Origin of the sequence: Citreicella sp. C3M06, assembly GCF_018860705.1 — a bacterium.
In the GTDB taxonomy this organism is placed as follows: Bacteria; Pseudomonadota; Alphaproteobacteria; order Rhodobacterales; family Rhodobacteraceae; genus Salipiger.
Genome location: NZ_JAHKQA010000004.1, coordinates 113,860 through 229,202 on the forward strand (window position 1 = coordinate 113,860; position 115,343 = coordinate 229,202).

A 115,343-nucleotide genomic window follows, 5' to 3' on the forward strand; every position below is an offset into this window, starting at 1 on the left:
GAAGCGCCGGGGCGCGACGAGGACCGGCAGGGCAAGCCCTTTGTCGGGCGCGCGGGGCAATTGCTGGACAAGATGCTTGCCGCGATCGGGCTGTCGCGCAGCGAAAATGTCTATATCACCAATGTGCTGCCGTGGCGGCCTCCGCAAAACCGCGATCCGCGCCCCGCAGAAATCGCCATGATGAAGCCGTTTCTGGCGCGTCACATTGCGCTCGCCGATCCCGATCTGCTGCTGATCGTGGGCAATATCTCGTGCAACGCGCTGCTGGGCAAGACCGGCATCACCCGTCTGCGCGGCCATTGGGCCGAGGCCGAGGGCCGCCCCGCGATCCCGACCTTTCACCCCGCCTATCTGCTGCGCCAGCCGCAGGCCAAGCGCGAGGCATGGGCCGACATGCTGGCGCTGTCCGCCCGGCTGAGGGCACTGAAATGAGCGCGCTTCTGGCATTGGTGCTGCTGGCGGCTGAAAGCTTTGCCATCGATTACGGGCAGGTATTTCGCGACCATGCTGATGATATCATGGTGGCCGAACCGGGGGTGCTGCATCTGGAATTGCCGGGGCCGGTGATCCTTGAACGGCGCGGCAAGCGCTTCCACGCCGAGGATCAATCGGGCTGGGGGCCTGCGGGCTGCGCCATCGATCGCTTGTTTGTCGCCGGAGCGGCGGTGACCGCCTGCCCGGATATGTTCTCGCCCGAGCAGCGCGACCGCGTCGCCAGCCAGCTGATCCGGGGCGTGCAGTTCTTTGCGCTCAACACCGTGCCACAGATGAGCGAGACCGCCGCAACCGAGGCGATGCTGGGCGAACTGGCCCGCCGGCGCGATCGTCTGTCGTTGCTCTGCGTTCCGGGCGAGCCGGAACTGGCCTTTGCCGCCCATATCGCCGAGGATCAGTCCATCGCGCGCTTCGGCAAGATCTTTGCCGCGCCGCGACTGCCCGTTCTCGAACCATGCAGGTAATATCATGTCGCGCATCGACGACTCTAGGGATTTCATCGCGGTCCGTATCGCCGTTCTGACGGTCAGTGACACCCGCTCGCTGGCCGAGGATCGCTCTGGCGATACGCTGGTGCAGCGGCTGACCGACGCCGGGCATATCCTTGCCGCCCGTGACATCTGTACCGACGACCGCGCCCTGATCGCGGAGCGGCTGCGCGCCTGGGTGGCAGACCCGCAGATCGACGTGATCCTGTCGACCGGAGGCACCGGTCTGACCGGGCGCGATGTCACCGTCGAGGCGCATCGCGATGTCTATGAAAAGGAAATCGACGCTTTCGGCACGGTTTTCACCATCGTGTCGATGCAAAAGATCGGTACCAGCGCGGTGCAAAGCCGCGCCACCGGCGGCGTTGCCGGGGGCACCTATCTGTTTGCGCTGCCCGGCAGCACCGGCGCCTGCAAGGATGCATGGGACGAAATTCTGAGCCTTCAGCTCGATTACCGGCACCGTCCCTGCAATTTTGTCGAAATTTTTCCACGTCTGGACGAGCACAAGCGGCGGAAGTGACGCAATCGTGCGTATCAGTCAGGATGCACGACGCATCCTGAACAGATAGACTTTCGTGAATAGACACGCCGCCCCTTGCCGCAGGACGACGCCCCATGCGATTTCTTCGCCAGAGCCTTATCGGTTTGTTCCTTGTTTCCCTGACGCTTGGCCTGCTGGTCTGGGCGGGGGTGCTGGTGCAGGGGGCGGTGCAATCGCGGCTGAACGACACGCCGCGCATGCCGCAATCGCGCGAACGGGTGTTTGCGGTGAACGTGGTGCCGGTACAGTTCGAAACCGCAACCCCGGTGCTGACCGCCTTTGGCGAGGTGCAAAGCCGCCGCACGCTGGAATTGCGCACCGCCGTGGATGGCGTGCTGACCGATTTCGCGCCGCAATTCGTCGATGGCGGGCGGGTGGCGGCGGGCGCGCTGCTGGCCCGGATCGACCCTGCCGACATGCAGGCGGCGCTTGACAGCGCAGACAGCGATCTGGCCGACGCCGAGGCCGAACTGCACGAGGCACGCCGCGCCGTAGAGCTGGCCGCCGAGGCGCTGGCGGGAACCGAGGAACAGGCGCGGCTGCGCCAACAGGCGTTCGAGCGGCAACAGGATCTGGAACAGCGCAGCGTCGCCACTGCCGCGCAGGTCGAAGAGGCAGAGCTTGCCGCGTCGAGCGCGCGCCAGTCGGTGACCACGGCGCGCCAGTCTCTGGCCAGCGCCGAGGCGCGCGTCGATCAGGCGCAAACCGCGCTGGCCCGCGCCCGTATCGCCCGCGACGAGGCCCGGCGCCGCCTTGACGAAACCCGGATCTGGGCGCCCTTCGACGCCCAGCTGTCGGATGTGACCGTGGTCGCGGGTCGCCGGGTTTCGGCGAATGAGATGCTGGCCATGCTGGTCGATCCTGATGCGCTTGAAGTGGCATTTCGGGTCTCGGTGCAGCAATACGCACGGCTTCTGGGCGAGACGGGGAGCTTGGGCGACGCGCCGGTGCGCGTGGTGCAGGATCTGCAGGACGGGCAACTGGAAACCACCGGTCATCTCACCCGCGAAGGCGCGGCGGTGGGCGAGGGGCAGACCGGGCGGCAACTTTACGCGACGCTGGACCGGGCGGCGGGCTTTAAGCCCGGTGATTTCGTAACCGTGCAGGTGAGCGAGCCGCCGCTGCGCCGGGTGGCGCGCCTGCCCGCCACCGCGCTGGACGCGGCGGGCGAGGTGCTGGTGATCGGCGCCGGGGATCGGCTCGAGGCGCTGCCAGTGACGTTGCTGCGCCGACAGGGCGACGAGGTGCTGGTGCGCGGCGCGGCCATCGAGGGCCGCAGCGTTGTGGCGCAGCGCACCCCGCTGCTGGGCGCGGGCATCAAGGTGCGCCCGCTCAACGCCGAACCCGAACCCGAAGCGATGCTGGAGCTGGACGCCGAGCGCCGCGCGCGACTTGTCGCCTTTGTCGAGGCGAGTACCCGGATGCCCGCCGAAGCGCGCCAACGCATCCTTGGGCAGCTGGCGCAGGACAAGGTGCCTGCCTCGGTGGTGGCCCGGCTTGAAGAGCGGATGGGAAGCTGACGATGCGGCAGGTTTCTCCACGGATCTCGGGTCAGGCCTCTGGCATCCTGTCGTATTTCACCCGGCACCCAACGGTCGCCAACCTGCTGCTGGTGATCCTTGTCGCCGCGGGGCTGCTGGCGGTTCCCAACATGCGGGCGCAGTATTTCCCCGATGTGATCGACGATGACGTCACCGTCTCGGTGTCATGGGACGGGGCCGGGGCGAATGATGTCGACACCGGCATCGTGCAGGTGCTGGAACCGACGCTGCTGGCGGTCGAGGGGGTGGTGAATTCCGAAAGCCGCTCGACCGAGGGCAGCGCCCGCATCGAGCTGGAATTCGAACCGGGCTATGACATGATGAAGGCCGTCGACGATGTCGAAACCGCGGTCGATGCCATTACCACCCTGCCCGAGGATGCCGACGATCCGACCATCCGCACCGGCGGCTGGGCCGACCGGGTGACCGATGTGGTGATCTCGGGGCCGGTGGCGACCGACCAGCTGGCGCGGTTTGCCGATGAATTCGTGCTGCGCCTGTTCGCCGAGGGCGTGACGCGCACCACCACGCGAGGCCTTGCCGCACCGCGCATCGTCGCCGAGGTGCCGACGGTGAACCTTGTCGGCTACGACGTCAGCATGGACGAGATCGCCACCGCCATCGCCGGCGAGGTCGATGCCACGCCCGCCGGCGACGTGACCGGCGCCAATGCCCGCGTGCGCGCCGGGGTCGAAACCCGCACCGCCCGCGACATCGCCGCCATCGTGCTGCGCTCGCAACCCGATGGCACCAACCTGACCGTTGGCGATGTCGCCCATGTGCGCACCGAGGGCATCGACCGCGAGCGCAGCTATTTCGTCGGCGGCAACCCGGCGATCTCGATCCGGGTCGACCGCTCGGCAGAGGGCGATGCGATCAAGATCCAGCGCAGCGTCGAAGAGGTTGCCCGCGACTTTCAGGCGCAATTGCCCGAAGGCACCACCATCGAGCTGATCCGCACCCGGGCCGAGCAGATCACCGGGCGGCTTGATCTGCTGCTCGACAATGGCGCGATGGGGTTGCTGCTGGTGGTGCTGCTGCTGTTCCTGTTCCTTAACGCGCGCACCGCGATCTGGGTGGCGATGGGCATTCCAACCGCGATGCTGGCGGCGCTGGCGCTGATGTATGCCTCGGGGCTGACGATCAACATGATCTCGCTGTTTGCGCTGATCCTGACGCTGGGCATCGTGGTTGATGACGCCATCGTGGTGGGCGAGCACGCCGATCACATGTCGCGTCACGGGCTGGGGCCGATCGAGGCATCGGAAACCGCCGCGCGGCGCATGGCGCTGCCGGTGATCTCGTCGACGCTGACCACGGTGATCGCCTTTTTCGGGCTTGTCGTCATCGGCGGGCGCTTTGGCGATCTGATCAAGGACATTCCCTTCACGGTGATCGTGGTGCTGCTGGCCAGTCTGGTGGAATGCTTCCTGATCCTGCCGCATCACATGTCCCATGCCATCCGCGCCGCAGAGCGCCAGCATTGGTACGACTGGCCGTCGCGGCAGGTGAACCGGGGCTTCCGCTGGCTGCGAGAGACGCTGTTCCGGCCCTTCATGTGGGGCGTGGTGCGGGCGCGCTACGTGGTGCTGGCGGGGGCGCTGCTGGCGCTGGCGTCGCAGGCGGCGCTGTTCATCCAGGGCGATGTGCAATGGCGCTTTTTCAACGGGCCAGAGCAATCGTCGATCACCGGCAACTTTGCCATGGTGTCCAGCGCCACGCGTAGCGACACGCTGGCGCAGCTTCAGCTTCTGCAACAAAGCGTTGACGAAGTTGGGCGCGAGTACGAAGACCGGTACGGTCTTAATCCCATCACCTATGTTCTGGCCGAGATCGGCGGCACTGCCGGGCCGGGGCTGGCCGGGGCCGACAGCAAGGATGACGACCAGCTTGGCGCCATTTCGATCGAGATCATCGATGCCGACGACCGCCCTTATTCCAGCTTTGCGCTGGTCGAGGATTTGCAGCAGCGCATGTCGGCGCATCCCATGGTCGAGACCATCAGCTTTCGCGGCTGGCGCTCTGGCCCCGGCGGCGATGCGCTGGACGTGCAGTTCTACGGCGCAGATTCTGAAACGCTGAAAGCCGCCGCCGAGGATCTGAAAACCGCGCTTTTGCCGTTTCCCGAAGTGTCAGCTGTTGAGGACAACCTGTCCTACGACAAGGAAGAGCTGATCTTGCAACTGACCCCGCAAGGCGACGCGCTGGGCTTTACCATCGACGATCTCGGCACGGTGCTGCGCCAGCGCCTTGCCGGGATCGAAGCCGCGACCTTCCCCGATGGGCCACGCTCGGCCGAGGTGCGGGTCGAACTGCCCGACAGCGAGCAGACGGCGGATTTCCTTGAACGGATGCAGATGCGCACCCCCGATGGCGCCTATGTGCCGCTAGCCGATATCGTCAGCGTGTCGCGCCAGACCGGGTTCAGCACCATCCGGCGCGAAAACGGCATCCGGCTGATTTCCGTGACCGGCGATATTTCCGAAGACGATCCGCAGCGCGCCGCCGACATCATGCAGGCTCTGCGACAGCAGATCCTGCCGACCATCGCCTCCGAACGGCAGGTGGAATACCGCCTGTCGGGTCTTTCGGAACAAGAGGCGGAATTCCTTGGCGATGCGCGCACCGGGTTGATCCTTGTGCTGCTGGGCATCTACCTGACGCTGGCTTGGGTCTTTGCCAGCTGGACGCGGCCGCTGGTGGTGATGTCGGTGATCCCCTTCGGGCTGGTTGGGGCGGTCTACGGGCATTACCAGTGGGGCGTGCCGCTGAGCATGTTCACCGTGGTGGGCCTGCTGGGCATGACCGGGATCATCATCAACGATTCCATCGTGCTGGTGACGCAGATCGACGAATATGCCCCGGATCGCGGCATCTTTCAGGCTATCGTCGATGGTGCGGCAGACCGGCTGAGGCCGGTGTTCCTGACCACCGCAACCACGGTGATGGGCCTTGCGCCGCTGCTCTATGAACGTTCAAGCGATGCGCAGTTCCTCAAGCCGACGGTGATCACCCTGTGCTACGGGCTGGGCTTCGGCATGCTGCTGGTGCTGATGGTGGTGCCGGCGCTGATCGCGGTGCAACACGACATATCGTTGCGGGTCGGCGCGTTTCGCCACGGGCTGCGCTTTCGCCGCGCGGGCCTGCGCTGGGGCATCACGGCGGTGTTCGGCGTGGTGCTGGCATGGCTTGGCGCGACCATGGGCGCGGTGGCCATCGGCGCGCCGGGGGTGGTGCTGCCGATGCTGTCAGGGGCCGCGCCGTTGGCGGGCGCTTTCCTGAGCTTTGTCGCGGGGGTGGCCGCGCTGGTGGCGGTGCTTTGGCTGGGCAGCTTTGCGATACCGCGCAAGCCGCGAACCTAGCTGTCGCAGCCCTGAATATCGACGGCGTGATCTTTGCCCAGAACGGTGATCCGCACCCGCGAGCGATCCAGCATGATGGGCTTGCCCTCCATGTGCCGCAGCCGGGTTTCCGTCACCAGCGTGTTGCCAACGCGGCTGGTGGCGGGCTCTGACGCCCAGACCTCGGGCAGGCCCGGCTCGATGACCGCGTTTTCGGCGCCGCCGGAGGTGGGCATTTCGATTTCGGTGCGCAGGGTCAGACCGCCGCTGTCTGGGCGGATGGCGCAGTGCACCTTGCCCACTTGCGCCTCGCCCTTGGTAAAGGGCACTGAGGCCATCGCTGAGGCGATCATCGGGTCGGGCTTGGTTTGCGGTGGCAGCACCGCCGAAATATGCAGCGTGTGCGGCAGGCAGATATCTTTGCACAGGCCCAGTTGCATTTCGGTGGTCAGCCGGATGTCGCCATCGCTGCGCGGTCGGATGCGGATCGGCAGCACCAGCTCTTCCTCGTAGCCGATCGAGCGCATCCCCGATTGCCAGAACACTCGCGGCGTTGGCCAGATCACGCCAAGGTCTTTGACATTCTCGGACCCGGCCCAGTCGAACAGCGGCGGAATGCCCGCATCGCCGGGGGCGCGCCAATAGGTGTGCCAGCCCGGCGCAAGCGTCAGGTGCAGCGCCGCGACATGGTCACCATTGGGAAGACGCCAGCCCGGCCGCAGCTCTGCGGTGATCGGCTCTTCGGCGGCGAGGGGCGAGGCCAGCACGAGGCAGGCAGCAAGGGTCCGGGTAAATCTCATGCGCCACACATGCGGGGCGGCGAATGCTCCGTGCAAGTCACATCGCGGCGAGCGCGGGTGAGGCGATGCGAAGTGTTGCGCCTCGTCCCTTGTCAGCCTGCCCCTGCAGCGCCATGTTGAAGGGGCAGCCAAGGCCTACGGAAAGGACCCCATGGACATCACTTCGGACGCATCGGACCTGACGGGCAAAATGCTTATCGCCATGCCAGCCATGGGAGATTCGCGTTTCGACCACGCGGTGATCTACGTATGCGCCCATTCCGACGAGGGCGCGATGGGGCTGATCGTCAACAAGCCATCCGAAGACGTGACCATGGCGGCGCTGCTTGAACAGCTGTCGATGGAGCCCGCGCCGGGGCTTGAGTTACGGCAAGTGCATTTTGGCGGCCCGGTCGAGATGGGCCGCGGCTTTGTTCTGCATTCGCCCGATTACAAGTCGGGGCTGACCACGCTGGAGGTCGATGATTCGTTTTACATGACCGGCACGCTCGACGTGCTGGAAGGCATCGCCAAAGAGGACGGGCCACGCCACTGGATGGCGATGCTGGGCTATGCGGGCTGGGGGCCGGGGCAGCTGGAATCGGAACTGGCGCAGAACGCCTGGCTGGTCTGCGATGCCTCGCCCGAACTGGTTTTTGGCACCGCCGATCCGTCAAAATGGGAGGCGGCGCTGAACTCTATGGGTATTCCGGCGCATCTGTTGTCCGCCGAGGGCGGCACGGCCTGATACCGCTGCTCGCCAACGGCGCCGCCTAGTCCCTTGGGGCGGCGGCGCGGCTCAGCCGGTCGTTGATCGCCACGCCAAGGCCGACGTGGGGCACCGGCATCACCGCGATGCGGCTCGCGCCGGTGGCGTCCAGCCGGTAGAGATATTCGAACAGGTTCGCCGCCGCCTCGATCAGATCGCCGCCGGGCGAGAGGTTGAGATCGCAGCTTTCCGCCGGGCCAAAGGCCAGCCGCGCCTCGCCCGGCTGCCAATCCATCGCGTTCAGCCGTACGTGGGCGTTTGGCGCGTAATGCGAGCTCATCTGGCCGGGGGCCGAGATCTGGTCTGTGTCCTTGCGTTCCACCACCGGGCGGCCAAGCAGCTCGGTCAGGGCCTCGGCGGTGATGCGACCGGGGCGCAGCAGGCGCGGTCTTGGCGCAAGCCCGAGGATGGTCGATTCCAGCCCGACGTCGCAGGCCCCGCCATCCAGTACCGCGTCGATGCGCCCGTCCAGCGTTTCCAGAACATGCGCCGCCCGCGTCGGGCTGATCCGACCCGAGCGGTTCGCCGACGGGGCCGCCACCGGCACCTCTGCCAGTTCCAGCAAGGCGCGCGCCACCGGGTTTGCGGGCATGCGTACCGCCAGCGTGTCCAGCCCCGCCGTCACCAGCTTTGACAGCTTGGCGCCCGCGCGCAGCGGCAGCACCAGCGTCAGCGGCCCCGGCCACAGCGCATCGGCCACGCGCTGCGCCATGTCCGGCCATTCGACATATTCGCGCACCGCCTCCAGCGAGGCGAAATGCACGATCAGCGGGTTGAAGCTGGGCCGGCCCTTTGCGGCAAAGATCCCCGCCACCGCGCGATCGTCCAGCGCGTTGCCGCCAAGGCCGTAAACTGTCTCGGTCGGGAAGGCGACAAGCTTGCCGTTGCGCAGCAGCGTGGCGGCGGTGGCAAGCCCGTCGGGCGATGCGTCAAGGCGAAGAGTATCGGTCATGGGGTATGACGCCGCGTTCTTGTTGCCGATGGGGGCAGGATGGCTAGGCTCCGGCCCCGAAGGATGCCGCCCTGACTAGCCGAGCGCCGCCGCCTTGCCAACCGCGATTGGAGCCCATGATGCCGTACCGTGCCCCCGTTACCGAATTCTCGTTCCTGATGGACGAGATCGTGGATTTTTCAGCGGTGCAGGAGACGGAGCGCTTCGCCGAGGCCAGCACCGACATGGTTCACGCGGTGCTGACCGAAGCCGCCAAGCTGAGCGACGAGGTGATGGCCCCGCTGCAACGTGCTGGCGATCTGACCCCGGCGCGGCTGGAAAACGGCGTGGTGCGCGCCTCTCCGGGGTTTGCCGAGGGCTATCGCGCCATTGCCGAGGGTGGCTGGGTGGCGATCACCGCCGATCCCGAGCACGGCGGCATGGGCCTGCCACTGACCGTGGCGACGGCGGTGAACGAGATGATGGCCGGGGCCTGCCTGTCGCTGCAGCTCAACCCGCTGCTGACCCAAGGGCAGATCGAGGCGCTGGAACATCACGCCGACGATGCGATGAAGGCGCTGTACCTGCCAAAGCTGATTTCGGGCGAGTGGACCGGCACCATGAACCTGACCGAACCGCAGGCGGGGTCCGATGTGGGCGCGCTGTCGTCCAAGGCCGAAGAGAGAGGCGATGGTACCTATACCATCACCGGGCAAAAGATCTACATTTCATGGGGCGATACGGATTTCGCCGACAATGTCTGCCATCTGGTGCTGGCGCGGCTGCCCGGTGCGCCGGCGGGCACGCGGGGCATCAGCCTGTTCATGGTGCCCAAATACATCCCCGATGCCGATGGCAATCCGGGGGTGGCCAACAGCCTCAAGGTTGTCAGCCTTGAACACAAGATGGGTCTGCATGGCTCTCCGACCTGCGTGATGAGCTATGAGGGCGCGACCGGCTGGATCGTCGGCGCGCCGGGGGGCGGGATGAAGGCGATGTTCACCATGATGAACAACGCCCGGCTGGGCGTCGGCGGGCAGGGCGTGGGCGCGGCGGAAGGCGCCTATCAGCACGCGCTGGCCTTTGCGAATGAGCGCAAGCAGGGCAAGTCCCCCGAGGGCACCATCATCGGCCACGCCGATGTGCGCCGGATGCTGGCCACGATGAAGGCCGAGATCTTTGCCGCCCGCGCCATTGAACTCGATTGTGCGCTGTCCATCGACATGGGGTGCGCGACACCCGCGCCCGAATGGCAGGCCCGCGCCGCCTTTCTGACCCCCATTGCCAAGGCATTTGGCACCGATATCGGCTGCGCCGTGGCAGACATGGGCGTGCAGGTGCATGGCGGCATGGGCTATGTCGAGGAATCCGGCGCGGCGCAATATTACCGCGACGTGCGGGTGACGGCGATCTACGAGGGCACCAACGGCATTCAGGCGATGGACATGGTGGGGCGCAAGCTGATGGATGGCGGCGATGCGGCGTATGGGTTGATCGACGAGATCGAAGCCGGGGTCGAAGCGGCCAAGGCCAGCCAGCCCGAGCTTGCCAATGCAATCTGGGAGGCAGCGGCGTCGTTGCGCGAAGCCACGGAATGGCTGGTCTCGCAGGAGATGACGGGGCGCTTCGCCACCGCCGTGCCCTATCTGCGGGCCTTTGCGCGGGTGCTGGGCGGACATTACCACCTGCGCGCGGCACTGGCAGACCCGGACGGGGCGCGCGCCCGTCTGGCGCGCTTCTACATCACGCGGCTGCTGCCCGAACATGCCAGCCTGTTGGCGCATGTGCGGGCTGGCGATACGACGCTGATGGCGATCACCCCCGACGACCTTGCCGCCTGAGCGCACCGGGCGTAGGCAGGCGGCATGATACGCAACGCCTTTGATGCCCCGCCAGAGCCCGGCACTGCCACCGAAATCGCCGAGGGCGTGCTGTGGATGCGCCTGCCGCTGCCGATGGTGCTCGATCACGTCAATGTCTACGCGCTTGACGATGGCGATGGCTGGACCATCGTCGACACCGGGCTGAATTCGAACCGCACCCGCGCGGCATGGGAGGCGCTGCTGGCCGGGCCGTTGCAGGGCAAGCCGGTGCACCGAGTGCTGCTGACCCATCACCACCCCGATCATGTCGGCCTTGTTGGGTGGTTCATGCAGCGCGGCGCCGAACTGGTCACCACCCGCACCGCGTGGCTGATGGCGCGGATGCTGCAACTGGACGCGCAAGACCGCCCCGGCCCCGAACAGCTGAGCTTTTGGCAACGCTGCGGTATGGCTCCCGCGATCCTGCACAAGCGCGCGCAGGAGCGGCCGTTCAACTTTGCCGATTGCACATGGCCGCTGCCGCTGGGCTTTACCCGTATCTCCGAAGGCGACGTGTTTCAGGCCGGCGGGCGCACATGGGACATTCGCATCGGCAATGGCCACGCGCCCGAACACGCCACGCTGTGGTCGCGCGATGACCATCTGGTGCTCAGCGGCGATCAGGTGATCTCGACCATCAGCTCCAACATCGGCGTCTATGCCACCGAGCCCGAGGCCGACCCCATCGCCGACTGGCTGGAAAGCTGCGAGCGGCTCAGCCTGTTTGCCCGGCCCGATCATCTTGCCCTGCCGGGGCACAAGCTGCCCTTTACCGGGATGCCGTTTCGCCTGCGCCAGCTGATCGACAACCATCATTCCGCGCTGGATCGTCTGCATGGCCACCTGTCCGAGCCGAAAGCCGCGACCGAGTGTTTTCCCGTGCTGTTCAAGCGCAGCATCGACGATGGGGCCTATGGTCTGGCCATGGTCGAGGCGATGGCGCATTGCCAGCACCTGTGGCTTACGGGGCGCGCATCGCGGCATTTGCGCGACGATGGGGCCTTTGTCTGGCAGGCGACCTAGCCGGGGGAAACAGCGCGGACAGATGCTTTTGCACAGGTGACAGGCGGCTGGATTCGCGCTACCTCTGTTCCCCGGGGGAGACCCGCCAAAGGAGGATCACACATGGCAGAACACCAACACGGCAGCATGGATATCACCGTGCAGGAAAAAACCTTTGCCGGGTTCATCAATTTCGTGATCAAGACGGTCGGCGTGATCTTCGTGATCGTGGTTCTGCTGGCGCTCTGGGGCGCCTGACGGGCCATTACCGCTTGTCCTGATCTGCTCGATGTGGAACCCCTGATCGCAAGGATCCTAAGGACGGAGCAGTGACGGATGATCTTTCGAGCCGTGGGCCTTTCGGTCCTCGTGGCGCTTGCACTTGCCGGGTGTACGACCCCCGGCAACCAGCGCCCCAATGCCACACCCGAGCAGATAGCGGCTGTCGCCTATCGCCATGATGGGCCGGCTGCGATCACGCTTTATACCATGATCAACAACAATACAGACGAGGGGGCGCATTCCTCGATCATGATCAACGCGCCCTCGCAGCGGGTCATCTTTGACCCGGCGGGTTCGGTGCGGGCCGACTACATCACCGAAGCCGACGATGTGCTGTACGGCATCACCCCCACCTTCGAGAGCTTCTATGAGCGTGCCCATGCCCGCACCACCTATCGCGTGCGGATTCAACGCGTAGAGGTGCCCCCCGAGGTCGCCGAACAGGCCCTGCGGCTGGCGATATCCAACGGCTCGGTAATGCAGTCGTACTGCGCAAAATCGACCTCTTCGATCCTTGCGCAATTGCCGGGTTTCGAAAGCATCAGCACGACGTGGTTCCCCAAGAAACTGGCAAGGCAATTCGGGCAACTTCCGGGCGTGAGCACCCGCGAGCTGCGCGAAGATGATGTCGATGACAAGTCGCTGGCCATCGCGCTGTTTCGCGAGCACCTGCAAAAGACTGGCCAGCCAGAGCCGGACGTCATCCAGTGATTACAGCCAGGCGCCGAGGATAAGAACCGCGGCGCCGGCCAGCATCGCCGCCAGCACGTTGCGCAGCAGCGTGGCGATGGCCAGCGTGACGGCAGCAGCGGCAAGGCGCAGCGGGTCGGTCTCGCCATCGGTGGCCACCGGCCAGACCACCAGCGGCATCACCAGCGCCGGCAACACCGACACGGCGGTATAGCGCAGGTGGCGCATGACGGCGGGGGGCAGGGCACGGTCGCCGATCAGGCCAAGAAACACGAAGCGCAGGGCAAAGCTGCCGATGCCCAGCCCGGCGATGATGATCCAGATCTGTGCGTGGTCGATCATGCCCTTGCCCCCGCGCGGCGTTCCACTTCGGCCCCGGCGGCCATGCCGAGCCCGGCGGCGACCAGCAGCCCGAGGTTCCACGGCAGGAAGGCAAAGATCAGCGATCCGATCGTGGCCGCCAGCGCCGCGGTGCGATGCGCGCCGGTGTTCAGCGCCGGGCCGATCATCGCGATAAAGGCGATGGGCATGGCGAAATCCAGCCCGGTATCGGTGGGGATCGCGGTGCCCAGCAGCGCCCCAACCAGCGTGAACACATACCACAGCGGCGCAAGCGGCGTGATCGCCCCAAGGAAAAAGGCGAACTTCTCGGCGGTGGTCATCGCCTTGTTGCGCTCGTATTCGATGATCGAGATGGCGTAATTCTGGTCGATGGTCAGATAGGCGGCCACCGCGCGTTTCCACAGCGGCATCTTGCCCAGATGCGGCGTCAGCGAGGCCGAATACATCGCCATCCGCAGGTTGACCGCCAGCGCCGAGGCCAGCACCACCAGCGTTGGCGCGTCATCGCGCAGCAGCTGTATCGCGGTGAACTGTGCCGCACCGGCGATCACCGCCACCGAAAAGCTGAGCGCCTCGATCACGCTCAGCCCCGCATCGACCGAGATCACCCCGAACAGCGTTGAAAACGGCACGATCACAAGGATAAAGGGCAGCCCGCCGCGCACGCCTCTCCAGTAGCTTGACTTGACGTCGCCGGGGGTCATCCTTGGTCTCCGAAACTCGTGCTCTGCGTGCAGCCCTAGCCAAGCGCGCGGCAAGATGCAAACCCTGCCTGCCTTGGATGCTGGCCGCGTCTTGAGGGGCGATTGGTCGGGCGGAACGACAGCGGCTCGTGGATTTCGGGCGTCTGCCTTCAGGCAGCCGGGTGTTGGCAGAGGTCGCCTTGAACGCGGCGCTTCAGCTTAGAACATGTCGGCCGGAAGCACCGGCACCGAGCGGGCGAATTTGCGTCCGCTCGCCATTGGATAGGGCAGGGCAAAACCCTCGCGGTCCTGCGGATCCTTGGCGGCATTGCTCAGCGCCGCCTGACGCCATGTGCGCGCCTGCGTGGTGCTGGCCCCGGCAATCGTCGGGCCAAGCCATTTTTTCGCCAGCCGCTCGCGGATCTCTTTGGCGGCATCCGGGCGGCGGAACATCACCGAGGCCTCGGTGTCCCAGCGCATCGAGCGCCCGTTGAGATTGGCCGAACCGACCATCCCGACCCGGTCATCGACCACGCAGACCTTGGAGTGAATGTAGATCGGCCCCGATTTCAGCACCTCCGCCTCGCCGTCCTTTGCGGGCACCGGCTGCGCGGGCGAGATCATCGCCAGCCGGTCGCCAAAGGCATGCGCCAGCCGGTTCGCCGCCTCGGTCTGAAGCGCGTGGGCGGCGCGGGCATCCCAGCCGACATCGCTGTCAAACAGCACCCGGTCCGCAGCGGGGGGCAGCACGATGATCAGCTGAAGCTCGGGCGCGCGTTTTGCGGCGCGCACCATGGCATCGACCAGCGGTCGATGACGCAGGAATTGCGTTTCGATATAGACGAAGTGCCGCGCCTCGCCCATCAGCTGGATCATCGCCCGTTCGTGTTCGGTGGCGATGGGCTTGGGGGCCAGTTGCACCGGGCCGCGGCGCGGCTCGGAGACGGTGCGCAGCAGGCGCAGATCGGCGGGCGGCTGGGGGCGGTGCGTGACATCCATGCGGTCGGCCTCGCCCAGCATGGCGGGGGTGCCGCAGTCCAGCGCGCGGTTCCATGTTTCGCAGAAATGCAGCCGCAGGGCGGCGGCATAATCGGCATCGTCGACCTGCATCGACACATCGTGCCATGTCTCGTCCGGGGGCTGATCGTGGCTGAAATCGTCCCAGCGTCGGTCATTCACGTCGAGTCCGCCGATGATGCAGCGCGTGCCATCGGCGACGGCGAATTTCTGATGCAGCGTCACCGGGCGCAGCAGGACCGGCCCCTTGATCAGCGTGCGCTGGATCGGGGTCAGCTCGGCCGGATCCCTGCTGTTCAGATCCTTTAGCTTTTCCCCGATCCGGGTGCGCATGATCCAGCGCCAGACCGGCCCGGCAAGCTGGCCATGCGGCGCGCAGAGGATCTGCACATCGCCCTTGACCGACTGCGCAAACCCGGTGGCCGATCGCCATGCCAGACGGTGCAGCGGTTCGGCAAAGACCGGGTCGAAATCCGCAAGGATCAGCCGGATCCTGACCCCTTTGCGTGCCACCTCGGTCAGCAGGTCGGCCCATGTGGTCATGCCCTGATCAAGGTGTTCGGGGCAATGCAGCTTGGTCCTTGGGTCGAGAATGCGGAACGACATCACTAGCTCCTGCGTCGCGCTCATGGCGAGGCGTTCGAGCGCGGGAAAGCCTTCGGAGGCGGTGATGAGGGAGGTCAGGGTCATGCGGGCTCTCAGCTTCTTTTGCGGCGCAAGGCAGACCGGAAATCGGACAGCCTGAAGGCGCCGATCACATGACCGGCGAGGGCGTAGGCGGCCATGCCTGTGACAACAAGAAGGATCAGAGCAATGTAACGCCAGTAGTTCATGGATAGCATACTGCCGAGACCGAGATAGGTTCCCCAAAGAACGCCCGTCATGATCAGGGAGGCGATCAGGATACGCGGCCAGCGCTTGCGGAAACGGGCGTCAAAGCGGGCGGTGTCGCCAAGGCGGCGACCACCGACGAACAGCATCACCAGCATGACCCATGCCGCCGCGGTGGTTGCGATGGCGGGCGACAGCCAGCCCGCCACCGGTACGAGGCCCACGGCCAGAATCGCGTTCACCGCCATCGACCACAGCGCGTAATAGAACGGCGTGCGGGTGTTCTCACGGGCAAAGAATTGCGGTTGCAGCACCTTTTGCAAGACAAAGGCGGGCAGGCCCAACCCGTAGATCGCCACCGCCAGCGCAATGGCCTCGGCGTCTGCATGGGTGGTGCGCCCGCGTTCGAACAGCACCGAGACGATGGGCAGCGGCACGATGACCAGCGCCGCTGCGGCAGGCAGGGTCAGCGCCAGCGCCATTTCCCCGGCGCGGGAAAATGCATGCTGCGCGCCGTCGTTGTCCTGCGCCTTGAGCCGGCGCGACAGGTCCGGCAGCAGCACGATGCCCACGGCGATGCCCACCACGCCCAGCGGCAGCTGGTACAGCCGGTCGGCGGCGTAAAGCCAGCTGACAGCCTGCCCGAATTGCGAGGCAACCTGCTGCCCGACCAGCAGGTTGATCTGCATGACCCCCCCGGCCAGCGCGGCGGGAATGGCAACGCGCAGCAGCCGCTTCATGTCGGGGGTCCAGCGCGGCCGACCGGGGCGCACCTTGACCCCGGAGCGCTCTGCCGCCACCCAGACCAGCGCCAGCTGCGCCACGCCCGCCAGCGGGATGGTCCAGATCAGCCACCAGATGACCTCGTCGCCCAGCAGGTAGCCCGCGAGCATCGCGGAGATCACCAGCACGTTCAGCAGCGTCGGCGCGGCGGCGGCGGCGGCGAAATGCCCGGTGGCGTTCAGCGCCCCGGAAAACAGCGCCGCGAGCGAGATGAACAGGATATACGGAAACACCACCCGCCCGAAACCAACCGTCAGATCGAACCGCGCATCCTGCGCAAAACCGCCCGCCGTGGCCCAGACCAGTGCCGGCATGAACACCAGCGCCAGCGCGGTGATCACCAAAAGCACCGTCGCCAGCCCGTTCAGCGCGTCGCGGGCAAAGACCAGTGGGTTTTCCTCGCCTTCGTATTTCTTGGAAAAGATCGGCACGAACGCGGCGTTGAACGCGCCTTCGGCAAAGAAGCGGCGGAACATGTTGGGCAGGCGGAAGGCGGCGACAAAGGCGTCCATCACCGGCCCCGGCCCGATCAGCGCGAGGATCACCGTGTCGCGCACCAGCCCGAGCACGCGGCTGGCCAGCGTCCAGAACCCGACGGTCAGGACGCCCGAGATCAGGCGAATTGGTTTCATGGATGTGTTGCCCCTCTTGGCTGGTTTCGGCAGTGCTAGCCGAAGCTGGGGGCGGATGGGAAGCGGCATCCACAACAAATGCCGCCGCCGTGAGCGCCGCCGGGTCGTGCCCCGGCGACAAACGCGTCACAGATCCAGCACGACCTTGCCGCGCGGGTTGGAACAGCAGGCGAGGATGTAGCCTTCCTCGATCTCGTCTTCGGTGATGCCGCCGTTGTGAACCATGTGCACCTCGCCCGACAGTTTCATCGTCTTGCAGGTGCCGCAGACGCCGAAGGTGCAGCCCGAGGGGATGGCGATTCCCGCGCTGCGGGCAGCGGCGAGAACGGTCTCGGTCTCGGGCACCGAGATCGTTTTCTCGGACATGTCGAAGACGATCTCGGCCTGCACGTTTTCCTCGGGCAGATCGTCTTCGGGAATCGGCGCTTCGACCAGTTCCGGCCCCGGAGTGCCCGGTGCCTGAAAGCTTTCCTGATGATAGCGGTCCATGTCATAGCCAAGCCCGGCCAGCGCCTCGCGCACTGAGGTCATGAACCCCTCGGGCCCGCAGCAGAACACTTCGCGTTCAAGGTAGTCAGGCGCCATCAGGCCCAGCATCAGCTGGTTAAACTGGCCCTGAAAGCCGGTCCACGGGCGGAACTTGTCCTTTTCCTGCACCACCCATTTCAGCTCGATCCCCTCGGAGCGCGAGGCGATATGTTCCAGCCGCTCGCGGAAGATGATCTCGGAGGGTTTGCGGGCGCAGTTGACGAAGACAATGTCGCAGCTGCGGCCCTTGTCGTAGATCTCGGTGGTCATCGACATCATCGGGGTGATGCCGCTGCCCGCCGAGATAAACAGGTACTTTTCCGCCGGGTGCTCGTGGGCGGTGAACCGGCCCGCCGGGCCAAGCGCCTTGAGCGTCATGCCCGGCTTGAGGTTGTCCATCACCCAGCGCGTGCCGATGCTGTCGGGCTGCGCCTTCATGGTCAGGGTCAGCGACAGCGGGCGCGAGGGCGACGAGCTGATCGTCCATGTCCGGTACAGCGGCCCGCCGGGCACGGGCAGTTCCAGCGTCAGGAACTGCCCGGCCTTGAAGTCGAATGGCCGACCCGAGGGCGCCTGAAAGCACACGGTGATGACGTTCGGCGTTTCGGGAAGGATCGAGACACATTCAAGTGGCTCGTCGTCGGTCCACGGATCGGTCTTGTTCAGCATGTCTTACTCCGCAGCCAGCGCGCCGGGCACGTGGGCTTTGCGCATCCGGTCAAGATACCAGCCAACGAATTGCAGCACCCCGTCTTCGTGGGTGGGCGAATAGGGGCCCGGCACGAAGGCGGGCGAGTTGATGCCCTGCTGGTTGTCCTCGACGACGCGGCGGTCTTCGTCGTTGGTGTGCTCCCACACCACCGTCAGGTCTTCGAGATTGTAATCCACGCCCTCGACCGCATCCTTGTGGACCAGCCATGTGGTCTGCACTTCGGTTTCCTGCGGGCCGATGGGGGTGACGCGGAAGGTGATCGAATGATCCGACAGGAAATGGTTCCACGTGGTCGGATAATGGAACATCAGCAGCGTGCCCGCATCCTTGAACGGGATCTTGCCAAGCGGCTTCTGCACGGCGATCTTGCCGGTCAGCGTGTAGCTTTCGGCGCCGTCGAGCAGCGGCATGCGCGCCACCCGGAACTGGCCGTCTTCATCCATCTTGAATCGCGACGGGGCGCCTGCGGCTTCGAGGCGGTTGAAGTGGGTCTCGACCTTTTCGGGGAAGGTGCCATCGGCGGACACGCCGGTGATCGACGGGTCCTCGGGGTAGGTGCGGCACAGGTCGGGGTGGTTGCCAGCGCAGTGATAGCACTCGCGGTTGTTTTCCCAGACCAGCTTCCAGTTGCCCTTTTCGATGATGGTCGATTGGTGGGCGACCTTGGCATCGCTCAGGTCGTGCACGCCAAGATAGGGCGACACGGTGGCGGAAAAGGCGTCGAAATCCGGTGCGTCCTCGGCAAGGCAGATAAAGACGAGGCCCGAGGCGATCTCGCAATGCACCGGCTTCAGCCCGTGCTGCGTGGCGTCGAAATCCGGGCCCATGTCGCGCGCCCAGATCAGCTTGCCGTCAAGATCGTAGGTCCATTGGTGATACGGGCAGGTCAGTTTCGCCACGCGCCCCTTGCTCGCCGAACAGATGATCGAGCCGCGATGGCGACAGCTGTTGTGAAAGGCGCTGATCTTGCCCTTGGCATCGCGCACGACGATCACGTCGTAAACGCCGATCTTCAGCCGCTGATAGGCGCCGGTCTTTTCCAGCATGCAGGCCGGAAAGGCATAAAGCCATTCGCGGTACCAGATGGTTTCCAGATCGGTCTCGTAAATCGCGGGGTCGGTGTAGAACGGCTGCTCAAGCGCATGGCCGGGCCGGTGAGCGAGCAGAAGCTCGGGAAGCGAAGCGGTGGGACGTGCCATGGCGGATGCTCCGGGCAGGGGGACGATATCTTTCGCTTTAGCCCATTGTACGCGCTGCTTGGCAATTGGCAAAATATTCATCTCGGGTTAGCCTGGCTAATGTCTAAAAAGCGGATGATCCGTTTTCGACATGGCCGAGACAAAAGCGACATTTCCATGCGTAAGCCCTATGATCTCCCGTCGCTTGGCGACCTCGCCTGCTTTGAATCGGCTGCCCGGAATTTAAGCTTCAAGCAGGCGGCGGGCGAACTTAACGTGACTCCGGCTGCGGTCAGTCACCGGATCAAGGCGCTGGAACACGACCTTGGGCAGGCGCTGTTCAATCGCCAGTATCGCGGAGTCGAACTGACCGAGGCGGGCGCCCTGCTGTTCGTCGCATTGCAACGTGGTTTCGAGACGATTTCCGACACGGTGGTGCGCATCCGTGGGCGGCACACGCGGGCCGGGGTGTCGATTGCGGCGACCACCGCGATGAGCGGGCTGTGGCTGACGCCGCGGCTTGCGACCTTCTGGAAGGCGCATCCGCAGGTCGCGATATCGCAGGTCATTCAGGACGAAGGCATGGCGCAGGGCGTCGATCTGTCGATCCATTACGGCGATCCTGCACGCGAAACCGACGAGACGCGCGTGCTGCTGCGCGACCGTATCATTGCGCTTGGCTCTCCGGAATTTGCCCACACGCAGGGAATCGCCTCGCTTGATGATCTGCGGGCGGCACCGCTGATCCACACCCAGTCGGGCACGAACCCCTATACGGAATGGCCAGAGTGGTTCGCCGCGATGGGCGCCGAGCCTCCGGTTGGGCCGGGCTTTTTCCTCAACAACTATCTGATTTCGTTGAATGCGGCCGAGGACCACATCGGCGCGGTGCTGGGCTGGGAAGGGCTGCTGGGCAGCTATCTGGACCGGGGGCGGCTGGTGCAGCTACTGCCCGAAGCGATGGAGTCGCCGCTGCCGTTTTACCTGCGCATCCATGGCGGCGCCTCGGCCAATGCGCGGCTGTTTGCGGACTGGCTTGCAGAATCTGAATGAGTGTCCCCGCAGGCTGTCAGGTTTTGTCACCCATGGCGGTTAGAACAGGCTTGCGTCCTGTCGAATCGTCTTTGTGAATGTATTTTAGAACGAGTGCCGCGGCTCGGCAGGGCGCACTTTTTGAAGGCATGAAAAAACCGGCGAGGGGGTCTCGCCGGTTTTTTGTCTGTTGGTGGTGGCCTCAGCTGCGCGGCTTGAGGTTCTCAGGGTCATAGAGCGGCGCATAGCCGATGCCCGCGACCTCGACCGGGAAGGGCTCGTCGAAATAGGTCACCTGAAGCATGCGGCCGATTTCGCAATATTCCTGCGGCAAATAGGCGAGCATGATGTTCTTGCCGACGCTGGGGCCATAGGCCTGGCTTGAGGTGAAAGACCGGCGGCCTTCGCTATCGACCAGCACCTTACCTGTATCGGGGTCCATCACCGGCATGGTGTTGACCGGATAACGCGCAACGCCGTTGGAATCGGTATTGTCGGTCATCACCAGCGTGCACAGCATCGCGGGCTGCTTGTCGCGGGCGCGATATTCGAGGTGCTTTGCCTTGCCGCGGAAGTCGGCCTCCTTGACCTTGGGGCGGGCCAGATCGGCTTCGTAGAGGTTGTACTGGGTGTGCAGGTCGGCGTTCTGAAGCCGCAGCGATTTTTCCAGACGGCGCGAGTTGGCATAGGTTTCCACGCCCATCGCCATGACGCCGGTTTCGCGCAGCGCATCCCAGACGGCGAGGCCGTCGTCGTAGGGCATGTGCAGCTCCCAGCCCTGCTCGCCGACATAGGAAATCCGGAAGGCGGTGACGGTCTTGCCGGCGATCTCGATCGGCTTGATGGCGGCAAAGGGGAAGTTCTCGATATCCAGCCCGGCGGGATCGGCCACCACCTTTTTCAGCATGTCGCGGGCGTTGGGCCCCCAGATGCCGATGGTGGTGAACTTTTCGGTCACGTCGGTGATGGTCACGTCAAGGCCGCGATCCTGCGCGGTGCGCTTCATGTACATCAGATCGCGCGGGCCGGCATCGGCGCCGTTCACCATGCGGATACGATCTCCCATGCGGAACACGGTGAAATCCGCCCGCACCATGCCGTCATCGTCGAGCATGTGGGTATAGATGCCCTTGCCGATCATGTTGTCGCCGCCAATTTTCGCGGCGCAGAGCCATTCCATCAGGGCGACGTGATCGGGGCCTTCGATGTCGGTCATGTGGAAATGCGACAGGTTGATGATGGCGCAGTCGTTGCTCATCTCAAGCTGTTCGGCGTTGGAGACGCGCCAGAAATGGCGGTTGTCCCATTCGTTTTCGCGCACTGGTACCTGATCGGCGTATTTCTCCAGCAGGTGATCGTTGGCCGCATAGCCATGCGCCCGCTCCCAGCCGCCCAGCTCCATGAAATGGCCGCCTAGTTCGACTTCGCGCTCGTAGAACGGCGAGCGGCGGATGCCACGGGCATTACCGAAGGGCTCGCGCGGGTGGACCGGCGGGTTGTAGATTTTCTTTGCGGTCTCTTCGCAGCGGCCCCAGATGAATTCTTCGGTCAGCTGGAAATCCTGAAAGCGGGCGTAATCGATGCCGTGGTGGTCGATATGGGTGCGCCCGTCGGTCATCCAGTCGACCAGCAGCTTGGCCATGCCGGGCGCGTCCTTGACCCAGATCGCCACGGCGTACCACAGGCCGCGCAGCTTGCGGCTTTCGCCCATCGACGGGCCGCCATCGGTGGTGGTCTGCAGCAGGCCGTTGAACGAATGGCTTTCGTTGAAGCCCAGCTCGGCAAGGATCGGCGTCAGTTCCATCGCCTTTTCAAGCGGTTCGATCACGTCTTCCAGAACGAGATCGCGCATCGACGGCCCAAGCCGCGCCTGGCCCTTTTCGAGAATGTCGCGCGGGTGCACCAGACGCGGCTCTTTCTCGTAGTAATAGCCCCATTCCATCTGGCCACCCTCGGTGGTGGCAGGATCGCCGGTGTCGCGCATATAGGCCGAATTGCCCTGATCGCGCAGCAGCGGGCGACCGATTTCCAGACCGGTTCCGGCGAATTCATCATAGGGGCCGAAGAAGGTCAGCGGGTGATCGACGGGCATCACCGGAAGATCTTCGCCCACCATGTCGGCGATCAGGCGGCCCCAGAGACCGGCGCAGACGATGACATGATCGGCCATGATGGTGCCGCGATGGGTCTTTACGCCGACCACGCGACCGTTTTCCTGCAGCAGCTCCAGCGCCGGGGTGTTGGCAAAGGCGCGCAGCTTGCCGGCCTTTTCGCCGGCATCCACCAGCTTGCCCGCAACGGTCTGCGAGCGCGGCACCACGAGGCCGGCGTCCGGGTCCCACATGGCGCCCTGGATCTGGTCTTCTTCCAGCAGCGGGAATTTCTCTTTGGCCTCGGCGGCAGAGATCATCTTGACGCGGGTGCCGAAGGCGCGCCCGGAATCGCAGCGGCGACGCAGTTCCTGCATGCGCTCGTCATCGCCGGTGCGGGCGACTTCAAGCCCGCCGATGCGGCTGTAATGGCCCAGTTTCTCGTAGAAATCGACGGAATACATCGAGGTCCACGTGCTCAGCTGATCATGGGCGGTGACGTAGCAGAAATCCGACGCGTGGCCGGTCGAGCCGATGTCGGTCGGGATGGCCGACTTGTCGATGCCGACGATGTCGTCCCAGCCGCGTTCGATGAGATGATGCGCAACCGAGGCGCCGACGATGCCGCCAAGGCCGACAATAACGACGCGGGCGCGGTCCGGGAATGCTGACATGGGCGTGGTCCGTTCAAGCAAAAGATCTGGGAGTCCGCCGTGTTCCCCGCCGCATCGCGCCCTGCAATGCCTGCTCTGGCATCGGTTGCATCGAAAACGACAGGCACCCGGCTGTTCTGATCTTGATGTTTGCCCCAAACCCTGTGCTGAAAAGAGGACAATTGCGGCAGGGCTGCAATAGGGTTACGACAGGCCCTCAGGTTTCTCCGACAAAGGCTACAGGCATGGAGACGCGGCACGCTTCGCCCCGCACCGGAAGGATGAATGCGCCCGATATGGCACGGCTTCGGGTGGGCTTCATTCTGGCGCGCCGCTTCACGCTTTGCGCCTTTGCCAATTTTGTCGATGTGCTGCGGCTAGCGGCGGATGAGGGCGACCGCTCGCGCCCGATCCTGTGCAACTGGTCGGTGCTGTCCGATACCATGGACCCGGTGACATCGTCCTGCGGCGTGCCGGTGCAACCCAAGGAAAGGCTCGGCGATCCGTCGCGCTTCGATTACATCGTGGTGGTCGGCGGGCTGATGGACGAGATGCCCAGCCTCGGCCCGGTGATGACGAAATTCCTGCATGATGCCGATGCCCGGGGCGTGGCGCTGATCGGGGTCTGTTCGGGGGCGTTCCTGCTGCAACAGGCCGGGCTGATGGAGGGCTACCGCTGCTGCGTCAGCTGGTTCCACAATGCTGATTTTCTTGCGCAATTTGATGGGCTAGAGCCGGTGACCGACCAGATATTCGTGGTCGATCGCGACCGGCTGACCTGTTCGGGCGGGGCGTCTTCGGCGCATCTGGCGGCGTGGCTGGTCGACAAGCATGTTGGCCGGGCGGCAGCATCCAAAAGCCTGCGCATCATGATCATCGACGATGCCTATGCCGCCGAAAAGCCCCAGCCGGGGGTGACGCTGGATTTCCGCACCCGCGATCCCATCGTGTTGCGCGCGCTGCTGGTGATGCAGCAACATCTCGACACGCCGCCCACCGTGGCCGAGATTGCCCGCCGCGCCGGTCTGTCCAAGCGTCGGCTCGAACGGCATTTCCGCGCCGAACTGGATCTGTCGCCGCAGGCCGCCTTTCTGGAAATCCGGCTCAGTCAGGCGCATCACCTTGTGACCCATACCGACAAGTCGGTGCTTCAGGTGGCGATGGATTGCGGATTTTGCGATTCGTCGCACCTGTCCCGCGCCTTCCGCAAACGCTTTGGCCTGACGCCGCTTGCGCTGCGCCGCGGCGAGGCTTTGGACGCCTGACGCAATTATCCCATAGAACTGACGCGGATCTTCACGCCGCGGCGGGGGCCTGTCGTTACGCAACTGACATCTTCTCCCAGCCGGGGTGCTGTCATGACGCGCTTTTCCGCCTTCTCCCTTTTCAAGAACGCCCTGTCGGGCCACAAGCACTGGCCCGCGCAATGGCCTGAAAGCCAGCCGAAGGCCGAATACGATGTGATCATCGTCGGCGCCGGTGGGCATGGGCTTGGCGCGGCCTATTACCTTGCAACCCAGCATGGCATCACCAATATCGCGGTGATCGACAAGGGCTGGCTGGGCGGCGGCAACACCGGGCGCAACACCACGATCATCCGCTCGAACTACCTCTATGATGAAAGCGCGCGGCTGTTCGATCATTCGGTCGATCTGTGGCAGGGGCTCAGCCAAGAGCTGAACTACAACGTCATGTATTCCAACCGGGGCTGCCTGATGCTGGCCCACACGGTGCATGACGTGCAAAGCTTCAAGCGGCACATCCACGCCAACCGGCTGAACGGCGTCGACAACCGCTGGCTTTCCCCCGAGGAATGCAAGGAATACTGCCCGCCGATCAACATCGCCAAGGATGCGCGCTATCCGGTGATGGGCGGCGCGCTGCAGGAACGCGCGGGCACGGCGCGCCACGATGCGGTGGCCTGGGGCTATGCGCGGGGCGCGGCGGCGCGGGGCGTCGATATCATCCAGAACTGCGCGGTTCAGGCGATCCGGCGCGGGCCAGACGGCGCGGTGATCGGGGTCGACACCGACAAGGGCTTCATCAAGGCCAAGAAGATCGGCGTCTCGGCATCGGGGCACAACAGCATGGTCATGGCGACGGCGGGCGTGCGCCTGCCGCTGGAATCCATGCCGCTTCAGGCGCTGGTATCCGAGCCAGTCAAGCCGATCTTTCCCTGCGTGGTGATGTCGAACGCGGTTCATGCCTATTGCAGCCAGTCCGACAAGGGCGAACTGGTGATCGGCTCTGGCACCGACCAGTATGTCAGCTATTCGCAGCGCGGCGGCCTGCCGCTGATCGAGCACACCATCGCGGCAATTTCCGAGGTATTCCCGATCTTCAACCGGATGCGGATGCTGCGCAAATGGGGCGGGATCACCGACAACACACCGGACCGCTCGCCGATCATCGGCAAGACTCCGGTGCCCAACCTCTATGTCAACTGCGGCTGGGGCACCGGCGGGTTCAAGGCCACGCCAGGCTCGGCGCATGTCTTTGCGCACACCATCGCCAAGGACGAGCCGCACCCGATCAACGCCCCCTTCACGCTCGACCGGTTCCGCACCGGGCGTCTCATCGACGAAGCCGCCGCGGCAGCGGTCGCGCACTGAGGTCTCAAACATGCTTCTGATCCATTGCCCTTACTGCAACGAAACCCTGCCCGAACTGGAATTCGCCTACGCTGGCGAGGCGCATATTGCCCGCCCGCAGAACCCTTCGGAGGTCAGCGACGAAGACTGGGCGGAATTCCTGTTCATGCGCGCCAACGTCAAGGGCCTGCATTATGAACGCTGGCGGCACCTGCACGGCTGCGGGCGGTTCTTCAACGCGGTGCGCGACACCGTGTCCGACAAGTTCGTGACAACCTATCCGGCAGGCGCCCCGCGCCCGGCGCTGGACAGCCTTCTTGAAACCTCGGCGGAGGGCGGCAAATGAGCCACTATCGCGTTCCCGGCAAGGGCCGGGTCGATCTTTCGCGCCCGGTCAGCTTCACCTTCGAAGGCCGGGCCTATACCGGCGGGCGCGGCGATACCGTTGCCTCGGCGCTGCTGGCGCATGGCGTGCACCTGATGGGGCGCTCGTTCAAATATCACCGCCCGCGCGGCGCCGTGGCCGCTGGCAGCGAAGAGCCCAACGCGCTGATCGGCACCCGCCGCGGGCCGGGCCGGTTCGAGCCGAACACCCGTGCCACGGTGCAGGAGATCTATGAAGGCCTTCAGACCAACGCGCAGAACAAGTACCCAAGCCTGAAATTCGACATCGGCGCGGTGAATGATGCCGCCTACATGCTGTTTTCGGCGGGCTTCTATTACAAGACCTTCATGTGGCCGCGCAGCTTCTGGGACAAGGTGTACGAGCCGTTCATCCGCGCCGCCGCTGGCCTTGGCGTCAGCCCGACCGAGGAAGACCCCGATCTTTACGCTTCGCGCAACCTGCATGTCGATGTGCTGGTGGTGGGGGCGGGCCCGTCTGGCATCGCAGCGGCCAAGGCGGCCTGCGCCGAGGGGCTCAGCGTTGTGCTGGTCGACGAGAACGCCGAAATCGGCGGCACGCTGCTGTCCGAACCGCAGGCGGTGATCGACGGCGCGCCCGCATGGGACTGGATCGCCACCGAACTGGCGGCGCTGAAGGCGGCTGGCGTCAAGGTCATGACCCGCACCACGGCGATTGCCTATTACCATCAGAACATGATCGGCCTGTGTGAAAAGCTGACCGACCATCTGGCGCAACTGCCCGATGACACCCCGCGCGAGCGGCTGTGGCGGGTGCGCGCCGGGCAGGTGGTTCTGGCGCAGGGCGCGCTGGAAAAGCCGCTGGTGTTCCATGGCAACGATCGCCCCGGCGTGATGCTGGCCGGGGCGGCGCAGACCTATCTCAACCGCTACGGGGTGCTTGTCGGCAAGCGCCCCGTGGTGATCACCAGCCATGACAGCGCGTGGTTTGCGGCCTTCGATCTGGCCGATGCCGGGGCCAAGGTGCAAGCCATCGTCGATCTGCGCGAAGGCGTCCCGGAAACCCTGCTGGCGCAGGCGCGGGCGCGTGGTATCCCGGTCAAGCTGTCGCATACCGCGACGGCGACCAAGGGCCGCCTGCGGGTGAAATCGCTGCGGGTGAACCCGGTTTCCGGCGGCAGTGTCGAAGCCGGAGAGGAGATCTCCTGCGATGCGGTGCTGATGTCGGGCGGCTGGACACCGTCGCTGCACCTGTTCTCGCACACCAAGGGCAAGCTGGCATGGGACGAAGACCGCACCACCTTCCTGCCCGACGAAACGCCCGAAGACTGCGTCATCGCGGGCGCAAGCCGCGGGCTTTGGGGCATCGAGGCGGCGCTGAACGACGGCGCTGAAAAGGGCCGCGCGGCGGCGGCGGCGCTGGGCAAGGCCGGGGCGGCAAACGTCTATGGCGTTGCGCAGGACCGCACCGGCACCGGCATCTCGATGAAGGAACTGCCGACCGATCTGTCTGCCGGCAAGGCCAAGGCCTTTGTCGATTTCCAGAACGACGTGACCGCCAAGGATCTGCGGCTTGCGGTGCGCGAAGGTATGCGCTCGATCGAGCACGTCAAGCGCTACACCACCAACGGCATGGCGACCGATCAGGGCAAGATGTCCAACATCAACGGGCTGAACATCGCGTCCGACGCGCTGGGCCGCAAGCAGCCGCAGGTCGGCCTGACCACCTTCCGCCCGCCCTACACGCCAACCACCTTCGGCGCATTTGCGGGCTATCATCGTGGCCATCATTTCGAGGTCACCCGCAAGACCCAGATCGACGCTTGGGCGCAAGAGCACGGCGCGGCGTTCGAACCGGTCGCGCAGTGGCGCCGGGCGTGGTATTTCCCGCAATCCGGCGAAAGCATGGATGATGCGGTGCGCCGCGAATGCGCCGCCACCCGCGCCTCGGTCGGCATCTTCGATGCCTCGACGCTGGGCAAGATCGAGGTCGTCGGCCCCGATGCGGTGGAATTCATGAACCGCATGTACACCAACCCATGGACCAAGCTGGGCGTCGGGCGTTGCCGCTATGGCCTGCTGTGCGGCGACGATGGCTTCATCCGCGACGATGGTGTCATCGGGCGTATGGGGCAGGACAAATTCCACGTCACCACCACCACCGGCGGTGCGGCGCGGGTGCTGAACATGATGGAGGATTACCTTCAGACCGAATGGCCCGACCTCAATGTCTGGTTGACCTCGACCACCGAGGAATGGTCGACCATCGCGCTCAACGGTCCGATGGCGGCAAAGCTGCTGCAACCGCTGACCGATGTGACCCTGACCGAAGAGGCGTTCCCGCATATGTCCTGCGTGGAATGCACCGTTGCGGGGATGCCGGCGCGGCTGTTCCGCGTCAGCTTTACCGGCGAGATCGGGTTCGAGGTCAACGTGCCCGCGCCGATGGGCCGCAAGCTGTGGGAAACGCTGTGGGAGGCCGGGCAACCCTATGGCATCACCCCCTATGGCACGGAAACCATGCACGTACTTCGGGCCGAAAAGGGCTATATCATCGTCGGTCAGGACACCGACGGCACGGTTACGCCCTATGATGCGGGCATGGGTTGGGCCGTGGGCAAATCCAAGCCCGATTTTGTCGGCAAGCGCGGCCTTGCGCGGCCCGATCTGGTGGCAGAGGGGCGCAAGCAACTGGTTGGCCTGCTGACCGAGGATGGCTCCAAGCTCGAAGAGGGGGCGCAGATCGTCTTTGACGCGGCCCAGCCGGTTCCGATGACCATGGTGGGGCATGTGACCTCGTCTTACGACGTGGGCACCACCGGCCATCCCATCGCGCTGGCGCTGGTTGCGGGCGGGCACGGGCGCATGGGCCAAACCGTCTATATCCCGATGCCGGACCGCACCATCGCCGCCAAAATCACCTCGACCGTCTTTGCCGACCCGGAAAACAGCCGCCTGAAGATCCCCGCCGATCAAGGAGTTGCCGCATGAATGCCCTGACGTCCCAATCCGACTTTCTGGCCGAGACCGCCGCTGTGCGGATCGCGATGGCTGCGCCGCGCAGCCGCTTTTCGCTGCGTCTGCGGGAAAATCTTGCGCCGTTCGAGGCGGCGCTGGGGCTGTCCCTGGGCGGCCCGCTGGGCAGTCGCGCCAGCGCCGGGGAGCGCGAGACGCTGCGCCTTGGCCCTGATGAGTGGATGCTGCACACGTCGTTGGCGGATGCCGGGGCGGTCGAGGCCGCGCTGTCTGCGCTTTATGCCACGCAGCCGCACAGTCTGGTGAATGTCTCGGCGCGCGAGGTCAGCTTCGTGATCGACGGGCCGCGCGCTGCCGAGTTGCTGACCCTTGGCTGCCCGCGCGATATTGCCAAGATCGCGCCCGGATCGGGCCGACGCACGGTGTTCGACGGGGTGACGGTGATCCTGTGGCGCGATGCCCCGGACGCGTTCCGCATCGATTGCTGGAACAGCTTTGCACCGCATATCCTCGACCTGCTCAAGACCGGCGCGCGAGAACTCGCCGCCGAAGCGCCCTGAAAGGCACGCGTATGTCCCGTATCCTTCTGACCGTCTCCTGCCCGGTGCGACCGGGCATCGTGGCCGCGATCTCGGCGTTCCTCACCGAGCAGGGCTGCAACATTCACGACAGCTCGCAGTTCTCGGATATCGAGAACGACCGTTTCTTCATGCGGCTCAGCTTTGCCTCTGAGCAGGGCGCAACGCGCGAGGGGCTTGCGAGCAGTTTTGCGCCACTGGCCGAGCGGCTGGAGGCAGAGTTTGCTTTCCACGATCCGTCGCAAAAGATGAAGGTGGTGATCATGGTGTCGCGGTTCGGGCATTGCCTGAACGATCTGCTGTACCGCTGGCGCATCGGGGCGCTGCCCATCGACATCGTGGCGGTGGTGAGCAATCACATGGATTATCAGAAGGTCGTGGTGAACCATGACATTCCGTTCCATTGCATCAAGGTGACGCCACAGAACAAGCCCGAGGCCGAGGCCGAGATCATGCGGGTCGTGCGCGATGCCGGGGCCGAGCTGATCGTGCTGGCGCGCTATATGCAGATCCTGTCGGATGAGATGTGCCGCGAGATGTCGGGGCGGATCATCAACATTCACCACTCGTTTCTGCCGTCTTTCAAAGGGGCCAACCCTTACAAGCAGGCGTTCGAGCGGGGGGTGAAGCTGATCGGGGCGACGTCGCATTATGTGACCGCGGATCTGGATGAAGGGCCGATCATCGAGCAGGACACGGTGCGGGTGACCCACGCGCAATCTCCGGGGGATTATGTCTCGCTTGGGCGCGATGTGGAATCGGCGGTGCTGAGCCGGGCGATCCACGCGCATATCCATCGGCGGGTGTTCCTGAACGGTGACAAAACGGTGGTGTTCCCGGCGTCTCCGGGGGAATACGCATCGGAACGGATGGGCTGACACCGCGCCTCGGGGGAGAGGGCAGAGGGGGGGCCAGCCCCCCGCGCGGCGCGCTCCCCCCGGAGTTTATCGGGCAAGATGAAGATGGGGCGCGGCACCTTGCGGGCAGGTGTCGGGATTCTGGACCCGCAGATCGGCCCATGTTCGGGCGGGCCGAGGTCTCTGGTGCGCGCGCTGAGGCTGCGACGCAGAGAGTTGATATTGAGGGCGCTGGTCGGACAGCCGTCTTGCAGCGAGCCTAGCCGGGCAGCGTAACCGTGGTGCTGCGCGGGGGGGGGGCGTGATTGGGCGATAGGTATGGGTTCCTCCGCTTCGGCAGCTTCGGGCAGGGCGATGGTCTTGATGCCGGTTATCCGGGAGGACGACTTGCGCAGGTCGGTCGCCGTCAGCTGGCGGCGTTACATGGTAAATCCCGCCATAGCTGTTCGGCCTTGCCGAGTTATGCGTATTCGCCTTTGGCAGCGCGTTCATCGGCGGCACCGGCAACGACATCTTCCTCGTTAGCCTCGATGCGGTGTCGGCTGTCGCGCTGTCCGACGAAAATGCGGGGTCCGCGCCGGGCATTTTCTCCCGCGATCTGCTCGAAAGCCAGCAGGTGCTTGATTTCACCGACAGGCTTGAAGGCAGAGACACGTCAGAATGCCATGATGCGGCTGGCGCGGATGTGGCAGAACTGCGCAGCTTTGAGACTGCGGCGTGCGGTCTGGGCTTTTCCCCGGCGACAGCGTGACCGAGAGCGGCCTCGCCTCAGCCCTCGGTGCAGGGATGTTCGAGCTGACCTTCGACGACGGGCTGCTGCTAGCCTATGAGGCGACTCTGTTTGCGCCCGCAATCATGCCCGATCTGGCCGAAGACCAGCAGGCGCTGATCGACGCCAGCGGCTGTCGCAATGCGACACGCCCGAGGAGATCGAGCGGACAGCCAGTCCGGTGAGCTTGCCCAGGTCCGCAGCATCAGCGCCGATGTTGCGCGCTTGATACGGATCCGCACGCTGGCGCTGTCGATCGGCATGGGGCGGGTGGTCTAAGGCATTGAAAAGCAATACGAGGCAGGCAGTATCCGCGACCATTTTTTGGTCTTGGCGGGCGCAGCAGTTGATGGCGGTATTCTCTTTCTGACCTCGGGCGGAGACCTGCTGAAACACGGTGAGGTAGCATTGCCGGGCGGGCCAGGTGCGTTTTGCGGGTGCTGGCGATTAGCGTTTTCGTCACCGGGCAAGGTGATCTTTGCGCGCTGGCTGCGGCGCGATCAGCTTAATCGCGCAAGGTGGCGAAGTGCTGACCACAGTCCGGGCAATCGACCTTGGTTTCGCCGGAACCGACGCGCGGCCCGACAGGGCGTGTCTGGATATAGAGTGCGGCGGTGCGGGCGACGAACTGCTGGAGGCGCACAGGCTGGAGGGCAGCAATGCTGTGGTCAGCGTCAACAGCAGCACGATGACTTTGCAAGGCATGCTGGCCAATGCACTGGGCGCAGACGTATTCGCCTATCTGGGTAACCCTCTCGGCGAACGCGGCGCCCTGTCGGTGCCCATCGATCCGGTGACGGTTGCTCCGCTGCGAGAGTATCGCAATCCGGTGCTGCTCACCCACGTCAAGACGATGAACGGTGCGGTATGGAGGCCTGCCGGGCACCGAGTGTGAGCATCAGGGGAGCTTCCACGGCGATCTGCGAGGCGGCAACACGCTGGTCTGTGCGATGCTCAACATACAGAACGGCAGGTATTTCGTGACCGCGCACTTACGACAGCGTAAGTGAAGCGGGATTTGATATCTCGCTGTCAGAAACAGAGGCCGATACCGGCGGGCAAAAAGCTCGGGGCCGTGGGAGTCATCGCGTCCAAGAATGGCGACTTCGGCGATGACGCTATTGTCTCAAGGACGATTGAGGGCATTTGGGTCAGCACGGTCGATGAACTCGATTTTGCGCAGATCAACGACATAAACTGACGTCCCTGCCGTGATCCGGCAGGGGCTAGCTGCCGCTGAGGTGTTCGCGCAGGAGGGCAGGTCTACGACGGGGAAGCCATTCGCTATCCGGAGGAGCCTGCCTTCATCGGTTCCTTTCAGGATGATGGACGCTTCATCGTGTGACGGTCACCATCAAGCTGCGCAAGGCTGCGCTTGAGCCATGATCCGGCGTGGGTCCGGATAAAAAGGGTAGAGGGGGGCGCTGCCCCCGCCTCCTTGCGGAGCCTCCCCCGGAATATTTTCTGCCAGAAGAAGACAAGGCGCTGCGCCCGGTTTCTTCTGACCCTAAATATCCCCGCCGGAGGCATCCGGCGATCAGGCCGGGCGCGGCGCCCGGATCAAGGCGCCGCTCCGGTGTCAGTGCAGGTCTTTGTAGCTGATTTCCTTGACGTCCGAGCCGGTCTTGCTGCGGCGGACATGCAGGCGGTTCAGCGCGTTCACGTAGGCGCGGGCGGAAGCGACCACCGTGTCGGTATCGGCGGACTGGCCGGTCGCGATCTTTCCGTCCTCTTCGAGACGCACGGATACCGTCGCCTGCGCATCGGTGCCTTCGGTGACGGCATTCACCTGATAGAGCTGAAGCCGCGCCTTGTTCGGGTAGAGCTTGCGCACCGCCTTGAAGGTCGCATCCACCGGACCGTCGCCGAATTCATCCGCGCTCGTCTCTTGGCCGCCGACTTCCATCTCGAGCACCGCTTCGGCCTGTCCCGCCGTGCCGCAGATCACCTTCAGCGACACGATCTCAAGGTGATTGCCCTGATCCTCGGCGAGATGGGCGGTGACAAGCGCGAGGATGTCATCGTCGTAGACCTCTTTCTTGCGGTCGGCGAGATCCTTGAACCGAACGAAGATGTCCTTGAGCTGGTTGTCGCCAACTTCGACGCCAAGATCCTTGAGCTTGGCACGCAGCGCAGCGCGGCCCGAATGCTTGCCGAGCGGCAGCGAGGTGCCTGCAAGGCCGACATCCTCAGGGCGCATGATCTCGAAGGTTTCCTTGTTCTTGAGCATGCCGTCTTGGTGGATACCGGATTCATGCGCAAAGGCGTTCTTGCCGACGATGGCCTTGTTGAACTGCACGGGAAAGCCCGAGACCGCCGACACCCGGCGCGAGATGTGCATGATCTTCTTCGTTTCCACATTGGTGTAGAACGGCATGATGTCGCCGCGGGTGCGCAGCGCCATGACCACTTCTTCAAGCGCAGTGTTGCCAGCCCGTTCACCCAGCCCGTTGATGGTGCATTCGATCTGCCGTGCGCCGCCCTCGACCGCGGCGAGCGCATTGGCGGTCGCAAGGCCAAGGTCGTTGTGGCAATGGGTGGCAAAGATGATCTCGTCGGCGCCGGGCACGGTGGCGATCAGCTTGCGGATCAGCTCGGCGCTTTCATTGGGGGCGGTGTATCCCACGGTATCGGGGATGTTGATGGTGGTGGCGCCCGCCTTGATGGCGATCTCGACCACGCGGCAGAGGTAATCCCATTCGGTGCGGGTTGCGTCCATTGGCGACCATTGCACGTTGTCGCACAGGTTGCGCGCGTGGGTGACGGTCTGGTGGATGCGGTCGGCCATCTCGTCCATCGTGAGGTTCGGAATGGCACGATGCAGCGGCGATGTGCCGATGAAGGTGTGGATGCGCGGGCGCGGAGCGTTGCGCACCGCCTCCCAGCAGCGGTCGATGTCGCCGGTCTGGGCACGGGCGAGGCCGCAGATCACCGAGTCTTTCGAGCGCTTCGAAATCTCGGAGACGGCGGCGAAATCGCCTTCGGAGGCAATGGGAAAGCCCGCTTCGATGATGTCGACGCCCATGTCTTCGAGCAGCTCGGCGATTTCGAGCTTTTCGTCATGGGTCATGGTCGCGCCGGGCGACTGTTCGCCATCGCGAAGCGTGGTGTCGAAAATATAGACGCGGTCCTTGCCCGCTGCCTGAGCCTGGTCAGTCATGTCTGGATTCCTTGAGGTGTCTTCGTCCGCTAGTTGTTTCGCCGGCGCGAAACGGGTCTCCTCTGAGCGTCCGCGCCGGGAATTGCGCGCTCAGAGGCGAATTAGCAGAAGACGCAGGCCAAGCGCCATGCCTGCGCGGGGCGCAGTGGCGGGCAGAGAGATATGGCCATTCTTCGTCATATCGCGGACTATACGCGCGGCGCGGCAAATGAAAACCCGCAAAATGACCAGCTTGGCGCGGAATGTCGCGCCGCACCGCAGCATCCATTGGAGAGGGGTTGAGCGGAACGTATCCTGCCTCCTATGCTTCGAGTGGGCCGTGGAAAGGGTATCTTGTGCTGAACAATGTCTGCCGTGCCGCCGTGATGGCGGTTCTTCCGGTTTGTGCGGAGGCCGAGGGGCGCAGCGAGGCCGATGTCTATGTTTTCGGCAATTCACTGGTGCACTACCTTGGTGAACAGGACCATACCAACGTGCCCTATTGGCTGGCGCAGATGGCGGCAGTCGATGATCGGCGGCTGACGCTTAGCGGGCAATGGGGGTTCCTGCGCAATTTCGCCGAGTCGTTGCCGCCGCGACCGGGCTGGAGCATCGCCGGGGTGCGCGGGGCGTGGGATCCGGGGCGAGGGGCGTTCGGCGATGCCGGGCTTGAGGCCGTGCTGATCACGCCGGCGAATTTCATCCAGTATCAGGCCCCCGATGCGCCCTATGATGGCGACAATCCTCGCGACGAGTCGCCCTTGGGCGCGACGTTGAAAGTGCTGGACTGGACGGTCGGGCATGCGCCGGGAACGCCAGTCTGGATCTACGAGGGCTGGGCCGAGATGTCCTCGGTCACGGGCCGCTTTCCGCCGCCGGATCGTGCGCTTTTGCGGTATCAGGCCTTCAATGCAGCCGATTATCACGACTGGTACCTTCGGCTTGTCGCAGATCTGCGTGCAGCGCGGCCCGAGGCGGATGTGCGGCTGATGCCCATTGCCTCGGTTCTGGCCGGGCTGCTGGGCGACGGCGGGGCGCTGGCGAAACTGCCTGTTGAGGCGCTGTATGTCGATGCCGATCCGCATGGCACGCCGACGCTGTATTTCCTTGCCGCGATGATCGCCTATGCCGCGCTTTACGAGGCTCCGCCCCCGGCAGGCTACATCCCGACTGGCGTCGCGCCCGAGGTGATCGCGGCCTATCCGGCGCTGGCCGAGTCTGTCTGGCAGGCGGTGCGCGCCGCCGATCCGTTCCCCGAGGCGAGCTTGGCCCCCGCTTCGCCCCCTCTGCGCGCGACCGCCGAGGAGGGCGCAATCGACGCCGACATCCCCTTGCCGCAGCGCGGGCAGGTGGCGTTGCCTGCGCCGGGGGCGCGGCCCGAGGGGCTTCCGGCGCTGGGCATGGGGCTGAACGGCCTTGCCGACTGGTCGACGCAGGCGCCCTTTGTCGATCTGATGAAATCCGCCCGCGAATGGGTGGGGCATCTGCCCGGCCAGTGGGGCGGGGTGACCATCGACGAACTGCGCGCGATGGGCGTGCTGGATGACAACGGCTGGCCGCTGCGCATCCCCGACGGGGTCGAGCGGCTTGAGGCGCTGCTGCTAACCGACATGCCCGAGGATGCCGACTACCTGCGCGGCAGCTACGTGGTGATGTGGGATGGCAAGGGCGATCTGGAACTGACCGGCCGGGCGCGGCGGGTCGGCTACGAACAGGGCGTAGCGCGGTTTCACTACACGCCGGGCGAGGGGTCGGTGGGGATCTCGATTTCGGCCACCGATCCGGATGATCCGATCCGCAACATCCATGTGGTGCGCGAAGACCAGTTGCCGCTGTTCGAAGCGGGGGTGATATTTGACCCGCTGTGGATCGCGCGGATCAAAGACCTGCGGTTGGTGCGGTTCATGGACTGGATGATGACCAACGGCTCTGTGGTGCAGAGCTGGTCTGACCGCCCGCGCCTGTCGGATTACACCTGGACCTCGTGGGGCGTGCCGCTGGAAGCGATGATCGCGCTGGCCAACCAGATCGGCGCCGACCCGTGGTTCAACATGCCGCATATGGCCAATGACGACTATGTGCGGCGCTTTGCTGAAACGGTGAAGGCCGGGCTGGACCCGCGGCTGAAGGCGCATGTGGAATATTCCAACGAGGTCTGGAACCATATTTTTCCGCAAGCGGGCTGGGCGGAAATGCAGGCGGATGCGCTGTGGGGGCGCTCCGAGACCGGCTGGGTTCAGTATTACGGGCTGCGCGCGGCGCAGATGATGCGGCTGTGGTCGAAGGTCTACGGCGAGGAGGCCGAGGCACGGCTTGAACGGGTCGTGGCGACCCACACCGGCTGGCCGGGGCTGGAGGAGAACATTCTTGTCGCGCCGCTGGCCTACCTGCAACTGGGCCATTCCCCGCAAGAGGATTTCGATGCCTACGCCGTGGCGGGCTATTTCGGCTACGAGATGGGCGGCGCAGAGATGGCGCCGCGCATCGACGCATGGCTCGAACGGTCCGAAGCCGAGGCGGTGGCGGCGGGCGAAGCCGAGGGGCTGCGCCGCGTGGCTCTGCGCGAATACGTCAGTGCGCACCGTTTCGAGGCCGCCGTTGCGCCGGTGGCGCTGGCCTTGCAGGAAGGCTCGCTCAAGGAACTGGTCGAAGAGATCCTGCCCTATCACGCGGCGGTGGCCGACACCGCCGGGCTGCGGCTGGTGATGTACGAGGGCGGCACCCATGTCGCGGCGCAGGCCGGGCGGGTCGAGGATGAGCGGCTGACGGGGTTCTTTGAATACCTCAACTATGCGCCGGAAATGGCCAAGCTCTACAAAGGGCTGCTGAGCGGCTGGATCTCGGCGGGCGGCACGCTGTTCAACGCCTTTGTCGACGTTGCGCCACCGTCGAAATGGGGCAGCTGGGGGGCGCTGCGGCATCTGGATGACGAAAATCCGCGCTGGGACATGCTGATGAGCTACAACGCCACCGGCCCGTCGGGGTGGGAGCAACGCGATGCGCTGGCCTTTGCCGATGGCGTGGTCCGGGCAGCCCCGGCGGGCGGCGCGCGGCTGGAGGGCACGGTGGAAGAAGACGTGCTGATCGGCGGCGGCGGCAATGATACGCTGGTCTCTGGCGGTGGCGACGACAGCCTGCATGGGGGCGCGGGTGAGGATGTGGTGCTGCTGCCCGGGGCGCAGGGGGAATATGATTTCACCCGCGACGGGGCGCGGCTTGTCACGACGGGGCCTGCGGGGCGGGTGGTGCTGGTGTCGATCGAAGGGCTCGGATTTGCCGACGCGCCGGGAGCCATCGTGCCGGCCTCTGGCCTGTGAGCCAGAGTTTTAGCGCACAGTCTCTGGTGCTTGCCACCGGCTCCGCCGGAGGAGCCGCGCATGCAGGGCGCGCGAAAAAAATCTTTTCTTTGCAACCCAATTCCGGCTTTGGATCATGGCCGCCGGCCCAGCCGACCCGAGGCAGAAGGCCATAGGCGGACCGCGCCATGGCACCGATGCCGACCCGAAGCCACGCTGCTGATGCAGACCGCCTAGTTGCGGATCTCGTCCGGCCCGACGCCCCAGATCGCGGTTTTTGGGGCCCAGCCCTCATAGCCACCCGCCGACAGCTCGCACCAGCTTTCGGTGCAATCGCCCAGCTCCGCGATAACGCCAAGCGCCAGCTTGACGGTGACCGGCGTGTCTTCGGCGGCGCGGCTGTGCAGTTCCAGCATGTCTTTCTGAACCAGCGCGGTGCGCACACCTGAGAGCAGCGAATAATGGATCCAGCCGCCCGCGCCATCGACATCGCGCACCTGTCGCCAGTGCCCGTATTCGGCGGTGATTTCCAGCGGCATGTCGCGGCGCAGGAACACCCAGTCGATGCGATGGGTCAGCGAAGGGCCGCGCCGGGCATTCGCCTCGGACGCCTTGAGCGAGACGAACCGCGGCAGCGGAAGATTGGTGACCGCGCCACGTTCTTCGGTGGCCCCGGCTGTCGCACCGGACACCAGAAGCAGGAAAGCCCCCGCAACCATGGCGAATTGTCTCATTCCAGTCGTCCCGCTCGATTTTTGCAGGCGGGGTTCTTGTGCCCCGCAGCAGACCGGGGCAGTGTGCCAGCAAGCCTGCGTGATGGATAGGGAGGGGAGCCGGACCATGCCGACAAAACGCCTGAGTGTTGTCGTGACGCGACGCTTGCCCGAAGCGGTCGAGACACGTCTGAGCGAGCTGTTCAACGTCACCTTGCGCGAAGACGATGCGCCGATGACTCGCGCCCAGCTTGCCGCCGCCATGGCCGATTGCGACGTGCTGGTGCCGACCATCACCGACAATATCGATGCGGGGCTGATCGCTCAGGCCGGCGAAGGGCTCAAGCTGATCGCCAATTACGGCGCGGGGGTCGATCACATCGACGTCGAAACTGCCCGGCGTCGCGGCATTCTGGTGTCCAACACCCCCGGTGTGATGACCGACGATACCGCCGACATGGTCATGGGCCTGATGCTGGCGGTGATGCGTCGGATGCAGGAAGGCTTGCGGGTCATGCAGGCCGGCGAATGGGACGGCTGGGCCCCGACGGCGTTTCTGGGCACCCGTCTGGGCGGCAAACGGCTGGGCATCCTTGGCATGGGCCGCATCGGTCAGGCGGTGGCGAAACGCGCCAATGCCTTTGGTATGCAGATCCATTACCACAACCGTCGCCGCCTGCGCCCGGAAACCGAAGACGCGCTGGAAGCCACCTATTGGGAAAGCATCGACCAGATGGTCGCGCGGATGGATGTGATCTCGGTGAATTGCCCGCACACGCCGTCGACCTTCCATCTGCTGAACGCGCGGCGGCTGAAGCTGATGAAACCCTCGGCGGTCATCGTCAACACCTCGCGCGGCGAGGTCATCGACGAAAGCGCCCTGACGCGGATGATCAAGGCCAAGGAGCTGGCCGGAGCGGGCCTTGACGTCTACCAGCATGGCATCCGGGGCAACCCCGAGCTGGTGAACCTGCCGAATGTGGCGATGACCCCGCATATGGGATCGAGCACGCTCGAAGGGCGGCTGGAGATGGGTGAAAAGGTCCTGCTGAATATCAAGACCTTTGCCGACGGCCACCGCCCGCCCGATCAGGTGCTGCCAAGCATGCTCTAGGCATTCGCCCCGGATTGTAGCTAAATCCGGGGCAATCACCGCGCTTTTGCCCGGTTTGGGCACAACTTGCGCCAACCGCGACTCCGATCCTTGGGGCATCACGTCCCTTGGGCTGGAGTATCGGTGTCATGCTGTCCTCATTGTTTTCCGCATCCCGCAACGACGCAATCGTCGCGGATCAAACCGTCTGGTCGCCGGAGCGCGACGCGCCCGCTGACGCACCGTTCGGCTCGTTCTGGGCCGAGGCGACATCGGAAGAGGCGGCGATTTTCTGGCAGACCGAAGCGGCATGGGCCGAATTGCACGAAGAGCGCGAATCCTTTGGCTGGTCCTCGCTGGAAAACCAGCGGCTGGCCGAGACACAGGCGTTTGCCAGCCACGAAGATCTGCTCTTCAACGGGCGTAGCGCCGGCGGTATTTCCGTGCTGCGCTGGGATGTCGGCGGCGCGATGCACAACATCGCTAATCTCGGAGAAGATCTGGGGCGGATGCTGACGCTGGACATCGTGCAGACCGGCGGTGTGCCCTACCTGTTGGGCGTCAGCCGCGAGAAGGACATGCTGGTCGCATGGCGCATTCTCGACGATGACAGGCTGATCGAAACCAGCCGGGTCGATTTTGGCGAGAGGCTGGGCCTGCACGCCCCGCGCGAGATGACGGTGCGCCAGCTGGGCGATGTGCCTTACATGCTGATCGTCGGCGAGAACGAGCGTGCACCGGGGGTTCTGGCGATGGACCCGGAGGGCAGGCTGCACCTTGCCGAAGCGCTGCTGGATCTCGGGGTGCTGCCTAGCGGCCCGGCGCGCGGCGCCGACACCCCGCAGGCCAGCCTTGCGGAGGACAGCGATTTTGGCCTGAGCTATTGCGTCGCGACAGAGTCGACCGCGCTGGTGCCGTCATCGGGGCCGCCGATGCAGGTTCTGGGGCTGGGCGCACCGGGCTACGCCCCGCCGTTCTGATCGCCCGACAGGATGCCTTCGATCAGGGTTTGTGCCCCGAGATCGGATCGGAAATGCGCCTCGACATGGGCGCGGCCCGCGGCCGAAAAACGCGCGGCGCTTTCAGGGTTCTGCGCCAGTTCCTTGATGGCGCGGGCCAGTTGCGTCGGCTCCTTAGGGGCGACCAGCTTGCCGTTGCGCCCGTCGTCGATCAGCTCGCGCACGCCGCCCGCGTCGGTGCCGATGGTCGGCACGCCGCAGGCCATCGCCTCCATATATGCCACGCCCAGCGGTTCGTGCCACGAGGCCAGCACAAAGACATGCGCTTCGAGCAGCTTGGCCTTGACCGCTCCGGCGTCGATCGCGCCCAGCAGCTTGACGTGATCCTGTAGCCGCAGCTTGCGCAGATGGGCTTCTAGCTCCTTGCGGAAGCCATCGCCGCCCGCGTCGTCCTCGCCGGCGATTTCCAGCCGGACGTCGACCCCCTGATCGAGCAGCTGACGCACCGCGGACATCAGATCCTGATGCCCTTTGACCACGTTCAGCCGCCCGCAGGAAAACAGCCGCACCGGGCGGCCCTTTACCGGGGGCTGGTAGGGAGTCTCGCGCTTCAGGGTCTCGGTGTCGACCCCCATCGGGCGCACATAGAGCCGCGCCGGAAGCGCCTGAGGCATCTCTTCGCGCATCTCGTTCAGCAGCTTGTGGGTGATGATGGTGGCGAATTTCGCCCCCGACCATTTGAACCGCTGCCCCGGCCCGTAATCCGACAGCGGCCCGTGCAGGGTCAGCGAATAGCCGGGGCCGCCGAGCTTGTGCGCCAGCGCCGCGATCAGCGCGGCGCGCCCGCAGGACTGCACGTGAACGTGGTCAAGCTGCTGGCTGTCGGCCAATGTCCGAAGCGCCTGCGCGGCGGAGAGGGTCATCGCCACATCCCGCGCGAAACCCGGACCTTCGCGCAGGGTCCAGCGTAGCAGCCCCTGTGGCAGCAGCGCCGCTGCGGCCTTTGCCGCAAGATGCGGTTTCATCTGGCCAAGATAGATGGTTCGCGCGATGGCCTCTTGCGACCAGTCATGCGCGATCAGCCCCGGCGGGGGCATACGAGTCGACAACAGCTGGACCCTGTGGCCCATCTGTTCCAGCGCACGCAGCTCGCGCCAGAAAAAGATATGCGTCTGCCCCGGAAATTGGGGCACGAGATACCCGATTCGCAATCGCTGCGACACCGATCCCCCTGCTTACAGGCCGTTCCCGCGCGTGGCATCGCGGATGTTTGGCCAAGCTTTCCCGGTTATTCATTCTTTGGCCACAGTTTGATGGCACCTCTTTGCCCGGAGGGCGATGAAAACGCCCGAGTGTGGCGGGTTTAATACGCAAATGAGCGATCAGAGCGAGAATCCCGGAAGCCCGGCGATTTCGGTGATCCTTCCGGCCAGCAACGAGGCGGCGCTGATCGGCGCCTGCCTTCGGTCGCTGTGCGCGTCGATATTTGAGGGCACGGTGCAGGTGATCGTGATCGCCAATGGCTGCCGCGACGACACTGCCGCGCGTGCACGCGCCTGCGCGCCAGAGTTCGCCGCGCGGCGCTGGACGCTTGAGGTGATCGAGCAGGCGACGGGCGGCAAGCTTGGCGCGCTTGGTGCCGGAGACGCGGCAGCGCGCGGGGCGGTGCGGGTTTATCTTGATGCGGATGTGACGGTGAGCCACGATCTGCTGGCCCAGCTTGGCGCGGCGCTGAAGGAGCCCGGCCCGCGCTATGCCAGCGGGCGGGTCAGGATCACCGCGCGCGGCGCGGTGTCGCGCGCCTATGCGCGGTTTTGGGCGCGGGTTCCGTTCATGACGCAGGGCGTGCCCGGCTGCGGGGTGTTCGCGGTGAATGCCGAGGGGCGCGCCCGCTGGGGCGACTGGCCTGCGATCATCTCGGACGACACGTTCGTGCGGCTGTGTTTTGCTCCGCGCGAACGCATCGGCGTCAGCGCGCCTTACGACTGGCCAATTGCCGAAGGGTTTGCCAATCTGGTCAGGGTGCGGCGTCGTCAGGATGCGGGGGTCGCGGAGATCGAACAGAGGTATCCCGACCTGCTTTGCAACGATGACAAGCCGGGCTTTGCGGTGGCGGACAAGCTGCGGCTGGCGCTGCGCGATCCACTGGGCTTTGCCGTCTATACGAGCGTGGCGCTGGCCGTGCGGCTGCGTCCCGCCTCTGGCGAGTGGAGCCGCGGGAGATGATCGCGGTGATGCGCCAGCGCTTTCAGGGCAGTTCCATTGCCGCGCGGGCGGTGCGCTCGTCGCTGCTGACGGTGGGGGGCTTTGGCTTCAATCAGGGCATGCGGCTGCTGTCGAACCTCGTGCTGACGCGGCTGCTGTTTCCCGAAGCCTTTGGCCTGATGGCGCTGGTGTCGGTGTTCATGATGGGGCTTCAGCAGTTTTCCGATGTGGGCACCACTACGGCGATCCTGCAAAGCAAGCGCGGCGATGACGAGGATTTCCTCAACACCGCGTGGTCGATACAGGTGTTGCGCGGGGCGGGGCTGGCGCTGGCTGGCGCGGTGCTGGCTTGGCCGATGGCGCAATTCTATGACGAGCCGCAGCTGTTGCACATGCTGCCCGTGGCGGCGCTGTCGATGCTGATCATGGGGTTTCGACCGACCCGGATGGACACGGCGAACCGGCATCTGCTGCTGGGGCGGGTGACGCTGCTGGACATGGTCACGCAGGTGTCGGGGCTGGTGGTGGCCATCGGGCTGGCGTGGCTGACTGGATCGGTCTGGGCGCTGGTGATCAGCGGCCTTGTCTCCTGCGTCGTCGAGGTTGCGATCAACTGGGCCTTCCTTCCGGGTGCGCCCAACCGCTTTCGCTGGGAGCGCGCGGCCCGCCTTGAACTGGTGCATTTCGGCAAGTGGATCTTTCTGTCGACGGTCTGCGGATTCTTCTTCAGCCAGTCCGACAAGATTCTGATGGGCAAATGGCTGACGCTGGATCTGCTGGGCCTCTACAACATCGGCTATTTCCTTGCGGCCTTTCCGATGCTGCTGGGCGGCATGGTGACGCGCCGCATTCTCATACCGATCTATCGCGAGACCCCGCCGCGAGAGAGCCAGCAGAATTTCCTGCGTCTGCGCCGGATGCGACTGATCGTCACCGCGCTGCTGATGGTCATGGTCGGCGTGCTAGCCTGCGCTGGCAACTGGCTGGTCGATGTGATGTATGATGAGCGCTACCTTGCAGCGGGGGCGGTCACCGTGATCATCGCCTGCATGCAGATGCCGCAGATCATCGTGCAGACCTATGATCAGGCGGCGCTGGCGGCGGGCGACAGCAAGACCTTCTTCGTGCTGGCCTTTGCGCGGGCACTGCTGATGATCGGCTGCGTGTTGACCGGGCTGGAAACCGCAGGTCTGCTGGGGGCGCTTCTGGGCATCGGCGCGGCCTACGTGCTGGCCTATCCGGTGGTGGTGTGGCTGGCGCGGCGCATGGGTGCGTGGGATCCGCTGCATGATGCAATCTTTGCCGGGGTGGGGCTGGGGCTCGGCGCGCTGGCGGGCTGGCTCAACTGGTCGGTGATCGTGGCGCTGGCGGGGCTTGGGGGCTGAACCTTGTCGCTCAAATGGAAGCGATTCCATGACTGCGCCGGATTGGTCTTCGTGCCATAACGGTCCCCATCCAATGGCATGGTGAATTATGGCGCGGGTGCTTTGAATAACTAGAAGGTGCCGCAATTCGCCCCTATTCCTCTGTTAGCAGGGCTCAGGATTTTTAGCAGCCCATGTGGCGGGGTTATCGGATGAACGCATTGCAGGATCAGCATGTTGGCGAAAACGACATCGCCATCGTCGGCATGGCGGCGCATCTTCCCGGCGCGGGCGATATCCTGCGCTATTGGGACAATCTGCGCGCCGGGCGATCCTCGATCCGCAAGCTGACCGAGGAAGAGCTGCGCGCGGCGGGCGAAGATCCCGGCCTGATGCGCCACAAGGATTACGTGCCCTTCGCCGCGCCGCTGGATGATTTCGAGATGTTCGACGCGGAGTTCTTCGGTTTTTCCCCGAAGGAAGCCGCGATCATGGACCCCCAGCACCGGCAGTTCCTTGAGTGCGCCTGGGAGGCGCTGGAAAACGCCGGCCATGTGCCCGACAGTTTCGATGGGCAGGTCGGTGTGTTTGCCGGCTGCGGCATGGGATCGTATTTCTATTTCAACATCTGCTCGAACCCGGATCTGGTCGAGAACACCGGCATGTTCCTGCTGCGCCACACCGGCAATGACAAGGATTTCCTGACCACGCGGGCCAGCCATGTGCTGGATCTGCACGGCCCGTCGATCAACCTGCAAACCGCGTGCAGCACCTCGCTTGTGGCGACGCATTACGCGGTTCAGGCGCTGCTGAACGGCGAATGCGACATGGCGCTGGCGGGCGGCGTGACCATCGAACTGCCGCAGGGGCGCGGCTATCTCTACAAGGAAAACGAGATCCTGTCGCCCGATGGCGCCTGCCATGCCTTCGATCATCGCGCACAGGGCACGGTGTTCGGCTCTGGCGCGGGGGTGGTGGTGCTGCGGCGGCTGGCGGATGCGCGGGCCGATGGCGATCACATCTGGGCGGTGATCAAGGGGTCGGCGGTCAACAACGACGGCGCGCAAAAGGCGGGCTATCTTGCACCCTCGGTCGATGGGCAGGCGGCGGCGATTGCCGAGGCGCAGGCGGTGGCTGGGGTCAGCTCGGACACGGTGGATTACGTCGAATGCCACGGCACTGGCACCTATCTGGGCGATCCGATCGAGGTTGCCGCGCTGACGCAGGCGTTTCGCGAAACATCCGACGCGCAGGCGCATTGCCGCATCGGGTCGGTCAAGACCAACATCGGCCATCTGGATACGGCGGCGGGCGTGGCGAGCCTGATCAAGGTGTCACTGGCGCTGCACCACGCGGAAATCCCGCCCTCTCTGGGCTATAAGGCGCCGAACCCGGCCATCGGTTTTGATGGCTCGCCCTTCCTCGTCAACGATACGCTGACGCCGTGGCCGCGCGTAGCGCATCCGCGCCGGGCTGGGGTCAACTCGCTGGGCGTGGGCGGCACCAACGCCCATGTGGTGCTGCAAGAGGCTCCGGCACAGGCCCCGTCGCAGGTCAGCGACTGGCCGTTCCAGATTCTGACCCTGTCGGCCCGGAGCAACGGCGCACTGGACGCTGGTGCCAAGCGTCTGGCGGCGCATCTGCGCGCGCATCCCGAACAGCCGCTGGCCGATGTCGCATGGACGTTGAAGCAAGGCCGCCGCGCATTTGATAAGCGCCGTATCGTGGTGGCACAGACCCACGAAGAGGCCGCCCGCCTGCTGGATCAGGGCGATGCGCGCCGCGTACATTCGCACAGCGCGCTGGATCGCCCCGAGGTGGTGTTCACCTTCCCCGGCGGCGGCGCGCAATATGCCGGCATGGCGCGCGATCTTTACGAGACAGAGCCGGAGTTTGCCGACTGGATGGATCGCGGGCTAAAGACGCTGGCCGAGATGTCGGATGCGGATATCAAGGCGCTCTGGCTCGATACCGATCCGGCGCAGGCGGATGCGGCGCTCAAGCGCCCGTCGCTGCAACTGCCTCTGATCATGATCTGCGAATACGCGCTGGCGCAGCTGTGGATCAGCTGGGGCATCACCCCCGTCGCGCTGGCCGGGCATTCCATGGGCGAGAACACTGCCGCCTGCCTTGCCGGAGTCATGAGCTTCGAGGATTGCATCGGCCTTGTGCATCTGCGCGGGCGGCTGTTTGATTCCGTGCCTGCCGGGGGGATGCTGTCGGTGAACCTGCCCGCCGATCAGCTGCGGCCTATGCTGGGCGATGACCTCGACCTTGGCGTGGTGAATGGGCCCGAGCTGTCGGTGGCCTCGGGGCCGCTCGCGGCGCTTGAAGCGTTGCAGGCGCGGCTGACGGCGGAAGACATCGACTGCCAGCGCATCGCCATCGACATCGCCGCGCACAGCCGGATGCTGGACCCGATCCTGAAACAGTTCCGCAGCTATCTTCTGTCGATCGACCTGCACGCGCCGCAGATCCCGCTGACCTCGAACCGCACCGGCAAGCTGATGACGCCCGAGCAGGCGACATCGCCCGATTACTGGGTCGATCACCTGCGCGGCACGGTGCTGTTCGCCGATTGCATCGGCGCGGTGGCGGCGAAACACCGCATCCTGCTTGAGGTCGGTCCGGGCAAGGCGCTGTCGGCGCTGGCCCGCCAGCACCCCGATGTCAGCGCCAATCAGGTGCTGTCCTCGCTGCGCCACCGCGACGACAGGATCGCCGACGACAAGCACATGTTCGAGGTGCTTGGGCGTCTCTGGGCGCTGGGGGCGAATATCGACTGGGCGCAGGTCTGGGGTGATGCCCGCCGCGCCCGCGTGGTTCTGCCGGGCTATGCCTTCCAGCGCGCACCCTATTTCATCGCGCCGGGCAAGGCGCAGGCCAGCGCGCCGCAATACCTTATGCGCAAAGGCGAGGTGGCCGATTGGGGCTACAAGCCGGTCTGGCGGCCCCGCACCGCGCAGCCGCCTGTCGATGTCGATCACGGGCTGGGCGATGCTGACCCGCAGGTCTGGCTGATGTTCATGGACGAGGCCGGGCTCGCGGCCCGCGTGGCAAGCCGCCTTGTCGCCGCCGGGCATACGGTGGTCGAGGTGCGCCCCGGAGACAGGTTCACGCGGCTGGCGGATACATCCTATCTGCTGGCCCCGGAACGCGGCCGCGAAGGTTATGATCTGCTGATCCGGGATCTGGCGCAGCGCGGCCATGTGCCGACGCGCATCGCCCATCTGTGGATGGTGACGGAGGGGGAAAGCCACCGCCCCGGTTCAAGCTTCCTGCACCGTCTGCAAGAACAGGGGTTCTATTCGCTGCTGTTCCTCGCGCAGGCCATAGCCGAGGAAAACCTGCCCCGCCCGCTGCACCTGTCGGTGCTGACCAGCGGCGCGGCGCGGGTGCGTGACGAGGCGCTGCCCTATCCGGTCAAGGCGACCATCGCCGGGCCCGCCCGCGTCCTGCCGCGCGAATTGCCGGGGGTGAGCGTGTCGACCTGCGATCTGACGCTGCCGGTCGCGGCGCAGGCGGGGATTTTTGGCCATCGCAAGGCGCAGGCGGTGCGGGATGCGGCACTGGAGTCGCTCACCTCGCAACTGCTTGAGGAGCTGCTGTCGGAACCCTCGGGCGCCATCGCCGCGCTGCGCGGCGCGAAACGCTATGAATGTGCGATGCTGCCAGTGGCGTTGCCCGCGCCCGAAGTGCCGCAAGGCGGCACCGTGCTGATCACCGGTGGCTTTGGCGGCATTGGCCTGACGCTGGCGCAATCGCTCGCGGCGCAGGGGGCAAACATCGCGCTGGTGGCGCGCGGCGCGCTGCCGGATCGGCTGCATTGGTCGGACTACCTGTCGCGCCACGCACCGCAAGACGCCACGGCACGGCGCATCCGCGCGGTGCGCAGCCTCGAAGCGGCGGGTGCGACGGTGGCCAGTTTTGCCGCCGATGTCTGCAACGAAGGCCAGATGCGCGCCGTGCGTGACGAGATCGAGGCGCAGCTGGGTAAGATCACCGGCGTCATCCATGGCGCGGGCGTGATCGATGACGGCCCACTGCTGGCCAAATCCCCGGCCAGCGTCGAAGACGTGTTCACGCCCAAGATCCACGGCACGCAGGTGCTTGCCACCCTGTTCCCCGATGGTGCGCTGGACTGGATGGCGCTGTTCGCCTCGTCCTCGACGGTGACCGCGCCGGCGGGGCAGGTCGATTACGTTGCCGCGAATGAATACCTCAACGCCTTTGCCGCGTCGCGGGCGGGCGGCAAGACGCGGGTTGTCGCGATCAACTGGGGCATCTGGAACGAGGTCGGCATGGCCGCAGAAGCCGTCGCCGCCCGGCGTGGCGAGGCCCCGCAAGCGCCTGTCGAACCGGCAAAGGTGCCGTTGCTGCAGGGCAAGACCTTTGACGCCCGTGGCAACCGGCTGTTCACCGCGCAATATTCCTCCAGCGACTGGATCATCGACGAGCATCGCACCAAGGCAGGCGATGCGCTGCTGCCCGGCACCGGCTATTTGGCACTTGCCGCCGAAGCGCTGCGCGCGCAAGGCGAACCGGCGGGGTTCGAGATCCGCGATCTGGCGTTTCTGCGCCCGCTGCGCGTCGCCGACACCGGAAGCCGCGATATCCGCGTCCGCCTGACCCGGCGGGGCGAAGGCTACGGGTTCGATGTGCTCGCCGATGCGACGATTGGCGGCAAACGCGGCCATGCGATCTGTGCGCAGGGGCGGCTGGCGCTGATGCCGATGGCGCGGCCCGAGCCGCTGGATCTTGCCGCGATCCGCGACCGCTGCGGCGCACCGGCACGCGGCGGCAAGCTGACCACCGCGCAAGAGGTGCTTCTTGCCTTTGGCCCGCGCTGGAAGGTGCTCGACAGCCGTGCGCTAGGCGCTGGCGAGGGCATCGCCGATCTGTCGCTGGCCGAGGCCGCAAAGGACGATGGCTGCCTGCTGCACCCGGCGCTGATGGACATCGCCACCGGCTGGGCGATGGAGCTGATCGAGGGCTACCAGCCGACGCACCTCTGGGTGCCGGTCAGCTATGCCCGCGTGCGCGTCCATGCGCCGCTGACCGATCGTATCGTTAGCTGGGTGCGCAGCGCCGCCGACAATCGCGCCGCGTCTGAAACCGCCAGTTTCGACATCACGCTTTGCACCCCCGAGGGCGCGGTGTTGGTGGAAATCAGCGGCTTTACCATCCACAAGCTGGCGCAGGCCGACGTGTTGCACAGCGCCCCGCGCCTCTCCGCCGCCGAGCTGGAAACCGACGAGACCGAGGCGCAGCCGCTGTCTGCCGCCGAAGAACGCCTTGCCCATAATCTCAGCCAGGGCATCCTGCCGCAGGAAGGCGCCGAGGCGTTCGCCCGTGCGCTGGCGCTGGGCGCGCCGCAGGTGGTGGTCTCGTCGATGGATCTGGGGCAGTTGGTGGCGCAGAATGCCGCCAGCACCGCCGAACGGGCCGAGGCGCAAAGCTTTGAGCGTCCGCAGCTCGACGGCGATTTCGTCGCGCCCGAAAACGATGTGGAACGCACGCTTGCGGGGTTCTGGCAGGATCTGCTGGGGGTGCGGCAGGTCGGCATCGACGACAGCTTCTTTGACCTTGGCGGGCACAGCCTGATCGCGGTGCGGCTGTTCAGCATGGTGCGCAAGACCTTCCGGGTGGAGTTCCCGATCTCGGTGCTGTTCGAGGCCCCGACCATCCGCAAATGCGCCGCGCTGATCATCGCGCAGACTGGCCTTGTCGACAGCGATGATGCGCCAACCGCCCCTGAACGGCGGTTCACCCATCTGGTGCCGATGCATGATGGCGAGGGCGGGCCGCGCCGTCCGTTCTTTCTTGTGGCGGGGATGTTCGGCAATGTGCTGAACCTGCGCCACCTTGCGCATCTGCTCGGGGCCGACCGGCCGTTCTATGGCCTTCAGGCCAAGGGCTTGTATGGCGGCGAAGCCCCGCATGACGATATCGAGGCAATAGCTCGCGATTACATCGCTGAAATGCGTCAGGTGCAGCCCGAAGGGCCGTATATGATCGGGGGCTTCTCGGGGGGTGGCATCACCGCCTATGAGATCGCGCGCCAGCTTGAAATTGCGGGCGAAGAGGTGGCGCTGTGCGTGCTGCTCGATACGCCGCTGCCGGTGCGCCGTCCGCTAGAGCTACGCGACCGGCTGATCATTCAGCTGGCCGAGGCGCGGGCAAAGGGCGTGTTCTATCCGCTGATCTGGGCACGCAACCGCATCCGCTGGGAAATCGCCAAGCGCCGCGCCAGCGTGGAAACCCACGACCACGGCTTTCACAACGCCGAGATCGAGGCGGCCTTCCTTGCCGCCGTCGGGCGCTACAGGCTGCGCCCATGGGACGGGCGGCTGGTGCTGTACCGCCCGCCGCTTAGCGGCAAGTGGCGAGTGTCGGGTGGGCGCATGGTCAATTCCGAACGGGCCTATGTGCTGGAGGACAACGACTGGGGCAGCGTGGTGCCCGGTGTGGAGGTTCATGAGGTGCCGGGGACCCATGATTCCATGGTGCTGGAACCCAATGTCCGGGTGCTTGCGGCGCTGATGCGCGAGGCGATCACCGGGGCCGAGGCCAAGGGCGGCGAGGTGGTCGATTTCCCCGGCCACCGCGCGGCGGAGTAACGCAGCATGCCGAGGCTTCTGGTGATTTCGCTGAACTACCGAACGCCGGAGATGACGCTGCGCTCGGCCCGCGCCGCGCTGCGCGAGATGGCGGGGCTGGAAGCCGAGCTGATCATCGTCGACAATGACAGCGCTGACGGCTCTTTCGAGACGATGCAGGCAGGGCTGGCCGAGCCATGGGCGCAAGGCGCGCCGATCCGGCTGATCCGGTCGGACCGCAACGGCGGGTTTGGCGCGGGCAACAATGTCGGAATTCGCGCGGGCTGGTCCGACGGCTCGCGCCCCGATTACATCTACCTGCTCAACTCCGACGCCTTTCCCGGGCCGGGCAGCCTCAGGCGGCTTCTGGATCATCTGGAGACCCACCCCGAGGCGGGCTTTGCCGGCAGTCATATCCACGGCGAGGATGGCACGCCGCATATCAGTGCCTTTCGCTTCCCCTCGATCCTGTCGGAATTCGAAGGCGCGGCGCGATTCGGGCCGATCAGCCGCGCGCTTGGCGCGTATAAGGTGCCGCTGGATCTGCCGGAAACGACGCGCCGGGTCGATTGGCTGGCAGGGGCCTCGCTGATGATGCGGCAGGATGTGCTCGACCGGATCGGCCTGTTCGACGAGACGTTCTTTTTGTATTTCGAGGAAACCGAGCTGTGCCTGCGCGCTGCCCGCGCCGGGTATCAGACGCATTATGTCAGGGACAGCGCGGTGGCGCATATCGGGTCGGTCTCGACCGGGATGAAGCGGTGGCAGCGCATTCCGGGCTTCTGGCTTGACAGCCGCTGGCATTATTTCAGCAAATCGCACGGGCGGGGTTATGCGGCGCTGGCAACGCTGGCGCATGTGGCGGGCGGGGTGCTGTGGCGGGCGCGCCGGGTGATCCAGCGCAAGCCCGCGGCGGACCCGGCGCATTTCCTGCGCGACATGGTTATTCACGATCTTCGGGCGCTGATGCCGGGGGCCGCGCGCCCCACGGCCAGCCGCAGCGAGATCAAGGCGGAGTAAGATGAGATGAGCCAGTTTTCCAGCGTCGTCATGGGCAATGAAAGCCTGCTGGTGCAATGCGGCGAACGGCTGCTCGGTGCCGGGCACACGATCCGCGCCGTGGTCACCCGCAACGCCGATGTCGCAAGCTGGGCCGAGGGGCGCGGCCTTGCGGTCGTTGCGCCGGGGAAGGGGCTGGCGGATCGGCTTGGCGGCACGCAATTCGACTGGCTGCTGTCGATCGCCAATCTCGACATGATCCCGGCGGCGGTGCTGGCTATGCCACGCAAGGGGGCGGTGAATTTCCACGACGGCCCACTGCCACGCCACGCCGGGCTGAACGCGCCGGTCTGGGCTTTGCTGCAAGGCGAAAGCTGCCACGGCATCAGTTGGCACATGATCGAAGGCGGCGTGGACGAGGGCGATATCCTTGTCACCCGCGCGTTCGACATTGCGGACAGCGACACCGCGCTGACGCTGAACACCAAAGCTTACGAAGCCGCCATCAACAGCTTTCCCGAGCTGATTGCGCAACTGGAACAGGGGCTGCGGCGGGTGCCTCAGGATCTGGGCCAGCGCAGCTACCACGCGCTGGCGGATCGCCCGTCGGCGCATGGTCTGCTGGATTTCGCCCAGCCCGCCGAGGCGCTGGAACGGCTGGTGCGGGCGCTCGATCATGGCGGCTATGCCAACCCGCTGAGCGCGCCAAAGCTGCTGGCCCATGACGCGCTGTGGCTTGTTCACAAGGCGCAGGTGGTGCCGGGGCAGGGCGTACCGGGCGAGATCCTCGAGGCAACCGACGATCACCTGACCGTCGCTTGTGGCAGCGGGGCGCTGCGGCTGGCGCATTTTACCCATGTCTGCGGCGCGCTGGCGCTGGTGGCGCAGGTCGGCAAGCCGGGCGAGCGGCTGACGGTGCTCTCGGCCGCCGAGCGGGCGCAGATCGACGCCCGCATTGTGCAGGTGGCCAAGCATGACCAGCACTGGCGGCGCCGGTTCACCAGCTTTGCCCCGGCGGAATTGCAGGGGTTGGGCAAGCGCGCCGGTGACATCTACCAGCGCGGGCTGGCCCTTGGCGCGCAGCCCGAAGCGCAGGTGGCGGCATGGGCCGCGCGCCTTGCGGGGCTTGAAAGCTGCGACATCGCCTTTGCCGATGCCCGGCTCAAGGATCTGGCGCAGGGCGGGTTCATCGCGCCATGGCTGCCGCTGCGGGTCGATGGCTCGGGCCATGTCGACGTGGCGGCGGCGCAAGCGCGCGTCGGTTTCCTGACCGATCTTCCGGCCCGCGCCCCCGAGATCGGGGCTGCGCCGCAGGTGCCGCATGTCGGGCTCAGCCTTGGCGCGGGGCATATCCCCGGCACCGCCGTCACGGTCGAACTGACCGGCGACACTGCCACGCTGCTGACCGACAGTGGCCGGATGGCATTGGCGCAATCGGATCTGCTTGCCGCGCGGCTGGAACTGGGCGGTCTGCCCGCTGCCGAGCGCGATCTGGTGCTGAACGCGTGGAACGCGACCGAAACGTCGCAGAAGGACAGCCTGACCATGCAGGCGGCGTTCGAAGCGCAGGTGGCCCGGACTCCGGATGCCATTGCGCTGGTGTTCGAGGGCCAGAGCCTTAGCTACGCGCAGCTGGATCAGCGCGCCAATCAGGCGGCGCAGGTGCTGCGCGCCATGGGGGTGGGGGCGGATACGGTTGTCGGGCTTTACACGCGACGCTCGGTCGATCTGATGGTCGGGGCGCTGGGCACCCTCAAGGCGGGCGGGGCCTATCTGCCGCTTGATCCGGCCTACCCGGCGGACCGGTTGCAGCATTACCTCAACGACAGCGGCGCGCCGGTGATCGTCACGCAAAGCGACCTGCAAAGCAGCTTGCCGCGGCACAACGCCCAGCTGCTGGTGATCGACGCCGATCCGCGCCTGTCTCAGGCCCCCGCCGTGGCGCCCGCGCCGGTTTGCGGCCCCGAACATCTGGCCTATGTCATCTATACCTCTGGCTCGACCGGGGTGCCCAAGGGCGTGATGATCGAACATCGCAACGTGGTGAATTTCTACACCGGCATGGACGCGGTGATCCCGCACGATCCTGCCGGGACATGGCTGGCGGTGACCTCGCTCAGCTTCGACATTTCCGTGCTGGAACTGTTCTGGACCACGGCGCGCGGTTTCAAGGTGGTGCTGACCTCGGACGAGGATCGCGCGCTGATCTCGAACGGGGCGATGCCGCTGTCCGAGGCGGGGATGGAATTCTCACTGTATTACTGGGGCAATGACGATGGCGTCGGGCGTGACAAATACGCCATGCTGCTCGAAGGCGCGACATTCGCCGATCAGAACGGCTTTTGCGCCGTCTGGACGCCCGAGCGGCATTTCCACGCCTTTGGCGGCCCCTATCCGAACCCGTCGGTGACCGGCGCCGCCGTTGCCGCCGTGACCCGCAATATCGCCGTGCGGGCTGGCTCGGTGGTGGCACCGCTGCATCACCCGGCGCGCATCGCCGAGGAATGGGCGGTGATCGACAATCTGACCAACGGGCGCGCCGGGCTGGCCATTGCCAGCGGCTGGCAGCCCGATGATTTCGTGCTGCGCCCCGAGAACACGCCGCCCCAGAACAAAGCCGCGATGATCGAGACCATCGCCCAGCTGCGCGATCTGTGGCGCGGCACGCCGGTGCCCTTCCCGCGCAAGGATGGCACGATGTTCGATGTGGTGACGCAGCCACGCCCGGTGTCCGATGACCTGCCGATCTGGATCACCACCGCTGGCAACCCCGAGACATGGCGCGAGGCGGGGCGGCTGGGCTGCAATGTGCTCACCCATCTGCTGGGGCAAAGCATCGACGAGGTGGCCGACAAGATCCGCCTCTATCATGGCGCGCTGCGCGAGGCGGGGCATGATCCTGCGGATTTCAAGGTCTCGCTCATGCTGCACAGCTACGTGGCCGAAACCCGCGAGCAGGCGCGCGAAACCGCCCGCGGCCCGATGCGCGAATACTTGCGCTCGGCAGCGGGGCTAATCAAGCAATACGCCTGGGCGTTTCCGGCGTTCAAGCGGCCTCAGGGGCTGAACAACGCCTTCGATCTGGATCTGGAGATCCTCGAGCCGGAAGACCTCGAAGCCATTCTCGATTTCGCCTTCGAGCGCTATTTCAACGAAAGCGGCCTTTTTGGCACGGTGCAAGACGCGCTGGAGCGCACAGAGCAGCTCAAGCGCATCGGTGTCACGGAAATCGCCTGCCTGATCGATTATGGCATCCCGCGCCAGCAGGTTCTGGAGGGGCTGGTGCCGCTGGCCCGCGTGGTTCGGGCTGCGAATGTTGCGCCGGAACTCGCGGCGGATGATTTCTCGATCGCCGCGCAGATCCTGCGCCATGGCGTCACGCATCTGCAATGCACGCCGTCGATGGCGCGGATGATCGCGATGAATGACGAGGCGCGGTTTGCCCTGTCGAAGGTGCAGCACCTGTTCCTTGGCGGAGAGCCGCTGCCCGGCGCGCTGGTGGAAGAGTTCGGCAAGATCACCACTGCCAGCGTCACCAATATGTATGGCCCGACGGAAACCACCATCTGGTCTTCGACCGAAGTGGCGCGGGCGTCCGATGGCGTGGTCAATATCGGCCTGCCACTGGCCAACCAGCAGCTTTACGTGCTGGACGATGCGCAGCAGCCGGTGGGCATCGGGATGCCGGGCGAGCTGTGGATCGGCGGCAAGGGCGTCACGCGCGGCTATTGGGGCCGGCCCGAGCTGACCGCAGAGCGCTTTGCGCCCAACCCGTTCCACGCCGGGCGGATGTATCGCACCGGCGATCTGGTGCGCCGCCGCATCGACGGGCGCATCGATTTCATCGGCCGCGTCGATCATCAGGTCAAGCTGCGCGGCTTCCGTATTGAGCTGGGCGAGATCGAAGCCGTGCTGGAAACCTTGCCCGGCGTCACGCAGGCCGTGGTCGTCGCGCGCGAGGATACGCCGGGCGATCTGCGGCTGGTGGGCTATTACACCTCTGAAACGCCGCTGGCCGAGCCGGGCCTGCGCAGTCAGATGGCGCAGCACCTGCCGGGCTTCATGGTGCCTCAGCATTTCATGCGGCTGGACAGCTTCCCGCTGACCCCGAACAAGAAGGTGGATCGCAAGGCCTTGCCGAAACCTGTGGTCAAGGCTGCGCGCCCCGCGCCCCGGCCCGAAACACCGGTGGTGCAATCGCAGGTGCAAGGCAGCGGCAAGCTGCAAGCGCAGATCGCCGGGATCTGGTCGACAGTGCTGGGCCTGTCGGAGATCTCGGGCCGTGACAGCTTTTTCGACCTTGGCGGTCATTCGCTGCTGGCGGTGCAGGCGCATCGGGCGATCCGCGACGAGCTTGGCGTGGCGGGGCTGTCGATCACTGACATCTTCCGCTTTCCGGTGCTGGCCGACCTGACGGCGCGGGTGGCCGCGCTGGCGGACCCGTCGGCACAGGCTGTCATCAAGGCGCCCGTGGCCAAAGCCCCCGTGATCACCGCCGCCGCGCCCGCGCCAGTCCCGCAGCCCGCAGCGCCGGTCAACGACCGGGCGCAGGCCCGCAGCGATGCCATGTCGCGCCGCCGCGAAATGCGGGCAAAACGCAGCGCCTGAGGTGACCCCGGAGGTGTTGAAACAGGCGCTCGACGCGTCCGGCCTGCCGGATGGGCTGGGCTGGGCGGTTGCAAGCGCCAGCGACATCCCCGGCGCGCTTTTTGAGCAAGAGCGCGCTGCCATGCGCCGGGCCGTGCCGTCGCGCATCGCGGAATTCACCGGGGGGCGCGTTGCCGCCCGCGCCGCCATGGCGCAGCTTGGCCTGCCGCCGCGCGCGATTCCGATGCAAGGCGATCGCGCCCCGCACTGGCCCTCCGGGGTTGTCGGCAGTATCAGCCATGGCGGCGGGCTTTGCGTTGCGGTGGTCGCGCGCGCCGGGCTCTGGCGCGGCATCGGAGTCGATATCGAGCCTGATGTCGATATGCACCCCGATCTGATCCCCGAAATCGCCAGTCCCAGCGAGCTGGAAACGCTGTCGTTGCCACCAGAGCGCGCGGCGCTGCGGATTTTTTCCGCCAAGGAATCGGCCTTTAAGGCGCAGTATCCGATCACCGGCGCCACATTCGGATTCGATGCCTTACGGGCAGATCTGCCCAACTCGCGCATGGTGATGCATCATGACATCGGGCTCGGACAAGGGGCCGAGATCCCGGTTTGGCAACAACGGATCGACGGCCTTGTCGTCTCGCTGTCACTGCTGAGCTGTCTCTTCGACACTTGGTAAAGAGGTGACCGTAGGTAGCGGTTTCCTTAACGGATTGTTTCCGTTTTGCATGGTATTTTTCGTGGAAATGGCCGGACAATGGGGCTAATTCATGACGCGATGACGGCGCCTTGCCTATTGTTCTAATCAAATTGGGGCAATCGCTTGCAGGGTGCAACCCGAAGGGGCCGTTTCGCATTCGCAGGGTGGGGGCAACACGTTGCGGGAGTGATGAGTATGAACCAGTTTCAGTCGGTCGGTGAAGTGCTGGCAGCTCTGCGGCGCAGGGCTTTGCTGATTTTTGCCATCATCCTGCTGGGATCTGCCATTTCATTCTACATCGCGACCAAGCAAACCAAGATCTACGAGGCCACCGCTGTCGTCCAGATCGAGGAAAGTCAGGTTCCCGATACGCTGGCCGGGTCTGCCGCGCAATCGCAGGACGCCGCCCGCCGGGTGCAGCTGATCGAACAGCGCCTGATGTCGCGCGACAATCTGGTGCAGGTGATGAACGTGCACCAGCTGTTCGACGCCGATCCCGAAATGAGCCTGAACGAGCGGGTCTTCCTGATGCGCGAATCCATCCGCATCGACGAAATTCGCACCAATCCCAATGCTTATGCCGCGCAGCAAGAGGCGCCCTCGGGGCTGATGATCACCGTCACGCTGGACGATCCGCAAAAGGCTGCGGAGCTTGCGAACGAGCTTATGACAACGGTGATCGACCAGTCGCGCGATCGCAGCGTCACCAGTGCCCGCGACACGTTGAGCTTCTTCGCGGACGAGGAAGCGCGGGTCGAAGCTGAAATTTCCGCCAAGGAAACCGAGATCGCAACCTTCAAGGAACAGAATGGCGATGCGCTGCCCGCCGGCATGAACGCGCTGCGCGACCAGTTGACGACCTTGCAGGACAACGCGCTGACGCTCGAACGCGAGATCGTAGCGCTTCAGGCGAATTCCTCGCGGCAGCGGCAGGAAGTGCTCGACCGTCAGGTTGGCCTGTTGCGCGACCAGAAGGCGCTGGTCGAGGGGCGCATCGGCGCGATCAACGCCGCGATCGCCCGCGCCCCCGAGGTGGAACGCGCCCTGTCTGGGATCGAGCGCGATCTCACCCGGCTTCAGGAACAGTACAGCGTGATCACCCGTCGCAAGGCCGAGGCCGAGATGGGGCAGATGCTCGAAGATCGCCAGCAGATGGCGCGGTTTGAGGTGCTGGAAACGGCGCTGGTGCCCGAAGTCTCGGCCTCGGGCAGCCGCAAGAAGCTGCTGGCGATGGGGGTGGCGGCAAGCGCTCTGGGCGGGTTCGCGATAGCGTTCATCGCCGAGCTGATGAACCCCGCGATCCGCAGCGCGACGCAGATGGAACGGGCGCTGGGTATACAGCCAGTGGTGGCGATCCCCACGATCCGCACGCGGAGCGAACGCCGGGTGACCGGGCTGCGGATCTTTTCGCTGGTCGGGTTGCTGCTGGCGGCGATCTGGGCGGCGCTTGCCACGGTGAGCGATTGGTCGGCGCTGCTGGGGCGGCTGCTGCCGCGCGCCGCGCGGCCCTGATCGCGCTATGACAAAGGGCCCTTCGGGGCCCTTTCAGTAGGTGTACTTGTCGAGCTTGGTGCCTTCGGCCCGATTCAGCACCGTGCCAAGCAGCGGGGTGTCTTTGCCTAGCCGCCGTTCGACCTCGCGGATTTCCTTGTCGGTGGTCAGGCCTCCGCCGACCACCAGCAGCACCCCATCAAACAGCGGCCGGAACGCGATGACATCATCGAAGTACAGAGCTGGCGGCAGGTCGAACAGCACGACATCGGGCGCAAAGGCGTTGTCGATCCGGGCCAAGGCCTCGGCGGTCTGCGGCGATTGCAGCAGTTCCGAAGCGTAGGGTTCCGGGGTGCCGTTGAAGCCGAAGGCGATGTTATGCCCGGCGTCGAAGCTGTTTTCGCCCATGCGCAGGAAATGGTCTTCGGGGGCGATCTTGCCCCGCAACACATCACCCATCGAGCCGGGGTCGCGCAGGCCTATGACCTTGTGCAGAGTCGGCCTGCGAAGATCGCAATCGATCAGCAGGGTGCGGCAGTTTTCCTGACGCGACAGTGAGATGGCAAGGTTGGCGGCGGTGAAGGTCTTGCCGCAATCCTTGGTCGGCGAGGTGATGGCGACGCGCCGCCAACCATGATCCGCCAGCGCCTGAAGCAGCCGCGTGCGCAGCACGTCGAACGCGGCATGAGCGGGGTCGTCACGCCCGGCGGTGACGATGCGGTTGTTTTCGAGATGACGCGCATCGACCGCGACGCTGGCAAGCTGCGCCCATCGGTCTTTGGGCCGGGCCGCTTCGACCCTGTGCGCTTGCTCGGCTTCCTGCGCCTCTTCGGCGGCATGGCGTTCCTTGGCCTCGCGCGCCTCTTCTGCCTCGCGCGCGGCCTCTGCCATGCGCGCCTCTTCAGCCATGCGCCCCGTATCGGCCTTGCGGGTGTCTTCGGCACGGCGCGCGTCTTCGGCCCTGACCGCCTCGAGCGCCAATTGCGCGTTTGCGGCCTGACGCTCCGCCTCTCCTGCCTGAAGGGCGGCGCGTTGGCGCTCTGCGTCCTGCGCGGCGGCAGCGGCCTCGTCGGATGTTGCCCGTGCGTCCGCCTGATCTGCGACGGCGGTCTGCGCAGAGAGCGGATTACGGCGGCGAAACTTGCGGCGTTCGGTCATGCTCTTGCCCTCCAGGCGCAGCGCATCAGGGCCCTGTCGGCCCGCACCCACCGCGTCACATCGGAAAAATCACCCAGCGTCATGCCTGTCTGCCTGTTCGATACGGGCCGCATCCTGTGATGCGCCGAACCCTCTTGTTCCGTTTCATCATGGGAATCTGTCAGGAATGAGGAGGTTTCGAGAGGATTGTTCACCGATCGCACTATAAACCCAGTGTCTCAGATCCCGATCAGGTTCGCCTGCGTGATGGCCTTTTCAACAAAGATCCTGCGGTCGGGTTCGGGCCGCCAGTCCAGCATCGCCTTTGGCTTGTCGATGGCAAAAGGTGAGAAATGCGCGCGGCTTTGCCAATCGGCCAGCGACGGGCGCTCGAGCCCGGTCTTGCGCAGCGCGTATTTCTTCAGCCCGTATTTCACCGCGTCAGACAGGTAAAACGCTGTCAGATTGCCGCTGTCGACCCGGATGCGCGCGCCAAGCGCCTCGTGAATGGCGTTGAAATAGCCGCGTGCGGTCAGCATCGGTTCGCCCACCAGATTGAAGCTTTCCCCGACAGCCGAGGGCCGCGACGCCATGCGCACCAGCCCGTCGGCCACGTCGTCGATCAGCACGAAGGGCAGGATGTTGTCGCCCGGCCCCCAGATCCGCACCGCGCCCGCGCCATGCCAGCGCCCGATGCCCCAATGCTGCAACGGGCCTCCGGGGCCGACCACGATGCCGGGGCGGGCGATGGTCAGCGGCAGGCCGCGCTCTCGGTGCAGCTTCATCAGCTGGCGTTCGCATTCCGCCTTGGAACGGGCGTACATGTTGCGATCGCTCATGTCGGCGGCAAAGCCGGTGTCTTCGGTGATGGTCCTGTCGCGTTTCGACATGTCGTAAGACGCAATCGTGCCGGTGTAGACAAGACGTTTCACCCCGGCCTTTTCGCAGGCCATGCCGATCCGGGTGGCGACGCCGACATCGTTGATCAGTGCCTCGCCCCATGTCTTGTCCATGGATTTTGCAAGGTTGAACACCACGTCGATGCCCTGCATCGCCTCGGTCAGCGCTTCGAGATCATACAGCGAGACCCCCTTGGTTTCGACCTGATCGGGCAGGTCGGGAAAGGGCCCGTGGCGCCCGCGCGAGAGCACCCGCACGTCATGGCCATCGGCCACCAGTCGCCGCGTCAGGGCGCGCCCGATGAACCCGGTGCCGCCGATCACCATGGCGGTGGGTTTGGGGGCGCGGGTCTGCACGGCAGGGGCCTTTATGGCCAGCACCTCGGGCGGCAGCAGCGCCAGCGCGTCGTCGATGACCTGCATCACCGCCACCGCGCTGGCCCCGCTGAACCGGGCATCCTGCGGCAGGCTGCGATCCTGCCAGATCGCCGCGTCCATGCCCCGGAAGCTGAGCGCGTAAGGGCCGCCCTGATTGAGCGAGCTGCCCTGAACAAAGGCGTTGCGCGTGCCTTCGCGGAACCGTTGCCACGCGAGATTGAGTTGCTTGTGCAGCGGGTTGAGCACCAGATCCGAGCTGTTCTCGCGTTCGACCACCAGCACATCCGAAGCGTAATCCAGCCGGGCCCGCCCCGAGGAGCCGCGCAGCATCACCGCGCGGTCGTCCTGCGTTTCGACCATCGAGATGGTGAAGGTGATATCGACAGCGCCAGCCCGGGCCAGAATGCGGAAGCCCTGCGGGCGCAGATCTCCGCCGGGCAGGGCGACCGGCTTGGTGGCTTCGGCAAAGACCACCTCGGGCGTGCCGAACAGATCGACGGCAAAGGCGACAAGGTGCGGCCCCAGCTCCAGCAGCAGGTTTTTGGGCTCGCGCAGCAGCCACAGGTTGTAGGGGCCGGCTCGCAGCGGTGACAGCGGCAGGGCCCATGTGATCTCGGCGCTGGAAATGCGGCCCAGCGTGCCGTCCTGCACCAGTGCCTTTAGCCGTTCATAAGACGGCAGGCCAAGGAAATTATGCCCGGCGTGAAAGTGCTTGCCCGCGGCCTCGGCGGCGGCGAGGATCTCGCGCGTTTCGATGGCGCTTTGCGCGACAGGCTTTTCGACCAGCACCTCAAGCCCGGCGGCAAGGCATTGCAGCGCCAGAGGCCGGTGCAGATCGGGCGGGGTCAGGATGTGCACCGCATCGCAGCAGCGGCTTTCGATCAGCGCATCAAGCGAGGTAAAGGCCTGCGCGCCGCAGTCCTCGGCCAGCGCCTGCGCGGCGGATTCGGACAGGTCGCAGACGGCGGCGATGGTCACGCCCGGGGTGGTCTTGAGCGCGTCCGCGTGCCAGCTGGCGATGTAGCCGGCGCCGATCAGGCCGATACGTGTCATGTCTTCCCTCATTTATACTCAATAATTTTCATCTGATCGTGGCGCAGGCGGCGCAGGTGATAGGTCGCCATGCCGATCAGGTTTGGAATCTTGGACAGGGTGATCAGGGCGCTGTGCCGCCGGGACTCGCGTGCCGAAAGCCCCATGCGTTTCAGACCGCGCGCCGTGCGGATATAGTTCAGGGCGTAAAGCAGCAGCGCCATCCCCGCGAGCGGCCACCAGAAAAGCCCGGCGAGCAGCAGCAGGGGCAGACCCAGCCCATAGACAAGGATGCGGCGCTGCTCGGTGCGGAAATAGGGCGGGTGCATGTGGCCAACCTGCGCATAGCCGTGGCCGCCGCGCACCGCCCGTTTCCACCATGCGCCAAAGCGGTGCATGTCCATGTCGTGGCGGGTCATCTCGTTGGGGATGCGGTCCAGCCGCCAACCCGCCTTGCGCAGGCGCACGCAGAATTCGTCGTCTTCGGCGGCGATCACCTTCGGATCGAAGCCGCCCACAGTGCGGAACACCTCGGCGCGCACCATCATGTCACCGCCGCAGGCCTGTATCTCGCCCGCGGGGCGCCGCCATTCGAAATCCGCCAGCTGGTTGTAGACCGACGCATCGCGGTGGATCTCGGACCGCCAGCCGGTGACCATGCCCAGATGGTCATGCGCCAGCAGATGCGCCCGGGCGGCATCGAGAAAGCCGTCGACCAATGTGCAATCGCCGTCGATGAACTGCACCAGCTGCGGATCGGCGAGTGCGTCAAAGCCTTCGTTGCGGGCGCGGGCGGCGGTGAAGGGGATCGACATGTCAAGCTCGACCACCTTTGCGCCCGCCTTGCGCGCCTCGGCCACGCTGGTGTCGGTCGATCCGGAATCGACGTAGACCACCTGCCGCGCCTGCCCCATCACAGAGCCAAGCGCCGCGACCAGCCGCGCCCCCTCGTTGCGCCCGATCAGCACCACGTCGACAGGGATCATTCCAGCAGCTCCCGTTTGGGCGGCGTCTCGCCCGATGCATAGGCGGTGAACAGGGTCGAAAGCCGCTGCGCCTCGATGTGAATGTTGAACTCCGCCTCGACGGTGGCTTGCCCCACAGCGCCCATCACCCGGCGCTGATCGGCGCTGGACAGCAGCTGTTCGATCGCCTCGACCAGTGCAGCCACGTCGCCCGGCGGCACGAGGATGCCGCTTTCCCAATGCGAGACCAGCTCGGGGATGCCGGCGATCTGGGTGGCAACCACCGGAACGCCCGCCGCCATCGCCTCCATCAGCACCACGGGCACGCCTTCGGCAAAGCTGGGCAGCACGAAGACATCGGTTTGCGACAGCGCCTCAGCCACCGTTTCCTGGCTTTGATAGCCAAGAAACACCACCGTGTCGCCCAGCGGCTTTGCGCGCTCTTGCAGCGCGGCGCGTTCCGGCCCGTCGCCGATCAGCGCAAGCCGCAGATCGGGGTGGCGCGGCGCCAGCTCGGCCACCGCATCCAGCAGGATCGGCACGCCCTTGACCCCGGCAAGCCTGCCGGTGAACAGCAGAACCTGCCCCTTGTGCGGGGCGGTCTGGTAGCGTTCGGGGTCGATGCCGCAATGGATGATATGCAGCTTGTCCCAGTGCTGCGCATCGGCAAAGCACATCAGCTGCGCGCGGCAATATTCCGAGATGCAGGCGACAAAACGCGCCCGCGCGGTTTTCTCGTCGATGCGCCAATGCTTCGGTTCGAAAAAGATGTCGGGCCCGTGGATGGTAAAGCTGTAGGGGATACCCGACAGTTCCGAGGCCAGCATCGCCACCGTGCAGGAAGCCTTGGCGATGTGGTTGTGCAGGTGATCGATCTTTTCGCGTTTCATCCGGTCGGCCAGCACCGCCGCCTCGAGGAAATAGGCCAGATTGTAGGCGCGGCCCCTGACGCCCTTGGGCGCGGTGCCCCACGCCAGCCGCAGCGCCCGCAGGTAGCGCACCGGGTTCAGGGCAAAGCGCAGATTCGCCCCGATCAGGCGCAGCGGGTTCCGGGCGGCGCGCAGGATCTTGAAGGTGCGCGCATGTTCCTCGCGCTGCTCGGGGCCGACGAGATGTTCGGCGCCGGTGGTGCGGATCGAGCAGGTCAGCACCTCGTGACCGATCTCGCGCAGGGCGGCGACCTCGCGCTGGATGAAGGTGTCGGAGGCACGAGGATATTCCCCCGTCAGATAGGCGAGTCTGGGAAGGCTCATGGCGCGGCTTTCATGCTGGTGTCGAGCATGGTTTCTAACGGGGCCGTGTCGCCGCCGCCAAGGGTTTCACGCAAGGCGGTATTGGGCCAGCGCAGCGGCATGATCCGGGCGCGCAGGATCGGAACGCGCAGCAGGCCGGGCAGGTTCGGCGCCAGCGGCGTCAGCGCGCGGGCCAGCGCCAGCCATGCGCCCCATGGCAGGGGGAGCACCACGCGCGGCCAGCCAGCAACGCTTTGATGCGCGCGGGCAAAGCGCCAGCGCGTCGGGCGGTCATCATCGATGACATTCAGCGCGCGGATGCCCTGCGGATCGCTTTGCGCCGCCGACACCAGCGCGCCCGCAACGCTGGTGACATGCGCCAGCGGCAGCTCTCCGTCCGAGGTCAGCGCAAGGTGCAGCGGCCCGGCGCTGATGCCGTTGAGCGCGTGCCATGTGCGGCCCGGCCCCCAGACCGCGCCGGGCCGCATCAGCCAGAGTGGGCCCTTGCGGGCACGGCACAGCGCTTCTTGCGCCAGCTTCGATCCGGCATAGGCGTCGGGGGCGGTATCCTCGGGGAACAGCGGTGTGGTTTCGCTGACCGTATCGCCCGGCGACAGGCGGCCCGTGTCATAAACGGCGATCGAGCTGACCAGCACCAGACGCAATCCGCCGGGCAGCGCATGCAGCAGATGGCTGGTGGCCTTCAGCGTGTCCAGCGCCACCGCCTCGGCGTTGTCGCCCAGATGCGCCGCCGCGTGGATCACCGCCGAGCAGCCGCGCAGCGCGCCGGACAGGGCGGGGACGCAGGCCGGGTCTGACAGGTCTGCCTGCACCACCTCGACGCCCTCACCGAAATCCGGACCGCTGCGCCGCACCACGGCCACCACCTCGAGCCCGCGCGCCCGCGCCTCGGCCACCGTGGCGCGGCCGATGAAGCCGCCCGCGCCAGTGATCAGGATGCGGGTTATTTCGCCCACGGCATCGGTTCCAGCGGCGCGCAGCGGGTGGTCATGACCTGCGCGCCCGACGTCTCTCCGGCGTTCTGGATCGCCAGCGACACCTCTGTCAGGTGCAGCGCGAAATCGTCGGTCAGCCGGCAAGGGCGGTTCTGGTCGAGCGCGTCCAGCATCTCGGCCGGGCCAAGCATGAAATTCATCGCCGCCGCGCCCCAGCGTTTGACCTTGGGGTGGGTCGGCCCATCCAGCCGATAGCGGCGGGGGAAGGGGTGTTCGATCAACCGCCGCCGGATGGTCAGGCGGCGGGCGTAGCGCACCTTGGCAGCGTTGTCCCATGCCGCCTTGCAGCTGAGCACGCCGTCATCGCCGACGATGCGGATGGAATGATCGTGCGGCGCGACGATGGAACAGGTCAGCCGCGTCACCGGGCCGTTTTCAAAGAACAGCGTGGCGACGGACAGGTCGGGGGCCATCGGGCCCTTGCCCATCTTGTCCGGCACGGTTTCGGCGCTGGCGGCAACCACGGTGCGGACTGATCCGAACCAGCCGATCAGCCAGCCAAGGTAATAGCCGGCGTGTTCCAGCGTGCAGCCGACGCGGAATTCATCTTCGGCGGGCCAGAGGGCGCCGCTTTCGGTCTGCCACTTGTCATAGGCGGCACGGGGGATGAAGCCATCGTCAAGCTCGGCATAGATGGCGCGCGGCGTGCCGGCGATGCCGCGGCGCAGCGCGTGGCCCATGGTCTGCGCCGCCTCGCCCAGCACCGAGCAGGGGGCAGACACCAGCATCAGCCCGCGCGCCCGCGCAAGCGCGTGCAGTTCCACCGCATCGGCCAGATCCATCGCCAGCGGCTTTTCGGAATAGACATGGTGCCCAGCCTCGAGACAGGCGCGGTTCAGGGCAAAATGCGCCTGCGGGTTGGTGAGGTTGAGGATCAGCCCGCCGTCTGGCGCGAGGTCGAGGAATTCGGCCAGCGATCCGGCGGCGCGCAGACCCCAATGGGCGCAGAATCGTTCCAGCCGCGGCGCGTCGTGATCATAGACCACCGCGACCTCGATGCCCGGCATTGCCCGCAGCGAGCGCATGTAAAGATCCGCGACGAAGCCGCATCCAAGCAGAGAGATCCGCCGCATAGTTTTCCCCATCGGAGATCGCCCCCGCTTCCGCGCACATGATGTTCGACGCCCGAATCAGCCCGAGATGAGCGTCTCATCGTGCCGCCCTTTCGATCTGACCAGAGGAGTATGGCGATAATTCGACAAGCATTTCGGACAATGTCAGAGTGTATGGTGTCTTGTCACCAGATCGGGAAACAATCAGACATTTGTGATACATTAAATGGGCCTTGGTAACGCAATATTCTTTTCTTGCCGCAAATATGCGGTAGAAATGTGGCGGGGGCCCTTAAGGGGTAGACGGTTTATGTACTTCGGGATTGTCGGCGAAAAAATTGCAGTGAATATGCCTACCAAGGCAGCGCTTCTGACCTGTGTGGCGGAACGGCTGGCCCGAAAAGAAGGCTTTGCACTAGCGACTGTAAATCTGGACCATCTGGTCAAGCTGCGCACATCACAGCAGTTTCGTGCGGCCTATTGCGCGCAGGATTTCGTGGTGGCTGACGGTCATCCGATCGTCTGGATCTCGCGCCTTGCCGGGCAGCCGGTCGAACTGATGCCGGGGTCCGACCTGATCCTGCCGCTGGCGCAGGTGGCCGCGACACAAGGTGTCAGCATCGCGCTGATCGGCAGTCGGCCCGATGCGCTCGCCGGCGCCAAAAGCTATCTTGAAGGCGAGGTTCCGGGGCTTGACGTGGTGTTGTCCATCGCGCCGCCGATGGGCTTCGTGCCGGACTCGCCCGAGGCAGACGCGCTGCTGGCCGAGGTTGCGGCGTCCGGGGCCGGGCTGTGCTTTGTCGCGATGGGCGCGCCCAAGCAGGAAATCCTCTCTGCCGCAGGCCGACGCGTTGCGCCGAATGTGGGCTTTGCCAGCATCGGGGCCGGGCTGGATTTCTTTGCCGGAACGCAACATCGCGCCCCGGAATGGGTGCGTGATTTCGCGCTGGAATGGCTGTGGCGGGCGGTCGGCAATCCGCGTCGGCTCGGGATGCGCTACCTGCGCTGCATCGGCATCCTGCCGGGGCAGTTGCTCAATGCGGTGCAACAACGTCTGCGGTCGGGCGATCATACGCGCCACGTGCATCACTAGTCGGGGCGATCAAGACGCCGTGGCCGTCTGCGCCGCAGCAGCGCCGCGTCCTTGATGCGCCCCTTGAGGCCGCGCGGCGGAAGCACTTCGCTATCCATTTCAAAGACGGACCCGGTCAGCGCCGGGTCGAGGTCAAGCGCCAGTTGCACGCCCCACGCGGCGGCGGTGTCTGGCGGGGTTCCATCGGGGATGCCCATGTCGGTGCGCAACATGCCCGGCAGCCAGTCGTTGATGACGATGTCGGGAAAGCGGTCGGCGAGGTCCGCCACCAACGCCCGCGTCAGGATGCGCGCCGCGCCCTTGGAGACCGAATAGGCAGCAGAGGCGGGCAGCGGCGCGATATCCGCAAAGCTCGCCACGTTGAGAATGCGCCCGCGCCCGGTCAGGCACATCTGGTCCAGCGCCGCGCGCGAGCAGTTCATCACCCCGCCAAGGTTGATCGCCACGGTCTGCATGAAGCTCTCGCCGCTTTCGTCGAGGATATCCCGACGCGGATAGACGGCAGCGTTGTTGATCAGCAAGGCGACCGGCCCCAATGCCGCAAAGGCCTCGCGCACCGCTGCGGCGTCGGCGACATTCAGCGGCAGCGGCTGGAACAGCGGCCCGGCCTGTGCCTGCGTCTGGTCCAGCGCGCCGCGGCGCCGCCCGGTGCCCGCCACGCTGAAACCTTGCGCGCAAAGCTGCACTGCCAATGCCCGGCCAAGACCGGAACCGGCGCCTGTCACCACGGCGATGCCGTCTTGCGGGGTCAATCTGGGCATGGCGTCCTCTGGATGGCGTCGGCTACGCGTAGGGCGTTGGCGGCGATGGTCAGCGACGGGTTCACCCCCATCGAGCTCGGCATGAACGAGGCATCCGCCACCCATAGGTTGGCTACCCCGTGCGCGCGGCAATCGGCGTTCAGCACAGAACTTGCCGGATCAAGGCCAAACCGCAAGGTGCCGCAGGGGTGGCCGTAGTTCAGCTCTGGCCCCATGCCAAGCAACACCCGCCGCTGTCCGCGCAGCGCTTGCGATATGGCGCGGCGAAAGGTGCGGCGGCGGGTCAGCAGCTCGGGGTGCAGGCGATAGTCGACCGCCAGCGCCGAGCCGGGCAGGACGCGGTTCTCCGCATAGGGCAGGTCTTCGAGCAGGCCGACGAATATCTGCGCGTGGCCGAAAAGCCGCGCGGCAATCGCGGCGGGCAGGCGGGTCAGCTGTTTCAGCCCCGGCACCCCGCGCAGCGCCGAGCGCGCCAGCATCAGGTTCAGGAAATGCACGATTTCGCCATAAGAGGCGCGGATGCCCATGGCCTGAATCATCCCCAGCCGGTCGCCGTCGTGGTGATACAGGTCGCGCAGCGCGATGGCCTTGCTCGCCCCGCTGTCGGGGGAGCCGTGCGGTGGCCAGAGCGCGAACATCTCGTTGAGGTGAAACATCAGGTTGCGCCCGACAAGGCCGGAGCGATTGGCCATGCCGTCCGGCCACGCCTCGGAGGTCGAGCGCAGCAGCAGGCGCGGCGAATTCAGCGCGCCGCCGGCGAGCACCACGTTGCGGGCGCGGAACTGGCGGGTTTCGCCGTCGATGCGCGCTTCGACGGTGTCGATGCGGGCGTGCCCGTGCAGCCGGGTAACCTCGGCCCGGTCGATCAGAACGGCATTGCCGGTGGCCAGCGCCGGTTCCACCCCGGCAGAGCGCCCATCCTGTTTGCAGTTGCGCGGGCATTTGCTGCCAAGGCACTGGAGGCAACTCGGCGTATGCGCGATGGCGGTATGGGCGTGATAGGGATGCAGGCCCGCGTTGCGAAGGCTCTTGAACAGCGCCGCTTCGGTGGGGCTGAGCGGCGGCGGCGGACCCAGTGGCAGCGGGGTATCGGCGCTGAGCGGATCGGGCGTGCCGTGCAGGTGATACAGCCGCGCCGCGCGGTCGAACCATTGCGCCATGGCATCGAATCCGGTGGGCCAGCCCTGCGTCGGGTGCGGGCGCAGGAGGGAGTTGTCGAGATCGTGCCGCTCCGGCCGTTCGAGCGTTGCGGCGTAAAACACAGAACTGCCGCCGACTCCGGCGCCAAGCGGGGCGTAGAACTTGGTGGTCTGCCCGTCGATAGTGGCGGTCATCGGCTCGGGCCAGAGCCCGCGTGCCAGCCTGCCCTCGGGAACAAAGACATCCGACAGCCCGTTGCGCTCGGCACGGTGCCCGGCCGGGCCGCGTTCCAGGAACAGCACCCGCTGCCCGGCCTCGGCAAGGGCGCGCCCGGCGGTGCCGCCGCCGACGCCGGTGCCGATGACGATGGCGTCCCAGACCGTGTCGGTAAGGGTCACGATTTCGGCTCCTCGGCCGCAGGGCGGGTGAACACCGGCGCAAACAGATTGCGGAGCGCGATCGCCGCAGTATTGGTCACGTGGTTGTTGTCGAAGTAATAGCCTTTGCCGTCGATCAGCGCGTGGCAGCTGGTGTCATCGCACAGTTGCGGCCACGGGTCGATCAGGGTGATCACCCCGAGGGCGGCAAGCCGCCGCCACGGCGCTTCGGCGGGGGCGATGCGCCGGGCAAGCGCGGCGCGGGGCATGTCAGGGCTGGTGATGGGCGGGGGCGCCAGCGGCCAGCCCGCATGCGCCGCCTCGCGCGCGGCGATGCGGCTGTCGTATTGCGCGATCTCGGGGGGCTGGCGCAGCACGAGGATCTCGTCGAAGCGGTCGAGCAGGGTGTTGATCGTGGCCGTGGCTGCGTGATCTATGATGTCGGACTGCGGCGCGTCGATCAGGGCAGGGCCTTCCAGCGGATAAATGGCGATGGTGTTGTGCTGGTCCAGCCCGATGCCGGTGCCGTTGGCGTAATAGGTCCAGCGTCCGATCAGCAACGCCTTGCGCAGGCTTGGCAGCGCCGGCAGCGCCTGGCGGATCTGCAGGTTGCCGTTGCTGCAACCGGTGTCCTGCGCCAGCGTCGCCGCGCTTTCAACCTTGCGCAGGTCGAACAGCGGCGGGCAGCCCGCGCGCCACAGGATGATGCCGGGCATGTCCGCCTCGTGTGCGGCAAGGTCCAGCCCTTCGCGAAAGGCGCGCAGGTGGCTGTCGCCCCAGACCAGAACCTGTGGCGGTCCGTCCGGCCCGATGGGGCAGACCTCGAGCCCTGCAAGCGGGCCGCTGGCGGGGGTGGTGCAGCGCGACCAGTCTTGCAGGAAATCCGCCGAGGCGGCGATATGCTGCTGCGCCGCCTGGCCGAAGCGGGTCGGCATCCCGTCTTTCACATACAGCCAGCCGCCAAGCGCCAGCGTAGCGGCGGAGGCGACGGCAGTGGCGGCAAAGACCCAGCCCGGCGGCGGCTTGGCCCGCCGCGCCGGCGTTTCGATATAGCGCCATGACAGGTAGGCCAGCCCCACCGACAGCCCCATCCAGAGCAGCGTCTCGAGCGGGCCGGAATAGGCACCGCGCAGGTACAGCGACAGCGTCAGCACCGGCCAGTGCCACAGGTATAGCGAATAGGAAATCTGCCCGGCGAACACCATCTCGCGCGTCGACAGCATCCGGTTGACCGGATTGCGCCCTGTGCCGTTCGCCAGCAGCAGCACGGTGCCAAGCACTGGCACAATCGCCAGAAACCCCGGAAACCACGGCCCCGCCGGGATGAGCAGCACCGAGGCCAGCACCAGCCCCAGCCCCAGCCAGCTGAGCGCCATATGGCCGCGCCAGCGCCGTCCGCTCTCGCAGCCCCAGATCGCCAGAAGCACGCCGGATAGCAGCTCCCATGCGCGAAAGGGGAAGAGATAGAAGGTGGCGGTCTGCATCTTGGGCGTCAGTAGGACCGAGCCGGCGAGCGACAGCGCCCACGCGCCGATCAGCGCCGCAAGGATCGCCCCGCGCCGCCGCGACAGCAGCAGGATCAGCAGCGGCAGGAAGATGTAGAACTGTTCCTCGACCGCCAGCGACCAAGTGTGCAGCAGGGGCTTTTCGTCAGAGGCGCTGTCGAAATAGCCCGCCTGTCGAAAGAACATCACGTTGGACAGGTACAGCGTCGCCGAGATCAGTTGCTTGCCGAATTCTCGGAATTCGAAGGGCAGCAGCAGCGCCGCGGCAAACACCGTGGTGAGCGCCGCCATGGTGAAATAGGCCGGAGCAAGCCGCTTGAACCGGCGCAGGTAGAATTGCCTCAGGCTGATGGTGCCGGTGGCGTCATGCTCGCGCCACAGGATGCCGCCGATCAGAAAGCCCGAGATCACGAAGAAGATGTCGACACCGGTAAATCCGCCAGAAAAACCGGGCACCCCGAAATGATACAGCACCACGGCGATCACCGCGATGGCACGCAGACCGTCGATATCGCTGCGATAGGCAAGCGGCGCGGGCCCCATCGGCGCGGGCTCGTGGAAGGCCGAATGATCGGCGAGACGATCGCTGGGATCGTCGTGAAACGGCGTGGCGTCAGCCTGACTCATCTGCGCAATCCGGGTTCTCCGGGTCCTCGATCGCGCGCCCTTGCTCTATGGGCGCGCCTTGCTCGATCCTGTCGGGGCAATGCGGCATTTCAAAGGCGTGCGCCCCTCCTGTGCCCATGGGTCTAGCGGCCCTTCCTTACGAATGCGTCAATTTTCGATCAGAAGAACCGCGGTTTCGGCACGGGGGCCGCCTGCCGAATCCAGTCATGTATCTGGCAGATCTGTTCGGCCTTGCGCTCCCAAGTGAAATGACTGCGCACGCGGGCGCGGGCTGCGGCGGCCATCGAGGCAAGCTGCGCCGGATCCTCCGCCAGCCGCGTCAACTCGCGGCGAAAGCCCGCGACGATTTCGGACCGCGTGCCGCAACCGACCTTGAGCCCGGTGCCGTGGCTTACCAGCTCGCCGGGGCCAGCATAATCGACCACCAGCGGCACCACCCCCAGCGCCATCGCCTCGAGCACCACGCCGCCGCCGAATTCGCGAATCGAGGGGAAGGACAGCAGGTGGCAACCCGCCATGATGTCCTGCACCTCGCGGTGATCCTTCCAGCCGTGAAAGGTGATGGCGTCGGAAATGCCCAGCCGTTTCGCCTGCGCTTCAAGATCGGCGCGCATCGGCCCGTCGCCGATCAGGTCCAGCGTCATGCGCCCGTCCCGCAGCAGATCCGCCGCTGCCGCAAGCAGCATGTCGGCCCCCTTGTAGGGCACCAGCCGCCCGACGAAACAGGCGCGCAGCGCCCCCGGCTCGGGCGCGGCAACGCGGTTGAATCGGGTTGGGTCGATGCCGTTTTCGGGGATGTAGAAGGTCTTGTCGCGGTATTTTCGGGGGATTTCGCTTTCGGTGTGATGCGAGCCGACAAGGATCGCCGCCGCGTGATCCAGCGTCGCGCCGCGACCGGGCAGCAGCCTGTAGGCCCCGCGCAGATAGCTCAGCCATTCCCGTTCGGCGCGGCGCTCGGCCTCGAACCCGGCGGGCCAGGGTACGCCACCGTTGAGAGGGCCGAGCACGAAAGGCACGCGCGCGTCAAAGCAATGCCCGGCCAGCGATGAGGGCAGCGTCGGCGTCAGCGGCGTGATGCGGTGCACCACGTGCCACGCGCCGCGCTGGATTTCCTCGCCGAAGCGTTGCCAGACGAGGCGCTCGAACCACGGGTAGCTCAGCGCGTTGATCGCCTGCACCATGGTCCAGCCCTTGCCCTCGCCCATGCGCAGCCGTTCTGCCAGCTTCCACGCCGGGCGGGCCAGCGCTTCGGAATCGATGGCGGTGAAATCCTCGCCTTCGATCAGCCCGGCGCGCAGCATGGCGTCGCGGTTGCGGATCTGCGTGACGATGTGCACATCGGCGACCTCGCGCAGGGCCGATGCCAGCGACCAGGCGACCAGCGGCACGCTGACCCATTCGGGGTTGGCCGCTTCGGCGATGGCAAGCACCCTGTGCCGCGACTTGTCGAACATGTTTTCTCCCGGGTTTATGCCGTCTGCGTCACATGACGGAGCGCCAGCTCAGCGCCTTGTCCGCGTCCAGCCCGCGCCTGAGCCGGGCGGTCTTGAGCTGTTCGGCATAACCGGTCAGCGCCCCGGCCAGAAGCCATGTCAGCGGGGTCAGGGTTGCGTTGGGGATCATGTCGAAGACATTGATCGCCAGCATCAGCGACAGCGGCGCGATGAAGGGCGATATCTCGTCTTCCTTCGCCAGTACCGCCTCGCGCCAGAGCAATACGAGCGGCAGCACCAGCAGGCCAAATTCCGCAAGGAAGCCGACCCAGCCATAGATGCCGATGAGAATGATCCAGCGCCCGTCGGTGACCGTCAGGATGAAGCCTGAAATCGGGTCAAGGATGTGGTTGCGCCCCCAGCTGCCCCAGCCGAACACCGGCTTTTCATAGGCGCGCTCCAGCAGCGTGTTTTCATTGTCAAAGCGGAATTCCAGCGAATAGGCGCGTTCCTGACTGACACTGGCGGCGGCAGCAAGGATGCGCTCTTCGGGCACCAGATGCGCGCCCTTCAGGATCGGATAGCCGATCGCCAGCAGGCCGATCAGGATCGCCACCTTGATCTGCATCTGCCGGGTGAACAGCAGCACCATCGGAATGAGCGCCACGGCAAAGATCAGCGCCCCTAGCGATCTCGACAGCACGAGGATCGCTGTCAGGTACAGCGCCGCGCCGATGATCCAGGCGTTGTGCATCCGCGCATCCAGCCGCCACAGCGCAAACGCCGCCACCGCCGAGGTGAAGACAAAGAACGCCACCCATAGCCCGTGGTACAGGAACACCACGGGGCGATAGCCGCCGTCGCGGATCGACTGGCCGAACAGGTGCTGATAATAGCCGTAAATCCAGTTGTTGAGCTGCGGCGACAGGCGCATCTCGATCAGCATCGGCAGGCTGTAAACAAGGCCACCGATCATCAGTGCCAGCAGGAAATAGCGCTGCGCCCCGCCGCTGGTCAGGTATTGCCGCGCCAGCAGAAACGGCAGGATCAGCAGGAATTGCTGCACGATCAGTGCCAGCGCGTCCTTGATCCCCAGCGCAGGCAGTCCGATGCTGCCCCAGACCACCGGCTCGGTGTTGCCAAGCGCGGTAAAGATCGGGCTAAAGATGAACGCCGCCAGAAGCAGTTTGCCCAGCAGCGATCCGGGCAGCATGGTGCTGCCGCCGGGGCCTTTCGGGCCGTATTTCCACAGGCAGAACGCAAAGGCGCTCAGCGCCGGGATGTTGTGCTTGTTGAGCGGCGGCATCAGCGGCAGATCGAAGGCTGCGGGCGGTTCGGGCAGGAACAGGTAGCCGACCATCAGCGCCGCGATTAGCGCCCGCTCTGCCGGCAGGCGCCGGAACAGCGCGATGGTCACCACCGGCCAGATGGCAAGCATGATATAGGCAAGAGGGTTCGGCATACCGAGCTTCAGCTTTCACAGACCGTGCGCCGCGAACCCCCCTTTGTCCCGGCACATGCGACATACCCTAGCAGGCGCAGGCGTGGCTGTCGCCCCGCACGGGCACAAAGCTGCGGGCCCTTGCACAAAGGGCACATTGCAGACATCTGGCGCTGCAATGCCAGATGCAGGCCATGTTTTCGCCAAGGAATGGCGCTAGATAAACGGTGGGGCAAGAATGAATTCGGGGGAATTTTGGGTGTGTCTGACCAGCGGCTGAACATCGCATATCTGTGCGATTATTCACCGCTCGATCCTTATATGTATTCGGGCGGAAACCGGCGCATCCATGATGCGCTGAGCAGACATGTGGGCGATGTCACCATCCTGTCGCAGGGCTGGGGGCTGGCGGAACCTGTCCGCCGGGCCATCCGGCGCTTGCCCGACAGCGCCGCGCGGCGGTTGCGCTGGCGGGCGCATCTGGCGCTGGCGCCGCTGATCTCGCGCAGGGTCGAGGCCGAGCTGGCAGAGGGGCGCTTTGACGTGCTGTTCTGCGCCTATTCCTTTCACTCGCTGCTGAATGTGAGCGTGCCGCCCGGATGCGTCACTGCCTTTGCGTCGGATGCGACGCACACCATCTATCGCACCTCTGACATCGGCGCGGCCTACCCATCGAAATTTCCCGGTGGGCGCGCCTTTGACGGCTGGGTCGAACGCTGCGAGGCGCGGGTCTACAGGTCTGTCGACCGGCTGTTCTGGCCGTCGCGCTGGCTTAAGGCCGAAGCAGATGCGCTATACGGTCTGGCCGAGGAGAAATCCCTGATGGTGCCATGGGGGGCGGGGCTGGGACCGATGCCGCGCCCGGCCGTCCGGCCGCTGTGCAGGGGCCAGCCGCTGCGGCTCTTGCTGATCGGGCGCGACTGGTTTGGCAAGGGCGGCCCCATCGCCTTTGACACGATGAAGGCGCTGCGGGCACGCGGCATCGATGCGCGCCTGACGGTGATCGGCTGCATCCCGCCCGAGTCTCACCGCAACGAATGGGTGACGATACACCCCTCGCTCGACAAGACCCGCGCGGACGAGGCGCGGATCTTCGAAGATGCTTTCGACGAGGCGCATTTCCTCGTGCAGCCGTCGATGGAAAGCTACGGTTTTGCGTTTTGCGAAGCCTCGGCCTACGGGCTGCCGGCGCTGTGCCTCGATGTCGGCGGGGTGCCGGTGTTCGATGGCGAAAACGGCCATGCCCTGCCCAAGGGCAGCACGCCCGACCAGTTCGCCGATGTGATCGAGGGCTATCTCAACGATCCGGGCGCCCATGCCGCGCTGTCGAAATCCGCGCGCGAGATTTTCGAGGCACGGCTCAACTGGGATGCATGGGGGCAGAGCGTTGGCGCCGAGCTGCGCGCCGCCCTGAACGAGCAGCGCAGCCACAGCGTGGCGCTTGGCGGTCCGGCCCTGCTGCGCCCGTTGCAAGGCTGACGCCACCGCAATTTGTTTCGTGACACATCGTTTACTATGGGCGCAATCGGGCCATTGTTTCCTGTTCGATGCCCAATTCCTGCCGAAATGCGGGCGCAGCGTCGACAAAGCCTTCAGCAAGGGAGACGGACGATGACAAGACCCGAGAAAATACGGCTCGACATCTCACGCAAGCCCAGCCCCTCGGCGGGCAGCTACGCCGGGACCGGCATCTGGTCATATTCCGCCGCCAGCCACGAGACGCGCGAGTTGGCGCAGCCGGCGCGGCTGCGCGACATGCTTGAAACGGTGGCTTCCGATTTCCAAGGCAGCCTGCCGGATCTCTACCGCGCCTGGGCGCTCGACGATCCGCGCGGGCAATGGGAGGTCTGGCCCGACGAGGGCCTGTTCAAGGTCACCACGGTGTCGGGTCGGATCTGGTACGCGCGTTATGGGCTTGTGTCGTCGTGGAACCATGACAGCCACAGCTGGCTCTGGTCATGGGCGTTTCCGCGCGAATGGGAGACCCCGCAAGGCATCTTGGAACCGGCATGGGCGTTGCACCGCGAAGCCGCGCTCAAGGGCTGGGCGCCGGGGGTCGAGCCATCGCTGCTGGTCAACGATCGCGAAGCGATGCGGCTGGCCTGTCTGGCCGCGCATGTCGCGAACCGGCCGATGGTGTATCGGGCAAAGGTCAACGAGGTGAACACACATTTCTTTATGCTGGAACAGCCGGTCTGGGCGAACTGAGACGTCTGGGCGGCGCAGGGCCGCGTGCGCTGCGTCTGGTCCCGCCTGCCATTGTGCTGCCGCAACGCCCCACGCCGGATGTTTTCGAAGCAGGTGCTCTTGTCTCTGGTGCATTGGCCGTGTTTGTGTCGCGATGGTTGTAGCTTGCCGGGCCCGGTCGCGCCTCGCACCCAGACCACAGGAGACGCTGATTGCCTTTTCTGGCCGAGTTTGATGCTCGTTGGCAGGATGCCGCGGAGTATCTCGACGCCTTGCGTCGGGATCTGGGGGAAGGGCGTCGGCTGGATCTTGTGCCGGACTACCTGACGGAACAGGTGGCGCTCGACGAAGGCACGGGCATGGTGATCGGCCCCGAGGCCATGGGCCGGGCGCTCGCGGCACGGCTCGCGGCGCTGCCGGGGCTGACGCTGCAACGCGAAGACATCCTGTGGGCACCCTCGGCGGAAAACGCCTTCGTTGCGGCGCAGCGTTTCCAGTCGGCGGCGCGCCATGACGGGCAGGGCCTGTACGGCCCGCCCACTGGCAAGATGGTGCGATATACCGCCATGTCGGAAAGCTGGTGCGTCGCGGGCGCGCTGCGCGCCGAATGGCTGCTGCGGGACGAGACCGCCATTCTCGAGCAGATCGGCATCAGCCTTGAAGACGGCGCGCGCATGCGTCTGTCGCAAATGCCGCCCTTGCCGCCGCCGCCGCCCGCCGCTGTGTTTTCGGCTGTCGCCGCGGCGCCTTTGATCGAGAAATCCAGAGAGCCCGAGATGCCGACCCCCGGCAATGGCAACGATGACGCGTGGGGGCATACGCTGGGCGATCTGGTGCATCGCATCATGGGCGGAGAGCTGTCGGTCATCGCGCGCCATTACGATGCTGCGGCAGAGCTGTTCTATCCCGGTGCCATTGTCGGGGCTGGCCCGCGCGATGCCGAGGCGTTCTGGCTGGGCCTGCGCGCCGCCTTCCCGTCGGCAGAGTTCCGGGTGCACCACCTGTTGGGGGCCGAAGAGCCGCTGTCGCCGCCCCGCGCCGCGATCCGCTGGTCGCTGAGCGGCAAGCATGACGGCCATGGCGCCTTTGGCGCGCCGTCAGGTGCCAAGGTCAACATCCTTGGTCTGACCCACGCGGAATTCGGGCCAGATGGGTTGCGCCGGGAATGGACGTTGTACGACCAGCCCGGCGTCATGGCGCAGATTCTGCGCAGCGCCGGTTAGCGCTTGCGGAACAGGCCCTTCAGCCAGCCGCCCGCATCCGAGATATTGTCGCCCACCTCGTCCAGCGCCGGATCGATCCGCGCCCGCCGGAACCGCCGCCAGCGCACGTAGACCGCCCAGACAAAGGCAACCAGCAGCGTCAGGATGATGATGTTCATCCACGGGATGATGCGCGCATCCGGCCCCGAGACCGGCGTAATGCTGATGGCGTTGGGATAGATCGTCAGCATCTCGTTGCGCCAGCCGTAATGCCGGATCGCCACCCATTGCGGCTCGGCAGAGGTGGAGCGCACATCGGCAGCCTCGGCCTGAAGGTTGGCGCTGTCGAACTTGAAAAACGGCGGCCAGCCCCAGCCGGTGTCTTCGTTGCGATAGATCATCACATCGTCGCCCGACAGCCGCGACTGGATGAAGAACACGTCGCGGCCCTGCGCGGAGGTGCTTTCTCCGGTGTCGGCATTGGCCCAGAACCAGCGGTTCGCCCCGGGATCGACCCGCTGCGAATAGGTATCTGTGACCCGTGCGATGTCGGTCTGCGGCAGGGTGTAGTGCAGGAATGCAAGCACGATCACCCAGAAGGCGGCGATGAAAACCCATTTCACATAAGCCAAGGCGGATCTCCCTACTGGAAATTGGTCAGGTAGACGATCACGCCTATAAGGCATAGCGGCAGGATGTACACACCAAGGATCAGTTTGCGGCGCAGCGAATGGTCGTAGGCCTCAAGCCCGCGCGCGACATATGTCTCCAGATCGCCGTCCTGCGGCGTCCAGTCTTCGGTCAGCCGCCGCCGCCGCACCCTGCGCGACCAGCGCGACAGGGCGATATAGACCACCGTCATCACGATGAAGATCAGCAGCAGCAGGCGCAGCAGCGCAAACATCGACAGGCTCCGGGCAATTGCAGCGGTTTTCGGCAGCTTGCAGGGCGTGGCGGGAAAATCAACCTCCGGTCGCCGGAAATCGCCTTGCGATGGGAAACGCTATGCTAGCGTCGCCTTGCAGAACAAGGAGATATCAATATGTGCGACGCCTGCGTGATGAGAGCCGTAAAAGACAGGATGATGAGCCGGAGGCAGCTGTTCACCGGCAGCGCCGCGCTTGGGCTCGCGGCGGCAGCGGCAGCTATGCCGGCCAGCGCGCAGGCGGCAACAGGGGTGCATGATCTGACCCATACGCTGCACGAGGGCTTTCCCACCTTCTTTGGCGAGCCGCAATTTGTCGCCGAAAAGCTGTTCGATTTCGCCAAGGACGGGTTCAACCTCTACAACCTGACCATCAACGAACACACCGGCACCCACATCGACTCGCCGCTGCATTTCTCGGCGGATGGGACTTCGGTTGACGAACTGCCGCTGTCACAGCTGGTGGCACCGCTCTGCGTTGTGGATATCGCGGCAAAGGCAGCGGACAATGCCGATGCGCAGGTCACCCCGGACGATCTCAAGGCGTGGATCGCCGCCAATGGCGAGATCCCGCAGAACGCCTGCATCGCCATGCATTCTGGCTGGGCTGACAAGGTCGACACCGAGGAGTTCCGCAACTTCGATGGCACGGCGATGCATTTCCCCGGCTTTCACGTCGAGGCGGTGCAGATGCTGATGGACGAGACCGAGGCTGTCTCGATCGGGGTCGACACGCTGTCGCTGGATTTCGGGGCCTCGCCTGATTTTGCCACCCATTATGCATGGCTGCCGTCTGGGCGCTTCGGGATCGAGGGGCTGGCCGGGCTGGGCGCGCTTCCTGCGGCAGGGGCAACCATCGTGATCGGCGCGCCCAAGCACAAGCGCGGCACCGGCGGTCCGGCGCGGATCTTCGCCATGGTCTGATCGAGGGGCGGGACCTCCACACCTTGCCAAAGCGGGGGCAGGGTATTGGTCAGGCGTTCAGCAATGCTAGGGATACGGGCTCATGCGCCTTGTTGCCGTGCTTCTGTGCGCCGCGCTCACGATTGCAGGACAGCCCGGAGGTCCTACAACGTAGCGCTGAGGCGGCGGGGGCCACTGTTGATCCATTGCCCGGCAACACATGCTTGCCTGTGTGAGAGGGTGGCTACACAAGGGCGTCGCGTGACTCGCCGCTAGGGCCGAACGTCCTGGCCGCTCGCCGGTGGTCCGCGATGCCGCGATCCTGTTCTGCCTGATGGTGAAAGTGCTGTTCGGCCTGCCGCGTCGGCAAACGAGCGGGATGGCATCCGGAAATCTGCGGAACTGGATTGGCAGGACCACCTTGAGCCGACGGCAGAAGAGTATCTTTGTCGGGATATAGAGCCGCCAGGCGCCGGGGGGCTTGAACCGGCATCAAGTCCCTTGGCGACGGAGCATGGCAACCATCGCAAACGCCAATACCGTAAGGTCCAACTTGCGATGGATACGGTCGCCAGTGACATCCGGGCGGTAGACGTCACCTAAAGCCGTGAGGGCGCCAGCCCGCCCTTCCAAATCTGCCCTGCCAGATCCCGCCCGATCCACCGATTGGCAGCGTGATCGGCGATGGAGCCTTTGATACCCGCCGCTGCCGCTCCGCGATCCTCGCGCTGGCGGCATCGCTGTCATACCCATCCACAAAAACCGGGCGCCTCTGGAAGGAAAACTGCCCTGCCGCGAAGGCGCGCAATGATATCCTTCGGGCGGGAGATCTGGAAATGATGGTCCTGCTATTACATCCGAGTTGGATCGAGGCGAAAATCCGCAGCCTCAAACCCTTCGAAGAGAGGATCGCATCACGTGACACCGCCCTCTCTCATGACATTGCTGCGCAATACCCTGCCGGGCAGTGAATAGACCGCTGAAATCCACATCGGCATCGCCCTCATGAACCGCGTCAACGCGCGCGGCCAGGCCGAAAACGAACGCATGGCCTGAGTTCAGTGGAGAAAGGGGGGGCGTCCCAACGACGAATTCTGCCACAATACCTTTCGCGGGGCACAAAGCGCATATTCGGTCTCTGCGCCGCCTCGAAGATCGCCTTGGCGTCGTTCGTCAACGTACGTAGCTGCACAGCAGCTACGGTTCTCGCCGCCACGGTTTTTCTGACGCTTGTTGAAGGGCTTCATATCGGTGGGCTTGAGTCTGATGTTGCGGCCGGCCCCGCCCGGGACATGCGCGCCACCGCAGGCCTCCATCGCTATCAGGCAGGGGGAAACCTGAAGAAGACCCCAAGCGCCTGGGCGCTTCTGAGCACCGTGCGTTAGATATCAGTGACCTTGCTGTCAACGCTATGAACCTAGAACTCAGTCTTCGCCAGATCCAGCCCGACCGTGATACTCTCCAACATGACCGCCTCCCAATATGGCGTGTTGCGATCCCAGCCTGAGATATCGATGCCGTCGGGGCGCGGTTGCGGCAGCAACGCCGGTCAGGACAAGCCATGGGTTGGATCGCCAGCCGCATTCCAGTACAGATTGATGGCCCGGTTGAGGCAAGCCGAAGGCCCCTTCTCGAGGCTATGGACTTCGGAGTTACGGCTCGTTTCGAAGACTGGCGCGTCAGTCAAAAGGCGGGTCTGACAGCGGTGGTCGGCCTGCCTCCGGCGGGGATATTTAAGGCCAGAAGAAACCACGGCGCGGCGCCTGAGCTTCTTCTGGCTCCAAATATCCCGGGGGAGTCGCCGATTAGGCGACGGGGGCAGCGCCCCCCCTTGCTACGCCTGATCCTGGAAAAAAGCATAGATCCGCTCGGCGAGGGCGGCGCTGACGCCGTCAACGGCCTTGAGGTCGGCGAGATTGGCGCGCGAGACCGCCTTGGCGGAGCCGAAATGCGCCAGAAGGGCGCGCTTTCGCGAGGCACCCACGCCGGGCACCTCATCAAGCGGGTTGGCCATTTGCGATTTCGCGCGCTTGGCGCGGTGGGTGCCGATGGCCCAGCGGTGGGCCTCGTCGCGCAGGCGCTGGATGAAGTAGAGCACGGGGTCGTTGTGGCGAAGCGCAAAGGGGCGCTGGCCGGTGCGGTGGAATTCCTCTTTGCCAGCGTCACGGTCGACGCCCTTTGCGACCCCGACCATTGGTATGTCCTGCACACCATGTTCGCGCATGATCTCGGCCACTGCCGAGACCTGTCCCGCGCCGCCGTCGATCAGCAGCAGGTCGGGCCACAGGCCTTTGTCGCGGCCCGGATCTTCCTTCAGCAGGCGGGTAAAGCGGCGGCCCAGCACCTCTTTCATCATGCCGAAATCGTCGCCGGGGACCAGCTCGTCGCCGCGGATGTTATACTTACGGTACTGGTTTTTCATGAAGCCCTCCGGCCCTGCGACGATCATGCCGCCGACGGCGTTGGTGCCCATGATATGAGAGTTGTCGTAGACCTCGATGCGCTGTGGTGGGGCGTCCAGCCCGAAGGCTTCGGCCACGCCGCGCAGCAGCTTTGCCTGCGTCGCGGTTTCTGACATCCGCCGCGCGAGGCTTTCTCGGGCGTTGCGGGCCGCGCCTTCGATCAGCTCGGCCTTTTCGCCGCGCAGGGGCACGGCGATGTCGACCTTGCGGCCTGCCTTGCCCGACAGCGCGTCGCACATCAGGTCGGGGTTCTCGATCTCGTTGCTGAGCAGCAGCAGGCGGGGCGGTTCCTTGGTGTCGTAGAACTGGCCGATGAAGGCCTCGAGCACCTCGGCGGCGTCCACGTCCTCGCCCACGCGGGGATAGAAATCTTTGTTGCCCCAGTTCTGGTTGGCCCGGATGAAGAACACCTGCACGCAGGCCTGCCCATGTTCCATGTGCAGCGCGATGATGTCCGCCTCGGCCACGCCCTGCGGGTTGATGCCCTGCACCGTCTGAACCTGCGTCAGCGCGCGGATGCGGTCGCGCAGGGCGGCGGCGCGTTCGAATTCCATCTCGTTCGAGGCCTCGGCCATCTGCGCTGCCAGCGTTTCCTGCACCGTGGTCGATTTGCCCGCAAGGAACCGCTGTGCGTCGCGGACGCTGGCGCGGTAATCTTCCTCGGAGATCAGCCCGACGCAGGGCCCTGAGCAGCGCTTGATCTGGTAGAGCAGACAGGGCCGGGTGCGGCCAGTGAACTGGGAATCGCTGCAATTGCGCAGCAGGAACACCTTTTGCAGCTGGTTCAGCGTGCGGTTCACTGCCCCTGCGGACGCGAACGGGCCGTAATAGGCGGCCTTCTCGGTCTTTGCCCCGCGGTGCTTGCGGATCTGCGGAAAGGCATGTTCCGTGGTCACCTGTATCTGCGGAAAGCTCTTGTCGTCGCGCAGCAGCACGTTGAACTTGGGCTTGAGCTGCTTGATCAGGTTCTGTTCCAGCAGCAGCGCTTCGGTTTCGGTCCGCGTCGTCAGGAACATCATCGACGCGGTTTCCGAGATCATCCGTTCAATACGCCGGGAATGTCCCGTGGGGCGCGCATAGGACGATACGCGCGCCTTCAGGTTGCGCGCCTTGCCGACGTACAGAACCCGGCTCTGGTCATCCAGCATCCGGTAGACGCCGGGGCTGGTTTCCAGCGTTCTCAGATAGGCCTGGATCACCTCGTGGCCGCGTTTGGGCGGGGTGGTCTGTGGGGTCTCGGCGTCGGTCATCCGCTTTCCGTATCGTCACGTTTCGGGGCGCGATTCTCCCCGGTTTGCTGCAACTGCCAAAGCCCGAGATCAAGGGCATTTACATCCACCGTTTCTGTGGACAACTCTGTAGGCAAATCTCCGGGAGCGCAGAGTTTCCCTTGATTCCAAGCCGCTTCATTAACGAGATTAAAAAACAGGCAGAAATCTAAGTTATTGTTATTAAACGAAAGAATTTGAATCTGTGGGCTAAGTCCTTGAATATGAAACATTTTTGTAAATATAGATTAACAGATTTGTAACCGGTGCAAAACTTGACGATGGGTCATCTCATTCGACCCCCAGCACGTCGGGCGTGCGCCAGCCAAGGTGCTGCCCGCCGTCCATGCACAAAAGCTGTCCGGTAAAGCCGGGCGAGTCGAGGATCAGTCCCAGCGCCGCCAGAACATCCGCCGGGTTCGATCCCCTCTCGAGCACCGTCGCAGCGCGCTGCGCGGCGAAATGGGCGGCGCTCTGGCGCGCGCCTTGCAGCGTCGGGCCGGGGCCGATGGCGTTGACCCGCACGCGCGGTGCCAGCGCCATCGCCGAGGTCTGCGTCAGCGTCCACAGCGCCGCCTTGGCCAGTGTGTAGGTCATGAATTCGGGCGTCAGCTTGCGCACCCGCTGGTCGATCATGTTGACGACGACGCCCTGCGCCACCGGCTCGCCGCGCTCGTCGGTCAGCGGCTCGGGCACCTGCGCGGCCAGTGCCTGCGTCAGCACGAAAGGCGCGCGCAGGTTCGAGCCCATATGACGGTTCCAGCTGTCGAGCGTGGCAGAGCCGATACTGTCGTATTCGAAGATCGAGGCATTGTTGATCAGCCCCGTGATCGGCCCGCCAAGCGCCTCGGCGGCGCGGGGTAACAGGGTATGCATCGCATCCTCGTCCAGCAGATCGGCCTGCAGCGCGACGCTGTGGCGGCCCATGGCACGGATCTGCGCCACCACCTCGGCGGCGGCCTCCGCCGAGCCGGCGTAATGCACCGCCACGTCATGGCCGCGCCGGGCAAGCTCCAGCGCCATGGCGCGGCCAAGGCGCTTCGCGCCCCCTGTGACCAGCGCACGCGGCATCAGATCAGCACCCACACGACATAGGTGACGTAGAGCGTCGACAGGATCGCGCCCCAGACCCGCCCAAGATCCTGTTTCAGGAACACGAAGGGGATCAGCAGCAGCGAGGCGGCCAGCATCACCCACAGATCGAACCGCAGGAAGGCAGGGTCGACCGGCATCGGCGAGATCAGCGAGGCGACGCCGATGATTGCCAGCAGATTGAACAGGTTAGAGCCGATGACATTGCCGAGCGCCACATCGGCCTGACGGCGGATCGCCGCCATGACCGTGGTCGCCAGTTCGGGCAGCGAAGTGCCAAGCGCCACCAGCGTCAGGCCGATCACCGTATCCGACACGCCGAACATCTGGGCGATCTCGGTAGCGCTGTCGACCAGCAAATCGGCGCCAAGCGGCAGGCCGATCAGGCCCAGCACGATGAACAGCGCAATCTTCCACCATGGCATGTCGGGGTCGGCGCCTTCGGGCTCTTCCTCGTCGAGGGCGTTTTTCGCATCGCGGCGGTGGCGCAGCGCATCGCGCACGGAATCTCCCAGCACCAGCGCCAGCGCGACCAGCAGCGCCACCCCGGCCCAGGCATCGAACACGCCGCGAAACGCCAGCGCGATGAAGAACAGCGTCGAGACGATCATCACCACGTAGCTTTTGCGGGTGTCATGCCCCGAGGTGTGCATCACCGTGATCAGGGCAGGAATGCCCAAAACGATCAATATGTTGGCAGTGTTCGACCCAACGACATTGCCAAGCGCGATGCCCGGCGCATCGCGCAATGCCGCCTGAATCGAGATCAGCAATTCGGGCGCCGACGTGCCGAAGGCGACGATGGTCAGGCTGACGATAAGCGCCGGAATACCGATGCGCAGCGACAGGTTCACTGCCCCTTTCACCAGCGCATCCCCGGCCAGAAGCAGGATCACCAATCCGATGCCCGCGTAAAGGAAAACCATTGATCAGCCCTTGTTCTTGCCGCAATCGCAGGGGCCGCTGCCAATCCGGTAGCGGCCGCAGCGCGGGCATTTCCTGTTTGCAAGACGTGCCGCGCCGGGCACCCGAAGTTTTCCGAAAATGCCAAGTACGGCCATGACGACGAGAAACAGCAGGGCGATCTTGGCGAGCATTCTACAATCCGAACCGGGCCCAGGCGGCGCGCTCGTCGAGCGCGCTCAGGGCGTCTTCGGCAATCTGAAGTCCGAGCATCGGGAGCAGCCGCCGCTTCTGCTCTAGGCGGCGAAAGCGCACCTTGTCGCCGAAGGTCTCTTTCATGACGGGCACAAGGTGGCCGACGCGATCGGCAAGCCCCACATCCACCGCCGATTGTCCGATCCAGACCTCACCGGTGAACAGCGCCGGTTCTTCGGCCAGCTTGTCGCTGCGCCGGCTGCGCACCTGTGCCTTGAAGGTCTCGTGCAGATGCCCCAGCAAACGGTTCAGCCGGGCCACGTCCTCGGGGCGCTCGGGGCGGAACGGATCCAGCATGGATTTCGATTCTCCGGCGGTGTGCACGCGCCGTTCGAACCCTTGCCGCGCAAGGAACTCCTGCGCGCCGAACCCCGCGGAGATCACCCCGATCGAGCCAATGATCGAACTGGGATCGACGATGATCTCATCGGCGGCGGATGCGATCCAATAGCCACCGGATGCGGCCACGTCCTCGGTGAAGGCATAGACCGGCACGCCGGTTTCCTCGGCAAGCCGCCGGATGCGCGCGCCGATCAGCGAGCTTTGCACCGGAGAGCCGCCGGGCGAGTTGATCTCAAGAGCAACGGCAACAGGCTTCCCCTTGCGGAATGCCCGCTCCAGCAGGGCCCGCAGCGAGGCATCGGACAATGCGCGAGCCGATGTCCCGATCGTGCCCTGAAGACGGACAACAGCAACAACGGGCCTGCGCTTGCGAAGACGGTTCCAGAGTTTCATCTGTTGCGATGTAGAGACCGCTCATCAGGGAAACAAGGCACCGGGGCAAAGATGCTCGCCGCAAGTGCCTTTCGGGTGGCCAAGGCGCATCGGTTGCTTGCCTTGTCCGCAGCATCGCGGCACAATGAGAGCCGGGCAAGGCGATGGCGTCGCCAGCTTCATGCAGCCCGAAACCCATCCTGAACGCCGGGATCTTGCTTTGCCACAGCGGCAGGGTCGGATCCGACCCTCCGCGCCGATGAAGGAGGGCCAGCGATGGACCGACCGGCATTTTACCGCTTCCACCAAGGCGACCGCGTGTTGCCGTTTACCCCCGAAGAATATGATGCCCGCCTCGCCGGGTTGCGTGCGATCATGGCCGAGGCCGGGATCGACGCCTGCGTGCTCAGCTCGATGCACAACATCGCGTATTACTCGGGCTTTCTCTATTGCAGCTTTGGCCGGCCCTATGCCCTGGTGGTAACCAAGGCCGACAGCGTGACGATATCTGCGGGGATCGACGCGGCGCAGCCATGGCGGCGCAGCCATGGCGACAACATCACCTATACAGACTGGGCGCGAAACAACTACTGGCGCGCGATCCTGTCGGTGACCGGGCCCGGCAAGGTGATCGGCTACGAGGCCGATCACGCGACGCTGAGCCAGAAGGCGTTGCTGGACAGCTTCCTTGCGCCGTCGCGAACCGAAGATGTGGCCGCCGCGACCATGCGCCAGCGGATGCACAAGTCTGCGGCCGAGATCGCCCTGATCCGCCACGGCGCACAGGTTGCCGACATCGGCGGCTATGCCATCCGCGATGCGATCCGGGTCGGTGCACGCGAGATCGACGTAGCGATGGCCGGGCGCAATGCGATGGAACTGGAGATCGCCAAACGCTTCCCCGATGCGGAATACCGCGACACATGGGTCTGGTTCCAGTCGGGCATCAACACCGACGGGGCGCACAACCCGGTGACGGCGCGGGCGCTGGAGCGCGGCGACATCCTGTCGCTGAACTGCTTCCCGATGATCTCGGGCTATTACACGGCGCTGGAGCGCACCTTGTTCGTGGGCGAGGTCGATGATGCCTCGCGACGGATCTGGGAGGCCAATGTGGCGGCGCATGAATTCGGCATGTCGCTGCTGAAGCCGGGGGCGTCTTGCGCCGAGGTGACCGAGCAGATCAATAGTTTCTTCGCAGAGCGGGATCTGCTGCAATATCGGACCTTCGGCTATGGTCACAGCTTCGGTGTGCTGTCGCATTATTATGGCCGCGAAGCTGGGCTCGAGCTGCGCGAAGACATCGACACGGTGCTTGAGCCCGGCATGGTGATCTCGATGGAGCCGATGCTCACCTTGCCAGAAGGGGCGCCAGGAGCGGGTGGCTACCGCGAGCACGACATCCTAGTACTCACTGACAGCGGCAACGAGAACATCACGGCCTACCCCTATGGCCCGGCGTTCAACATCGTCGGATAGGGCAGAGGGGGCACTGCCCCCGCCTCCTGACGGAGACTCCCCCGGGATACTTGGGGCCAGAAGAAACCCGGGCGCGGCGCCCCTGCTTCTTCTGGCCCTAAATATCCCCGCCGGAGGCATCCAGCATCCGGGCCGGGCGCGGCATGGCAAGGGATGGACCTTCGGCGACGACAAGCATACCGTTGGCGTGCATATACCGGAGTACGCCCCCATGTCCGCAGGATCGAGGATTCGCACCTATTTCGAAGGCACCTGGCACGAGGGTGACCTTGCGGTCATGAAGGCCGCCGATCACGGCATGTGGCAGGGCAGCTCGGTTTTCGATGGCGCTCGTTTCGTGGACGGGCTGGCGCCGGATCTCTATCTGCATTGTGCGCGGGTGAATCGCTCGGCCGAGGCGTTGATGCTCAGGCCCACCATCGCGCCCAAGGATATGGTGCAGATCGTCTGGGAAGGGCTGTCGGCCTTTCCGAAAGACGCGGCCGTCTACATTCGCCCGATGTATTGGGCCATCCATGGCGACGAGACGGTGCTGGTGCCGTCGAAGGAGGCGACCGGCTTTGCGATCTCGCTAGAAGAGATTCCGATGGCTTCCCCCGAGGCCACGCAGACGCTGGGCAAGACCAGCTTCCGGCGCCCGGTGCTGTCGGATGCCGTCTGCAATGCCAAGGCAGGATGTCTTTATCCCAACAATGGGCGGATGCTGGTCGAAACCCGTGCGCGAGGCTTTTCCAACGCGCTTGTGACCGATGCCATGGGCAATGTCGCCGAAAGTGCCACCGCCAACGTCTTCATGGCCAAGGACGGCGAACTGTTCACCCCCATCGCCAATGGTACCTTTCTGTCGGGCATCACCCGCGCCCGTCACATCTCCAATTTTCGGGCCGATGGTGTGACGGTCCATGAGTGCGTTCTGACCTACACCGATTTCGAAACGGCGGACGAGGTGTTCCTGTCGGGCAATCTCAACAAGGTGACCCCGGTGACAGGGTTCGAGGACACCACCTATCAGGTGGGCCCGTTGACCCGGCGCGCCCGCGAAATGTACTGGGACTGGGCGCATAGTACGGTCTGAGCCCACGTGCTGCCCTGCCCATTGCGCCGCCCCCGCCGCTGCGACATGATCCCGCCGAAAGGGAGAGTCCGATGCGCAAGTTCCTCGTGATCCTCGACGACAGCCGGGAATGCCTCAATGCCATGCGCTTTGCCGCGATGCGGGCGCAGAACACCTCTGGCGGGGTGATCATCCTGTCGATCATTCCGCCGGACGAGTTCAACCACTGGATCGGTGTCGGCGACATCATGCGCGAAGAGACCCGCGAGCGCATTCACGCGCATTACGAGGTGTTCGCCAAATGGATGCGTGACCGGCATGGCGTCGACCCCGAGCTGGTGATCCGCGAGGGGGATGTGGTGACCGAGATCCTCGATCAGGTGACGCAGGACAAGGCGATCGGCGTGCTGGTGCTTGGGGCTGCCTCGGGCAAGAAGGGGCCGGGGCCGCTGGTCAGCCAGATGACCCGGTCTTCGGGCAGCCTGCCGATTCCGGTAACCATCGTTCCGGGCGATATGTCCAAGGAGCGGCTGGAGATGATCACCTGAGGTTTTCGCGCAAAGTTTAGAACCGTTCCAAACCTTGACCTGTGCGCCCGGCAGGCGCATATATGGTGTGCCCCCGCAAAAGGTACCCCTACGATGTTCATTCAGACCGAATCGACCCCGAACCCCGCGACGCTGAAGTTCCTGCCCGGCCAGACCGTGCTTGGGGCTGGCACTGCGGATTTCCCCAGCGCCGAGGGTGCCGAGGTGTCTCCGCTGGCGCATCGCCTGTTCGGCGTGACCGGCGTGACCGGCGTGTTCCTTGGCTCGGAATTCGTTACCGTGACGAAAGACGAAGCTGCCGACTGGGATCATGTCAAACCCGCCGTGCTGGGCGCGATCATGGAACATTTCCAGTCGGGCGATCCGGTGATGAAGGGCGAGGGTGGCGCGTCTGGTCATGCGGCTTTCGATGGCGAAGATGCTGAAATCGTGACTCAGATTAAAGAGTTGCTCGACACGCGCGTGCGCCCGGCAGTGGCACAGGATGGCGGCGACATCACCTTCCACGGCTTCGATCGGGGCGTGGTCTACCTGCATATGCAGGGGGCCTGCGCGGGCTGCCCGTCGTCGACGCTGACGCTGAAGATGGGCATCGAGAACTTGCTGCGCCATTACATCCCGGAGGTGTCCGAGGTGCGCCCGGTCGCGGTTTGATCCAGTGACCCTAACCCTTGGGTTCGACAGCTCGGCCGCGCACTGCGCGGCCGCTTTGCTGAAAGACGGCGTCGTGATCGCGCGCCATTCCGAAGACATGTCGCGCGGTCAGGCCGAACGGCTGATGCCGATGCTCGAAGAGCTGCTGGCGGCGCAGGGCGTCGGCTGGCCCGACCTGACCCGGATCGGCGTTGGCACCGGGCCGGGAAATTTCACCGGCATCCGCATCGCTGTTGCGGCGGCGCGCGGGCTGGCGCTGTCGCTGGGGATTCCGGCGCTTGGCGTCACCACCTTCGAGGCGATCCGCATGGATGCGCAGGGGGCGGCGGCGGTGCCCGCGCCGCAAGGGCTTTACCATGTCGAAGGGCAGGTGGGGCAGATCCGCACCGTGGCGATGGAAACGCTGAACGGCGCGACCTTGCCGCCCGAACCAGCAGAGCTTGCGGTCCGCATCGCCCGGCTGGCGTCGGTCAAGGTCCCCGGCGCCCGCCCTGCGCCGCTGTATCTGCGCCCGGCCGATGCGGCGCCGGCCCGCGACGCACCGCCGACGATTCTGACGTGACGGCGGCAGAGCTGGCGGCGATCAGCGCCCGCGCCTACATCTACATGCACCCCTGGGCCGAGGCCGATTTTGCCGCCAGCCTCGCTCATCCGACGAGCGTGTTGGCCTGCGGGGGCGGGGCGTTTGTGCTGGGTCGGGTGATCGTGGACGAGGCCGAGATCCTTGCGCTTGCCACCGACCCCGCGCAGCAGCGCGCCGGGCAGGGGCGCGCCGTACTTGCGGCTTTTGAGGCGCAGGCGCGACAGCGCGGCGCGGTTCAGGTGTTTCTCGAGGTGGCGGCGTCGAATGCGCCGGCCTGTGCCTTCTATCTGGCGCAGGGCTATGCGCAGACCGGACGCCGCCGCGATTACTACGCAAAGCCGGGCGGAGGGCGGACCGATGCCCTGCTCATGTCGAAGGCGTTGACCTGACGTCCATCACGTGTGCGGAAAGACCCGGCGTCAGCCGTGAAAGAAAGCGGTTGACCCGTCCCGGTGCCAAAGCTTTGATCGGGCACGATCTGCATGGATCAGGAAAAGAGCAGGGCGCGCGACCGCCCGCCACCACACCTGGGAGCACGACATGAGTCTTTTCAACAAGTTTCTCGGCGCCAGCGCCGCGCTGGCCCTGACGGCGGGTGCCGCGCTGGCCGACCCGGCGCTGATTTACGACCTCGGCGGTAAGTTCGACAAATCGTTCAACGAGGCCGCCTTCATGGGGGCCGAGGCCTTTGCCGAGGCAACCGGGGGCAGCTACAAGGACATCGAACTTCAGTCCGAAGCGCAGCGCGAACAGGCCCTGCGCCGCTTTGCCGAGGCCGGGTTCAACCCCGTCGTGACCACCGGCTTCTCGATGTCCTCGCCGATCGCGTCGGTCGCGGCGGATTATCCCGACACCAAGTTCGTCACCATCGACGGCTATGTCGATCCGGCCGAACATCCCAACGTGCTCTCCGTGCTGTTTGCCGAGCATCAGGGATCGTACCTTGTGGGCATGATGGCGGCGATGGCGTCGGAAACGGGCACGGTCGGTTTCATCGGCGGCATGGATATCCCGCTGATCCGCAAGTTCGCCTGCGGCTACGCGCAGGGCGCGCTGGCGGTCAATCCCGACGCCAAGGTCATCAGCAACATGACCGGCACCACCCCCGCCGCGTGGAACGACCCGGTGAAAGGATCGGAGTTGGCCAAGGCGCAGATCGGTCAGGGCGCCGACGTGATCTATGCCGCTGCCGGGGGCACTGGGCTTGGCGTGCTGCAGACCGCCGCCGACGAGGACATCCTGTCGATCGGCGTCGACAGCAACCAGAACCATCTTTATCCCGGCAAGGTGCTGACCTCGATGCTCAAGCGCGTCGATGTCGCCGTCAACGATGCGATGACGCAGGGCGCCGATCTGCAAACCGGCGTCATGATGCTCAGCCTTGCCGAAAATGGCGTTGGCTATGCGCTGGATGACAACAACGCGCCGCTGGTATCGGGCGAGATGAAGGCCGCTGTCGATGCGGCGCGCGAACAGATCATCGCGGGCGAGATCGTGGTTCACGACTATTCCTCGGATGACAGCTGCCCGGCGCTGAGCTTCTGATCTTGTGATTACGAAGGGGGCCGTGTACGCGGCCTCCTTTTCCCTCTCCGACAGGCGTGTCCGACATGACCAAGGCCCCCTCTCAGGCCGCTGCCATCGAACTGAAAGGCATCTCCAAGGCCTTCGGCCCGGTTCAGGCCAACAAGGATATCTCGATTCGCGTGATGCCCGGGACAATCCACGGCATCATCGGTGAAAACGGCGCGGGAAAATCGACGCTGATGTCGATCCTGTATGGGTTTTACAAGGCCGACGCGGGCGAGGTGTTCATCTCGGGCCGCAAGACCGAGATCAATGGCAGCCAAGACGCCATCGCGGCGGGCATCGGCATGGTCTTCCAGCATTTCAAGCTGGTGCAGAATTTCACCGTTCTGGAAAACGTGATTCTCGGGGCCGAGGATGGCCCGATGCTGCGCCCATCGCTGGCGCGGGCGCGCGGTGTGCTCAAGCAGCTGTCCCAGGATTACGAGATGAACGTCGATCCCGACCAGCTGATCGAAAACCTCAGCGTCGGGCATCAGCAGCGGGTCGAGATCCTCAAGGCGCTGTACCGGCAGGCGGATATCCTGATCCTTGACGAGCCGACCGGCGTGCTGACCCCGGCCGAGGCCGACCATTTGTTCCGCATCCTCGACGGGCTGCGGGCGCAGGGCAAGACCATCATCCTGATCACCCACAAGCTGCGCGAGATCATGGAAATCACCGACACCGTCTCGGTGATGCGGCGCGGCGAGATGACAGCGACGGTCAAGACGGCAGAGACCTCGCCCGAACAGCTGGCCGAGCTGATGGTGGGCCGCAAGGTGTTGCTGCGCGTCGACAAGGCGCCCGCGAAAGCCGGCAAGCCGATCCTAGAGGTTCAGGATCTTCGCCATACCGACGCTCATGGCGTTGAGCGGCTCAAGGGCGTGTCGCTGACGGTGCGCGCGGGCGAGGTGCTGGGCATCGCCGGAGTGGCAGGCAACGGGCAATCGGAATTGCTCGAGGTGCTGGGCGGTTGTGCGCAGGCCACCGGCAGCGTCATGGTGAATGGCACGCCGCTGCCGCTGAGCGGCACAGGGTCGGACGGCGCGGCGCGGCGCGCAGCGGGCATCGCCCATGTCCCCGAGGACCGCCAGACCGAAGGTCTGATCATGGCTTATGCCGCGTGGGAGAACATCGCGTTCGGCTATCACCGCGATCCGAAATACCAGACCGGGCCGCTGATGAACAACGCCGCCATCCGCTCCGAAGCCGAGGACAAGATGCTGCGCTACGATGTGCGCCCGCCACATCCGGGCCTTGCCGCGCGCAATTTCTCTGGCGGCAATCAGCAGAAGATCGTGCTTGCCCGCGAGATCGAACGCGACCCCGACGTTCTGCTGATCGGCCAGCCGACGCGGGGCGTGGATATCGGAGCGATTGAATTCATTCACAAGGAAATCATCCGCCTGCGCGATGCTGGCAAGGCGATCTTGCTGGTGTCGGTTGAACTGGACGAGATATTCGCACTGTCCGACCGCATCGCGGTGATGTTCGACGGCGAGATTATGGGCGAGCGGCTTGCCTCGGAAACTGACCAGCGCGAACTGGGGCTGCTAATGGCAGGCGTGACCGAGCCGCGATCCCGCGATCCGCTGCCCGAGGCACGGGGGCAGCGCAGATGACCGCCTATTTTTCCCGGCCCCGCTCCGGCACGGCAACCCCGCTCGCCGCGCGCCTGGCCGAGGCCGCAGGGGGCTCCGCCCCCGCCTTCGGCTCCCCCGGGATATTTTATGCCAGAAGAGGCCTCGGGCGCCGCGCCCTGAATTCTTCTGGCCCTAAATATCCCCGCCGGAGGCCATCGCGCCCGCAGGGCGCGCCCCACCGAAACCGGAAGGCAAACCATGGATAAGATGCCGGCCTGGGCCGATACGGTGCTTGTGCCCCTGATTTCGATTCTTCTGGCAGCGATTCTGTCAGCACTGGTGATCCTTGCCATTGGGGAGTCGCCTCTGGATGCGCTGAGCCTGATGATCGAAGGCGCGCTGATGCGCTCGTCAGGCTGGGGCTATACGCTGTATTACACCACGAATTTCATCTTCACCGGGCTCTGCGTCGCCATCGCCTTTCACGCCAGAATGTTCAACATCGGCGGCGAGGGGCAGGCGATGTTGGGCGGGCTCGGGGTGGCGCTGGTCTGTCTCTACATCCCGTTCCCGCATTGGTCGCTGGCGTTGCTGGTGGCTGCCTTGGCCGCAGGGGCCTTTGGCGCGCTCTGGGCGCTGATCCCTGCGTATTTGCAGGCGAAACGCGGCAGCCATATCGTGATCACCACGATCATGTTCAACTTCATCGCTGCCGCCGTGCTGAACTATGTGCTGGTCAACCTTCTGCGCCCGGTGGGTGCGATGGACCCGGCGACCGCGAATTTTCCCGAAGCGACCCATCTGCCGACCTTTCAGGACATGTTCGCAACAGCGGACAACCCACTGTTCCGGGGGTCGCCCGCCAATGTCACCTTCTTCCTTGCGGTGCTGGCCTGCGTCGCCTTCTGGCTGCTGATGTGGCGCACCCGGCTGGGCTACGAGATCCGCGCCTTTGGCCATTCGGAAACGGCGGCGAAATATGCCGGCATCTCGCCGGTGCGCATCACCGTGGTGGCGATGCTGATCTCGGGCGGGCTGGCCGGGCTGATGGCGCTGAACACCACCATGGGCGAGGCGGAACGGCTGGTGATGAACGCCACCGAGGGCGCGGGGTTCATCGGCATTGCCGTGGCGCTGATGGGGCGCTCGCACCCGATCGGCATCTTCCTTGCGGCGCTGTTGTTCGGATTTCTCTATCAGGGCGGGGCCGAGCTGGCGCTCTGGACATCGATCCCGCGCGAGCTGATCACCGTGATTCAGGCGCTGGTGATCCTGTTCACCGGGGCGCTCGACAACATGGTGCGGATGCCGCTTGAAAAGCTTTTCGCCGCCCGCAGAAAGGACGCCTGATGGATCTTGCGACGCTGCTTCAGGTGCTGGATTCCACCGTGCGGCTGGCCACGCCGCTGCTGCTGGCCTGCCTTGCGGGGCTGTTTTCCGAACGCTCGGGCGTGGTGGATATCGGGCTCGAAGGCAAGATGCTGGCCGCGGCCTTCGCCTCGGCGGCGGTGGCGGCACTCACCGGGTCGGTCTGGCTGGGCCTGCTGGCGGGGGTCGTCGCGTCGGTGCTGATGAGCCTCATTCACGGCTTGGCCTCGATCACCTTCCGGGGCAACCAGCTGATTTCCGGCGTGGCGATCAACTTCCTTGCCTCCGGCCTGACGGTGCTGATCGCGCAGGATCTGTTCGGGCAGGGCGGGCGCACGCCGTCGCTGATCGGTGCGGGACGGTTCGATCCGATCACCCTGCCATTCGCCGAGGCGTTGTCAGGGGTTCCGGTGCTTGGCCCGATCTACGCCGAGCTGATCTCGGGGCACAGCATCCTTGTTTACGTCGCCTTCGCGATGGTGCCGCTGAGCTGGTGGATCCTGTTCCGCACCCGCTTTGGCCTGCGCCTGCGCGCGGTGGGCGAATCGCCCGAGGCGGTCGATACGGCAGGCGTCTCGGTCACCGGGATGCGCTATGCGGCGGTGCTGATCTGCGGCGTGCTCTGCGGGCTGGCGGGGGCCTATCTTGCCACCGGGCTTCAGGCGGGGTTCGTGCGCGAAATGACGGCGGGGCGCGGCTATATCGCACTGGCGGCACTGATCTTTGCCAAGTGGCGGCCGGTTTATGCGCTCTGGGCCTGCCTGCTGTTCGGGCTGCTGCAGGCGGTGGCGCTGCGTTATCAGAACATCCATCTTGGCGGCATCACCATCCCGGTACAGGTGATGGACGCGCTGCCCTATATTCTGACGGTGATCATCCTCGCGGGGTTTGTCGGCAAGGCGATCCCGCCCCGCGCTGGCGGCGAACCCTATGTGAAAGAGCGCTAGGCGTCTGGCATCCTTGCGCCCAAGCCTCTATCTCGGGGGGGAGGGCTGCAAGAGGATGGACAGGATGCGCGTGATCTTCATGGGAACCCCCGAGTTTTCGGTGCCGGTGCTGGATGCGCTGATCGAGGCCGGGCACGAGATCGCTGCCGTCTACTGTCAGCCGCCCCGCCCTGCCGGGCGCGGCAAAAAGGACCGGCCGACGCCGGTGCATGCCCGCGCCGAGGCGCTGGGTCTGACAGTCCGACACCCGGTCAGCCTGAAATCCGCCGAAGAACAGGCCCGGTTTGCGGCGCTGAATGCGGATGTGGCGGTGGTGGTCGCCTACGGGTTGATCCTGCCGCAGGCGGTGCTGGACGCACCGTCGAAGGGCTGCCTCAATATCCACGCCTCGCTGCTGCCCCGCTGGCGCGGGGCTGCGCCGATCCACCGCGCCATCATGGCTGGCGATGCGCAAACCGGCATCTGCATTATGCAGATGGAAGCCGGGCTCGACACCGGCCCTGTGCTGATGCGCAAGAGCATTCCGATCGGCGCCGAAGACACCACCGGCGAACTGCACGACCGGCTTTCGGCACTTGGCGCGACACTGATCACCGAGGCGCTAGATGCGCTGAACACCCTCAGGCCCACGCCGCAACCCGAAGACGGTGTGACCTACGCCAGCAAGATCGACAAATCCGAGGCGGCCATCGACTGGACTCGCCCGGCAGAGGATATCTCGCGCCAGATCCGCGGCCTGTCCCCGTTCCCGGGCGCGTGGACCATGTTTGGAAATGAGCGCATCAAGCTGCTCGGGGCTCGCCCGGCCGACGGTGCAGGTGTTCCGGGCGAGGCCCTCGATGATGCCTTCACGCTCGCCTGCGGAACCGGAGCGCTGAGGATCACCCGCGCACAGCGGGCCGGCAAGGGCGCGCAGGATGCCGAGACCTTTCTGCGCGGCATGGCCATAAGGCGCGGCAGCAAGCTGGGGGTGAACTGATGTTCCCGGTGATGATCGGTACGGTCGTGATCGCAGGCATCGTCGGCTACGCATCCGAACGTACCGGCTTTACCCGCAATGGAATCCTGCAAAGCATCATCATTTGTATCGGCGGCGCATTTCTTGCCTATTTCGTGCGGCTGATGTTCGGGATCGGTTTCGGCTCGCCGGGCCTCAACGCGATCGCCAGCTCGATCGGGGCGCTGATCATCGTGCCAACCCACTGGCGCCCACGCCGCTGACCTGCGCCCGGCGACAACGAACGGCCTGCCTCCGGCGGGGATATTTTTTGCCAGAAGAAGATTGGGCGCGGCGCCTGGGTTTCTTCTGGCCTCAAATATCCCGGGGGGCGCGAAGCGCGGGGGCAGCGCCCCCTCGGCGCTCGACATCGGGTGGTTTCGCTGCTAGGCAACGCGGCATGATCAGATGCGCATTCATTACCTGCTGCATTCCCTGCTGACACCTGTCGGGTCCGCCCGACCTGTGGCGGGACGGTCATCTATTTCCTTCGGGCTCCGAAGTTGATACCCCCGCCGCGATCTTCCGTGCGAAGGAGCGCGCCATGGATATCTTCCTGACCAATACCCGCACCCGGGCGAAGGAGTTGTTCTCTCCCATCGATCCCATGAACGTGCGCATCTACGTCTGCGGGCCGACCGTCTATGATCGCGCCCATATGGGCAATGCACGGGCGGCGATCGTGTTCGACATGCTTGTGCGGCTGATGCGGCATGTCTACGGCGCTGATCATGTCACCTATGTGCGCAACTTCACCGATGTGGATGACAAGATCAACGCGCGGGCCGCGCAGACCGGCGAGCCGATTTCGGCGATCACCGCGCGCACGACGCAATGGTATCTCGATGACATGGCGGCGCTCGGGGTGCTTGAGCCTGATCACATGCCGCGCGCGACGCAGTACATCCCGCAGATGATCGCCATGATCGAGGGGCTGATCGACAGCGGCCATGCCTATGCCGCCGACGGGCATGTGCTGTTTTCCGTGTCGAGCTATGAGAAATATGGCGCGCTGTCGGGGCGGTCGGTCGATGACATGATCGCCGGGGCGCGGGTCGAGGTAGCGCCCTACAAGCGCGATCCGATGGATTTCGTGTTGTGGAAGCCGTCTTCGGAGGATCTGCCCGGATGGGACAGCCCTTGGGGGCGCGGGCGGCCGGGCTGGCATATCGAATGCTCGGCGATGGCGGATGATCTGCTGTGGCGGAGGCCGCTCGAGCAAGATCGGCTGTCGGAAGAGGCGAAGCTGCGGCCGCATGTCTTCGACATTCACGGCGGCGGCAACGACTTGGCCTTTCCGCACCACGAAAACGAGATCGCCCAGAGTTGCTGCGCCAACCATACGCAGGTCATGGCGAATGTCTGGCTGCACAATGAAATGCTTCAGGTCGAAGGCAAGAAGATGTCGAAGTCTCTCGGCAATTTCTTCACCGTGCGTGACCTGCTGGATCAGGGCATCCCGGGCGAGGTGATCCGCTTTGCGTTCCTGTCGACGCATTATCGCAAGCCGATGGACTGGACGGCGGAGAGGGCGGCTCAGGCTCAAAAGACCCTTCATCGCTGGAGAGGGTTGTTCAAGGGGATTGCGCCGAGCGAGCCCTATGAGGAAGTCCTCAAATTGCTTGCCGATGATCTGAACACGGCGGGTGCTTTGAACCACCTCTCACATCTCGGTCAAGCGCTCTACACCATGGCGCATGGCCGGGCGTCCGCCCCATTCGAGACTCCCGCTGTCGAAGATGTCGGCGCAGAGTGGTTTGAAAACGCAAGTAAATTTGTAGCATCTGCGCAGCTTCTTGGCCTGCTTGAACCCGCACTCGGGAACTGGGCTGAACTGTCCGTGGACCTGTCGGCCCATGCCGACCGCCTTTCCTCAGTACGCGCCGACGCCATGCAATCCAAGGATTTCTCGGAAGTCGACCGCCTGAAACAAGTCCTCATCGCCGCAGGTGTCGAGGTGCGCATGTCCAAGGCGGGCGTCGAGCTGGTGCCGGGCTCCGGTTTCGATCCGGCGAAGCTGGAGGGGCTGTGATGGCCGAAAAGCTCTACCTCTACGACACCACTCTGCGTGACGGGCAGCAGACGCAGGGGGTGCAGTTTTCCACCGCCGAGAAACTGCGCATTGCCGAGGCGCTGGATGCGCTTGGCGTCGATTATATCGAGGGCGGCTGGCCGGGGGCGAACCCCACGGACAGTGCCTTTTTCGAGGAGGCTCCGGCGAGCCGCGCCGTGATGACGGCCTTTGGGATGACCAAGCGAGCCGGGCGCTCGGCTGAAAATGACGATGTGCTGTCGGCGGTTCTGAATGCCGGGACGCCGGCGGTCTGTCTGGTTGGCAAGACGCATGATTTCCATGTGACCGCCGCGCTTGGCATCGAGCTTTCGGAGAATGTCGCGAATATCCGGGCCTCGGTTGCGCATATCGTGGCGCAGGGGCGCGAGGCGTTGTTTGACGCCGAGCATTTCTTTGACGGCTGGAAGGCGAATGCGCCCTACGCGCTGGAGTGTCTGCACGCGGCGCTCGAGGCGGGGGCGCGCTGGATCGTGCTGTGCGACACCAATGGCGGTACGCTGCCGTATGAGATCTATCGGATCGTGGCCGAGGTGATCGCGGGCGGCATCCCCGGCGAGCGGCTCGGCATCCACACCCATAACGACACCGAGAACGCCGTCGCCTGTTCGCTGGCCGCTGTCGATGCCGGGGTGCGGCAGGTGCAGGGCACGCTCAACGGGCTGGGCGAACGCTGCGGCAATGCCAACCTGACCTCGCTGATCCCGACCTTGCTGCTCAAGGAGCCTTATGCCAGTCGCTACGACATCAATGTCAGCCGCGATGCGCTTGAGGCGTTGACCCAGACCAGCCGGATGCTGGACGAGGTGCTCAACCGGGTGCCGATGCGGCAGGCGCCCTATGTCGGCTCTTCGGCCTTTGCCCACAAGGCCGGGCTGCACGCGAGCGCGATCCTCAAGGACCCGACGACCTACGAGCATGTCGATCCTGCCACGGTCGGCAATCGCCGCGTTATTCCGATGTCGAACCAGGCGGGGCAATCGAATCTGCGCCGCCGGTTGGCCGAGGCGGGGCTGGAGGTTGCGCCGGGCGATCCGGCGCTGGCCCGCATCCTTGACGAGATCAAGGCGCGCGAGGCGCAGGGCTATACTTATGACACCGCGCAGGCGTCTTTCGAGCTGCTGGCGCGCGAGATCCTCGGGCGGCTGCCGAGCTATTTCGAGGTCAAGCGCTACCGCGTCACCATCGAGCGGCGCAAGAACAAGTACGACCGGATGGTGTCTCTCTCCGAAGCCGTTGTGGTGGTGAAGGTCGACGGCGAGAAGAAGCTGTCGGTATCGGACAGTCTCGACAACGAGGGCTTTGACCGCGGGCCAGTGAATGCGCTGTCCAAGGCGCTGGCCAAGGATCTCGGGCGCTATCAGTCGATCATCGACGACATGCGACTGGTGGATTTCAAGGTGCGGATCACGCAGGGCGGCACCGAGGCGGTCACCCGGGTGATCATCGACAGTCAGGACGGGCGAGGGCGGCGCTGGCAGACGGTTGGCGTCAGTGCAAACATCGTCGATGCCTCGTTCGAGGCGCTGCTGGATTCGGTGCGCTGGAAGCTGATCCGTGATTGCGGCGAGGGGGCTTGATGGGCATGCGCGGCCATGCAGTTTGACGACGACCTGACTGCCTGCGCCGGGCTGGTCGAGCGCGGCGATCCGGATCGCTTTGCCGCCGCCATGGCTGCGCCTGCCCCGGCGCGGGCGGTGCTGTTCCCGCTGTACGCCTTCAATCTCGAGGTCGCGCGCGCGCCATGGGTCACGCAAGAGACGATGATCGCCGAAATGCGTCTGCAATGGTGGCGCGATGCGCTGGAGGAGATCCGCGAGGGCGGCACCGTACGCCGCCACGAGGTGGTCACGCCGCTGGCCGGTGTTCTGGACGCAGAGGGCGCGGCGCTGCTGGATCGACTGGTCGGCGCGCGGCGCTGGGACATCTACAAGGACGCCTTCGAGGATGCGGCGCATTTCACCCGCTATATCGAGGAAACCTCGGGGCATCTGGTGCTTGCCGCAGGGCGTGCGCTTGGTGGGCTGCCCGAGCAGGTGGCGCTGGATGCAGGCTATGCATCGGGGCTGGCGCAATTCCTGCGGGCGGTGCCCGATCTGGAAGCGCAGGGCAGGGTGCCGTTGGTCGATGGCCGCCTTGACGCGGTGGCGGCGCTGGCGCGCGGCGGGCTTGAACGGCTGGCACGGGTGCGCGCCTCGGGGGTGCGAAACCCGGCATTGCTGGCCTGCTGGCAGGCTGGTCCATTGCTGCGGCAGGCAGCGCGCGAGCCGGGCCGGGTTGCTGCAGGCGCCTTGCAGCTTTCGGAATTCCGCCGCAGGGCAGGGTTGATGGCCGCGGCGCTGCGCGGTCGGATCTGACTTGCCTGCCGGGCCGCGGACCGGCATCAATCGTGATCAAAGGAGACGTTCATGCTCGAGATCCGCAAACTTTGCCCCACCGCCGTACTACCGGCGCGGGCCACGCCCGGCGCTGCGGGATATGACCTGTCCGCCTGCCTGCGCGACGAGAACGACGCGCCGCGCTCGGCCTTTGCCGAAGCCGGCGCGGTGATCGAGCCGGGGGCGCGGGCGATGGTGCCGCTGGGGATTTCGGTGGCGCTGCCGCCCGAGACCTATGGGCGGATCGGGCCGCGCTCTGGCCTTGCGGTGCGCCATTGCGTCGATACCGCGGCGGGGATCGTCGATATGGATTACCGCGGCGAGCTGCACGTGGTGCTGGTGAACAATGGCCCGGCGCCCTACGTGGTCGAGCACGGCGCGCGGGTGGCGCAGCTGGTGATCGAGCGCATCGCGCTGCCCGAGGTGGTCGAGGTCGAGAGGCTGTCCGACACCGCGCGCGGCAGCGGCGGGTTCGGATCCACGGGGGCCTGATGCTGATGCTGGCGCTGATCGTCATCGTTGCGGGGATCTGGGGGCTGGGGCATCTGATGGGTGCGTCGCGCAAGGCGCGGCTGGTGTTGCTGGCCGGGCTGTATCTTGTGTTGCTGCTGACCCATCTGGTGTTGCCCGACGGTCATCCGATCCGGGCGCAGACCGGGGGCAGCGTTGCGCCATGGCTGATCCTTGGCGGCTTTGGCGCGCTTGGCGCGGGCTATGCGCTGGTCTTGCGGCGGCTGAGGGCGCGGGCGGCGGTGCAGGCGGCCTCGCCCGAGCGGCCCGGGAGCTTTTCTGCCGCCGAGCTGGACCGCTACGCGCGCCACATCATGCTGCGCGAGCTGGGCGGGCCAGGGCAGAAGGCCCTGCGCGAGGCCCGTGTGCTGGTGATCGGCGCAGGCGGGCTTGGTGCGCCGGCGCTGCAATATCTGGCGGCGGCCGGCGTCGGGACCATCGGCGTGATCGACGGCGATACGGTCGAGAATTCCAACCTGCAGCGGCAGATCATCCACTCCGATGCGCGCATCGGCATGCCCAAGGTGTTCTCGGCGCAGGCGGCGATGGAGGCGCTGAACCCGTTCGTGACCGTCCGACCCTATCATCGCAGGCTCGATGCGGAGACGGCAGAGGCGCTGTTTGCCGATTATGATCTGATCCTTGACGGCACCGACAATTTCGCCACGCGCTATCTTGCCAACGACGCCGCGGTGGCGATGGGCAAGCCGCTGATTTCCGGGGCGCTCAGCCAGTGGGAAGGGCAGATTTCGGTGTTTGCGCCCGCGCGCGGGGCGCCGTGCTATCGCTGCATCTTTCCCGAAGCGCCTGCCGCCGGGCTGGCCCCAAGCTGCGCCGAGGCAGGCGTGCTGGGCCCGCTGCCGGGGGTGATCGGGGCGATGATGGCGGTCGAGGCGGTCAAGCTGATCGCGGGCGCGGGCCAGCCGCTGCTGGGCGAGATGTTGATCTATGACGCGCTCTGGGGCGAGACCCGCAAGATCGCGCTCAAGCGCCGGACGGGCTGCGCCACCTGCGGCGGCTGATCTTGCACCCGGCGTGCGGTGGCGGGTACTCTGACGCGGACCTCACCGGGAATCCCAGACATGAAACAGCTTCTAGCCGCCGCCCTTTTGCTTGCCTCGCCCGCGCTGGCGCAGGATCTGCCCGATCTTGGCGGGCGCGAGGTCGTTGTGACCGTGGAAAACGCCTATCCTCCGCTGCAATTCATCGACCCCGCCAGCGGTGCGGCCATCGGCTGGGAATACGATGCTATGGCCGAAATCGCGGAGCGCCTGAACATGGCGGTCAGTTACGAGACCATCAGCTGGGATGCGATGATCCCGGCGGTCTCCGAGGGTCAGTACGACATCGGCATGACCGGCATCACAATCCGCGAGGATCGCGCCGAAATGGTCGATTTTTCGGATGCCTACATGCGCTCGGAAATGGTGATGCTGGTGCGCGGCGACGAGGCGCGTTTCAGCGATGCGGCGGGCTTTGCCGCCGATGACGATCTGCTGATGGCAGCGCAGCCGGGAACCACGCCGTTCTATGTCGGGGTCTATGACGTGTTGGATGGCGACGAGGCCAACCCGCGCATCAGGCTGTTCGAGACCTTCGGCGCCGGGGTGCAGGCCCTGAGGACGGGCGATGTCGATCTGATGCTGACCGACGGCACGGCGGGGCGGGGCTATGTCGCGGCGTCGGACGGGGCGCTGAAGATCGTCGGAGAGACGCTTGGGGCCGAGGATTTCGGCTTTATCTTTCCCAAGGGCTCGGATCTGACGGCGCCGGTGAACGCGGCGATTGCCGCGATGAAGGCCGATGGCACGCTGGATGCGCTGAACACCCAGTGGTTCCTCGATTACAAGATGGGCGAGTGATCGCTTGAAGGACGGCGATTTCCCGTGGTGGCTGGTCGCCGTCTGCCTGCTGGGGCTGGCGGGGTATGGCGCGGTGCTGGCCGACGAGCTGCAGGCGCGGGTCCTGATGACGCTGGCGCGGGGCGTTCAGGTCACGGTGTTCGTGACGCTGGTGGCGTTTGCGCTGGCCTCGGTGCTGGGCATGGGCGTGGCGCTGATGTCGCTGTCGCGGCTCCGCCTGCTGCGGCAACTGGCGCGGTTCTATACCGAGATCCTGCGCGGCGTGCCGATGCTGGTGTTGCTGTTGTACGTGGCCTTTGTGATGGCCCCGGCCTTGGTCGCGGGGTGGAACTGGGTTGCTGGAACGCTGGGACTGGAGCCTGCACGCACGCGGGATTTCCCGTTGATCTGGCGGGCCATCATGGCGCTGACGCTGGGCTATTCCGCCTTTGTCGCAGAGGTATTCCGGGCCGGGTTCCTGTCGGTCGACGAGGGGCAGATCGAGGCGGCGCAGGCGCTGGGGCTGTCGGGCTGGCAGCGCTTTCGGCTGGTGATGTTGCCGCAGGCGATCCGCACGATCCTGCCGCCGTTGGGCAATGATTTCGTGGCGATGGTCAAAGACAGCTCGCTGGTGTCGGTGCTGGGGGTGCTGGACGTGACGCAACTGGGAAAGGTCACGGCGGCGGGGAATTTCCGCTATTTCGAGACCTATAACGTGGTGGCGCTGGTGTATCTGACCATGACGGTGTCGCTATCCTTGGGTTTGCGCCGGCTGGAGCGGCATTTGCGCGACCGGCCGGGCGGCGCGGAGTAGCCGGGCCAGCTCCTGCACGCAGCGACAGGTGGCGCCCAGCCCCCACCGCAGCACAAGGTGGGGGCCAGCCCCCACACCCCCGGGATATTTCAGGCCAGAAGAAGATGGGGCGCGGGATTGCGGGGGGCGCGCGTGGAGCTTAGCTTCTGGGAAAAGGAGTCTGATGCATGACCAATCCGCTGCTTGCCGACTGGGAGACGCCATTCGGGGTCGCCCCTTTCGATGCCATTTCCGACGAGGATTTCCGGCCCGCCTTTGACGAGGCGCTGGCGGCGCATCTGGCCGAGGTCGAGGCGATCGCATCGAGCCCTGAGCCCGCGACATTTACCAATACCATCGAGGCGATGGAGGGCGCGGGAGAGGCGCTCGACAAGGTGCTGTCGGTGTTCTTTTCCGTTTCTGGCGCCGACAGCAACGATCAGCGCCAAGCGCTTCAGCGGGAATTCTCGCCGAAATTGTCGGCGCATTCTTCGGCGATCTCGAACAACAAGGCGCTGTTTGCGCGGATCGCGGATCTGTGGGAGCGGCGCGACGCGCTGGGGCTGAGCGAGGAAGAGATGCGGGTATTGTACCTGACGCATCGCGGCTTTGTGCGCTCGGGCGCGGCGCTGGACGGGGCCGAGGCGGAGCAAATGAAGGAAGTGAAATCGCGCCTTGCTGTGCTGGGCACCGAGTTCACCCAGAACCTGCTGAAGGACGAGGCGGCGTGGTTCATGCCACTGGCCGAGGCCGATCTTGAGGGGCTGCCGGGCTTCGTGGTGGATGCGGCGCGCTCTGCTGGCGAAGCACTGGGGCAGGACGGGCCGGTGGTTACGCTGTCGCGCTCGTTGATCGTGCCGTTCCTGCAATTCTCGCCCCGGCGGGATCTGCGGCGCAAGGCGTTCGAGGCCTGGGCCGCGCGCGGGGCCAATGGTGGTGACAGTGACAACCGGGGCATTGCCGCCGAGATCCTCGCGCTGCGCGAGACGCGGGCGAAGCTGCTCGGCTATGACGATTTCGCGGCCTACAAGCTGGAAACCGAGATGGCCGGAACGCCGGAGCGCGTGCGCGAGTTGCTGATGGCGGTCTGGGAGCCGGCCAAGGCGCAGGCGCTGAGGGACGCCGCCGAAATGGAACAGATGCTGCGCGACGATGGCATCAACGATGCCTTCCAGCCGTGGGACTGGCGCTATTATTCGCAAAAACGGCGGCGCGCGCTGCATGATCTCGATGAGGCCGAGTTGAAGCCCTATCTGCAGCTCGAGCGGATGATCGAGGCGGCGTTCACCTGTTCGACCCGCCTGTTCGGGCTGGCGTTCAAGCCGCTCGACATTGCGCTGTATCACCCCGATTGCCGGGCGTGGGAGGTGACGAAGGACGGCAAGCATATCGCGGTGTTCATCGCCGATTATTTTGCGCGGGCGTCCAAGCGGTCGGGGGCGTGGTGTTCGGCGATGCGCAGCCAGGCCAAGCGGCCCAAGGTGCTGAGCCCGGTGGTCATCAACGTGTGCAATTTCGCCAAGCCGCCCAAGGGCAAGCCGGCGCTGTTGTCCTATGACGATGCGCGCACGCTGTTCCACGAGTTCGGTCATGCGCTGCATCAGATGCTGTCGGATGTCGAGTTCGGCTCGGTGTCGGGCACGTCGGTGGCGCGTGATTTCGTCGAGCTGCCAAGCCAGCTGTATGAGCACTGGCTTGAGGTGCCCGAGGTGCTCGCGGAATTTGCCACCCATGCGGACAGCGGCGAGCCGATGCCCAAGGCGCTGCTTGACAAGGTACTGGCCGCCGCGACCTTCGACATGGGGTTCCAGACGGTGGAATATGTTGCCTCGGCGATGGTGGATCTGGAATTCCACAACGGCCCGGCGCCTGCCGATCCGATGGCGAAACAGGCCGAGATCCTTGCCGGGATGGGCATGCCGCAGGCGATCACCATGCGCCATGCCACACCGCATTTCGCCCATGTGTTTTCCGGCGATGGCTACAGCTCGGGCTATTACAGCTACATGTGGTCCGAAGTGATGGACGCCGACGCCTTTGCCGCCTTCGAAGAGGCTGGTGGGGCGTTTGATCCGGCGATTGCGGCGCGGCTTGAGGAATTCATCCTGTCCAAGGGCGGCTCGGTCGATGCGCAAGAGCTCTACACCGCCTTTCGGGGGCGGATGCCGGGGGTCGAGGCGCTTTTGAAAGGGCGCGGGCTAGCGGCCTAAAAGGCTTCGCGGGTGAGGGTCCAGCCGTCATCCGCGAGCAGTTGCAGCACGCCGTTCTTGCCGGGCAGATGCGCCGCGCCAAAGGCGGCGACGATCGGGGCGGCGCGCTTTTCCGCCTCGGCAAGGATCACCGGAATCCAGTCGTGGTTGCGCTGATCCAGCAGCGCGGCGGAGGTCTGTTCGATCGCCTTGGATGCCTGCTGAGCCGTGTAAAGCGGGCTGCGCGCGGCGAGGATGGCCGAGAGCTGCCACATCTCGGCGGCGGTCTCGTCGAAATAGGCGGCGATGGTGGTGGCAAAACCGCTGGCGCCGTCTTCCTGCTGGGCCAGCGTCATGCCGATCATCTCAAGCTGATCGTCCAGCGGCTCGGCGTTGAAGATGGCAAAGGTGGTGTCGAAGGGTTCCAGCGCCACGCTGGGCACGCCGTATTCACCGGCCTGCGCTTCCAGCCGGACATCCAGCCCGTCTTGCTGGGTCATCTGCGCCTTGGCGCAGGCGGGCAGGGCGAGCAGCATCGACAGATACCAAGGGCGCATCCGCGCCACCATCACCGCCGGAAGCCCATGTGCCTTGGCGGCGGCGGACAGGCTTTGCCAATCGTCCTCGTCCATCAACTCGGGCAGGGTCGTGCCATCGAGCAGGATCAGCGCCGGGTCCTGCCCCAGCGCCGCTGTCAGCTTGGTCTGCTCTTGCGCGGGCATTTCAAGCAGCAGCGCGCCCGCGCCCTGCATGACGGTGCGCAGCCGTTCGGCCGGCGCATCCAGCCGCGGGTCCGACAGGTGCATGGTGCCGACAAGGTGGATCACCTCGCCGTCTTTCTCGGCGCGCCAGCGGTTGCCCTGTGCGTAAGGCATGTCGGCGATGCGCGCGTCAAGGTCGGCGCGCTCTGCGGCGGTCAGCGTCAGGCGCAGATCCTCGCCCTGACATTGGGCGTGGGCGGCGCTGCCGAGCAGCAGAAAGGCGAGAATACTGCGATGCATGGGGCGAGCTTTCAGCGGTTGCACGGCGCAGGCTATGGCAAGGGATGGACAGCGGCAATGGCGGCTGCTTAGGGTCCGGGCGATGGAACGGGAATCTCAGCTATACGCGCCGGTGAAGGCATTGCTGGTGGCGCAGGGCTACGAGGTGAAGGGCGAGGTCGGCGCCGCCGATCTGGTGGCGATCCGTGGCGACGAGCCGCCGGTGATCGTCGAGCTGAAGCTGCGGATCTCGCTGGCGCTGTTTCATCAGGCGGTGGCGCGCCTGTCGCTGAGCGATGCGGTCTATATCGCGGTGCCAAAGCCCGAGGGGCGCTCGGCGCGGCGGGGGCTCAAGGACAATCTGGCGCTGTGTCGACGCCTTGGGCTTGGGTTCATCACGGTCCGGGACGGGCGGGCCGAGGTGCAATGCGACCCCGGCCCCTATGCGCCGCGCAAGAGCAAGGCCAAGGCAGCGCGGCTGTTGCGGGCGTTTCAGCGGATCAGCGGCGATCCCAACGAGGGCGGCGCGACCCGGCATGGCATCGTCACCGGCTACCGGCAGGATGCGCTGCGCTGCGCCGCCTATCTTGCCGAACACGGCCCGAGCCGGGGGCAGGACGTGGCGAGGGGGGCTGGTGTCAAGCCCGCCACCACGCTGATGCGCGACAACCATTACGGTTGGTTCGACAAGGTGTCCAAGGGGGTCTACGCCCTGACCGACACGGGGCGCGACGGGCTGATCCATTGGGGCGACAGCTGGTAGGCTAGAGCTCTTCCATGCGGGCGGCTGCCTCGGCCTCGTTCTTTGCCTCGGCCTGAGCCTGCCGACGTTGCTGGCGCGCCACGATGCGTTCGCGGTTCAGCGTGTACAGCCCTGAGGCGACGATTACCGCGCAGCCCAGCAGCGTGAAGCCGTCGGGCAGATCGGCGAACAGGATGAAACCGTAAAGCGTGCTCCAGATGATCATGCTGTATTGCAGCGGGGCGACCACCACAGCCTGCGCCACATCCAGCGCGCGGACGATGAAGATCTCTCCGGCGCCAGCGGCCAGCGCCATGGCGGGAACCACCATCCAGACCCAGCCATGCGCCGGGGTTTCCCAGATGAACGGCACCGGCAGCGTCAGCAGCAGGGTCGAGGTGATCGAGGTATAGGCAACCGTGGTGGCGATGCTGTCTTCGCCCGACAACACGCGCGAGAGCACCTGCCGCATGGCAAAGCAGGTCGCCGCGGCAATGACGATGAAGATCGCCGGGTGAAACACCCCCGCGCCGGGCCGGATCACGATCAGCATTCCGACAAAGCCGACCGCCACGGCGGCCCAGCGGCGCGGGCCGACGGGTTCGCGCAGGAACAGCGCGCCCACCGCTGTCACGAGGAACGGCGCGATGAAGGTCACCGCCGTGGCATCGGCCAGCGGCACCTTGCTTATGGCGAGGATGAAGAAGGTCGCCGATCCGGTCGCCAGCACGCCGCGCCCGATCTGCACCACCGGATGGCGCGTGCGCAGCAGATGCGTTCCGCGGATGGCAATCATCACCATCACCCCAAGGAAAAGCCCGGTCTGGCGCAGCCACACCACCTGAAGCGGCGGCAGCTCGGATGTCAGCAGCTTGGCTAGCGCATCGGTCGCTCCGAAACAGATGAAGCCGAGGGTGATCAGCACGATGCCCTTGAGGTTTTCGGGCGCCTTGCGGGCGGGGTCGTGCGGAACCGCGACGGCGGCGGCGGGATGGATCGGCATGGGGTGGGCTCGCAAGGTGAGGGGAGGTTCGCTTCTGGTATACCAAGCACGGATCGCGCCGCTTGACCATGGGGCGACCCACAAGTTTCGGCGCATTCCCGCGCGCCCCCTTTTCACGCCGCCCGATCATGCTTAGCTCAGTGGCGTGGGTGCGCCGCCGGCCGGGCAGGATGGCGCGAAAATTGCGCAACCCCCTGTTGACACGACTCGGATCGGTGCCTAGCTATGCGTCGTTAGCACTCGGCTGGGCTGAGTGCTAACGGCCCTTCCGGGGCCGTACAGATACATAACTTTGAGCGAATGGAGACTCGAAGATGGCTTTCAAACCGCTTCATGACCGCGTGCTGGTTCGCCGCGTCGAAAGTGACGAAAAGACCAAGGGCGGTCTGATCATCCCCGATAGCGCCAAGGAAAAGCCCGCAGAGGGCCTCGTCGTCGCATGTGGCGATGGCGCGCGCAAAGACAGCGGTGAGCTGATCGAGATGGCCGTCAAGGCCGGCGACAAGATCCTCTTTGGCAAGTGGTCGGGCACCGAAGTGTCGATCGATGGCGAAGAGCTGCTCATCATGAAGGAATCGGACATCCTCGGCGTGACCGAGGCCGCGTAAGCGCCGCTCCGACTTCCTCAACCGTAATTCAGATCCAGGAGAGCTAACATGGCTGCCAAGGACGTTAAATTCGACACCGATGCCCGCACGCGTATGCTGCGCGGCGTCAACATCCTCGCCGACGCGGTGAAGGTGACCCTCGGCCCGAAAGGCCGCAACGTTGTTCTCGACAAGTCGTTCGGTGCCCCGCGCATCACCAAGGACGGTGTGTCGGTCGCCAAAGAGATCGAGCTTGAGGACAAGTTCGAGAACATGGGCGCACAGATGGTGAAGGAAGTCGCTTCCCGCACCAACGACGAAGCGGGCGACGGCACCACCACCGCCACCGTGCTGGCTCAGGCCATCGTCAAGGAAGGCATGAAGTCGGTCGCAGCGGGCATGAACCCGATGGACCTCAAGCGCGGCATCGACCTTGCCACGTCCAAGGTTGTCGAGGCCATCAAGGCCGCGTCCCGCCCGGTCAACGACTCGAGCGAAGTCGCTCAGGTCGGCACCATCTCCGCCAACGGCGAAGCTGAAATCGGTCGTCAGATCGCGGACGCGATGCAGAAGGTCGGCAACGAGGGTGTCATCACCGTCGAAGAGAACAAGGGCCTCGAGACCGAGACCGATGTTGTCGAAGGCATGCAGTTCGACCGTGGCTACCTGTCGCCCTACTTCGTGACCAACGCCGACAAGATGATTGCAGATCTCGACGACTGCATGATCCTGCTGCACGAGAAGAAGCTGTCGTCGCTTCAGCCGATGGTTCCGCTGCTCGAGCAGGTGATCCAGTCGCAAAAGCCGCTGCTGATCATCGCAGAAGACGTCGAAGGCGAAGCGCTGGCGACCCTCGTGGTCAACAAGCTGCGTGGCGGCCTCAAGATCGCAGCCGTCAAGGCTCCGGGCTTTGGCGACCGTCGCAAGGCCATGCTGCAGGACATCGCGATCCTGACCGGCGGCCAGGTGATCTCGGAAGATCTCGGCATGAAGCTCGAGAACGTGACCATGGACATGCTTGGCACCGCCAAGAAGGTCTCGATCACCAAGGACACCACCACCGTCGTCGACGGCGCGGGTGAAAAAGCCGAGATCGAAGCCCGCGTTGGCCAGATCCGCACCCAGATCGAAGAGACCACCAGCGACTACGACCGTGAGAAGCTGCAGGAACGTGTTGCCAAGCTGGCAGGCGGCGTTGCCGTCATCCGCGTTGGCGGCATGACCGAAGTGGAAGTCAAAGAGCGCAAGGACCGCGTTGATGACGCCCTGAACGCGACCCGCGCGGCCGTTCAGGAAGGCATCGTGGTCGGCGGCGGCGTTGCCCTCGTGCAGGGCGCCAAGGCGCTTGACGGCCTGACGGGCGACAACAGCGACCAGAACGCCGGTATCACCATCGTGCGCAAGGCGCTCGAGGCACCGCTGCGTCAGATCGCCCAGAACGCGGGCGTCGACGGTTCGGTCGTTGCTGGCAAGGTGCGTGAATCTTCGGACCTCAAGTTCGGCTACAACGCCCAGACCGACGAATATGGCGACATGTTCTCCTTCGGCGTGATCGACCCCGCAAAGGTCGTTCGTACCGCGCTGGAAGATGCAGCCTCGATCGCTGGCCTGCTGATCACCACCGAAGCCATGGTGGCTGACAAGCCCGCCAAGGAAGGCGCGCCCGCAGGTGGCGGCATGCCCGACATGGGCGGCATGGGCGGCATGATGTAATCACCCCTGCCTTGCAGGAGTGATGACCATTCGTCATCGACAGGGGAGCCTTCGGGCTCCCCTGTTTTCGTTTCAGGATCACGGCTGGGTAAACTCGAAACCGGCGGCTCTGTTGATCCGGGGAGGGGGCGGCGAGCCCCGCCGCTCCAGCGGGTTTTGGCGCTGTCATCGCCTGTCTTGCCAGCGGTGATGCGCTCTTCGTCGCCGGTGAACCTGCCGGTGCATGGGCGCCTGTCGGCAGCGATTGGCTCTCCGCCGCCGGGGTAAGGCTTGCGTCTGGTCTGTCTTTGCAAGATCTCTCGCGGATGGACTGGCCAGACGATTCTTTTGAGGCGCCCTTCTGGGCAAAGGGCAGGCGGGTGGCGGGTGTCGACGAGGTCGGTCGCGGGCCGCTGGCCGGCCCTGTCGTGGCCGCTGCCGTGGTGTTGCACCCGGACTGCATCCCGCCGGGAATGAACGACAGCAAGAAGATGAGCCACAAGCGCCGCGCCCAACGCGCCGCATGGCTGACCGAATGCGCCGAGGTCGGCATCGGCTGGGCGTCGGTCGAAGAGATCGACGAGATCAATATCCTTCAGGCTAGCCTGCTGGCGATGCACCGGGCGCTGACCAACCTGCCGAACCGTCCCGATCACGCGTTGATCGACGGGCGGTTTCTGCCGCCGCAGCTCCCGTGCAAGGCGACCTCGATCATTGGCGGGGACGGGCGTTCGCTGAGCATCGCGGCGGCATCCATCGTTGCGAAAACGTGGCGAGATCGTCACATGCGGGCTTTGGCGCAACAACATCCCGGTTACGGATGGGAAACCAACGCCGGCTACGGGTCGAAAAACCACAAGGCAGCGCTGGAAAATCTAGGTGTCACCCCACACCATAGGCGGTCCTTTCGACCTATCCACAACATATTGTGGCAAGGCGAAACCACAAGTGACTGATTCAAAAAACAAATTGACGCTGATTCGTGTTTGAATCAAAACTGTCCCCAGCCACAGAGTGCGAGAACGCACCAGAGCGGCAGAGGCAGAGATGAACGCGATGACCAAGTCAAAGGGGACGACAGTGCTCCCGGTGAACACGATCCTCGATGGGGATTGCATCGAGCGGATGAACAGTCTGCCGGCAGAGTCGGTCGACCTGATCTTTGCGGACCCGCCTTATAACCTTCAGCTGAAGGGCGATCTGCACCGGCCGGACAACAGCCGCGTCGATGCGGTCGATGACCATTGGGACCAGTTTTCCAGCTTTGCGGTCTACGACAAGTTCACCCGTGAATGGCTGACCGCCGCCAAGCGGCTGCTCAAGCCCAACGGGGCGCTCTGGGTGATCGGATCGTATCACAACATCTTCCGGGTCGGGGCCGCGCTGCAGGATGCGGGCTACTGGATCCTGAATGACGTGATCTGGCGCAAGGCCAACCCGATGCCGAATTTTCGTGGCAAGCGGTTCACCAACGCCCACGAGACGATGATCTGGGCGTCGAAATCCGAGGGTGCCAAGTACACTTTCAACTACGAGGCGCTGAAGGCCCTGAACGAGGGCATCCAGATGCGCTCGGACTGGGTTCTGCCGATCTGCAACGGCGGCGAGCGGCTGAAGGATGGCAACGGCGACAAGGCGCATCCGACGCAAAAGCCGATGAGCCTGCTGCATCGGGTGCTGGTGGGATCGACCAACCCCGGCGACGTGGTGCTTGACCCGTTTTTTGGCACTGGCACCACCGGCGCTGTCGCCAAGATGCTGGGCCGCGATTTTATCGGCATCGAGCGCGAGGCGGCCTACCGCGAGGTGGCGATGCGCCGCATCGCCGACATTCGCCCGTTTGACCGCTCGGCGCTGGAAGTGACCCGGGCCAAGCGCGCCGAGCCGCGCGTTCCTTTCGGCCAGCTGGTCGAACGCGGGATGCTGCGCCCCGGCGAAATGCTGGTCTCGCCCTCGGGAAAGGTCGCCAAGGTGCGGGCCGATGGTACGCTGATCGGCGACGATGTGCGTGGCTCGATCCATCAGGTCGGCGCGCATCTCGAAGGTGCGCCCTCGTGCAACGGCTGGACCTATTGGCATTTCCGCAAGGATGGCAAGCAGGTGCCCATCGACGTTCTGCGCCAGCAGATCCGTGCCGAGATGGCCGAGCGCCCGCACTAAGGTTTCAAGAACAACAACCAGACACCGCCAGCGCCCGCACATCGGGCGCCACTGGCCCCGCCTGTGCCTGCACGGGTGGGGCCTTTTTTTGCTGCGCGGCCCCGCCCGCGGCACCTGTTCAGGCGCAGGCGGGACACTCCCCAGCCCGTGCCGCCCCTGCCTGCAAGGCCAACTATTCCTGCCTTCCGCTTGACCCTGCCCGCGAACCGCGTTCAGTGGCACACAAACGGAGATATTCGATGGACCTGCGCGCGATCATGATGGGGCTGGCCTTTGCGGTCATGTGGTCCTCGGCCTTTACGTCGGCGCGGGTCATCGTGCTGGCCGCGCCGCCGATGGGGGCGCTGGCGCTGCGGTTTCTCGTCTCGGGGGTGATCGCCATCGTCATCGCGCTTGCCTTGGGGCAGACATGGCGGCTGACGCGGCCGCAATGGCGCGCGACGATCATCTTCGGCATCTGCCAGAACGCGCTGTACCTTGGGCTGAACTTCGTTGCGATGCAGACGGTGCAGGCGTCGCTGGCCTCGATCATCGCGTCGGCGATGCCGCTGATTGTGGCGTTGGCAAGCTGGCTGTGGCTGGGCGAGCGGATGAAACCCATCGGCTATGCGGGGCTGATGGCCGGGGTGCTGGGCGTGGCGATCATCATGGGGGCGAGGCTGTCGGGCGGCGCGGACCCGCTGGGCATTGCGCTGTGCATCGGCGGGGTGCTGTCGCTGGCGCTGGCAACGCTGTCGGTTCGGGGGGCGTCGGGCGGGGGCAACGTGATGATGATCGTGGGGCTTCAGATGCTGGTTGGCAGCGCGCTGTTGTGGCCGCTGGCACTGGCGTTCGAGACCTTTGCCATCGACTGGTCGTGGCAGCTTGGCGTGGCCTTTTCCTATACGGTGCTGGTGCCGGGCGTCGCGGCGACCTTCATGTGGATGCTGCTGGTGAACCGCATCGGCGCGACACAGGCCGCGACCTTCCATTTTCTCAACCCGGTGTTCGGGGTCGGGCTGGCGGCGCTGCTGCTGGGCGAATCCATGAGCTTGTGGGATGCAATCGGCGTGGCGATTGTCACCGTTGGCATTCTCGCCGTGCAGCGGGCGCGGGCGTCGGTCTGATCTGGGCGGACGACCGAGCC

General features: G+C 65.3%; 93 protein-coding genes and 1 pseudogene (1 of these 94 running past the window's edge). 61 read left to right on the top strand and 33 right to left on the bottom strand.

All coding sequences use genetic code 11. The features are described from left to right. The 5 genes from KO516_RS01185 to KO516_RS01205 all read left to right on the top strand — a co-directional run. On the top strand, positions 1–432 hold the 3' portion of the coding sequence (locus KO516_RS01185; RefSeq protein WP_216001975.1) for a uracil-DNA glycosylase family protein. It extends 354 nt beyond the left edge of the window; the window shows 432 of its 786 coding nt (coding positions 355–786); the start codon falls outside the window, past its left edge; its stop codon occupies positions 430–432. Then, positions 429–959: a hypothetical protein gene (locus KO516_RS01190; protein ID WP_216001976.1), complete on the top strand. Its 531-nt coding sequence runs from the start codon at positions 429–431 to the stop codon at positions 957–959. Before KO516_RS01185 ends, KO516_RS01190 begins: the two co-directional genes overlap by 4 nt. A gap of 4 nt (positions 960–963) precedes the next feature. After that, positions 964–1,506: a molybdenum cofactor biosynthesis protein B gene (gene moaB, locus KO516_RS01195; RefSeq protein WP_216001977.1), complete on the top strand. Its 543-nt coding sequence runs from the start codon at positions 964–966 to the stop codon at positions 1,504–1,506. Positions 1,507–1,601: 95 nt separating this feature from the next. After that, positions 1,602–3,047: an efflux RND transporter periplasmic adaptor subunit gene (locus tag KO516_RS01200; RefSeq protein ID WP_216001978.1), complete on the top strand. Its 1,446-nt coding sequence runs from the start codon at positions 1,602–1,604 to the stop codon at positions 3,045–3,047. 2 nt (positions 3,048–3,049) lie between these two features. Beyond that, entirely contained in the window at positions 3,050–6,430 is a 3,381-nt protein-coding gene (locus KO516_RS01205; RefSeq protein WP_216001979.1) for an efflux RND transporter permease subunit, read from the top strand. On the opposite strand, the gene KO516_RS01210 is transcribed toward KO516_RS01205, so the two are convergent. Then, positions 6,427–7,209, bottom strand: coding sequence for a protein-disulfide reductase DsbD domain-containing protein (locus tag KO516_RS01210; protein WP_216001980.1), 783 nt, complete (start codon positions 7,207–7,209; stop codon positions 6,427–6,429). The genes KO516_RS01205 and KO516_RS01210 overlap by 4 nt on opposite strands. Positions 7,210–7,360: 151 nt before the next feature. Between KO516_RS01210 and KO516_RS01215 the strand changes: the two genes are divergently transcribed. Further along, positions 7,361–7,936: a YqgE/AlgH family protein gene (locus tag KO516_RS01215; protein ID WP_216001981.1), complete on the top strand. Its 576-nt coding sequence runs from the start codon at positions 7,361–7,363 to the stop codon at positions 7,934–7,936. Positions 7,937–7,961: 25 nt separating this feature from the next. Here KO516_RS01215 and KO516_RS01220 read toward each other — a convergent pair whose 3' ends face one another. Further along, entirely contained in the window at positions 7,962–8,909 is a 948-nt protein-coding gene (locus KO516_RS01220; RefSeq protein ID WP_216001982.1) for an L-threonylcarbamoyladenylate synthase, read from the bottom strand. 119 nt (positions 8,910–9,028) lie between these two features. Between KO516_RS01220 and KO516_RS01225 the strand changes: the two genes are divergently transcribed. The 4 genes from KO516_RS01225 to KO516_RS01240 all read left to right on the top strand — a co-directional run bounded on the left by KO516_RS01225 (position 9,029) and on the right by KO516_RS01240 (position 12,745). Further along, complete coding sequence (locus KO516_RS01225) at positions 9,029–10,729, top strand: acyl-CoA dehydrogenase (protein ID WP_216001983.1); 1,701 nt, start codon at positions 9,029–9,031, stop codon at positions 10,727–10,729. Positions 10,730–10,753: 24 nt separating this feature from the next. Further along, positions 10,754–11,773 carry an MBL fold metallo-hydrolase gene (locus KO516_RS01230; protein WP_216001984.1) on the top strand — a complete coding sequence of 340 codons (1,020 nt, stop codon included), beginning with the start codon at positions 10,754–10,756 and terminating at the stop codon, positions 11,771–11,773. 102 nt (positions 11,774–11,875) lie between these two features. Continuing rightward, the gene (locus KO516_RS01235; RefSeq protein WP_216001985.1) at positions 11,876–12,010 is read left to right on the top strand and encodes an aa3-type cytochrome c oxidase subunit IV; all 135 of its coding nucleotides are present in this window, start codon (positions 11,876–11,878) and stop codon (positions 12,008–12,010) included. 78 nt (positions 12,011–12,088) lie between these two features. After that, positions 12,089–12,745, top strand: coding sequence for a hypothetical protein (locus KO516_RS01240; RefSeq protein WP_216001986.1), 657 nt, complete (start codon positions 12,089–12,091; stop codon positions 12,743–12,745). Here the strand turns inward: KO516_RS01240 and KO516_RS01245 are convergent, their stop codons facing one another. The 6 genes from KO516_RS01245 to KO516_RS01270 all read right to left on the bottom strand — a co-directional run bounded on the left by KO516_RS01245 (position 12,746) and on the right by KO516_RS01270 (position 19,451). Beyond that, positions 12,746–13,066: an AzlD domain-containing protein gene (locus tag KO516_RS01245; protein WP_216001987.1), complete on the bottom strand. Its 321-nt coding sequence runs from the start codon at positions 13,064–13,066 to the stop codon at positions 12,746–12,748. Further along, positions 13,063–13,770, bottom strand: coding sequence for an AzlC family ABC transporter permease (locus KO516_RS01250; protein WP_216001988.1), 708 nt, complete (start codon positions 13,768–13,770; stop codon positions 13,063–13,065). The genes KO516_RS01245 and KO516_RS01250 overlap by 4 nt, the downstream gene beginning before the upstream one ends. A gap of 198 nt (positions 13,771–13,968) precedes the next feature. Next, positions 13,969–15,456, bottom strand: a complete 1,488-nt coding sequence (locus KO516_RS01255; RefSeq protein WP_216001989.1) for a phospholipase D family protein — start codon at positions 15,454–15,456, stop codon at positions 13,969–13,971. 8 nt (positions 15,457–15,464) lie between these two features. Continuing rightward, on the bottom strand, positions 15,465–17,012 hold the full coding sequence (murJ, locus tag KO516_RS01260; RefSeq protein WP_216001990.1) for a murein biosynthesis integral membrane protein MurJ: 1,548 nt from the start codon (positions 17,010–17,012) through the stop codon (positions 15,465–15,467). Positions 17,013–17,138: 126 nt separating this feature from the next. Continuing rightward, complete coding sequence (locus KO516_RS01265) at positions 17,139–18,209, bottom strand: hybrid-cluster NAD(P)-dependent oxidoreductase (RefSeq protein WP_216001991.1); 1,071 nt, start codon at positions 18,207–18,209, stop codon at positions 17,139–17,141. A 3-nt stretch (positions 18,210–18,212) separates the two neighbouring features. Beyond that, positions 18,213–19,451 carry an aromatic ring-hydroxylating dioxygenase subunit alpha gene (locus KO516_RS01270; protein WP_216001992.1) on the bottom strand — a complete coding sequence of 413 codons (1,239 nt, stop codon included), beginning with the start codon at positions 19,449–19,451 and terminating at the stop codon, positions 18,213–18,215. A gap of 156 nt (positions 19,452–19,607) precedes the next feature. Here KO516_RS01270 and KO516_RS01275 point away from each other — a divergent pair, with 156 nt between their 5' ends. Continuing rightward, the gene (locus KO516_RS01275; RefSeq protein WP_216001993.1) at positions 19,608–20,483 is read left to right on the top strand and encodes a LysR substrate-binding domain-containing protein; all 876 of its coding nucleotides are present in this window, start codon (positions 19,608–19,610) and stop codon (positions 20,481–20,483) included. Between the two features lie 181 nt (positions 20,484–20,664). Here KO516_RS01275 and KO516_RS01280 read toward each other — a convergent pair whose 3' ends face one another. Further along, a complete protein-coding gene (locus KO516_RS01280; RefSeq protein WP_216001994.1) occupies positions 20,665–23,226 on the bottom strand; it encodes an FAD-dependent oxidoreductase in 2,562 nt (853 codons plus the stop codon). Between the two features lie 275 nt (positions 23,227–23,501). Between KO516_RS01280 and KO516_RS01285 the strand changes: the two genes are divergently transcribed. The 8 genes from KO516_RS01285 to KO516_RS01320 all read left to right on the top strand — a co-directional run bounded on the left by KO516_RS01285 (position 23,502) and on the right by KO516_RS01320 (position 32,234). Further along, entirely contained in the window at positions 23,502–24,470 is a 969-nt protein-coding gene (locus KO516_RS01285) for a GlxA family transcriptional regulator (RefSeq protein WP_252737338.1), read from the top strand. Between the two features lie 93 nt (positions 24,471–24,563). After that, a complete protein-coding gene (locus KO516_RS01290) occupies positions 24,564–25,817 on the top strand; it encodes a sarcosine oxidase subunit beta family protein (protein ID WP_216001996.1) in 1,254 nt (417 codons plus the stop codon). A gap of 10 nt (positions 25,818–25,827) precedes the next feature. Continuing rightward, entirely contained in the window at positions 25,828–26,142 is a 315-nt protein-coding gene (locus KO516_RS01295) for a sarcosine oxidase subunit delta (protein WP_216001997.1), read from the top strand. Continuing rightward, complete coding sequence (locus KO516_RS01300) at positions 26,139–29,150, top strand: sarcosine oxidase subunit alpha (RefSeq protein WP_216001998.1); 3,012 nt, start codon at positions 26,139–26,141, stop codon at positions 29,148–29,150. The genes KO516_RS01295 and KO516_RS01300 overlap by 4 nt, the downstream gene beginning before the upstream one ends. Then, positions 29,147–29,695 carry a sarcosine oxidase subunit gamma gene (locus KO516_RS01305; RefSeq protein WP_216001999.1) on the top strand — a complete coding sequence of 183 codons (549 nt, stop codon included), beginning with the start codon at positions 29,147–29,149 and terminating at the stop codon, positions 29,693–29,695. Before KO516_RS01300 ends, KO516_RS01305 begins: the two co-directional genes overlap by 4 nt. An 11-nt stretch (positions 29,696–29,706) precedes the next feature. Beyond that, positions 29,707–30,591, top strand: coding sequence for a formyltetrahydrofolate deformylase (gene purU, locus KO516_RS01310; protein WP_216002000.1), 885 nt, complete (start codon positions 29,707–29,709; stop codon positions 30,589–30,591). Between the two features lie 696 nt (positions 30,592–31,287). Continuing rightward, positions 31,288–31,524 carry a hypothetical protein gene (locus KO516_RS01315; protein WP_216002001.1) on the top strand — a complete coding sequence of 79 codons (237 nt, stop codon included), beginning with the start codon at positions 31,288–31,290 and terminating at the stop codon, positions 31,522–31,524. A 341-nt stretch (positions 31,525–31,865) separates the two neighbouring features. After that, positions 31,866–32,234: a hypothetical protein gene (locus KO516_RS01320; RefSeq protein ID WP_216002002.1), complete on the top strand. Its 369-nt coding sequence runs from the start codon at positions 31,866–31,868 to the stop codon at positions 32,232–32,234. Between the two features lie 684 nt (positions 32,235–32,918). Here the strand turns inward: KO516_RS01320 and KO516_RS01325 are convergent. Continuing rightward, complete coding sequence (locus KO516_RS01325) at positions 32,919–34,499, bottom strand: 2-isopropylmalate synthase (RefSeq protein ID WP_216002003.1); 1,581 nt, start codon at positions 34,497–34,499, stop codon at positions 32,919–32,921. Between the two features lie 365 nt (positions 34,500–34,864). On the opposite strand from KO516_RS01325, the gene KO516_RS01330 reads away from it, so the two are divergent. Beyond that, entirely contained in the window at positions 34,865–37,795 is a 2,931-nt protein-coding gene (locus KO516_RS01330) for a calcium-binding protein (protein ID WP_216002085.1), read from the top strand. 212 nt (positions 37,796–38,007) lie between these two features. Here the strand turns inward: KO516_RS01330 and KO516_RS01335 are convergent, their stop codons facing one another. Further along, the gene (locus tag KO516_RS01335) at positions 38,008–38,508 is read right to left on the bottom strand and encodes an SH3 domain-containing protein (RefSeq protein WP_216002004.1); all 501 of its coding nucleotides are present in this window, start codon (positions 38,506–38,508) and stop codon (positions 38,008–38,010) included. A 106-nt stretch (positions 38,509–38,614) separates the two neighbouring features. Here KO516_RS01335 and KO516_RS01340 point away from each other — a divergent pair, with 106 nt between their 5' ends. Further along, positions 38,615–39,601: a D-glycerate dehydrogenase gene (locus KO516_RS01340; protein WP_216002005.1), complete on the top strand. Its 987-nt coding sequence runs from the start codon at positions 38,615–38,617 to the stop codon at positions 39,599–39,601. Positions 39,602–39,729: 128 nt separating this feature from the next. Continuing rightward, positions 39,730–40,560, top strand: a complete 831-nt coding sequence (locus tag KO516_RS01345; protein ID WP_216002006.1) for a hypothetical protein — start codon at positions 39,730–39,732, stop codon at positions 40,558–40,560. On the opposite strand, the gene epsE is transcribed toward KO516_RS01345, so the two are convergent. Next, positions 40,542–41,750, bottom strand: a complete 1,209-nt coding sequence (epsE, locus tag KO516_RS01350) for an exopolysaccharide biosynthesis GT4 family glycosyltransferase EpsE (protein WP_216002086.1) — start codon at positions 41,748–41,750, stop codon at positions 40,542–40,544. The two genes, KO516_RS01345 and epsE, sit on opposite strands and share 19 nt — an antisense overlap. Before the next feature lie 163 nt (positions 41,751–41,913). On the opposite strand from epsE, the gene KO516_RS01355 reads away from it, so the two are divergent. From KO516_RS01355 to KO516_RS01385, 7 genes are all read left to right on the top strand, one after another. Then, positions 41,914–42,765 carry a glycosyltransferase family 2 protein gene (locus KO516_RS01355; protein ID WP_216002007.1) on the top strand — a complete coding sequence of 284 codons (852 nt, stop codon included), beginning with the start codon at positions 41,914–41,916 and terminating at the stop codon, positions 42,763–42,765. Further along, positions 42,762–44,129 (top strand): oligosaccharide flippase family protein, encoded by a 1,368-nt coding sequence (locus KO516_RS01360; RefSeq protein WP_216002008.1) that lies wholly within the window; start codon positions 42,762–42,764, stop codon positions 44,127–44,129. The genes KO516_RS01355 and KO516_RS01360 overlap by 4 nt, the downstream gene beginning before the upstream one ends. A 191-nt stretch (positions 44,130–44,320) precedes the next feature. After that, positions 44,321–50,728, top strand: a complete 6,408-nt coding sequence (locus KO516_RS01365) for a type I polyketide synthase (RefSeq protein ID WP_216002009.1) — start codon at positions 44,321–44,323, stop codon at positions 50,726–50,728. A 6-nt stretch (positions 50,729–50,734) separates the two neighbouring features. Beyond that, positions 50,735–51,727, top strand: coding sequence for a glycosyltransferase family 2 protein (locus tag KO516_RS01370; protein ID WP_216002010.1), 993 nt, complete (start codon positions 50,735–50,737; stop codon positions 51,725–51,727). A 6-nt stretch (positions 51,728–51,733) separates the two neighbouring features. Then, positions 51,734–56,314 carry a MupA/Atu3671 family FMN-dependent luciferase-like monooxygenase gene (locus KO516_RS01375; protein WP_216002011.1) on the top strand — a complete coding sequence of 1,527 codons (4,581 nt, stop codon included), beginning with the start codon at positions 51,734–51,736 and terminating at the stop codon, positions 56,312–56,314. A 13-nt stretch (positions 56,315–56,327) separates the two neighbouring features. Next, entirely contained in the window at positions 56,328–56,978 is a 651-nt protein-coding gene (locus KO516_RS01380) for a 4'-phosphopantetheinyl transferase (RefSeq protein WP_371742011.1), read from the top strand. A 216-nt stretch (positions 56,979–57,194) separates the two neighbouring features. Then, positions 57,195–58,511, top strand: coding sequence for a Wzz/FepE/Etk N-terminal domain-containing protein (locus KO516_RS01385; RefSeq protein WP_216002013.1), 1,317 nt, complete (start codon positions 57,195–57,197; stop codon positions 58,509–58,511). A 33-nt stretch (positions 58,512–58,544) separates the two neighbouring features. Here the strand turns inward: KO516_RS01385 and KO516_RS01390 are convergent, their stop codons facing one another. From KO516_RS01390 to KO516_RS01415, 6 genes are all read right to left on the bottom strand, one after another. Continuing rightward, a complete protein-coding gene (locus tag KO516_RS01390) occupies positions 58,545–59,648 on the bottom strand; it encodes a CpsD/CapB family tyrosine-protein kinase (RefSeq protein WP_216002014.1) in 1,104 nt (367 codons plus the stop codon). 218 nt (positions 59,649–59,866) lie between these two features. Further along, positions 59,867–61,957, bottom strand: a complete 2,091-nt coding sequence (locus KO516_RS01395) for an NAD-dependent epimerase/dehydratase family protein (protein WP_252737340.1) — start codon at positions 61,955–61,957, stop codon at positions 59,867–59,869. Between the two features lie 8 nt (positions 61,958–61,965). Beyond that, a complete protein-coding gene (locus tag KO516_RS01400; protein ID WP_216002016.1) occupies positions 61,966–62,922 on the bottom strand; it encodes a glycosyltransferase family 2 protein in 957 nt (318 codons plus the stop codon). Next, positions 62,919–64,154: a glycosyltransferase family 4 protein gene (locus KO516_RS01405; protein ID WP_216002017.1), complete on the bottom strand. Its 1,236-nt coding sequence runs from the start codon at positions 64,152–64,154 to the stop codon at positions 62,919–62,921. The genes KO516_RS01400 and KO516_RS01405 overlap by 4 nt, the downstream gene beginning before the upstream one ends. Beyond that, positions 64,151–65,110 (bottom strand): NAD-dependent epimerase/dehydratase family protein, encoded by a 960-nt coding sequence (locus KO516_RS01410; protein WP_216002018.1) that lies wholly within the window; start codon positions 65,108–65,110, stop codon positions 64,151–64,153. The genes KO516_RS01405 and KO516_RS01410 overlap by 4 nt, the downstream gene beginning before the upstream one ends. After that, positions 65,098–66,222 (bottom strand): Gfo/Idh/MocA family protein, encoded by a 1,125-nt coding sequence (locus KO516_RS01415; protein ID WP_216002019.1) that lies wholly within the window; start codon positions 66,220–66,222, stop codon positions 65,098–65,100. Before KO516_RS01415 ends, KO516_RS01410 begins: the two co-directional genes overlap by 13 nt. Before the next feature lie 289 nt (positions 66,223–66,511). Between KO516_RS01415 and KO516_RS01420 the strand changes: the two genes are divergently transcribed. Beyond that, positions 66,512–67,294, top strand: a complete 783-nt coding sequence (locus tag KO516_RS01420; RefSeq protein ID WP_216002020.1) for a WecB/TagA/CpsF family glycosyltransferase — start codon at positions 66,512–66,514, stop codon at positions 67,292–67,294. On the opposite strand, the gene KO516_RS01425 is transcribed toward KO516_RS01420, so the two are convergent. From KO516_RS01425 to KO516_RS01445, 5 genes are all read right to left on the bottom strand, one after another. Further along, positions 67,291–68,055 (bottom strand): SDR family oxidoreductase, encoded by a 765-nt coding sequence (locus KO516_RS01425; RefSeq protein WP_216002021.1) that lies wholly within the window; start codon positions 68,053–68,055, stop codon positions 67,291–67,293. The genes KO516_RS01420 and KO516_RS01425 overlap by 4 nt on opposite strands. Beyond that, positions 68,043–69,593: a GMC oxidoreductase gene (locus KO516_RS01430; RefSeq protein WP_371742012.1), complete on the bottom strand. Its 1,551-nt coding sequence runs from the start codon at positions 69,591–69,593 to the stop codon at positions 68,043–68,045. The genes KO516_RS01425 and KO516_RS01430 overlap by 13 nt, the downstream gene beginning before the upstream one ends. Then, complete coding sequence (locus tag KO516_RS01435; protein ID WP_216002088.1) at positions 69,590–71,620, bottom strand: acyltransferase family protein; 2,031 nt, start codon at positions 71,618–71,620, stop codon at positions 69,590–69,592. Before KO516_RS01435 ends, KO516_RS01430 begins: the two co-directional genes overlap by 4 nt. Before the next feature lie 242 nt (positions 71,621–71,862). Next, positions 71,863–73,158: a glycosyltransferase family 4 protein gene (locus tag KO516_RS01440; protein WP_216002022.1), complete on the bottom strand. Its 1,296-nt coding sequence runs from the start codon at positions 73,156–73,158 to the stop codon at positions 71,863–71,865. Positions 73,159–73,186: 28 nt separating this feature from the next. Continuing rightward, the gene (locus KO516_RS01445) at positions 73,187–74,599 is read right to left on the bottom strand and encodes a hypothetical protein (protein WP_216002023.1); all 1,413 of its coding nucleotides are present in this window, start codon (positions 74,597–74,599) and stop codon (positions 73,187–73,189) included. Positions 74,600–74,839: 240 nt separating this feature from the next. Here KO516_RS01445 and KO516_RS01450 point away from each other — a divergent pair, with 240 nt between their 5' ends. From KO516_RS01450 to KO516_RS01460, 3 genes are all read left to right on the top strand, one after another. Then, complete coding sequence (locus tag KO516_RS01450) at positions 74,840–76,057, top strand: glycosyltransferase family 4 protein (protein ID WP_371742013.1); 1,218 nt, start codon at positions 74,840–74,842, stop codon at positions 76,055–76,057. A 132-nt stretch (positions 76,058–76,189) separates the two neighbouring features. Beyond that, positions 76,190–76,786 carry a DUF6882 domain-containing protein gene (locus tag KO516_RS01455; protein ID WP_216002024.1) on the top strand — a complete coding sequence of 199 codons (597 nt, stop codon included), beginning with the start codon at positions 76,190–76,192 and terminating at the stop codon, positions 76,784–76,786. Positions 76,787–76,977: 191 nt separating this feature from the next. Further along, a complete protein-coding gene (locus tag KO516_RS01460) occupies positions 76,978–77,988 on the top strand; it encodes an ester cyclase (RefSeq protein WP_216002025.1) in 1,011 nt (336 codons plus the stop codon). Here the strand turns inward: KO516_RS01460 and KO516_RS01465 are convergent. Then, positions 77,985–78,599, bottom strand: coding sequence for a DUF1523 family protein (locus KO516_RS01465; RefSeq protein WP_216002026.1), 615 nt, complete (start codon positions 78,597–78,599; stop codon positions 77,985–77,987). The genes KO516_RS01460 and KO516_RS01465 overlap by 4 nt on opposite strands. An 11-nt stretch (positions 78,600–78,610) precedes the next feature. Continuing rightward, positions 78,611–78,871: a hypothetical protein gene (locus tag KO516_RS01470; RefSeq protein WP_216002027.1), complete on the bottom strand. Its 261-nt coding sequence runs from the start codon at positions 78,869–78,871 to the stop codon at positions 78,611–78,613. A 138-nt stretch (positions 78,872–79,009) separates the two neighbouring features. Here KO516_RS01470 and KO516_RS01475 point away from each other — a divergent pair, with 138 nt between their 5' ends. After that, the gene (locus tag KO516_RS01475) at positions 79,010–79,816 is read left to right on the top strand and encodes a cyclase family protein (protein WP_216002028.1); all 807 of its coding nucleotides are present in this window, start codon (positions 79,010–79,012) and stop codon (positions 79,814–79,816) included. 268 nt (positions 79,817–80,084) lie between these two features. Next, a pseudogene (locus tag KO516_RS01480) lies at positions 80,085–80,851 on the top strand (transposase); the annotation flags it as partial. Between the two features lie 778 nt (positions 80,852–81,629). Here the strand turns inward: KO516_RS01480 and uvrC are convergent. The 6 genes from uvrC to KO516_RS01510 are packed head-to-tail and all read right to left on the bottom strand — an operon-like array spanning position 81,630 to position 86,510. Then, positions 81,630–83,507: an excinuclease ABC subunit UvrC gene (gene uvrC, locus KO516_RS01485; protein WP_216002029.1), complete on the bottom strand. Its 1,878-nt coding sequence runs from the start codon at positions 83,505–83,507 to the stop codon at positions 81,630–81,632. Next, positions 83,504–83,758 carry a hypothetical protein gene (locus KO516_RS01490; RefSeq protein WP_216002030.1) on the bottom strand — a complete coding sequence of 85 codons (255 nt, stop codon included), beginning with the start codon at positions 83,756–83,758 and terminating at the stop codon, positions 83,504–83,506. The genes uvrC and KO516_RS01490 overlap by 4 nt, the downstream gene beginning before the upstream one ends. 58 nt (positions 83,759–83,816) lie before the next feature. Then, the gene (locus KO516_RS01495) at positions 83,817–84,596 is read right to left on the bottom strand and encodes an SDR family oxidoreductase (protein ID WP_216002031.1); all 780 of its coding nucleotides are present in this window, start codon (positions 84,594–84,596) and stop codon (positions 83,817–83,819) included. Then, positions 84,596–85,543 carry a calcium/sodium antiporter gene (locus KO516_RS01500; RefSeq protein ID WP_216002032.1) on the bottom strand — a complete coding sequence of 316 codons (948 nt, stop codon included), beginning with the start codon at positions 85,541–85,543 and terminating at the stop codon, positions 84,596–84,598. The genes KO516_RS01495 and KO516_RS01500 overlap by 1 nt, the downstream gene beginning before the upstream one ends. A gap of 3 nt (positions 85,544–85,546) precedes the next feature. Beyond that, a complete protein-coding gene (locus KO516_RS01505; protein ID WP_216002033.1) occupies positions 85,547–85,714 on the bottom strand; it encodes a hypothetical protein in 168 nt (55 codons plus the stop codon). Position 85,715: 1 nt separating this feature from the next. Continuing rightward, the gene (locus tag KO516_RS01510) at positions 85,716–86,510 is read right to left on the bottom strand and encodes a S49 family peptidase (RefSeq protein ID WP_216002034.1); all 795 of its coding nucleotides are present in this window, start codon (positions 86,508–86,510) and stop codon (positions 85,716–85,718) included. A gap of 255 nt (positions 86,511–86,765) precedes the next feature. Here KO516_RS01510 and KO516_RS01515 point away from each other — a divergent pair, with 255 nt between their 5' ends. The 20 genes from KO516_RS01515 (at position 86,766) to KO516_RS01610 (ending at position 107,074) form a co-directional block, all read left to right on the top strand. Further along, positions 86,766–87,968 carry an aminopeptidase P family protein gene (locus tag KO516_RS01515; protein ID WP_216002035.1) on the top strand — a complete coding sequence of 401 codons (1,203 nt, stop codon included), beginning with the start codon at positions 86,766–86,768 and terminating at the stop codon, positions 87,966–87,968. 211 nt (positions 87,969–88,179) lie between these two features. Then, positions 88,180–89,043, top strand: a complete 864-nt coding sequence (locus KO516_RS01520) for a branched-chain amino acid aminotransferase (protein ID WP_216002036.1) — start codon at positions 88,180–88,182, stop codon at positions 89,041–89,043. Positions 89,044–89,114: 71 nt separating this feature from the next. Continuing rightward, the gene (locus tag KO516_RS01525) at positions 89,115–89,570 is read left to right on the top strand and encodes a universal stress protein (RefSeq protein WP_216002037.1); all 456 of its coding nucleotides are present in this window, start codon (positions 89,115–89,117) and stop codon (positions 89,568–89,570) included. Positions 89,571–89,663: 93 nt separating this feature from the next. Continuing rightward, positions 89,664–90,224 (top strand): NifU family protein, encoded by a 561-nt coding sequence (locus tag KO516_RS01530; protein WP_216002038.1) that lies wholly within the window; start codon positions 89,664–89,666, stop codon positions 90,222–90,224. A 4-nt stretch (positions 90,225–90,228) separates the two neighbouring features. After that, positions 90,229–90,786, top strand: coding sequence for a tRNA (adenosine(37)-N6)-threonylcarbamoyltransferase complex dimerization subunit type 1 TsaB (tsaB, locus tag KO516_RS01535; RefSeq protein WP_216002039.1), 558 nt, complete (start codon positions 90,229–90,231; stop codon positions 90,784–90,786). Continuing rightward, entirely contained in the window at positions 90,783–91,196 is a 414-nt protein-coding gene (locus tag KO516_RS01540; protein ID WP_216002040.1) for a GNAT family N-acetyltransferase, read from the top strand. Before tsaB ends, KO516_RS01540 begins: the two co-directional genes overlap by 4 nt. A gap of 151 nt (positions 91,197–91,347) precedes the next feature. After that, positions 91,348–92,352, top strand: coding sequence for a BMP family protein (locus KO516_RS01545; protein WP_216002041.1), 1,005 nt, complete (start codon positions 91,348–91,350; stop codon positions 92,350–92,352). Between the two features lie 65 nt (positions 92,353–92,417). After that, complete coding sequence (locus tag KO516_RS01550; protein WP_216002042.1) at positions 92,418–93,998, top strand: ABC transporter ATP-binding protein; 1,581 nt, start codon at positions 92,418–92,420, stop codon at positions 93,996–93,998. Positions 93,999–94,217: 219 nt separating this feature from the next. Further along, the gene (locus KO516_RS01555) at positions 94,218–95,309 is read left to right on the top strand and encodes an ABC transporter permease (protein ID WP_216002043.1); all 1,092 of its coding nucleotides are present in this window, start codon (positions 94,218–94,220) and stop codon (positions 95,307–95,309) included. Next, positions 95,309–96,274: an ABC transporter permease gene (locus tag KO516_RS01560; RefSeq protein WP_216002044.1), complete on the top strand. Its 966-nt coding sequence runs from the start codon at positions 95,309–95,311 to the stop codon at positions 96,272–96,274. The genes KO516_RS01555 and KO516_RS01560 overlap by 1 nt, the downstream gene beginning before the upstream one ends. A gap of 64 nt (positions 96,275–96,338) precedes the next feature. Then, entirely contained in the window at positions 96,339–97,253 is a 915-nt protein-coding gene (gene fmt / locus KO516_RS01565) for a methionyl-tRNA formyltransferase (protein WP_216002045.1), read from the top strand. Beyond that, complete coding sequence (locus tag KO516_RS01570; RefSeq protein ID WP_216002046.1) at positions 97,253–97,495, top strand: hypothetical protein; 243 nt, start codon at positions 97,253–97,255, stop codon at positions 97,493–97,495. Before fmt ends, KO516_RS01570 begins: the two co-directional genes overlap by 1 nt. A 320-nt stretch (positions 97,496–97,815) precedes the next feature. Then, positions 97,816–99,303: a cysteine--tRNA ligase gene (gene cysS, locus KO516_RS01575; RefSeq protein ID WP_216002047.1), complete on the top strand. Its 1,488-nt coding sequence runs from the start codon at positions 97,816–97,818 to the stop codon at positions 99,301–99,303. Beyond that, positions 99,303–100,922 (top strand): citramalate synthase, encoded by a 1,620-nt coding sequence (gene cimA / locus KO516_RS01580; RefSeq protein ID WP_216002048.1) that lies wholly within the window; start codon positions 99,303–99,305, stop codon positions 100,920–100,922. The genes cysS and cimA overlap by 1 nt, the downstream gene beginning before the upstream one ends. A 15-nt stretch (positions 100,923–100,937) precedes the next feature. Next, the gene (locus tag KO516_RS01585; RefSeq protein WP_216002049.1) at positions 100,938–101,699 is read left to right on the top strand and encodes a squalene/phytoene synthase family protein; all 762 of its coding nucleotides are present in this window, start codon (positions 100,938–100,940) and stop codon (positions 101,697–101,699) included. Positions 101,700–101,750: 51 nt separating this feature from the next. Next, the gene (dut, locus tag KO516_RS01590; protein ID WP_216002050.1) at positions 101,751–102,212 is read left to right on the top strand and encodes a dUTP diphosphatase; all 462 of its coding nucleotides are present in this window, start codon (positions 101,751–101,753) and stop codon (positions 102,210–102,212) included. A gap of 5 nt (positions 102,213–102,217) precedes the next feature. After that, positions 102,218–103,252, top strand: coding sequence for a HesA/MoeB/ThiF family protein (locus KO516_RS01595; RefSeq protein WP_216002090.1), 1,035 nt, complete (start codon positions 102,218–102,220; stop codon positions 103,250–103,252). Between the two features lie 60 nt (positions 103,253–103,312). Next, the gene (locus KO516_RS01600; RefSeq protein WP_216002051.1) at positions 103,313–104,092 is read left to right on the top strand and encodes a transporter substrate-binding domain-containing protein; all 780 of its coding nucleotides are present in this window, start codon (positions 103,313–103,315) and stop codon (positions 104,090–104,092) included. Positions 104,093–104,096: 4 nt separating this feature from the next. Then, the gene (locus KO516_RS01605; RefSeq protein WP_252737341.1) at positions 104,097–104,885 is read left to right on the top strand and encodes an amino acid ABC transporter permease; all 789 of its coding nucleotides are present in this window, start codon (positions 104,097–104,099) and stop codon (positions 104,883–104,885) included. Positions 104,886–105,052: 167 nt separating this feature from the next. Beyond that, entirely contained in the window at positions 105,053–107,074 is a 2,022-nt protein-coding gene (locus KO516_RS01610) for a M3 family metallopeptidase (protein WP_216002052.1), read from the top strand. On the opposite strand, the gene KO516_RS01615 is transcribed toward KO516_RS01610, so the two are convergent. Next, entirely contained in the window at positions 107,071–108,054 is a 984-nt protein-coding gene (locus KO516_RS01615; protein WP_216002053.1) for a TraB/GumN family protein, read from the bottom strand. The two genes, KO516_RS01610 and KO516_RS01615, sit on opposite strands and share 4 nt — an antisense overlap. 82 nt (positions 108,055–108,136) lie before the next feature. Between KO516_RS01615 and KO516_RS01620 the strand changes: the two genes are divergently transcribed. After that, entirely contained in the window at positions 108,137–108,796 is a 660-nt protein-coding gene (locus tag KO516_RS01620) for a DUF2161 domain-containing phosphodiesterase (protein WP_216002054.1), read from the top strand. A gap of 1 nt (position 108,797) precedes the next feature. On the opposite strand, the gene KO516_RS01625 is transcribed toward KO516_RS01620, so the two are convergent. Beyond that, entirely contained in the window at positions 108,798–109,778 is a 981-nt protein-coding gene (locus KO516_RS01625; protein WP_216002055.1) for a DMT family transporter, read from the bottom strand. A gap of 314 nt (positions 109,779–110,092) precedes the next feature. Here KO516_RS01625 and KO516_RS01630 point away from each other — a divergent pair, with 314 nt between their 5' ends. From KO516_RS01630 to KO516_RS01650, 5 genes are all read left to right on the top strand, one after another. Next, entirely contained in the window at positions 110,093–110,386 is a 294-nt protein-coding gene (locus KO516_RS01630) for a co-chaperone GroES (protein ID WP_216002056.1), read from the top strand. Positions 110,387–110,434: 48 nt separating this feature from the next. Continuing rightward, positions 110,435–112,078 carry a chaperonin GroEL gene (gene groL, locus KO516_RS01635; RefSeq protein WP_216002057.1) on the top strand — a complete coding sequence of 548 codons (1,644 nt, stop codon included), beginning with the start codon at positions 110,435–110,437 and terminating at the stop codon, positions 112,076–112,078. 305 nt (positions 112,079–112,383) lie between these two features. After that, positions 112,384–113,013 carry a ribonuclease HII gene (locus tag KO516_RS01640; RefSeq protein ID WP_216002058.1) on the top strand — a complete coding sequence of 210 codons (630 nt, stop codon included), beginning with the start codon at positions 112,384–112,386 and terminating at the stop codon, positions 113,011–113,013. 91 nt (positions 113,014–113,104) lie between these two features. Then, entirely contained in the window at positions 113,105–114,217 is a 1,113-nt protein-coding gene (locus tag KO516_RS01645) for a site-specific DNA-methyltransferase (protein WP_216002059.1), read from the top strand. 239 nt (positions 114,218–114,456) lie between these two features. Further along, the gene (locus KO516_RS01650) at positions 114,457–115,323 is read left to right on the top strand and encodes a DMT family transporter (protein WP_216002060.1); all 867 of its coding nucleotides are present in this window, start codon (positions 114,457–114,459) and stop codon (positions 115,321–115,323) included. Positions 115,324–115,343 lie beyond the last annotated feature (20 nt).

What these genes read in the sequence shown, in the direction of transcription:
- KO516_RS01190 (WP_216001976.1), top strand. Translation starts at nt 429, where the DNA reads ATGAGCGCGCTTCTGGCATTGGTGCTGCTGGCGGCTGAAAGCTTTGCC.
- moaB (WP_216001977.1), top strand. Translation starts at nt 964, where the DNA reads ATGTCGCGCATCGACGACTCTAGGGATTTCATCGCGGTCCGTATCGCC.
- KO516_RS01200 (WP_216001978.1), top strand. Translation starts at nt 1,602, where the DNA reads ATGCGATTTCTTCGCCAGAGCCTTATCGGTTTGTTCCTTGTTTCCCTG.
- KO516_RS01205 (WP_216001979.1), top strand. Translation starts at nt 3,050, where the DNA reads ATGCGGCAGGTTTCTCCACGGATCTCGGGTCAGGCCTCTGGCATCCTG.
- KO516_RS01210 (WP_216001980.1), bottom strand. Translation starts at nt 7,209, where the DNA reads ATGAGATTTACCCGGACCCTTGCTGCCTGCCTCGTGCTGGCCTCGCCC.
- KO516_RS01215 (WP_216001981.1), top strand. Translation starts at nt 7,361, where the DNA reads ATGGACATCACTTCGGACGCATCGGACCTGACGGGCAAAATGCTTATC.
- KO516_RS01220 (WP_216001982.1), bottom strand. Translation starts at nt 8,909, where the DNA reads ATGACCGATACTCTTCGCCTTGACGCATCGCCCGACGGGCTTGCCACC.
- KO516_RS01225 (WP_216001983.1), top strand. Translation starts at nt 9,029, where the DNA reads ATGCCGTACCGTGCCCCCGTTACCGAATTCTCGTTCCTGATGGACGAG.
- KO516_RS01230 (WP_216001984.1), top strand. Translation starts at nt 10,754, where the DNA reads ATGATACGCAACGCCTTTGATGCCCCGCCAGAGCCCGGCACTGCCACC.
- KO516_RS01235 (WP_216001985.1), top strand. Translation starts at nt 11,876, where the DNA reads ATGGCAGAACACCAACACGGCAGCATGGATATCACCGTGCAGGAAAAA.
- KO516_RS01240 (WP_216001986.1), top strand. Translation starts at nt 12,089, where the DNA reads ATGATCTTTCGAGCCGTGGGCCTTTCGGTCCTCGTGGCGCTTGCACTT.
- KO516_RS01245 (WP_216001987.1), bottom strand. Translation starts at nt 13,066, where the DNA reads ATGATCGACCACGCACAGATCTGGATCATCATCGCCGGGCTGGGCATC.
- KO516_RS01250 (WP_216001988.1), bottom strand. Translation starts at nt 13,770, where the DNA reads ATGACCCCCGGCGACGTCAAGTCAAGCTACTGGAGAGGCGTGCGCGGC.
- KO516_RS01255 (WP_216001989.1), bottom strand. Translation starts at nt 15,456, where the DNA reads ATGACCCTGACCTCCCTCATCACCGCCTCCGAAGGCTTTCCCGCGCTC.
- murJ (WP_216001990.1), bottom strand. Translation starts at nt 17,012, where the DNA reads ATGAAACCAATTCGCCTGATCTCGGGCGTCCTGACCGTCGGGTTCTGG.
- KO516_RS01265 (WP_216001991.1), bottom strand. Translation starts at nt 18,209, where the DNA reads ATGCTGAACAAGACCGATCCGTGGACCGACGACGAGCCACTTGAATGT.
- KO516_RS01270 (WP_216001992.1), bottom strand. Translation starts at nt 19,451, where the DNA reads ATGGCACGTCCCACCGCTTCGCTTCCCGAGCTTCTGCTCGCTCACCGG.
- KO516_RS01275 (WP_216001993.1), top strand. Translation starts at nt 19,608, where the DNA reads ATGCGTAAGCCCTATGATCTCCCGTCGCTTGGCGACCTCGCCTGCTTT.
- KO516_RS01280 (WP_216001994.1), bottom strand. Translation starts at nt 23,226, where the DNA reads ATGTCAGCATTCCCGGACCGCGCCCGCGTCGTTATTGTCGGCCTTGGC.
- KO516_RS01285 (WP_252737338.1), top strand. Translation starts at nt 23,502, where the DNA reads ATGGCACGGCTTCGGGTGGGCTTCATTCTGGCGCGCCGCTTCACGCTT.
- KO516_RS01290 (WP_216001996.1), top strand. Translation starts at nt 24,564, where the DNA reads ATGACGCGCTTTTCCGCCTTCTCCCTTTTCAAGAACGCCCTGTCGGGC.
- KO516_RS01295 (WP_216001997.1), top strand. Translation starts at nt 25,828, where the DNA reads ATGCTTCTGATCCATTGCCCTTACTGCAACGAAACCCTGCCCGAACTG.
- KO516_RS01300 (WP_216001998.1), top strand. Translation starts at nt 26,139, where the DNA reads ATGAGCCACTATCGCGTTCCCGGCAAGGGCCGGGTCGATCTTTCGCGC.
- KO516_RS01305 (WP_216001999.1), top strand. Translation starts at nt 29,147, where the DNA reads ATGAATGCCCTGACGTCCCAATCCGACTTTCTGGCCGAGACCGCCGCT.
- purU (WP_216002000.1), top strand. Translation starts at nt 29,707, where the DNA reads ATGTCCCGTATCCTTCTGACCGTCTCCTGCCCGGTGCGACCGGGCATC.
- KO516_RS01325 (WP_216002003.1), bottom strand. Translation starts at nt 34,499, where the DNA reads ATGACTGACCAGGCTCAGGCAGCGGGCAAGGACCGCGTCTATATTTTC.
- KO516_RS01330 (WP_216002085.1), top strand. Translation starts at nt 34,865, where the DNA reads ATGGCGGTTCTTCCGGTTTGTGCGGAGGCCGAGGGGCGCAGCGAGGCC.
- KO516_RS01335 (WP_216002004.1), bottom strand. Translation starts at nt 38,508, where the DNA reads ATGAGACAATTCGCCATGGTTGCGGGGGCTTTCCTGCTTCTGGTGTCC.
- KO516_RS01340 (WP_216002005.1), top strand. Translation starts at nt 38,615, where the DNA reads ATGCCGACAAAACGCCTGAGTGTTGTCGTGACGCGACGCTTGCCCGAA.
- KO516_RS01345 (WP_216002006.1), top strand. Translation starts at nt 39,730, where the DNA reads ATGCTGTCCTCATTGTTTTCCGCATCCCGCAACGACGCAATCGTCGCG.
- KO516_RS01355 (WP_216002007.1), top strand. Translation starts at nt 41,914, where the DNA reads ATGAGCGATCAGAGCGAGAATCCCGGAAGCCCGGCGATTTCGGTGATC.
- KO516_RS01360 (WP_216002008.1), top strand. Translation starts at nt 42,762, where the DNA reads ATGATCGCGGTGATGCGCCAGCGCTTTCAGGGCAGTTCCATTGCCGCG.
- KO516_RS01365 (WP_216002009.1), top strand. Translation starts at nt 44,321, where the DNA reads ATGAACGCATTGCAGGATCAGCATGTTGGCGAAAACGACATCGCCATC.
- KO516_RS01370 (WP_216002010.1), top strand. Translation starts at nt 50,735, where the DNA reads ATGCCGAGGCTTCTGGTGATTTCGCTGAACTACCGAACGCCGGAGATG.
- KO516_RS01375 (WP_216002011.1), top strand. Translation starts at nt 51,734, where the DNA reads ATGAGCCAGTTTTCCAGCGTCGTCATGGGCAATGAAAGCCTGCTGGTG.
- KO516_RS01385 (WP_216002013.1), top strand. Translation starts at nt 57,195, where the DNA reads ATGAACCAGTTTCAGTCGGTCGGTGAAGTGCTGGCAGCTCTGCGGCGC.
- KO516_RS01390 (WP_216002014.1), bottom strand. Translation starts at nt 59,648, where the DNA reads ATGACCGAACGCCGCAAGTTTCGCCGCCGTAATCCGCTCTCTGCGCAG.
- KO516_RS01395 (WP_252737340.1), bottom strand. Translation starts at nt 61,957, where the DNA reads ATGACACGTATCGGCCTGATCGGCGCCGGCTACATCGCCAGCTGGCAC.
- KO516_RS01400 (WP_216002016.1), bottom strand. Translation starts at nt 62,922, where the DNA reads ATGATCCCTGTCGACGTGGTGCTGATCGGGCGCAACGAGGGGGCGCGG.
- KO516_RS01405 (WP_216002017.1), bottom strand. Translation starts at nt 64,154, where the DNA reads ATGAGCCTTCCCAGACTCGCCTATCTGACGGGGGAATATCCTCGTGCC.
- KO516_RS01415 (WP_216002019.1), bottom strand. Translation starts at nt 66,222, where the DNA reads ATGCGGCGGATCTCTCTGCTTGGATGCGGCTTCGTCGCGGATCTTTAC.
- KO516_RS01420 (WP_216002020.1), top strand. Translation starts at nt 66,512, where the DNA reads ATGTACTTCGGGATTGTCGGCGAAAAAATTGCAGTGAATATGCCTACC.
- KO516_RS01425 (WP_216002021.1), bottom strand. Translation starts at nt 68,055, where the DNA reads ATGCCCAGATTGACCCCGCAAGACGGCATCGCCGTGGTGACAGGCGCC.
- KO516_RS01435 (WP_216002088.1), bottom strand. Translation starts at nt 71,620, where the DNA reads ATGGGGCCCGCGCCGCTTGCCTATCGCAGCGATATCGACGGTCTGCGT.
- KO516_RS01440 (WP_216002022.1), bottom strand. Translation starts at nt 73,158, where the DNA reads ATGTTCGACAAGTCGCGGCACAGGGTGCTTGCCATCGCCGAAGCGGCC.
- KO516_RS01445 (WP_216002023.1), bottom strand. Translation starts at nt 74,599, where the DNA reads ATGCCGAACCCTCTTGCCTATATCATGCTTGCCATCTGGCCGGTGGTG.
- KO516_RS01455 (WP_216002024.1), top strand. Translation starts at nt 76,190, where the DNA reads ATGACAAGACCCGAGAAAATACGGCTCGACATCTCACGCAAGCCCAGC.
- KO516_RS01470 (WP_216002027.1), bottom strand. Translation starts at nt 78,871, where the DNA reads ATGTTTGCGCTGCTGCGCCTGCTGCTGCTGATCTTCATCGTGATGACG.
- KO516_RS01475 (WP_216002028.1), top strand. Translation starts at nt 79,010, where the DNA reads ATGTGCGACGCCTGCGTGATGAGAGCCGTAAAAGACAGGATGATGAGC.
- uvrC (WP_216002029.1), bottom strand. Translation starts at nt 83,507, where the DNA reads ATGACCGACGCCGAGACCCCACAGACCACCCCGCCCAAACGCGGCCAC.
- KO516_RS01490 (WP_216002030.1), bottom strand. Translation starts at nt 83,758, where the DNA reads ATGTTTCATATTCAAGGACTTAGCCCACAGATTCAAATTCTTTCGTTT.
- KO516_RS01495 (WP_216002031.1), bottom strand. Translation starts at nt 84,596, where the DNA reads ATGCCGCGTGCGCTGGTCACAGGGGGCGCGAAGCGCCTTGGCCGCGCC.
- KO516_RS01500 (WP_216002032.1), bottom strand. Translation starts at nt 85,543, where the DNA reads ATGGTTTTCCTTTACGCGGGCATCGGATTGGTGATCCTGCTTCTGGCC.
- KO516_RS01505 (WP_216002033.1), bottom strand. Translation starts at nt 85,714, where the DNA reads ATGCTCGCCAAGATCGCCCTGCTGTTTCTCGTCGTCATGGCCGTACTT.
- KO516_RS01510 (WP_216002034.1), bottom strand. Translation starts at nt 86,510, where the DNA reads ATGAAACTCTGGAACCGTCTTCGCAAGCGCAGGCCCGTTGTTGCTGTT.
- KO516_RS01515 (WP_216002035.1), top strand. Translation starts at nt 86,766, where the DNA reads ATGGACCGACCGGCATTTTACCGCTTCCACCAAGGCGACCGCGTGTTG.
- KO516_RS01520 (WP_216002036.1), top strand. Translation starts at nt 88,180, where the DNA reads ATGTCCGCAGGATCGAGGATTCGCACCTATTTCGAAGGCACCTGGCAC.
- KO516_RS01525 (WP_216002037.1), top strand. Translation starts at nt 89,115, where the DNA reads ATGCGCAAGTTCCTCGTGATCCTCGACGACAGCCGGGAATGCCTCAAT.
- KO516_RS01530 (WP_216002038.1), top strand. Translation starts at nt 89,664, where the DNA reads ATGTTCATTCAGACCGAATCGACCCCGAACCCCGCGACGCTGAAGTTC.
- KO516_RS01545 (WP_216002041.1), top strand. Translation starts at nt 91,348, where the DNA reads ATGAGTCTTTTCAACAAGTTTCTCGGCGCCAGCGCCGCGCTGGCCCTG.
- KO516_RS01550 (WP_216002042.1), top strand. Translation starts at nt 92,418, where the DNA reads ATGACCAAGGCCCCCTCTCAGGCCGCTGCCATCGAACTGAAAGGCATC.
- KO516_RS01555 (WP_216002043.1), top strand. Translation starts at nt 94,218, where the DNA reads ATGGATAAGATGCCGGCCTGGGCCGATACGGTGCTTGTGCCCCTGATT.
- KO516_RS01560 (WP_216002044.1), top strand. Translation starts at nt 95,309, where the DNA reads ATGGATCTTGCGACGCTGCTTCAGGTGCTGGATTCCACCGTGCGGCTG.
- fmt (WP_216002045.1), top strand. Translation starts at nt 96,339, where the DNA reads ATGCGCGTGATCTTCATGGGAACCCCCGAGTTTTCGGTGCCGGTGCTG.
- KO516_RS01570 (WP_216002046.1), top strand. Translation starts at nt 97,253, where the DNA reads ATGTTCCCGGTGATGATCGGTACGGTCGTGATCGCAGGCATCGTCGGC.
- cysS (WP_216002047.1), top strand. Translation starts at nt 97,816, where the DNA reads ATGGATATCTTCCTGACCAATACCCGCACCCGGGCGAAGGAGTTGTTC.
- cimA (WP_216002048.1), top strand. Translation starts at nt 99,303, where the DNA reads ATGGCCGAAAAGCTCTACCTCTACGACACCACTCTGCGTGACGGGCAG.
- KO516_RS01585 (WP_216002049.1), top strand. Translation starts at nt 100,938, where the DNA reads ATGCAGTTTGACGACGACCTGACTGCCTGCGCCGGGCTGGTCGAGCGC.
- dut (WP_216002050.1), top strand. Translation starts at nt 101,751, where the DNA reads ATGCTCGAGATCCGCAAACTTTGCCCCACCGCCGTACTACCGGCGCGG.
- KO516_RS01595 (WP_216002090.1), top strand. Translation starts at nt 102,218, where the DNA reads ATGCTGGCGCTGATCGTCATCGTTGCGGGGATCTGGGGGCTGGGGCAT.
- KO516_RS01600 (WP_216002051.1), top strand. Translation starts at nt 103,313, where the DNA reads ATGAAACAGCTTCTAGCCGCCGCCCTTTTGCTTGCCTCGCCCGCGCTG.
- KO516_RS01610 (WP_216002052.1), top strand. Translation starts at nt 105,053, where the DNA reads ATGACCAATCCGCTGCTTGCCGACTGGGAGACGCCATTCGGGGTCGCC.
- KO516_RS01615 (WP_216002053.1), bottom strand. Translation starts at nt 108,054, where the DNA reads ATGCATCGCAGTATTCTCGCCTTTCTGCTGCTCGGCAGCGCCGCCCAC.
- KO516_RS01620 (WP_216002054.1), top strand. Translation starts at nt 108,137, where the DNA reads ATGGAACGGGAATCTCAGCTATACGCGCCGGTGAAGGCATTGCTGGTG.
- KO516_RS01625 (WP_216002055.1), bottom strand. Translation starts at nt 109,778, where the DNA reads ATGCCGATCCATCCCGCCGCCGCCGTCGCGGTTCCGCACGACCCCGCC.
- KO516_RS01630 (WP_216002056.1), top strand. Translation starts at nt 110,093, where the DNA reads ATGGCTTTCAAACCGCTTCATGACCGCGTGCTGGTTCGCCGCGTCGAA.
- groL (WP_216002057.1), top strand. Translation starts at nt 110,435, where the DNA reads ATGGCTGCCAAGGACGTTAAATTCGACACCGATGCCCGCACGCGTATG.
- KO516_RS01640 (WP_216002058.1), top strand. Translation starts at nt 112,384, where the DNA reads ATGGACTGGCCAGACGATTCTTTTGAGGCGCCCTTCTGGGCAAAGGGC.
- KO516_RS01645 (WP_216002059.1), top strand. Translation starts at nt 113,105, where the DNA reads ATGAACGCGATGACCAAGTCAAAGGGGACGACAGTGCTCCCGGTGAAC.
- KO516_RS01650 (WP_216002060.1), top strand. Translation starts at nt 114,457, where the DNA reads ATGGACCTGCGCGCGATCATGATGGGGCTGGCCTTTGCGGTCATGTGG.